This window comes from Ancylobacter defluvii, from assembly GCF_018390605.1.
GTDB classification, from domain to species: Bacteria; Pseudomonadota; Alphaproteobacteria; order Rhizobiales; family Xanthobacteraceae; genus Ancylobacter; species Ancylobacter defluvii.
Map to the genome: position 1 here is coordinate 398,035 of NZ_JAHBGD010000024.1, position 110,434 is coordinate 508,468.

Sequence of the window (110,434 nt, forward strand, 5' to 3'; positions counted from 1 at the left end):
GCTACAAAAAGATGAGCCGCCTCGGTGTCCGCAACATCGACGGCTTCAACGCCCGGGTGGCGGAAGCAATGGCCAAGGGCGAGATCATCACCCGCACCATCCAGAAGGGCTTCGATCGCGAGACCGGCGAGATGATCGAGGAGGAGGAGATCATGGATCTCTCCGCCCTCCCCTACATCGTCATCGTCGTCGACGAGATGGCCGACCTGATGATGGTCGCCGGCAAGGACATCGAAGGCGCCATCCAGCGCCTCGCCCAGATGGCCCGCGCCGCCGGCATCCATCTGATCATGGCGACCCAGCGTCCCTCGGTCGACGTGATCACCGGCACCATCAAGGCCAACTTCCCCACCCGCATCTCCTTCCAGGTGACGAGCAAGATCGACTCGCGGACCATCCTTGGCGAGATGGGCGCCGAGCAGCTGCTCGGCCAGGGCGACATGCTGTACATGGCCGGCGGCGGACGGATCTCGCGCGTCCACGGCCCGTTCGTTTCCGATCAGGAGGTCGAGCGCGTCGTCGAGCATCTGAAGGCGCAGGGCCGGCCGGACTATCTCGACGACGTGACGGCGGAGGACGACGAGGACGCCGCCCCGCCCGCCGGCGATGTCGCGGTGTTCGACGCCAGCGCGATGGGATCGGAGACCGGCGATCTCTACGATCAGGCGGTGGCGGTGGTGATGCGCGACCGCAAGGCCTCGACCAGCTACATCCAGCGCCGGCTGCAGATCGGCTACAACCGCGCCGCCTCGATCATGGAGCGCATGGAGAATGAGGGGCTGGTCGGTCCGGCCAACCATGCCGGCAAGCGCGAGATCATCTCCGACGGCCGCTCGGGCCACTGACGCCAGCGTTCCATAGACCACGTAGAAAAACGGCCCCGGCCTTCAAAGCCGGGGCCGTTTTCCGTTTCTCGCAGGGAGCACGATGCCGAGACAGTGGCACCCGCCACGGAGGCGCTAGCCTCCGAACAATGCCGCCTCGCTCCACACGGTCAGTACCGCGCCCATCAGCAAGGCGGCGCCGACGAGCATCAGCGCCGCGCCCCAACTGCGCTGCCACCAGCGCCGGTTCCGCCGATCCTTGGCCGGCCGGTCATCCGCCCGCCGGCTGTCGGTTTGCGCAACGCCGTCATTGGTTCGCTCGCGATCCATGAACCCCCGATGTGCCGGTGAGGTAAAATGCCGGGCCGAGGCCCGTCCTCGGCAACGCCTGCCGCCGGCCATTGTTCCCGCTCGATGAACAACCGCTCTGCGCAAATCCCGGATCCAATCGCGCATTCGGCCCTTCCAACCGGAGGGCCGGGCGATTAGGTGTGGAATACCGCGACGCCCCGTAGCCCCATCGGGCACTCCTCACGTCGGCGCCTTTTTTCCAAGAGGTTTCCATGTCCACCGTCTCCTATCCCGATGTCCTTCTGTTCATCGACGGCGTCTGGCGCGAAGGCTCGCGCCATGGCGGTGCCGCCGCCAGCCAGCCCATCGTCGATCCGGCAACGGAAGAGGTCATCGGCACCCTCGCCCATGCCTCGATCGCCGATCTCGACGATGCCCTCGCCGCGGCGGAGAAGGGTTTTGCGGTGTGGAAGCGCGTGCCGGCGCATGAGCGCTACAAGATCATGCGCAAGGCCGGCGAGATCCTGCGTGAGCGCGCCGAGGACATTTCGCGCATCATGACCCTGGAGCAGGGCAAGCCGCTTCCCGAGGCGCGCGTCGAGACGCTGGCCGCCGCCGACATCATCGACTGGTTCGCCGAGGAAGGCCGCCGCCAGTACGGCCGTGTCATCGCCCCCCGCGCGGAAAACATCCACCAGGAGGTGATCCGCGAGCCGGTCGGCGTCGTCGCCGCCTTCACGCCGTGGAACTTCCCGATCAACCAGGCGGTGCGCAAGGCCTCCGCGGCGCTCGCCGCCGGCTGCTCGATCATCCTGAAGGGACCGGAAGACACCCCCGCCTCCTGCGCCGCGCTGTTCAAGGCCTATCAGGATGCCGGCGTGCCGGCGGGCGTGGTCAACCTGGTCTTCGGCGTGCCCGCGGAGATCTCCAACTATCTCATCCCGCATCCGATCGTGAAGAAGATCACCTTCACCGGCTCCACCGTGGTCGGCAAGCAGCTTGCCGCGCTCGCCGGTGCGCATATGAAGCGCGTCACCATGGAGCTCGGCGGCCATGCCCCGGCGGTGGTGTTCGAGGATGCCGATCTCGATCACGCGGTGAAGCTGCTCTCCGGCGCCAAGTTCCGCAATGCCGGTCAGGTCTGCGTGTCGCCCACCCGCTTCCTGGTCCACGAGAACCTCTACAACAAGTTCGTCGACGGCTTCACCGAGGCGGTGAAGGGCATGAAGGTCGGCAACGGCCTCGAGGACGGCGTGCGCATGGGCCCGCTGGTCAACTCCCGTCGCATCGACGCCATGGAGGCGCTCACCGCCGACGCGGTGCAGAAGGGCGCGACGCTGCGCACCGGCGGCGCGCGCATCGGCAATAAGGGCTATTTCTTCGAGCCGACGGTGATCACCGATCTCGCGCCGGATTCGCGCATTCTCAACGAGGAGCCCTTCGGCCCTCTGGTGCCGATCCAGCCCTTCACCTCGACCGAGGCGGTGATCGCGGAAGCCAATCGCCTGCCCTATGGCCTTGCGGCCTATGCCTACACCACCTCCTCGCGCACGGCCGAGGAGTTCTCGCGCCGGGTCGAGAGCGGCATGATCTCGATCAACCATCACGGGCTCGCTTTGCCCGAGGTTCCGTTCGGCGGCATCAAGGACTCCGGCTACGGCTCGGAAGGCGGCACCGAGGCGATGGAAGCCTATGTGAACACCAAGTTCGTCACCCGCCTCGCGGTGTGACGAAGCTGTCATAAAAACTCGGCGGCGGGCGCGGAATCGTCTATCACGTGCCCGCCGTTCCAGCGGGGCCGGCCCTTCCCGGCAGGCCCTCCACTCATGGAACCCAGCGTCTTCCTGGCGGTCATCGCCGCCGCCGCGATGCATGCGGGCTGGAACGCCCTGCTGAAGATCCGGCTGGATCCGTTCATCGCCGTTGTGCTGATCACCGGCGCCTGCTCGGTCATCGCCCTGCCGGTCGCGCTGTGGATGGGACCGCCGCCAGCCTATGTCTGGCCGTGGATCGCCGGCTCCATCGCCGTCCACCTCGTCTACTACCTGACACTGACCGGTGCCTATCGCCGCGCCGATATGAGCTTCGTCTATCCGGTGGCGCGTGGCGGCTCGCCGCTGATCACCACCTTGTTCTCGCTGGTCTTGCTCGGCGAGCCGATCGACGCGCAGGGTATCGCCGGCGTGGCGGTTCTTGCGGCCGGTGTGCTGGTCATCGCCTGGCCGCGCAAGGGGCATCTCGACATCCGCGCCCTCGTCCTGGCCGGCAGTTGCGCCCTCTCCATCGCCGTCTACTCGATCATCGATGGCATGGGCGCCCGCACCACCGGCAGCCCGCATCTGTATTCCGCCTGGCTGTTCCTCATGGAAGGCCCCTGCGTGCTCGCCGTCGCGTTGCTCCGCCACCGGCCGGCGGCGCTGCGGCCGGTGCTCGGCTTTCTCGGCCCCGGCGCCCTGGGCGGGGCGATGTCGCTCTCGGCCTATTGGATCACCATCTGGGCGATGACCAAGGCACCGATCGGCCTCGTCTCGGCGGTCCGGGAATCGAGCGTGCTGTTCGCCGCGGTCATCGCCGTGTTCCTGCTGAAGGAACCGCCCCGTCCGAGCCGCCTTGCCGGCGCCGCGCTGATCGTCGCCGGCCTCGTCCTCATCAAGCTGCACTAGCCGGCCCGCCGATTTGGGCGACGGCCCCAGCTGTGCTCAATTGGGCCCATGAACACGACCGCCACCGACAAGACCGCGATTCGCCCCACCGACATGGAGGTCGACTTCGCCCAGCCGCTTGCAACGCTGCGCCAGCAGGCGCCGGTGACCATGGTGCTGGGCGGCGCCGGCACCGGCAAGACCACCTTCCTGCACATGCTGCGCAAGCATGGCGGCTCCCGCCAGGTCTTCCTCGCTCCCACCGGAGTGGCAGCGCTGCAGCTCGGTGGCCAGACCATCCATTCCTTCTTCGGCCTGCCGCCGCGCCTCGTCGATCCTGACCAGGTCAGGCCGCGCTCGCCCAAGCGCACCCTGATGAAGAAGCTCGACCGTCTCGTCATCGACGAGGTGTCGATGGTCCGCGCCGACGTGCTCGACGCCGTCGACCGCTGCCTGCGCATCGCCCGCGGCCGGCCAGAGCCGTTCGGTGGCGTGCAGATCGTGCTGGTCGGCGATTTCCTGCAATTGCCGCCGGTAGTGCCGATGACGGAACGCGAGATTCTCGGCCATCTCGGCTATGAGGGACCGTTCGCCTTCGACGCGAGGGTCCTGCGCGAGGTCGGGCTCGCCCGCCTGCCATTCACCCGGGTCTGGCGCCAGTCGGATATCGCCTTCGTGGAACACCTCGCCGCCCTGCGTTCCGGCCGCTTCGTGGCGGAAGCGGTGGCGGCGATCAACGAGGCCTGCTTCCGGCCGCATCGCGAGGGCCGCATCCCGGTGGTGCTCGCCCCGACCAATGCCCGTGTCGATGCCTATAATCGCCGGGGCCTGGAAGCCCTCGCCGATGACGGCCGCGTCTATGAGGGTGGGAGCCAGGGCGAGTTCGACCTCGCCAATGATCGCCTCCCGGTTCCCGAGGCGCTGCTTTTGAAGACCGGCGCCCGGGTGATGACGGTACGCAACGACCCGGAGAAGCAGTGGGTCAACGGCTCGGTCGGCACGGTGATCGGCCTCGCCCCCGACCGCGCCTTCGTCCGGCTCGATTCCGGCGGCGTGGCCGAGATCGAGCGGGTCAGCTGGGAGCGCATCCGCTACGATTGGGACGAGGCGACAGGGAAGGTCGAGGCCAAGGTGGTCGGCACCTACACCCAGCTGCCGCTGGTGCCCGCCTGGGCCGTCACCGTGCACAAGGCGCAGGGCCTGACGCTGGAGGATGTGCGCATCGATTTCGACGCCGGCGCCTTCGCCGCCGGCCAGGCCTATGTCGCGCTGTCCCGCGCCCGCTCGCTGGAAGGGATGTCGCTGGTCCGCCCTCTTCGGAGCAGCGACATCCGCATCGACCGGCGCGTGGCCGCCTTCGCCGCCGCCTTCGAGACCGAAGCGGAGCTGTTTCCGGTTCGCTGACGACATAAATACAAAACAATTACGTACAATAAACGGGACGGCAAAAAATCTCGTGATTAATGGAATTCCCTCTTTACATAGTCCATGGTGTCCATAGACTATGAATGGAAGAGGATTTCATGAGCCGTATCGTCCGCCATCGCCACACATTGATGTTCGCACTCGCTTACGGCGCCATCGCCGCGGCGGTGCTTTTCGTGCATCCCGGCGCGAGCGAAGCGGAAGTCCAGGCAACGGCAATCACCGTCTCCGCTGCGGCACGCTGAACATCCCGCCCCTTGCGCCCTCTTCAAAAAGCCGCTTGATCTATCATCTATGAAGAAATGCCGGGCGGGCGGATTCGCCCGGTCAGTCGGGATTCATAGCGGCGATGTTGACCAATAAGGGCAAGTACGGGCTCAAGGCGATGCTGTTCCTCGCCGGCTTGCCTCACGGCCATAGTGCCATGGGGGCCGAGATCGCCTCCGCCAACAACATTCCGAAGAAGTTCCTCGACGCCATCCTGCTGGAATTGCGCAATGCCGGTATGCTGCGCTCCAAGAAAGGGCCGGGCGGCGGCTACGCGCTGTCGCGCCTGCCGAAGGAAATCCGCATCGGCCACATCATCCGCACGCTGGACGGGCCGCTGGCGCCGATCAACTGCGCCTCCAAGAGTGCCTATGTGCCGTGCCAGGACTGCCAGGATCTCAAGATCTGCGCGGTCCAGGTCACTATGAGCAAGGTGCGCGACGCGATGAGCGACATCCTGGACCGGATGACGCTTGAAGAGATGATGGCCTTCGCCCGCAATGCCAACGCCGACCTCATGTACCACATATGAGCTCTTGCCCGTGAGCATTCCGCCCGCCTCCGGCCCGGCTGCCGGCCTCCTCGGCCTCGTCGCCCATGACAGCAAGAAGCACGACATGGTTGCCTGGGCGACCGAGCACCGCCACGTCCTCTCGCGCTTCGACATCGTCGCCACCGGCACCACCGGCGGGCGCATCCTCGATGCCTGCCCCGAACTCCGCCTCACCAAGCTGAAGAGCGGCCCGCTCGGCGGCGACCAGCAGATCGGCGCACTCATCGCCGAGGGACGGGTGCGGGCGCTGGTGTTCCTGGTCGACCCGCTCACCGCCCAGCCGCACGACGTCGACGTCAAGGCGCTGATGCGCGTTGCGCTGGTCTACGACATCCCGCTGGCACTCAACATCGCCAGCGCGGAAATGCTGATCGCCTCGCTGGAGGGCGAAAGGGGCTGAAGCCCTTACCGCCCGGTCTCCTCGCAGGCGACCCGACAGGACAAGATGGGCAACTCCCTCTCCCCGACGGGGAGAGGGTTGGGGTGAGGGGTCTTCGACGCTTCCCAATGTTGTCTCCCCTCACCGGCCCGCTGCGCGGGCCCCTCCCCCCGACGGGAGAGGGAAGTGAAAGGGCAACATCGCACTCCGAACATCCCTCGAACACCGTCATGCCGAGGTGCGAGCGCCGCGAGCCTCGAAGCATCGCTTTTGAGAGCGCCCGTCCAACCTCCTTAGAGGGACGGCTTCCAGCCGGGCGCCTCTGGATGACCGCGCTCCGGACGGATCAGGACTTGGAGCTGACTTCGCAGAACCGGAACCCGCCTCTCAAAAGAATGCCTGTATCCCGGTGATCGCCCGGCCGAGGATCAGCGCGTGAATGTCGTGCGTGCCCTCATAGGTGTTCACCGTCTCGAGGTTCACCATGTGGCGCATCACCGGATATTCGGACGAGATGCCGTTGCCGCCATGCATGTCGCGGGCGACGCGGGCGATGTCGAGCGCCTTGCCGCAATTGTTGCGCTTCAGCACCGAGATCGCCTCTGGCGACAGGCGCCCGTCGTCGAACAGCCGGCCGGCACGCAGGGCGAGTTGCAGACCCAGGGCGATTTCGGTCGCCATGTCGGCGAGCTTCTTCTGGATCAGCTGGTTGGCCGCCAGCGGCCGACCGAACTGATGGCGGTCGAGCGTATAGGAGCGCGCCGCCGCGTAACACGCTTCCGCCGCCCCCATCGTGCCCCAGCCGATGCCGTAGCGGGCGCGGTTGAGGCAGCCGAACGGCCCCTTCAGCCCGGAAACGTTCGGCAGCAACGCCTCTTCCGGCACCTCGACGTCGTCCATCACGATCTCGCCGGTGACGGAGGCGCGCAGCGAGAGCTTGCCCTCGATCTTGGGCAGCGACAGCCCCTTGGTACCGCGCTCCAGCACGAAGCCGCGAATGGCATTGTCATGCGCGGCAGACTTTGCCCATACCACCGCGACGTCGGCAATGGGAGCGTTGGTGATCCACATCTTGGCGCCCTTGAGCCGGTAACCGCCATCGATCTTCTCGGCGCGGGTGCGCATGCCGGAGGGATCGGAGCCGGCATCCGGCTCGGTCAGGCCGAAGCAGCCGACGATCTCGCCGGTGGCCAGCTTCGGCAGATATTTTTGCTTCTGGGCTTCGCTGCCATAGGCGTGGATCGGGTGCATCACCAGCGAGGACTGCACGCTCATCGCCGATCGATAGCCCGAATCGACCCGCTCGACCTCTCGCGCCACCAGCCCATAGGCGACATAGCCGAGCCCGGCGCCGCCATATTCTTCCGGGATGGTCGGGCCGAGCAGGCCGAGTGCCCCCATCTCGCTCATGATTTCGCGGTCGAAGCGCTCCTCGCGATAGGCGGAGGCTACCCGCGGCATCAGATTTTCCTGGGCATAATCGCGCGCCGTGTCGCGCACCATGCGCTCCTCCTCGGTGAGCTGGCCGTCGAGGTCGAACGGATCCTCCCAGTCGAAGATCGCCTTGGGGGCGGCATGCAACGCGGCGTTCATTCGTCTCGTCTCCCTGATACGTCCGCGCCTCTCCCCGGCGCGGTGGCTTCCGTCTTACACCCGCGGGGCAGCGACGCCCATAGCCGCCCCCAAATGTCTAGACATACGACTTTGGTAGGGGCCAGAAGCCTTATTGCACAAGCGATCAAGGCGTGTTTGATTTCCCGTCATGGGTGCGACGAACTGGCAATAATCAGCCCGCGTGCAACGGGCTACCGCCGCACATCCGCATAAGGGGAACTCATCATGCCGGTATTGAATGCCAAGCTAGCCGCCACGGCGGCTGTACTTGTGGCGCTGTCCGCGCCGGCCTACGCGGCCAAGACGCTCGTCTATTGCTCGGAGGGCAGCCCCGAGAACTTCACGCCGGCCCTCAACACCACCGGCACCAGCTTCGACGCCGCCCGCCCGGTCTACAACCAGCTCGTCGAGTTCGAGCGCGGTTCGACCAAGGTGGTGCCCGGCCTCGCCGAGAGCTGGACGGTGTCCGACGACGGCAAGGAAATCACCTTCAAGCTGCGCAAGGGGGTGAAGTGGCACGCCGGCGTCAACGGCTTCACGCCGACCCGCGATTTCAACGCCGACGACGTGCTGTTCTCGTTCGAGCGCCAGTGGAAGCCCGAGAACCCGTACCACAAGGTCACCGGCGGCGCGTATGACTACTTCAACGACATGAGCATGCCCGACCTGCTCAAGTCGATCGACAAGGTGGACGACTACACGGTGAAGTTCACCCTCACCGAGCCCAACGCGCCGATGCTGGCCAACCTCGCCATGGACTTCGGCACCATCATGTCGAAGGAATATGCCGACTTCCTGCTCAAGAAGGGCACCCCCGAGCAGTTCGACCAGATCCCGGTCGGCACCGGCCCGTTCTCCTTCGTGAACTACCAGAAGGACGCGGTGATCCGCTACAAGGCCAACCCGGCCTATTTCGAGGGCAAGCCGGCGCTGGACAACCTCGTCTTCGCCATCACCCCGGATCCCACCGCCCGCTACGCCAAGGTGAAGAAGGGCGAGTGCCATGTGATGATCGCGCCGAACCCGGCCGACATCGCGGCGATGAAGACCGATCCGGCGCTGAACCTCCTGTCGCAGCCGGGCCTCAACATCGCCTATCTGTCCTTCAACACCCAGAAGCCGCCCTTCGACAAGAAGGAGGTCCGCCAGGCCTTCAACATGGCGATCGACAAGGCGGCGATCATCAAGGACGTCTACCAGGGCGCCGGCCAGGCGGCGATCAACCCGATCCCGCCGACCATCTGGTCCTACAACACCGCGGTGAAGGACTATCCGTTCGATCCGGCCAAGGCCAAGCAGATGCTCGACGCGGCCGGCGTGAAGACCCCGCTCGACATCGATCTGTGGTGGATGCCGGTGCAGCGCCCCTACAACCCCAACGCCAAGCGCATCGCCGAGATGATGCAGTCGGACCTCTCCAAGCTCGGCATCAACGCCAAGCTGGTGTCCTATGAGTGGGGTGAGTACCGCAAGCGCCTGCAGCAGGGCGAGCACATGACCGGCCAGCTCGGCTGGACCGGCGACAATGGCGATCCGGACAACTTCTTCTTCCTGCTCGGCTGCGCCGCCGCCCGTCCGGGCGGGCAGAACCTCGCCAAGTGGTGCAACAAGGACTTCGACGCCCTCATCAACAAGGCGAAGACCATCTCGGACGTCGCCGAGCGCACCAAGCTCTACGAGCAGGCGCAGGTCATCGTGAAGGAAGATGCGCCCTGGTTCACCATCGCCCACTCGGTGGTCTATGAGCCGACCCGCAAGGAAGTCGTCGACTACAAGGTGAGCCCCTTCGGCCGCCACGAGTTCTACGGCGTCGACCTGAAGTGACGTGATGCCGGTGCCGGCGGAGGGAGCGCTCCGCCGGCACCGTGCTTTTTCGAAACGCCGCGGTCCTGCCGATGCGCTAGAGCAGCGCCGTGAAAGCCGGCGGAGTTTTGTGTTTCGCCGTCTTCAAGCCTGCCGGGTTCACGCCCGTTTCCCTTTCGGTGAGGTCACGGCTCACAGGGGAAAAGGCGATGGAGCCCGTCGCCGTCCGGACCGGATGGCCCGCTCGGCGTCGCTTTTACGCCGTCACAGTGATCGCGCGCGCTGCGCTTCAGTGTCCCGTCCGTGACGTGACGACCTCAGATCCGCCACCCGCCGCGTTCCGTGGCTCCGCGAGGAGCAGGCCGCTCCGGGTATGGCGCATCGCAAGCCCGGGATATCGATGTTCCGCTTTTTCATCCGCCGCGTCGCCCTGACGCTGCCGACCTTCGTGGCGCTGATGTTCGTCACCTTCGTGGCGGTGCGCCTCGTGCCCGGCGACCCGATCGAGGCCCGCACCGGCGAGCGCGGCATCGCCCCCGAGCGCCTCGCCATGCTGCGCCATGAACTCGGCCTCGACCGGCCGGTGTGGCAGCAGTTCCTCGATTACGCCAATGGCATCGTCCATGGCGATTTCGGCGTCTCCATCGTCACCAAGACGCCGGTGCTGCACGAATTCGCCATCCTGTTCCCGGCGACGCTGGAACTCACGCTGTGCGGCCTGATCTTCGCCATCGTGCTCGGCATCCCCGCCGGCGTCATCGCGGCGGTGAAGCGTGGCAGCTTCTTCGATCATTCGGTGATGACGGTGGCGCTCACCGGCTATTCGATGCCGATTTTCTGGTGGGGTCTGCTGCTCATCATGTTCATGTCGGAATATCTCGGGCTCACCCCGGTCTCCGGCCGCATGGACCTGATCAATTACTATTTCGAGCCGGTGACCGGCTTCATGCTGATCGACAGCCTGCTGTCGGGCCAGGAAGGTGCCTTCGGCTCGGCGGTGGCGCATCTCATCCTGCCCTCCATCGTGCTCGGCACCATTCCCCTCGCCGTCATCGCCCGCATGACCCGCTCCTCCATGCTGGAGGTGCTGGGCGAGGACTATGTGCGCACCGCCCGCGCCAAGGGGCTCTCGCCGCTGCGGGTGGTCGGCCTGCACGCGCTTCGCAATGCGCTGATCCCGGTGGTCACCGTCATCGGGCTGCAGACCGGCACGCTGCTCGCCGGCGCGGTGCTCACCGAGACCATCTTCGCCTGGCCGGGCGTCGGCAAATGGCTGATCGAGTCGATCGCCCGCCGCGACTATCCGGCCTTGCAGGGCGGCATCATGCTGATCTCGGGCATCGTCATCCTCGTCAACCTCATCGTCGACCTCACCTATGTCGCGATCAACCCGAGGATCCGTCATGGTTGATCAGCCCCTCGACGAAACCATCCTGCCGGACGGCGCCATCATCGAGACGGTGCCGCCGGCGCCGTCCTCGCTGCGCGCCTTCTGGTCCGCCTTCAGCGAGAACCGCGGCGCCGTGCTCGGCCTGATGGTGGTGGCGTTCATCGCCTTCCTCGCGCTGTTCGCACCCTTGGTGGCGCCGCATTCGCCCATCGAGCAGTTCCGCCAGTTCGTGCAGCAACCGCCGGTCTGGGCCGGCGGCACGTGGCAATTCCCGTTCGGCACCGATGCGGTCGGGCGCGACGTGCTCTCGCGGTTGATCTATGGCGCGCGCATCTCGCTCGGCATCGGCATGTCGGTGATGCTCGTCTCGGTGGTGGTCGGCATCGTGCTCGGCCTCGCCAGCGCCTTCCTGCGCGGCGTCGTCGAGGTGGTGGTGATGCGGGTGATGGACCTTGTGGTGGCCATCCCCAGCCTGGTGCTCGCCATCCTGGTGGTGGCGGTGCTGGGACCGAGCCTGCTCAACACCATCATCGCCGTCACGGTGGTGTATCTGCCGCGCTATGTGCGGCTGGTCCGCGCCGCCGCCATCGCCGAGCTGTCGAAGGAATATGTCGTGGCCGCGCGCGTCGCCGGCGTCGGCAAGCTGCGGCTGATGTTCGTCACCGTGCTGCCGAACTGCCTCGCGCCGCTGATCGTGCAGGCGGCGCTCGGCATTTCCGATGCGATCCTGGAAGCGGCGGCGCTGGGCTTCCTCGGCCTCGGCGCCCAGCCGCCGATCCCGGAATGGGGGGCGATGCTCGCCGACTCGCGCGAGTTCATCCGCGCCGCGCCGTGGATCGTCACCCTTCCCGGCCTCGCCATCCTCGTCACCGTGGTCGCGATCAACCTGATGGGCGACGGCCTGCGTGACGCGCTCGACCCCAAGCTGCGCCGGAGCTGAGCCATGAGTCTTCTCTCCATCCGCAATCTCTCGGTCACCTTCGCCACCGGCCGCGGCCCGTTCCGGGCGGTGGACAAGGTCGATCTCGACGTCGCCACCGGCGAACTAGTCGCCATTGTCGGCGAGAGCGGCTCCGGCAAGTCGGTCGCCATGCTGGCGGTGATGGGGCTGCTGCCCTGGACCGCCACCGTGACGGCCGACCGGCTCAGCTTCGACGGCAAGGATCTGCTGGCGCTGTCACCGCGCGAGCGCCGCAAGATCATCGGCCGCGACCTGGCGATGATCTTCCAGGAGCCGATGTCCAGTCTCAATCCGTGCTTCACCGTCGGCTTCCAGCTGCGCGAGGCGATGGCGGCGCATCTCGACCTCGACAAGGCCGCCCGTCAGGCACGCGCCATCGAGCTTCTGGAACTGGTCGGCATCCCCGAGCCGGAGCGGCGGCTCAAGGCCTTCCCGCACCAGCTCTCCGGCGGCATGAGCCAGCGGGTGATGATCGCCATGGCGCTGGCTTGCCGGCCGAAGCTGATCATCGCCGACGAGCCCACCACCGCGCTCGACGTCACCATCCAGGCGCAGATCCTCGATCTGCTGCTGCGCCTGCAGAAGGACAGCGGCGTCGGTCTGGTGCTGATCACCCACGATATGGGCGTGGTGGCCGAGACGGCGCAGCGGGTCTGCGTCCACTATGCCGGCCAGCAGGTGGAGATGCAGCCGACGCGCGGCCTGTTCCGCGATCCCCACCATCCCTACACCTCGGCGCTGCTGGCGGCGCTGCCGGAGCGGGCGAGCGGGCGTATCCTGCCCTCCATTCCCGGCGTGGTGCCGGGCCTCGCCGACCGGCCGGCCGGCTGCCTGTTCTCGCCGCGCTGCCGCTTCGCCACCCAGACCTGCCGTACCATCCCGCCGCCGCGCGCTGGCGCTGAGCTCGGCTATGCGCTGTGCCACACGCCGCTGGTCGAGGGCCACCCGCGCGGCCTGAAGAAACTGGAGGTGCCGGCATGACCAACGCAGCGAGAATCCCGGTCGCACGGCCGGTGATGGAGGCGGTCGACCTCGCCCAGTCCTACAATGTCTCGCGCGGCCTGATGGCCAAGCCGGCGACGGTGAAGGCGGTGGCCGGCATCAGCTTCGCGCTGGCGCCGCGCAGCACATTGGCGGTGGTCGGCGAATCCGGCTCCGGCAAGTCGACGCTCGCCCGCATGCTGACCATGATCGAGACGCCCGGCACCGGCGCGCTGCTCATCGACGATGTCGATGTTGCCGGCATCGACGCGAAGACCCGCCGCCGCTATCGCGGCGAGGTGCAGATGATCTTCCAGAACCCCTATGGCTCGCTCAATCCGCGCCAGACCATCGGCAATGCCATCGAGGAGCCGCTGCTGGTCAACACCAAGCTGTCCGCCGCCGAGCGGCGCGAGCGGGCCATCGACATGATGCAGCGCGTCGGCCTGCGCCCCGAGCATCATGGCCGCTACCCGCACATGTTCTCCGGCGGCCAGCGCCAGCGCATCGCCATCGCCCGCGCGCTGGTGCTGCGGCCGAAGATCCTCGTCCTCGACGAGCCGGTCTCGGCGCTCGATGTCTCGGTGCGGGCGCAGGTGCTGAACCTGCTGGTCGAGCTGCAGGAGAGCCTCGGCGTCGCCTATGTGTTCGTCTCGCACGATCTCGGCGTGGTCCGGCACATGGCCGACGAGGTGATGGTGATGTATCTCGGCCGCGCGGTCGAGCACGGCCCGCGCGACGCCATCTTCGACGATCCCAAGCACCCCTATACCCGGGCGCTGATGTCGGCGACCCCGGTCGCCGACCCGGAGGCGAAGAAGGAGCGCATCGTGCTGGAGGGCGAGCTCCCCTCCCCCTTCGACCCACCGACGGGATGCGCCTTCAACCCGCGCTGCCCGCTCGCCTTCGAGCGTTGCCGCCACGAGGCGCCGCCGCTGGAGCTCAAGGCCGGCCGGCTGGTCGCCTGCTGGGCGGTGGAATGAGCGGGACGGACGGCAGGGCCATGCGGGATGCCACACGCTGCGTCCATGCTCCCGCCGTGTCGCAGGAGGGCTATGCCAGCCTGACGGTTCCGGTGCACCGGGCCTCGACCATCGTCTATCCGGATGGCGAGGCCTTCCTGCGCCGCGCCGAACGCGGGGTGGACGGCTACACTTACGGCCTGCACGGCACGCCGACCACGCGCACCCTCGCCGAGCAGCTCACGCGGCTGCATGGCGGCGCGCGCACCGTCATCGTGCCCTCCGGCCAGGCCGCCATCTCCATGGTGATGCTGACCTTGCTGGCGCCGGGCGACCGGGTGCTGATTCCGGACAACGCCTATCCGCCGGTGCACACGCTCTGTGCCCAGCATCTCGCCCCGCGCGGCATCGACTTCACCGTCTACGACCCGCTGGTCGGCGCCGGCATCGCCGATCTCATCGATGCCCGCACCCGCCTCGTCTGGATCGAGGCGCCCGGTTCCGGCACCATGGAAGTGCCGGACGTGCCCGCCATCGTCGCGGCGGCCAGGGCGCGCGGGGTTCTCACCGGCTGCGACAACACCTGGGCGACGCCGCTGCTGTTCAAGCCGCTGGCGCATGGTGCCGATTTCGCCTGCGAGGCGCTGACCAAATATGTCGGCGGCCATTCCGACCTGCTGCTCGGCTCGATCACCGTCGCCGATGTCGCGCTGCACCGGCGCCTGCGCCAGACCCTGTCGGCACTCGGCATCGGCGTATCGCCGGACGAATGCTCGCTCGCCCTGCGGGGCATGGAGACCATGGCGGTGCGCCTTGCCCATTCGGGGCGGGTGGCCGAGGATTTCGCCCGCCGCCTCGCCGCCATGCCGCAGGTCGAGACCGTGCTGCACCCGGCGCTCCCCTCCTGCCCCGGCCATGCCGCCTTCACGCGCGACTTCAAGGGGGCTTCGGGCGTCTTCAGCATCGTCCTCAAGGCAGCGACCGAGCCGAACCTCGCCGCCGCGCTATCGGAGCTGAAGGTCTTCGCCATCGGCGCCTCCTGGGGCGGCACCCATAGCCTGCTCGCCCCGATGGAGATCGCGCCGCGGCAGAATGGCGGGCCATGGCACGATGCCGGCCGCCTGATCCGCCTCAGCATCGGCCTCGAGGATCCGGACGAGCTGTGGGAGGATCTGTCCGCTACGCTCGCCCGGCTGGGCGCCTAGGAGACCCCGCATGCTCATCCGCGACGAACAGCCCGGCGAGGCGGCGGCGATCCATGCCCTGGTGCGCGACGCCTTTGACGGCCCGGACGAAGCCGATCTCATCAACCGCCTGCGCGCGGCCGGCGACGCGATCGTCTCATTCGTCGCGGAGGAGGATGGCGAGATCGTCGGCCACATCCTGCTCTCGCCGATTGCCGCCGCCTTCCCGGCGCTGGCGCTCGCCCCGCTGGCGGTCGGTCCGGATCGTCGTGCGCACGGCATTGGCGGCGAACTGGTTCGCCACGCCATCGGGCATGCCGGAGCGATGGGCTGGCGGGCCATCTTCGTGCTCGGCGATCCCGCCTATTACCAGCGTTTCGGCTTCTCCGCCGAAGCGGCGGCGGGCTTCGCCTCGCCCTATGCCGGCCCGCACCTCATGGTGCTGCCGCTCGGCGGCGCGCTACCCGCGACGCAGGGCACGCTGCGCCATGCGCCGGCTTTCGCCGAGCTGGGGTAAGTCCCTGCCCCCCAATCGCGGCCTCCCTCGGGGCGACCGCGCCTCGAAGACCCCGCTCCCGACCCGCACGTCATCCCGGCAGCGCCATCCTCACGGCGTCGCTGCGGCTCCGGAGCCAAGGCCGCTCATCGCAGGGTGAAATCCACCGGCACGGTAAAGGCAATGGAGCCACCCGGCACTTCCGGCGGCGGCGCCGGCACCGGCGAGGCGCGGCGCACCATCGCCACCGCCTCCTCGTCGAAGCGGGAATTGCCCGACGAGCCCACCAGCCGCGCGCTCAGCACCTGCCCCGCCCGATTGATGGTGAAGGCGACCCGCGCCTTGCCCGAACCGCTCTCGCCGGTCGGGTAGCGCTTGTTGCGGTTGAGATGCGCCATCAGCCGCGAGCGCCAGTTCGCCGGCGTCATCGAGCGTGAGGAGGCGGCGCCCGCCGTCGGCGCGGCGATGCGCTCGGAGTTCTCCGCCTGCATCTGCGGCGCGGCGGAGGTGCGCGGCGCCGGCGGCTTCTCGCTCTTCTCGCGCGGCTTCGGCTTCTTCTTCGGCCGTTCCTTCTTGGGCTCCACCTTCTCCGGCGGAGTCAGCTCGGCGGCGAGCGGCGCCGGCGGCGGCAACGGCACCTCGATGTCCGGGGCGGGGGATTCCGTCACCTCCGGCAGCGGCTCCTCCTGCTTCACCGGCTCGGGTGGCGGCGGCGGCTCCACTTCCTCCTCGGGCAGTTCGTCCGGCTTGACGTCTTCTTCGACTTCCTCGGGCGCTTCCATCATCTGCGGGCCGGGCGCGACCTCGGCCGGCTGGGAGGGCGGCGCCACCGGCACTTCGGCGAGCTCGATCATGATCGCCGCCGGCTCGGGCAGCGGCTCCGGCGGCGGAGAGGACATCAGATAGGCGAGCGCGCCGCCATGCACGCCGAGCACCAGCACGCCGCAGCCGACCCAGCTTCCGGCGCGAACCAGCCGCTCGACCGTTCCGCCACGCAGCAGCATAAGGCTCATTGAGCCGCACCCGCAGGCGCCGGAGCGGCAGGCGCGGGAGCCGAGGGCGCAGGGGTCGCGACCGTACCCGGCGCTGGGGTCGCGGCATTCGCCGCAGCCGGCGCCGTTCCCGCCGCCGGCATGGCTTCCAGCCCGACCAGTGCGATCTTGAGATAGCCGGCGGTGCGCAGGAGGTTCATCACCTCCATCAGATCGCCATAGGCGACGCTCTTGTCGGCGCGCAGGAAGATGCGGGTGTCCTTCTTGCCTTCGGCAGCGCGATCCAGCGTCGCGCCCAGTTCCCCGCGCGGCACGTCGTCATTGCCGAGAGCGAGGCCGAGGTCGCTCTTCACGCTGAGATAGACCGGCTTGTCGGGCCGCGGCTGCACCGCCGCCGTCGAGGCCGGCAGGTCGACCTTCACATCGACGGTGGAGAGCGGCGCCGCCACCATGAAGATGATCAGCAGCACCAGGATGACGTCGATGAACGGGGTGACGTTGATCTCGTGGTTCTCGGCGAGATCGTCGACGTCGCCGCTCTGGAGCTTGGCAGCCATCGGTTCACCTCACTCGGCAGCGGCGCGCAGGCGAGCCGTGGTCGCCGCCGAGCGCGACGTCTCGCGGGCGTCGCGCCGGTCGAGATCGCGCGACAGCAGCCGCAGCACTTCGGCCGAGGCATCGCCCATCAGGATGCGATAGCCGGCCACCTGGCGGGCGAAGTGGTTGTAGATCACCACCGCCGGAATGGCGGCGACGAGGCCGATGGCGGTGGCGAGCAGCGCCTCGGCGATACCCGGCGCCACTACGGCGAGATTGGTGGTCTGCGCCTTCGAGATGCCGATGAACGAATTCATGATGCCCCACACGGTGCCGAAAAGGCCGACGAAGGGGGCGGTGGCGCCGATGGTGGCGAGCAGGCCGGTGCCGCGGTTGATCGCGCGGCCGGTCGCCACTTCGATGCGGCCCAGCGAGATCGAGACGCGTTCCTTGATGCCCTCGGCCGGCAGGTCGCCGGAGCGCTTCAATTCGAGATCGGTGGAGCGCAGCATCGCCGCCGCCGGCCCCTTGGCGCCGACCCGGCGGGCCTCGTCCAGCGAGGCGCTGGCGAGGAAACCGCGCAGCGTCTTGCGCACCCGCGTCTGCGCCGCCATCAGCTCGACGCTCTTTGCCAGCCACACCGTCCAGGTCACCACCGAGGCGAAGGCGAGGCCGATCATCACCGCCTTCACCACCCAGTCGGCGGCCATGAACATGCCCCAGGGCGACAGGTCGTGCGGCAGCTGGGCGGAGACGGTGGGATCCTCGCCTTCATGCGCCGGCGCGGCAGCATCGGCCGCAGCCGCAGCCGCAGCACCAGCGTCAGGCGCCGGAGCGCCCGCCGGTGAGGACGCGTCGCCCGTCGCACCATTGCTCGCCGGAACGTTCGTCGCGGGAGCCGGGGCAACAGGATCCGTCGTCACAGGAGCGGCGGTCGTGGGGGCAGCGGTCGACGGGGCAGCGGTCGACGGGGTGGCGACGGGAGCCGCCGGGGCCTGACCCAGCGGCTGCCCCGGCACGGCCGCCGGCGCTTGCGTTGCCGTCGGCGCCGCCCCCTGCGCAAACGCCACCGGCGGCCCGGCCAACACCGACAGCGCGAGCAGCGCGATCAGTGAAAGGCGGGGCGAGGCGGCAAGGCGCGGCATCGGAAGGCATGTCGTCGGCAGACGAAGGGTCGGCATGGGGCTACCCGTCATTGGCGGCCCGCCATGGCCTCGCTCAACGCGCGAAGGCCGATGGACGGGGCGACTGGTCAATTAACGGTTTCCTTAAACCCCTCTATACGCTCCCGACAACCTCAAAATGCCCATTCTTCAAACAGTAGAACGGTTCAAAAGAAGGCGAATACTTCAATTTTGCACCTTATGATCATTCTAGACTGATGCAGGTACTGACTACACCTCCAGCACCTTGCCGGGATTCAGCAGTCCCAGCGGGTCGAGCGCATGTTTCAGCCGCCCCATCAGCTCCAGCGCCAGCGGATCGGCATAGTGCGCGAGCTCATGCGCCTTCAGCCGGCCGATGCCGTGCTCGGCGGCGATCGAGCCGTCCATCTCGGTCACGATGTCGTGCACGATGCGATTGAAGCGCTCCCACATGTCGATGAAGGCGGCCTTTTCCATGCCCACCGGCTGGCTGAGGTTGAAGTGGATGTTGCCGTCGCCGACATGGCCGAAAGGGCATGGCCGCAGCCCGGGCAATTCGGCGGTCACCGCCGGCAGCGCGCGGGCGAGGAACTCCGGCACCTTCGACACCGGCACCGAGACGTCATGCTTGATCGAGCCGCCTTCGTGCTTCTGCGCCTCGCTCATGTCCTCGCGCAGCCGCCACAGCGCATCCGCCTGCGCCTCGCTGGCGGCGATCACCGCATCGGTCACCTCACCGGCCTCCATCGCCGCCTCCAGCCCGCTCTCCATCAGCGCGCCGAGATCGAAGGCGCGGGTCGGGGCGGAGAACTCGGTCAGCACGTACCAGTCGTAGCGCCCGGCGAACGGCCGTACCGTGCCCGGCATGTGCTTGAGTACCGTCTCGATGCCGAAATCCGCCATCAGCTCGAAGGTGGTCAGCCCGTCGCCGGCGAGGCCGCGCAGCCGGTGCAGCAGCTTGAGCGCATGTTCCGGGTCGGGCACGGCGAGAAAGGCCGTGGTGCGCTGCGCCGGCGCCGGGAACAGCTTGAGCACCGCCGCGGTGATGATGCCGAGCGTGCCTTCGGTACCGAGGAACAGTTGCTTGAGGTCATAGCCGGCATTGTTCTTGCGCAGCCGCTTCAGCCCGTTCCACACCCGCCCGTCGGCGAGCACCACTTCGAGGCCGAGCACCAGCTCCTTGGCATTGCCATAGCGCAGCACCGCGGTGCCGCCGGCATTGGTGGCAAGATTGCCGCCGATGCGGCAGGAGCCTTGCGAGGCGATGTGCAGCGGGAACAGGCAGCCCACCGCCTCCGCCGCGTTGTGAATGGTGTCGAGAATGCAGCCGGCTTCCACCGTCATCGTCATGTCGATGGGATCGACCTGACGGATCTTGTCCAACCGGGCAAGCGAAACGACGAGCTCGCCGAACGGCATCTGCCCGCCGACGAGGCCGGTATTGCCGCCTTGCGGCACGATCGGCGCCCCCGCCTCGGCGCAGGCGGCGACGATGAAGCCGACCTCCTCAGCCGAACCCGGCCGCAGCACCGCCGGGGTGCGCCCGTCATAGAGCCCGCGCTCCTCGCGCAGATAGGCGGCGGTATCGCCGGGCGCGGTCAGCACATGCTGGGCGCCGATGTGGCGGCCGATCGTTTCAAGAAGCGGGGCGAGGTCGGCGACTGTCGTCGAGGTCATGGCAACGTCCGATCGTCTGGCGGATGCTTGTGAGCGGCTGTTTACACGCCCGCGCCTGTTGCCGCCACATGGCGGCGGCCCGACTTCCGTTCACGCACCAGACTTCCGTTGAGGCAGGAGACCCGATATGCCGTCGCTCATTCTCTATGTCACTCTCGGCGTCGCGGATTTCGGCCGGGCGCTCGGCTTCTACGATGCGGTGATGGCGGCGCTCGGCCAGGTCCGCAGCGCCGATGCGACGCCCGGCTGGGCCGGCTACGGGCCGGACTATGATGGCGGCGTCAGCCTCTGGCTCTGCCATCCCTATGACGGCCACGCGCCGCAGCCCGGCAACGGCCCCATGGTGGCGCTGCGCGCCACCAGCGCGACGCAGGTCGACGCCTTCCACGCCGCCGCCCTCGCCCATGGCGGCAGCGATGAGGGCGCACCCGGACTGCGCCCGCAATACGGGCCCGGCTTCTACGCCGCCTATGCCCGCGATCCGGACGGCAACAAGCTGGCCTGCGTCTTCCATCGCCACGGTCTGGCGGAATAGCGCCCTCGGCCGTGCCTGCCCCCTTGCCCCGCGCGGGTTCATCCCCTATCCCCGCGCCATGGCACCCCCTCTCCTTCTGCTTCAAGACACACGCCTCACCTTCGGCGGCACTCCGCTGCTCGAAGGGGCGGAACTGTCCGTCTCCGCCGGCGAACGCGTCGGCCTCGTCGGCCGCAACGGCTCCGGCAAGTCGACCTTGCTCAAGATCGCCGCCGGCCTGGTGCAGGCCGATAGCGGCCCACGCTTCGTGCAGCCCGGCGCCACGGTGCGCTACCTGCCGCAGGAGCCGGACCTCTCTGGCTTCCGGACCACGCTCGATTATGTCGAGGCGGGTATGGGGCCGGGCGATGCGGAATACCGTGCCATCTACCTGCTCAACGAACTCGGCCTCACCGGCGAGGAAGACCCGGCCAACCTGTCCGGCGGCGAGGCCCGCCGTGCCGCGCTTGCCCGCGTGCTGGCGCCCGAGCCGGACATCCTGCTGCTCGACGAGCCGACCAACCATCTCGACCTGCCGGCCATCGAGTGGCTGGAAGCCGAGATCGCCTCGCTGCGCTCCGCCCTCGTGCTGATCAGCCATGACCGGCGTTTCCTGCAGGACCTCACGCGCGCCACCGTCTGGCTCGACCGCGGCCGCACGCGGCGCATGGAGCGCGGTTTCGCCTTCTTCGAGGAATGGCGCGACCAGGTGCTGGAGGAGGAGGAGCGCGACCAGCAGAAGCTCGCCCGCAAGATCGTCGCGGAAGAGCACTGGATGCGCTACGGCGTCACCGCCCGGCGCAAGCGCAACATGCGCCGCGTCGGCGAGCTGGCCGATCTGCGCGCCAGGTTCCGCGACCATCGCGGCGCGGTGGGCACCATTTCCGTCACCGCCACCGAGGCTGACGTCTCCGGCAAGCTGGTGATGGAGGCGGAGCACATCTCCAAATCCTATGGCGATCGCGTCATCGTGCGCGACCTGTCGATCCGCATCCAGCGCGGCGACCGTATCGGCATCGTCGGCCCCAACGGCGCCGGCAAGACCACGCTGCTCAAGATGCTCACCGGCGAACTGGCCCCCGATAGCGGCAAGGCCAAGCTCGGCACCAATATCGAGATGGCGACGCTCGACCAGCGCCGCGCCGCGCTCGACCCCAACCGCACGGTGCGCGACACGCTCACCGACGGACGTGGCGACCAGGTGTTTGTCGGCGGCAACCCGCGCCACGTCATCGGCTATATGAAGGACTTCCTGTTCACCCCGGAGCAGGCCGGCACCGCCGTATCGCGGCTGTCCGGCGGCGAGCGCGGGCGGCTGCTCCTTGCCTGCGCCCTCGCGCAAGCCAGCAACCTGATGGTGCTCGACGAGCCGACCAACGATCTCGACCTCGAGACCCTCGATCTCCTGGAAGAGATGATCGACGACTATGCCGGCACCGTCCTGCTGGTCAGCCACGACCGCGACTTCCTCGACCGAACCGTCACCGCCACCATCGCCTATGAGGGCGATGGCAACTGGAACGTCTATGCCGGCGGCTATTCCGACATGGTCGCCCAGCGCGGCCATGGCGTGAAGGCGCGGGCCGCCGCGGCGGCGGCGGCCGCTGCGCCGGCCGCGGTCAAATCGAGCGCGGCCGGTTCGCCCGCGTCTCCCGCTGCGGCCGCGTCGAAGCGCAAGCTCTCCTTCAAGGAGAAGCATGCGCTGGAACAGCTGCCCAAGCGCATGTCGCAACTGGAATCCGACATCAAGCGGCTGAACAACACGCTGCACACGCCGAATTTCTATACGCGCGATCCCGCCGGCTTCCAGAAGGCCACCGCCGAGCTGACCAAGGCCCAGGCGGCGCTTGCCAAGGCCGAGGAAGAGTGGCTGGAGCTCGAAATGCTGCGCGAGGAACTCGGCGGGTGACCCGCCTCGTCTCCCTCGCCACGCCGGACGACCCGCGCATCGACGCCTATCGCGTCATCAAGGAGCGCGACCTCGTCGGGCGCGGCGGGCGCTTCATCGTCGAGGGCCGGACGGTGCTCGACGTCGCCTTGTCGCCGCGCAACCGTTTCGCGCTGGAATCGCTGCTCATCGCCGAGAGCCGAGCGGAGGCGCTGGCGCCCCTCCTCGCCCAGGCGCCGGAGCATGTGCCGGTCTACACCGCCAGTCAGGCGATCCTCGACGGCATCACCGGTTTTCACATCCATCGCGGCCTGCTCGGCGTCGGCTTGCGTGGGCAGGAGGCTTCCGCCGCCGCGCTTCTCGCCGGCCTGCCGGAGCGCGCTCTGGTGGTGGTGGCGCTCGGCATCACCAATCACGACAATGTCGGCGGCATCATGCGCAATGCCGCCGCCTTCGGGGCGGACGCGGCGCTGTTCGATTTCGCCTCCTGCGACCCGCTTTACCGTAAGGCGATCCGCGTCTCGGTCGGCGGCAGTCTCGTCGTGCCCTTCGCGCGGGAGGGAAGCGCGGAGGCGCTCCTGGATCTGCTGGCGACAAACGGCTTCGAGTTGCTCGCCTTCAGCCCATCCGGCACCACCATGCTGAAGCAGCTCGTCCGCGCGCCCCGCACCGCGCTGATGGTCGGTGCCGAGGGGCCAGGCCTGTCAGCCGCCATCATGGCCCGCGCCCGCACAGTGCGTATTCCGATGGCGGGCGGATTCGACTCGCTCAATGTCGCCACCGCCGCCGGCATCGCCCTGCATCATCTCGCCGATATCTGACGCAGGGCCGCGCCCGAAAGGGCCGCCGATGGCGCCGAGATTCAGCCCTCCACCGTCCAAACCGGCAGGAGGGCCTTGGCTCGCGGCGCGTGGCCGGCCACTCTCAAAGCTGCCGTTCACGTCACGGCAAGCGCCGAATACCTTCGCCCGCTGGCGGGCACCACAGCCCCGCACCGCGAGACGTGATCTGCGAATCCCGAATACGTGATCGGCACGAATCACCCTCGACAAGCCTTCGGATCGGGCCCATCCTCGATTTGGAATACGGAGCGGTTCGCCGCTCCATGACCGTCTAACCTTTAAAAGCCCGGAGCCCCGCTCCGGGCTTTTTTTTGTTCTCGACCCTTTTGATGTGCCGTCCCAGCTTTCGGACACGCGAAAGCCGATCGCGTGCCAAATTTATTGGTACTGGTAAGTTTCTCAATTTGACGCTAGGGTGCGTTTGTTCTCGCGGTGCGGATGAGCCGATGCTCGTCCCGCCGAAACCGACACCTCGCAATACCGCCCCCCGCAGCGAGGCGTCAGTCACGGCATGGCCGCGAGACAGGTCGGTGCTGCGCTTTGGCGCAGATGCCCGATGCCGGACCGCCCCCGCCAGGGCGGTCCGGCTACCGGACCTGCCCTATCATTTACCCGCCCGCTCCCGATCGCCACACTTCCCGGCCCGCCCTGATCAAGCCCTGCGCCAATCGAAGCCGCGGCTATAGAAAGGCGACGCGGCCCATCCTCCGCGCATCCGGACGCCCAAGGCGCGGAAACCAAAGGGTTTTCCCGTCCGACCTTTTGTCGCATAAGCAGCGCTGCGCATCCGTGCTCAATGAGGCAGGATACGAGCCGCAGGACGCGACCTAATGCACCAGACATTTTTGCCGGAAGCGGTCATCGTCAAGCTCGGCGGCAGCCTCGTCGCCGCGCCGCGGCTCGCCGAACTGCTGGCCGGCCTCGCCGAGGCCGGGGCACCGCTCATCGTCGTGCCGGGCGGCGGCCCGCTGGCGGATGCGGTGCGCGCACTGCAACCGCGCCTGTCGCTGAGCGACCGCGCCTGCCACCACATGGCGATCCTCGCCATGGAAAGCCTCGCCCTGGCCTTTGTCGATCTCGCGCCACGCCTCATCCCCTGCGCCGATGCCGCCACCATGGCCGACACCCATGCGGCCGGCCGCGCGGCACTCTGGCTGCCGGCTGCGATGGGGCGCGACGCCGAGCTTACCGCGAGCTGGGACGTCACCTCCGACAGCCTCGCCCTCTGGCTGGCGCTGCGCCTGGAAGCCCGCCGGCTGATCTTCGTGAAATCCGTCACCGCCACCTCCTCCCGCCCGGAGGCATGGGTCGAAGCCGGCCTCGTCGACCCTCACGTGCCGGCGCTCGCCGCCCGCTACGCCGGACGCATCGAGCTTCTGTCGATCGACGAGGCCCTCGCGGCTTTCTCCCGCAACAGGAGCGCGGCATGAGCGATGCAGGAACCCGCCATCGAAAAGATGCCCGCTGGGCCTGGGCGCTCACCGGCTCGGGGCATTTCTTCGTCGAGTCGCTGGCGCTGATCGCCACGCTCGATCCGGTCGACCTCTTCGTCTCCAAGGCGGCGGAAGAGGTGCTGCGCATGTATCGGCAGGAGCTGCCGCCGGGGCTGCGCATCTATCACGATCTGTCCGCCTCGGCGGTGCCGGTCGGCCGCTTCTATGAGGGGCGCTACCATACCCTCGTCGTCTCGCCGGCCTCGGCGAACACGGTGGCGAAATGCGTCTATGGCATCGCCGACAGCCTCGTCACCAACTGCTTCGCCCAGGCCGGAAAATGCCGGGTGCCGAGCATCGTCTTCGCCTGCGACACCTCGCCGGAGATGATCACCATGGCGCCGCGCGGGCCGGTGCCGGTCTATCCGCGCGCCATCGACCTCGAGAATACCGACCGCCTGTCGCGCTTCGAATATTGCTCCGTGGTGGAAACCATCGGCGCGCTGGAGCACGCCGTCGCCGCCCGCAAGGCGGCACTGGCTGCCGGGATACCGGCCGATGGCTGAGGAGCCGGACAAGCCAGCCGCCGGCGGTGCGGAAAGGGTCGCCCTCGTCACCGGCTCGCTCGCCGAGCCGCGCCTGATCAAGGTGGCGGGCGAGATCGCCTCGCCGGCGCTCGATCCGGTGGTGGTGAATGTCGGCGTGAAGGTGGCGGCGTTGATGACCGCCGAGATCGTCGAGCGCCGGCTGAAACTGCCGGAGGGGGCGGCGCGCGTGGTGATGCCCGGCCGCTTCCGCGGCGACCTCTCGCGTCTGGAGCGCCATTTCGGCCTGCCCTTCGAGCGTGGCCCAGACGAGCTGGCCGACCTGCCGGAGCATTTCGGCAAGGCCCGTGCCCGCGCCGACCTCTCCCGCCACGACGTGACGATCTTCGCCGAGATCGTCGATGCCTCGGCCCTCTCGCTGCCCGAACTCGTCGCCCGGGCCAAGAGCCTGGCGGCCGACGGCGCGGAGGTGATCGACCTCGGCTGCCTGCCCGACACCCCCTTTCCGCATCTGGAAGAGGCGATCGCGGCGCTAAAGGCGGAGGGGCTGAAGGTCAGCGTCGACAGCTTCAACCCCGAGGAACTCGCGCGCGCCACCCGCGCCGGCGCCGACTACCTGCTCAGCCTCACCGAGCACACCCTCGCCATCGTGAAGGAAGGCCCGGCGATCCCGGTGCTGGTTCCCTCCCCGCCCAACGACCTCAATTCGCTCATCCGCGCCATCGAGGCGTGCCGGGCCAAGGGACGCGCCTTCCTCGCCGATCCGATCCTGGAGCCGATCCATTACGGCTTCACCGCCTCACTGGAGCGCTACGCGACGCTGCGCCGGCAATACCCGGACATCGACATATTGATGGGCATCGGCAACGTCACCGAACTCACCGATGCCGACACCACCGGCATCAATGCCATCCTGATGGGCGTCATCTCCGAACTGAAGCTGAACGCTGTGCTGGCGGTGCAGGTCAGCCCGCATTGCCGGCTGGCGGTGAAGGAGTTCGACCGTGCCCGGCGGGAGTTCTACGCCGCCCGCGAGGCCGGGGCGCTGCCGCAGGGCTTCGGCGGCGGGCTGATGGCGCTGCGCGACCGCCGCCCCTATGCCGCCACGCCCGACGAGATCGCCGACCTCGCGGGCGAGGTGCGCGATCGCAACTACCGCATCATGGTGGCGCAGGACGGCGTGCACGTGTTCAACCGCGACGGCCACCACACCGGCGCCGATCCCTTCGCCTTCTTCCCCTCGCTGGGGGTGGAGAACGATGCCGCCCACGCTTTCTATCTCGGGGTGGAAACCGCCCGCGCCGAAATCGCCTTCCGCCTCGGCAAGCGCTATGCGCAGGACGAGGCGCTCAAATGGGGCGTTGCCGGGCACGGCGACGGACGCACCGACGATGGCGGCGCCGATCCGCACCGTTTGACATTCGACAAGGCGGGCTCGACGCTGCCCGCGAAGCCCGATAAGAGCGAACCATGATCCGCGAGACCATCGTCACCACCCGTTCGCGCAACGGCGAGCGACACATCGCCCCCATGGGCGCGACGGTGATCGAGGGCGGCTACCTGCTCCAACCCTTCAAGCCCTCGCGCACGCTCGACAATCTGGTCGATACCCAGATCGGCGTCATCAACTTCACCGACGACGTGCGGCTCATCGCCGCCTGCGTGCTCGGCAAGCGCATCCCGGTCGAGACGCAGAAGGCGAGCTATATCGACTGCCCCCGCCTCGTCGGCGCGCTCTCGCATGACGAGATCACCGTGGACCGGGTCGAGGAGGACCGGCAGCGCCCGCGCATCTTCTGCAAGACCTATCACAGCGAGGGCCATCACCGCTTTCTCGGCCTGAACCGCGCCAAGGCGGCGGTGCTGGAAGCCGCGGTGCTGATCAGTCGCCTCAACATTCTCTCCGACGAGAAGATCGACGCCGAGATGGCCTATCTCGCCATCGCGGTGGAGAAGACCGCCGGCCCGGAGGAACAGGAGGCCTGGGAATGGATGATCGAGGCGGTGGCGACCCATCGCCAGACGCGCGACGGCCTGCCGCCGCCCGACGCGGCTCCGACATCGTGAGCTTGAGGCGATGGAACCGAGCCTCATGAGCCGCCACGTCCCGCGCCCGCATCCCGCTCCGCCTGGCAACCCGCCGGGCCTGCTGGCCAGCGTCGCCGATCTCGCCGAGATGCGCGCCGCCATCGTCGGCGGCGCCGATATCGTCGATCTCAAGCAGCCGGCCTTCGGCGCGCTCGGCGCCTGGAGCTCGGAGGCGCTCGACGCCGCAGTGATGCTGTGGAACGCCTGCGGCGAGGGGCGCCCGGCGCTCAGCGCCACCGCCGGCGACCAGCCCATGGTGCCGGCCATCCTGGCCAGCGCCTGCGCCCGCGTCGCGGCCACCGGCGTGCCGATCGTAAAGGCCGGCCTGTTTGCCAGCCCCCATGCCGCCGCCTGCATCGCCGCACTGTCCCCGCTGGCGGCGAAGACCCGTCTCGTCGGGGTGCTGTTCGCCGATCAGGATCCCGATTTCTCGCTGATCGCCAGCGCCGGCACCGCCGGCTTCTACGGCATCATGCTCGACACCGCCGACAAGAAGGCGGGTTCGCTCACCACCCATCTCGACCCGCTCACCCTCGGCCAGTTCGTCGAGGAGGCGCGCCGCAACGGCCTCGTCACCGGCCTCGCCGGTTCGCTCGCCCTTGACGACATCCCCGTGCTCGGCGGCATCGGCGCCGATTATCTCGGCTTTCGCGGCGCGCTCTGCGCGGATGGCCGTACCGGCCGCTTCGACCCGGTGCGGCTCGCGCAGGCGCGGGCCTTGGTCCACGCCCTCGGTTGAGACCGAGGCGCTTCCGTAAGGTTTCCTAACACCGCAGATCCCCAGAACCGTCTGGACTCCGCCACGGGAGTGGATTACCGTTTCCTTAACTATGAAAATCGAATTAAATTGCGGAGGATTTCTATGCATCTCGATCAGGAAGAGACCAGCGGCAGCCGGTCGTTCGGGGGCTTCATCGCCCTCGCCGCCGTAATGCTCCTGTTGCTCTGGCTTTGGCTCTAATCTCCGTCGATCGATCGGTCATCTTGCCACCGCCGCGAACAGGGTCGCGGTTGCGTGGTTTTTAACGTGTTTCCGATATTGAAAGCCGCGCCAAAGCGCCGCCCCTCCTTCTCCCGACCCCGCGTCACCGCGTGCAAACGCATTCGCGCCTTGTGCTGCCGCTGCGTCGGCCCGCCCCTGCGATGGTGCTTGACACAAGCCCGTGCCGGGTTCAGTGAAACCGTCATGATGCAGTGCATCATCGATGCAATGCTCTCCACAACCTTCAAGATTCAACTGATGCCCAGCGACAGTGACAGTCGATCGTCCGGCCCGTGGCGGCCGGCGTATGTGAGCCGATCGCAGGCATGACCTGACCGCTCGGCTCGCCGCGCCGCCCTCCCGGGACGGACGACGGAAAGTGAGCCGAGATGGATGATACCCGTAACACGGCGGAAGACCGCCGCGACGACGAGATCGTGGAAACCGCCGCGCGCGCCGCCCACGTCGCCGCCGAAATCGCCGAAGAACACCCCGCCGACATTGCCGCTGCCCTTGACGAGGAGGAGCCCGAGGTCGCCTCGGCGGTGCTCGCCAGCCTGCCGCGCGAGAAGCAGATCGAGATCCTCGATTTGCCCGACTTCGATCTCTCCGGCGATCTCATTGAAGCGTTGCCGGACGACGAGGCGATACGCCTTCTCTCCGAGCTGTCGGCCGACCGTGCCGCCGACCTGTTCCGCTGGATGGAGGAGCCGGCGCGCTCGCACCTGTTCTCGCGGCTGCCGCCGGCGACGCAGGCGGAGCTGAACCGGCTGCTCTCCTGGCCCGAACACACCGCCGGCAGCCTGATGACCACCGAATTCGTCTCGGTGCCGTCGAGCTGGACGATCGGCGATACCCTGCGCCATATCCGTGCCATCGAGCGCACGCGCGAGACCATCTACGCCATCTACGTGCTCGACCCGGCGACCCACAAGCTGTTGCAGGCGGTGACGCTGCGCCGGCTGATCATCGGCGAGCCGCAGCAGCCGATCCTCTCCGCCGCCCCGGCGCACGACCCGATCACCGTCGATCCGCTGATGGACCGCGAGGACGTGGCGCGACTGATCTCGAAATACGACCTGCTCGCCGTGCCGGTCATCGATGCCAACGAGCAGGTGCTCGGCATCGTCACCGTCGACGACATGATCGACGCCATCATCGAGGAGGGTACCGAGGACGCGCAGAAGTTCGGCGGCATGGAGGCGCTGGACGAGCCCTACATGGAAATCGGCTTCCTCGCCATGCTGAAGAAGCGCGCCGGCTGGCTGTCGATCCTGTTCCTCGGCGAGATGCTCACAGCGAGCGCCATGCAGCATTTCGAGGACGAACTGGAGCGCGCCATCGTGCTCACCCTGTTCATCCCGCTGATCATGAGCTCGGGCGGCAATTCCGGCTCGCAGGCGACCTCGCTGATCATCCGCGCGCTCGCCCTGCATGAGATCAAGCTCGGCGACTGGTGGCGGGTCGCCCTGCGCGAGCTCCCCTCCGGCTTCGTGCTCGGCGCCATTCTCGGCACGCTCGGCATGACGCGCATCACCATCTGGCAACTCGCCGGCTTCCACGATTATGGCGAGCACTGGGTGCTGGTGGCGGCGACCGTCGGCTCGGCGCTGGTGGCCATCGTCACCTTCGGCTCGCTGATCGGCTCGATGCTGCCCTTCGTGCTCAGGCGGGCCGGCTTCGACCCGGCAAGCGCCTCGGCACCCTTCGTCGCCACCTTCATCGATGTGACCGGCCTCGTGATCTATTTCAGCGTGGCGCTGGCGATCCTGCACGGCACGCTGCTGTAGCGCCGGCGCTCCAGCACTCCGCCCCTCGCAGCATCGAGGGGCGGGATGCCCTCGTGTCAGGCGGCGCGCGGAGCGGCCGCCGGCGGCGTTCCCTGGTGGATTACCTTCTTCATCTCGCCGCGGAGTTCCGGCGTGTCCGTGTGGCCGTGCATGGCGACGGCGTGCTGGACGGCCGCCTCCATCAATTCCTTTTCCGTGTCGGCGGCCATCGCCAGCGTACATTTCTTGTCGCTGGGCATTTCCCGGCAATCGATGAAATAGCGTCCCATATGCGCCTCCCTGGTCAGGGCGCCGCTCGGGGAACATCCCATCATGCGGTCGGCATCCACCGCACGGCGGCACCTCAGGGAAAGCTACGCCCGCCGGCAACACCGGGCAAATCACGAAGGACGCATCGCCCTCGCCCACCCGCCGGCCCCCGCCCACCCGCCGGCCCGCCCACCGGCAAATGGTCGCGGCCCGATTGCCCTTGGCGGCGACGGGGCTCTACCATGGCCGGGAGGAAACGCCCGTGAACGATAATACCCAGTCCATCGCACGCCCCGGCCGGCAGACCCATGCGAACGGGGTCCGCATCATCGCGCCGGCACGGCTGCATCTCGGCTTCCTCGATCTCTCCGGCAGCCTCGGCCGCCGCTTCGGCAGTCTCGGCCTTACGCTCGACCAGCCGACGCTATCGCTGAAGATGGTGCCGGCGGACGAACTCACCGCGACCGGTCCCGACGCCTCCCGTGCCCGTGCCGCGGTGGAGCGGGTGGCGACGCATTTCGAGTTCGATCCTCGCGTCGCCATCACGGTGGAGCGGGCATTGCCGCCGCATGCCGGGCTCGGTTCCGGCACGCAGCTGGCGCTCGCCGCCGGTTCGGCGCTCGCCATGCTGCGCGGCCGGCCGCTCGACGCCCGCACCCTCACCGCCGCGCTCGACCGCGGCGCGCGCTCGGGCATCGGAATGGGCGCCTTCGCGGAAGGCGGCGTGCTGCTCGACGGCGGCAAGGCCGCCGGCCGCGACACCCCGCCACCCATCCTTGCCCGCCATCCGTTCCCGGCGGACTGGCGCCTCCTGCTCGCCTTCGACGACAAGTCGCAGGGCCTGAGCGGCAGCGAAGAGGTCACGGCGATGAATGCGCTGCCGCCCTTCGAAGACACGCTGGCCGGCCACCTCTGCCGACTGACCCTCATGGTCGCCCTGCCGGCGCTGGTCGAGCAGGACTGCGCCGCCTTCGGCGCCGCCATCGGCGAGATCCAGGCCCGGCTCGGCGATCACTATGCCCGCGCGCAGGGCGGGCGCTATACCAGCAAGGATGTCGCGGCGGCCATGGAGTTCGCCGCCGCCGAAGGTGCCTCCGGCGTCGGCCAGAGTTCATGGGGGCCGACCGGCTTCGCCATTCTCGGCGCGCCCGACGCCGCAGAGCAGCTGGCAGCGCGGCTGCGCCAACGCTTCGCCCACCGGCCGAACCTGTCCTTCGAGGTGGCGCGCGGCCGAAACGCCGGCGCGCGCACCGAGTGGCTCGGCACCGACTGACCCCCTGGGAGAACCACGGAATGGACGAGCACGCGCCGATCCTGCACATCGTCTCGCCCCTGCGCCACATCAGCCCCTTCGACGTCAACATGGCGGTCGATGCCGGCTATGCGACCATCCTTCCCTACAGCCAGGTCACGCTGGAGGAGATCGGCGAACTGGTGCAGGACATGATGTTCTCGCGCCCGCCCGCCGGCGCGCCGCGCACCGGCCTGTTCATCGGCGGCAAGGATGCCGGCCTGGCGCTCGACATGGCCGACCGGGCGCGGGAGGTGCTGTTCCCGCCGTTCCAGATCTCGGTGTTCGTCGACCCGGCGGGCGCCTTCACCACGGCAGCCGCCATGGTGGCGGAGGTCGAACGCCACCTGCGCATGCTGCATCCGCAGGGCCTGGAAAACGCCAAGGTGCAGGTCTATGGCGCCACCGGCGTCGTCGGCGGCATTGCCGGCGTGCTCGCCGCCCGCGCCGGCGCTGAGGTGACGCTGGTGAGCCATCGCGACATAGAGAGCGTCGAGGCCAAGGCCCGCGACTTCGCCGGCCGCTTCAGCGTCTCGCTCGCCTGTGCCGCCGCCCGCAGCGAGGAGGACAAGCGCGCGCTGCTCCCCGAGGCGGATGTGGTGCTCGCCTGCGGCAAGGCCGGCGTCGAGATCCTCTCCGCCGACGCGCTTGCCGCGGCCTCTGCCCTCAAGGTGGCCGCCGACATCAACGCGGTGCCGCCCGCCGGCATCGAGGGGATCGATGCGATGGCGAACGGCGTCGCCCTGCCGGGCGGTGCGCTCGGCATCGGCGCGCTGACCATCGGCCAGCTCAAATATCAGGTGCAGCACGAGTTGCTGAAGCGCATGCGGGTCGCCGAGGGTCCGCTCGACATCGGCGTCGAGGTTGCCTTCGACCTCGCCCGGTCGCTGGCCAGCTGAGCCGCCGCATGCCCGACATCGTGGTCGCCGCCCTTTCCGCCCGCGCCCTGGCGGCGGCGGCGCGGCGCGCCGGTCTCGAACCGCTGGTGATTGACCTGTTCGGCGACGAGGACACCCGCACGCTCGCGGCCGAGATGGTGCCGCTGCGCCGTCGTGACGGCCTCGCCATCGATGCCGCCGACCTGATCGAAAAATTGGAGATCCACGCCCTTGCGTCGTGGCCGCTGGTGCTCGGCTCGGGCTTCGAAGCGATGCCGGACCTCGTCGACCGGCTGGCGGCGCGCTGGCGGCTCGCCGGCAATGGCGGCGCGGTGCTGCGGCAGGTGAAGGATCCGTTCGCGTTCAGCCGGCTACTGGCATCGCTCGACATTGCGCATCCCCGCGTCTTCGCCGATCAGGCGCCAGCCGGTATGGAGGCGTTGGAAAAGGCCATCGGCGCTTCCGGCGGCGGCCATATCCATCCGGCGCAGCGGGTGCAGGCAAACGGCCACTATCTGCAGGAGCGCATCGAGGGCCGTACCATCTCGGCACTGTTTCTCGCCAATGGAGCCGAGGCCCGCCTTCTCGCCTTTTCCGGGCAATGGTGCGCGCCCGACGCCGCCTCGCCCTATCGCTACGGCGGCGCCGCCGGGCCGATAGCGGTGCCGTTGTCCGTCGAACACGGCGTCGCCAAGGCGCTGGACCGTCTTGCCGGCGCCACCGGGCTGCTCGGTCTCGCCAGCGCCGACCTCATCCTGTCGCGCGACGGCTGGAGCCTCATCGAGCTCAACCCGCGACCGGGGGCGACGCTGGACATCTTCGACCGCCCGCCGCTGCCGCCGCTGCTGCACCTGCATCTCGACGCCTGCGAAGGCCGCCTGCCGGACCTTGCGCCGCTGCGCCCCGGCCCGGAATTCGGCGCCCGGGCCGCCGGCATTCTCTATGCGACGGCCGAGTGCGAGATGCGCCTCGACAGCTTGCCGCCCCACACCGCCGATCGCCCTGCCTTCGGCACGCGGCTGCACCCCGGCGAGCCGGTCTGCACGGTCTTCGGCGAGGGACACGATGCCGAGGAGGCACGCGGCGTGATGCTGTTGCGCACGGATGCGCTGTGGAAGGCGATGCAGCGCGCCAGCCTCGGGGCAACGAAGTGAGGATGGACATGCAGCCGGATCCCATCCGCATCGATACATCCCCGCTTGGTGCCACGATTGCGGGGCGGACGCGGCCATGACGGCGGCCGAGATCGAAGCCGCGTTTCTCGGCGCCTGCTTTGCCGAGCTCGACGCGCTCAAGCCCGGCAATGTGCACCGCTTCGCCGCCGGTCACGGCATGGAGGTCGCGCATTTCGAGACCGCCGCCCGCGCCGCCGCGCCGGCGATCGCCCGCCCCGGCGCTTCGGCCGGTGCGCGCATTGAGGCGGCGGTAACCGCCTCGCTGGCCGTCACCGGTCTCAATACCAATCTCGGCATCCTGCTGCTCTGTGCCCCGCTCGCCGCCGCGGCCGAGCGACCGGCACCGTTGCGCGAGGCACTCGGCGAAGTGTTGGCGGCACTCGATATGGCGGATGCCGCCGCAGTCTTCCGCGCCATCGCCGCCGCCAGTCCCGGCGGGCTCGGCCGGCGCGCCGATCACGATGTCAGCGCGCCCCCGACCATCGGTTTGCTGGATGCGATGAGGCTCGCCGCCGATGATGATCGTATCGCCCGGCAATTCGTCACCGGCTTCGCGGATGTGTTCGATATCGGCGTCGCCGGTTTGCGCGCGCGCGCCGATGCCGCACCGGAGGCGCGCACGGAAGCCGCCTATCTCGCCTTCCTCAAGGCCTTTCCCGACAGCCATATCGGCCGCAAGTTCGGCCGCCCGACCGCCGAGGCGGTGGAGCGGGAGGCGCGGGAGATCGCCGCCGGCATCGATTGGCACGCCCCGGCCGCGCAGCGCCATCCGCCGCTTGCCGCCTTCGACGCCAGCCTGAAGGCGCGCGGGCTCAATCCCGGCACCAGCGCCGACCTGACGGTGGCCAGCCTGTTCGCCGCTGCGCTCAACCCATGACCGCGGCGAGGTCGGCGGCACCAAGCCGGCCGTCATGCAGCGCACTCGCCAGCAGCACCCCGGCAATGCCGAGATCTGCCAGCCGGCGGAGATCCTCCGCGTCGCGCACGCCGCCGGCGGCGTAGATGCGGCGTCCCTCCGCCCGCGCCAGCGTCGCACGCAGGCGGTCATAGTCCGGCCCGGTATCGCCGCCGACGCGGGCGAGCGTCATCACGATCACCTCGTCGGGCCAGAGTTCGGCCCGCTCATGCAGTTCGGCCGGCCCGCGCCGCCCTTCCGGGCCGTGGTCGAGCGAGAGGACGCTCGCACCCTCGCGCAGCGCGGCACGGCCGCTTTCGGCATCGCCCATCGATTCGGTACCGAGCACGCGGCGCAGGCCCGGCCCGGCCCCGGCGAGCCTCACCTCGCCGGCATCGATCCACAGCCGTTCGAAGTTCTGCGCCAATTCCGCCAGCTCGGCCCGGTGCGGCTCCCGGCCGGCAATAGCATCGAGATCGGCGACATAGAGGGTGCGGAACGGCGCCAGTTCGCGCAGCGCCTGCGCGATGCGAACCGGCTCCGCGCCCTCGCAGAGGCCAGAGGCTATGGGGCGATAATTCGCACGGTCGCCGCGCCGCGCATGCACGACGACGCCTCCCATCAGGTCGATCACCGGTATAAGTTCCACTCGGATAGGCTCCGCCGCGAAGGGTTCGATGCTGGTTCTGGTGTGTGAGTTTGTAACCGGAGGCGGGCTGCGAGGCGAAGCGCTTTCGCCCTCGCTCGCCACCGAGGGCGCGCTGATGCGCGACACGCTGGTCGGCGATCTCGAAGACCTGCCCGGCGTCCGGGTCATCACCACCCATGACGACCGCCTGCCACCACCGGCGCGCGGCGACAGCCGGCCCATCGCCGCAGATGAGGACGCGCGGACGATCTGGGACGAACTCGCCGCCGCTGCCGATGCCGCCTGGCCGGTCGCGCCGGAAACCGGCGGCGTGATGGAGGCGATGGTCGCGCGACTGCGCCAGCACAATCGCCGCGTCCTCGCATCCGATGCCGAAACGCTGCGCCTTTGCGCCAGCAAATACGCCACCGCCGCCCGCCTCGCCGCCGCCGGCATCGCCGTAGTGCCGAGCTGGCGCCCCTCCGGGATTCCGCCGGACATGGCCGCCCCCCTGGTGGTAAAGCCCGATGATGGCGCCGGCAGCCTCGACATCCGCCTGTGCTCGCGCGCGGAGGTGGCCGCCGCCGGCCCGGAGGCGGTGGTCCAGCCCTATGTCGAGGGCGCGGCCGAAAGCCTCACCCTGCTCTGCCAGGGCGGGCGGGCGCATGTGCTCGGCATCAACCGCCAGCATGTGGAGATTGTGGAGGGACGCTTCGGCTTCCACGGCGTCACCGTCGGCATCCGTCCGCCGGCTGCGCGTGAGACCGGGATGGCGCAGGCGATCCACACCGCACTTCCGGGCTTGCATGGGCTGGTCGGCGTCGATTATCTGGCGACGCCCGCCGGGCCGGTGGTGGTCGAGGTCAATCCGCGGCTGACCACCTCCTATGCCGGGCTGCGGCGGGCGCTCGGTGTCAACGTCCTCGCCTTCGTCGCCGATCTCATCCGCGACGGCGCGGTGCCGGAGCTGCCGCATCTTCCCCTGCCCACCCCGGTTGAGGTGCTTGTGTGACGACGATTTCGCGTTTGGGCTGGGATGTCGGCGGCGCCCATGTGAAGCTGGCCGCCTTCGGCGAGGACGGCCGGCTCGCCGCCGTGCGCATCGCCCCCTGCCCGGTCTGGAAGGGCGCGCACCACCTGGGCGAGGCGCTGCGCACGTTACGGGCCGAATTCCCGCCCGCCGCCGCTTCCGCCGTCACCATGACCGCCGAGGTCGCCGATCTGTGGCCGGATCGCCATGCCGGCGTGGTCGGCACCGCGGCCCTGCTGATCGAGGAACTCGGCAGCGCGCCGCTGGCGCTGTTCGCCGGGCCGGAGGGCTTCGTGCCGGCCGACGAGGCCGCGGCTCATTCGGCGACCATCGGCTCGGCAAACTGGTATGCCACCGCGGCGGTGCTGGCGCATCTGCTGCCCGCCGGCGTGCTGGTCGATATCGGTTCCACCACCGCCGATCTCATCGCCTTCGGCGACGGCCGGGTGCAGGCACGCGGCTTCACCGACGCCGAACGGCTCGCCAGCAGCGAACTGCTCTATACCGGCGTGGTCCGCACACCGGCGATGGCGCTCGCCGAGCGGGCCCCCTTCGCCGGCCGCTTCGTGCCGCTGATGGCGGAACTCTACGCCACCACCGCCGACATCTACCGGCTGCTCGATCTCCTGCCCGACGATACCGACCTGCACCCGGCCGCCGATGGTGGCGACAAGACCGCCGAGGCCAGCGCCCGCCGGCTGCTGCGCATGGTCGGCGAGGACCTCACCCCCGCAAACCAGCCGCGCGTGCGCCGCCTCGCCTATCATCTGGGGCAGCAGCAGCTGCACCGCCTTGCCGGCGCGCTCGATGCGGTGGCCTCGGCACGGGACGACGATGTCGGCCTGGTGGTCGGCGCCGGCATCGGCCGCTTCCTGTCGCGCCAGCTCGCCGAGCGGCGCGGTGCCGCCTATCTCGATCTCGCCGACGTCCTCACCGACGATCCCAAGCTGGCCGGCCCGGCGGCCGACTGCGCGCCGGCGGTGGCGGTCGGCCTGTTATCTGCCGCCCTGGCCCAGGGCTAACGCATAAAAACAACCGGGAGCGCCTTCATGTCCGACCGAATCTTCCTGCGCGGCATCGAGCTGCACGCCTATCACGGCCTCTATGAGGAGGAGGCCCGGCTCGGGCAGCGCTTCGTGATCGACGTCGACTGGTGGCTCGACGCCCACGCCGCCGCCGAGCACGACGATTATGGCGAGACCGTCGGCTACGAGAAGGTGTTCGAGACCGTGCACGCCGTGTCGTCCGGGCACCGCTTCCACATTCTCGAAGCCTTTGCCGAGGCGATCGCCGCCGAGATCCTGCGCCGCTACGCCCGCGTCGAACGGGTGCGGGTCGAGCTGCACAAGCCGCACGCCCCGATCCCCGGCGTGCTGCGCGACGTCGGGGTCGAGATCGTCCGTCAACGCAACTGAACGCTTCAGCGGCGCTTGATGCGGACCGGCACCGGCGCGCCGTAGCGCGGCGTAGTCCGGGTCGACGGCAGCAGGCTCGCGGGTTTTTCCTGCGCCCGTGCCAGCCGGGCGAAGCGGTCGCGCCACGGCACCTCGATCAGCCGGAAGCTCAGCGCCGCGAGCGCGACCACCAGTGCCACGACCAGCGCCAGCACGATGCCGGCACCGGCGGCACCGATGTCGTAGAGCTGCTTGCCGACGCCATCTATCACCACCTGATGGCGGAGATTGACGCCGGCCACATCGCCATAGGCCCACAGGCCGTAACTGACCGCCAGCACCAGCACCGGCATGTGGATGAGGTAGATAGAAAACGACCAGCGCCCGAGCGCCTGCAACGGTGCCAGCCGCATCAGCCGCGAGGCGAGGCCGCCTTCGCGCGCGAAGACCAGGATCGGCACCGCGAAGGCCAGCGGCGCCAGCACGCTCAGCGCGTGCGCCTTGTCGGGCCCCCGGCCGGCGGCAACGATGAATGCGGTGGCCAGAGCCAGCGAGGCCAGCTCGAGCAGGGTGGCGAAGGGCAGAGGCCGGCCGCGCAGCGCCGCATGCAGGTGATAGGCGCCGACGCCGGTGAAGAAGCCGGCGATGCAGCGTATATAGCCGAAATCAGCGGTGGAATTCATATAGGCCGGCGCGAAGACGACGATGATCGCCGCCGCCGCCGCCGCCAGGGCCGAGGACACCAGCAGCAGCTTGCGCCGGGCGACCAGCACCACCAGCGCGAACAGCAGATAGGTGTAGAATTCCGCGCCGATACTCCAGGCCGGCCCATTCCAGGCCGAGCCGTACAGCCCCATGGAATTGAGCAGGACCGCGTTGAGCAGCAACGCCTGCAACGAATAATTGCCGCTTCTGGCATCGATCAGCAGCCGCTCGGGGTGATGGCCGGCGACGTTGATCGCCATCACGCCCAGCATCATGGCGAACAATATCGCCAGATGCAGCGGCCAAAGCCGGCCGACACGGCGCAGCAGGAAGCCCGCAAACTGCCGCCGATCGCCGATGCGATCGCGATAGGCGTGGCAGACGACGAATCCGGACAGAACGAAGAAAAAATCGACAAAAAGATATGAATTAAAAATAAATTCATTCTGCATAAACGGCGTGTTGACGATAAATATGAAGTGATAGACGACCACCATGACAGCGCAGACGCCGCGCCAGGAGTCGAGAACCTCGAATCTTTCGCCGGTTGCGGCAGCATGCATATCGAATACCTCTCAGGTACATCCTGCCGCCAGACATTATCGACTCATGACTGTCGGCACTCCGCGGAATCGCTAACGACACAATGTGGCAAGAGTTCCGTTTTCAATTCGCGCTCTGGAGGGGTCGGGGGGACTTCCGGTCGTCGCCCCGACGTTCTACAGCTTGCTCCTCGTGCATGCGGGAGTGAGCGATGATGCGTGATTCCGACCCCAGCCCCGTTCGTCTCGCGGATTATCGGCCGCCGGACTGGCTGATCGATACCGTCGATCTCGACATCAGCCTCCACCCCACCGCCACGGTCATCCGCGCCCGGCTCGGCATGCGCCCCAACCCGGCGGGCCGCGAAGGATCGCCGATCGTGCTCGACGGCGACGAGCTGGTGCTGAAATCGCTGGCGCTCGACGGGGAGCGGCTGGCCGGCAACGCCTACAGCGTCACGCCGTCCTCGCTCACCCTGCTGGCGCCGCCGCAGCGCCCGCTGGTGCTGGAGATCGAGACGCGGCTCGATCCCTCCGCCAACACCAAGCTGATGGGGCTCTATCGCTCCAGCGGCACCTACTGCACACAGTGCGAGGCCGAGGGATTCCGTCGCATCACCTATTTCCCGGACCGGCCAGACGTGCTGGCGGTCTACACCACCCGCATCGAGGCCGAGCGGGCCGAGGCGCCGGTGCTGCTCGGCAATGGCAACAAGGTCGAGGAGGGCGAGGTGCCCGGCACCAGCCGCCATTTCGCGGTGTGGCACGATCCGTGGCCGAAGCCCTGCTATCTGTTCGCGCTGGTCGGCGGGCGCCTTGACCGCGTCAGCGACCGCTTCGTCACCGCCACCGGGCGTGATGTCGAACTCGGCATCTATGTCGAGCCCGGCAAGACCGCGCGGGCCGGCTACGCCATGGATGCGCTCAAGCGCTCCATGCGTTGGGACGAGAAAGCCTTCGGCTGCGAATACGACCTCGACGTGTTCAACATCGTCGCCGTCGCTGATTTCAACATGGGCGCGATGGAGAATAAGGGCCTCAACGTCTTCAACGACAAATACGTGCTGGCAACCCCGGAAACCGCGACCGACAACGACTATGCCAGCATCGAGGGCATCATCGCCCACGAATATTTTCACAATTGGACCGGCAACCGCATCACCTGCCGCGACTGGTTCCAGCTGTGCCTGAAGGAAGGCCTCACCGTCTTCCGCGACCAGGAGTTCTCCTCCGACCAGCGCTCGCGGCCGGTGAAGCGCATCATCGACGTGCGGCTCCTGAAGGCCTACCAGTTCAGCGAGGATGCCGGTCCGCTGGCGCATCCGGTGCGGCCCAGCACCTATCGCGAGATCAACAATTTCTACACCGCTACCGTCTACGAGAAGGGCGCCGAGGTGGTGCGGATGCTGAAGACCCTGCTGGGTCCGGAAGGCTTCCGCAATGGCATGGACCTCTATTTCGAGCGCCATGACGGGCAGGCGGCGACCATCGAGGATTTCCTCGCCTGCTTCGCCGATGCCACCGGCACCGATCTCACCCATTTCGCCCTGTGGTACGCCCAGTCCGGCACCCCGCAGCTCACCGTGACCGGCGAGTGGAATCCGGCCGAGAACAGCTACCGGCTGGATGTCGAGCAGACCGTACCGCCGACGCCCGGCCAGCCGGACAAGCAGCCGATGCTCATCCCGCTCGCCATCGGCCTCGTCTCCCCCTCGGGAGAGGACCTGCCGCTCACCCTCGCCGACGGCACCTCGCCGGCGGGTGGCGTGCTGACCATCGACAGCGCCCGGCAAAGCTTCGTGTTCCGCGACGTGGCGGAGCGCCCGGTGCCCTCGCTCAATCGCGGCTTCTCGGCGCCGGTGCGGCTCGCCAGCAACCTGTCGACCGACGACCTCGTCTTCCTCGCCCGCCACGACCACGACCCGTTCAACCGCTTCGAGGCGGTGCAGACCATCGCCTTCGCCTATCTCATCGAGGCGACGCAGGCGGTGACCTCCGGCCGCAACCTGCCCGGACCGGAGGCGCTGATCGCCGCCCTGGCGGCGAGCCTTGCCGATCCGGCGCTCGATCCGGCTTTTGTCGGCCAGGTGCTGACGATACCCTCGGAAGGCGACATCGCCCGCGAGATCGGCGGCGACGTCGATCCGGACGCGGTCTATGCCGCCCGGCGTAACCTGCGCCGCGCCGTCGGCACCGCGCTCGCCGATCCTCTCGTCGGTGCCTTCGAGCGCTTCGCCGCTCCCGGCCCCTATTCTCCCGACGCCGCCTCGGCCGGCCGGCGCACGCTGCGCAACACCTGCCTCAGCCTGCTGGCGGAAGCGGGGGCCGGCGACGGCATCGCCCGCGCCCTCGGCCTGTACCGCGCCGCCGACAACATGACCGATCGCCTGCAGGCGCTGATGACGCTGGTCCACTATGCTCCGGAGCATCGCGACGAGGCGTTGGGCGACTTTTACGAACGCTTCCGCGACGATCCGCTGGTGATCGACAAGTGGTTCGGCATTCAGGCGCAGATCGCCGAGCCGGGGACGCTGGACCGGGTCCGGGAGCTGACCGGCCACCCCGCCTTCTCGATGCGCAACCCGAACCGGGTGCGGGCGCTGATCGGCAGCTTCGCCACCGGCAACCCGACGCAGTTCAACCGTGCCGACGGCGCCGGCTTCGACTTCCTCACCGACACGGTGCTTGGGCTCGACGGTGCCAACCCGCAGCTGGCGGCACGGCTGCTCGGGGCGTTCAAGAGCTGGCGGGTGCTGGAAGCGGGGCGGCGCGCACAGGCGGAGGCGGCGCTGCGCCGCGTCGCCGGCACGCCCGGCCTGTCGCCGGACGTTACCGACATCGTCACCCGCTCGCTGGCGTAGGGTCGGGCCGAAGGGCCGCCCCGGCCGAACTTCTCCCCGCGCGCGAGGACGCAGTCGTGATAGTGTCCTCACAATGCAGCAGGGGAAACCGTCGGCCATCATGGGCGAGAGGACATCCGACGCGTTCGAGCCCCTTCCCACGCCGGTCACCGGGCCGGCCTATGAGTTGGCGCCGGTCGGGCTCTGCACCCTTGATCCCCAGCACCGGATCCTCGCCTGCAACCGGCGCTTCCGCAGCCTGATCGCGGCGGCGGAAGCCGAACCCGTCGGCGCCGCTCTCGGCGCGTGGCTGCCGGGCGCCGATGCACTGCTCGATCGTCTCGCCGAGCCCGCCGCGGCGGGAGAGACCGATCTGGCGATCGAACGCGACGGCCGGCGGCATATCCTGCGCCTCGCCGCCACCCGTCTCGACGACGGCGTGTCATTGGCGGTTACCGACGTGACCGCCATGGTCGAGGTGCAGGAGGCCCTGCACCGCGCCGTCGAGCGGTCGAGCTTCGCGCTGGATAGTGCCGGCCAATGGGTCTGGGACTACGACATCGTCGCCAATCGCGTCTGGCGCTCGCAGCAGTGGAAGCGGGCGCTCGGCTACGCGCCAGGTGAACTCGCCGATCAGGACGAGCCCTGGCGCATCGTGCATCCGTCCGACCGCAAGACGGTGCAGGCGGCGATGGCGCAGATCCACGCCGGCACGCGCAGCGACTTCGCGGCCACCTACCGGCTGCGCCACAAGGATGGCAGCTGGCGCTTCATCCTCAGCCGCGGCAAGGTCGTCGCCCATACGCCGGAAGGCCGTCCGGCCCGCATGCTGGCCACCAGCGTCGACATCACCCCGCAGAAGGAGGTGGAGCGCGAACTGGAGGCCACCATCCGCCAGCGCCGGGCGCTCGAACACGATCTGATCGTCGCCAATCGCCGCCTGCGGCTGCTGGCGGAGATCGATAGCCTCACCGAGCTGCCGAACCGCCGAAAGTTCGACAAATGCCTCGAACGCGAATTCCGGCGCACCCGGCGCGAGCGGCCCAGCATCGCGCTCGCGATGATCGACGTCGATTATTTCAAGTCGTTCAACGACCTGTACGGACATCAAGCCGGCGACGACTGCCTGCGTGCCGTGGCCGAGGCGCTCCAGCAGGTGGTCCGCCCCTCGCGGGACATCGTCACCCGCTATGGCGGCGAGGAGTTCGCCGCGATCTTCGTCGACATCGACGCCGCCGACGCTCTCTCCATCGCCCGGCGCATGGCCGAAGCGGTCGCCCGGCTCGCGGTTCTCCACCGCGGCAGTCCGTTCGGCGTGGTGACGATCTGCATCGGCCTGACGCTGTTCAGCTTTGGCCAGCAGCGCCGGCTGCGCACGCCCCATCAGCTGGTGCAGGCCGCCGACCGGGCCCTCTATGCCGCCAAGGAGGCCGGCCGCGACCAGATCGCCCTTGCCAGCCCGCTGGAGGACGGCCGTTTCGAGACCCGGCTCATCGGGCGCGACGCCAGCGCCGCGCCCGTCGGCTGATCGGCGTCAGTAGTCCACCACGCCATCCAGCGCGTAGTGCTTGATCGTCTTGCGGTTGGCGATCAGCTCATCCGCCGTCGGCTTGCCGGTGAGGGCGCGCTCGATGGCGATCTTCATCGCCTCGTAATTGGTGCGGTAGAGATCCTTCTGATCGAGGTTCGGATCCTCCGGGCAGCGGGGATCGAGCCACACCATCACGATCATGCACAGCTCGTCGGCCTGATCCTTCGGCAGGATGCCCTCGGCCAGCGTGTCGACGATGGCGTCGCCGATCGCCGCCTGTACCACGCCGCCCAGCAGCTCGACATAAGCAGCCGAGGGAATGGTGACCTTGGAGGTCATCATCGTCGCCGGCCGCACCATCTGGTTGAGGTCGCGGATGACGAACATGCGGGTGTGGCCCGCCGCCTGGCCCATCATGGAGGCGAAGGCGTGGCCGGCGGGGCCGCGAACCGAGCCGATGAGGATCTCCGGCATGGCGTCGGTGAACTGGCCGTCGGCAGCGAGAACCGTCGCTTCGCCGGTGCGGAACCATATATCGGTCATGATTTTCTCCCTTCTGGGGCATTCTGCGGAGCGGCAATAGCATCCCGATCGGACCAGCGTCCATGCGGCTGATGCGCCATCCCGGCGTAACTGTCTGACACGACTCGACTTGAGCCGAGCTCCACCCCTCAAAGTTGCTGAATCGTTAACTTGACTCCCAGAGACTCTGGACAGGAAGGGGCCGTTTCGATTCAAATCATCGGTGATTCGGCGGGCTGGGATGGTCGCGCCGGGCACTGGGATCAGGGCAAGAGTGATTGGGGGAGACCGGCGATGGCACGCGCCAACGCTGCGGGCGCGTCCGTGCGCGTTCAGGCCATGCGCGGTCTGGCTCGTTCGGTCGCTCGACCCGCCTATCAGCGGCTGGTCGATGCCGAACCCTTCATGCGCAGGGCGGTGCCGGCGCTCATCGTCGCCTTCATCGCCATCGTCGCGGTGGCTGCCGTCGTGCAGATCCGTGCCTATCGCGCCGACTCCATTACCGATGCCAAGGACGAGCTGGCGCTGTTCACCCTCGCCGTCGCCAGCGAGCTGCGCCAGCACCAGGGGCAGGCGCAGGGCGGCACCGATCCGGCCGCGCTGGCCATATCCCTGAAAGCCAGCCTGCCGGTCCGCGCCGCCGAGGCGCGCCGACGCTACGCGCTTGCCGATGCGAGCGGCAATGTCCGCGCCTCCAGCGACGACGACCCCGCCATCATCGCGGATATCCGCTTCGTCCTCACCAACGCCCAGGCGCTGACGATCTTCGCCGAGAGCGCCGGCGTGCTCGATGTCACCCTCAGCGATGGCCGCGACGGCCTCGCCACGGTCCGCAACATTCCCGGCCAGCCGTTGCAGCTGGTGGCCATCCAGCCGCTCGCCGGCGCGCTGTCGACCTGGCAGTCGGACACCATCCTCACCGTCACGCTGCTCTCGACCACCGGCGGCGTGCTGCTGATCCTCGGCTTCGCCTTCCACTGGCAGGCGACCCGCGCCCGCGAGGCCGACGGCATCTACGACACGGTGCGCGCGCGCATCGACACCGCGCTTTCCCGCGGGCGCTGCGGCCTGTGGGACTGGGACATGGGCCGCGGGCGCATGTTCTGGTCGGAATCGATGTTCGAGATGCTCGGGCTGGCACCGCGCGACGAACTCGTCTCGTTCGGCGACGTCAGCGGCCTCGTACATCCCGACGATGTCGATCTCTACGACGTGGCGAAGGAAATCGCCGACAAGCCGGGCCGCATCATCGAGCGCGTGTTCCGCATGCGGCATGCCGATGGCCATTGGGTATGGCTGCGCGCTCGGGCGGAAGTCGTGCCGCAGGAGAATGGCGAGCCGCCGCATCTGATCGGCATCGCCGTCGATGTCACCGAGGAGCGCCGTCTCGCCGAGCGCACCGCCACCGCCGACATGCGGCTGCGCGACGCCATCGAGAGCATCTCGGAATCCTTCGTGCTGTGGGACAGCTCGAACCGCCTTGTGCTGTCCAACTCGAAGTTCCAGACCCTGCACGGCTTCGGCGACACCACCCTGGCTCCCGGCACGCCCTTCGACACCATCGCGACGCAGCTGCGCCAGCCGGTGGTGCGCATCCCGCTACGCTCCGAGGATCGGCCGGAAGAAGGTGCCCGCTCCTTCGAAGCGCAGATCGAGGGCGGGCGCTGGCTGAAGATCGCCGAGCGCCGCACCAAGGATGGCGGCTACGTTTCGGTCGGCACCGACATCACCACGCTGAAGCGCCACGAAGAGCGCCTGATGGACAACGAGAAGCGGCTGATGGCGCTGGTTGCCGACCTGCGCAAGTCGCAGCAGACGCTGGAGATGCAGGCGCTGCAGCTGGCCGAGCTGGCGCAGAACTACTCCGACGAGAAGACCAAGGCCGAGGACGCCAACCGCGCCAAGTCGGAATTCCTCGCCAATATGAGCCATGAGCTGCGCACGCCGCTCAACGCCATCATCGGCTTCTCCGAACTGATGGAAAGCGGCCTGTTCGGCCCGCTCGGCAGCGAGAAGTACAACGAGTATTGCCGCGACATCCGCGATTCCGGCCGCTACCTCCTCGACGTCATCAACGATATCCTCGACATGTCGCGCATCGAGGCCGGCCGCATGCAGCTGACCTTGCAGCCGACCAAGCTCGACGAGATCGTCACCGATGCCATTCGCGTCATGTCGGTGCGCGCCGACGAGAAGAAGCTGGCCGTCGTCTCCGAGGCCGACCCCGAGCTCATGGTCGAGGCCGACAAGCGGGCGCTGAAGCAGATCGCGCTGAACCTCATCTCCAACGCCATCAAGTTCACCCCCGAGCACGGCCGCATCACCCTGCGCACCCGCCGCACCAAGCAGTCGGCGCTGCTGGTCATCGAGGATACCGGTATCGGCATCCCGAGGAGCGCCCTCGCCAAGATCGGCCGGCCATTCGAGCAGGTCGAGAGCCAGTTCACCAAGACGCACAAGGGATCGGGCCTCGGCCTCGCCATCGCCAAGTCGCTCGTGGAGTTGCATGGCGGCACCATGCGCATCCGCTCCTCCGAAGGCGTCGGCACCACGGTCATCATCCGCCTGCCGCTGAATGGCCGTCCCGGCCTGCAATACCGGAATGCCGCCGGCGAGTTGTCGGACGAGACCGAGGCGAGCTAGTTTCGGCCTCATCGCACACCGGATCGAACTGCATGCCCGCGCCGCACATTGATGAAGCCGTCCCCGTCGATTGCGTGGTGGCGGGCGCCGGGGTGGTCGGGCTGGCGGTCGCGCGGGCGCTGGCGCTCGCCGGGCGGGACGTGCTGGTGCTGGAAGCCGCCGGTCTGATCGGCTCGGAAACCTCGGCCCGCAACAGCGAGGTGATCCACGCCGGCATCTACTACAAGCCCGGCTCGCTGAAGGCCCGGCTCTGCGTCGCCGGCCGAAATGCGCTCTATGCCTATTGCGCCGAACGCGGCATCGGCCATAGGTGCTGCGGCAAGCTGATCGTCGCCAATGGAGAAGCCGAGGCCGCCAAGCTCGATGCCATCCGCGTCCAGGCCGCCGCCTGCGGCGTCACCGATCTCGAACCGCTGGATCGTGGGACGCTGAGTGAAATGGAACCGGCGCTCAGGGCGGACGCCGCGCTGCTGTCCCCCTCGACCGGTATCATCGACAGCCACGGCCTGATGCTGGCGTTGCAAGGCGATCTGGAAGACCGCGGCGGAGCCATCGCCTTCAACGCCCCCATCCACGGCGGCAGCGTCACGCCTGCCGGCATATTCCTCGATGTCGGCGGCACCGAGCCGATGACGCTCCTCGCCACGACCTTCGTCAATTGCGCCGGCCATGGCGCCGTCGCGCTGGCCGGCGCCATCGAGGGGCTCGACCGAAGCCATGTGCCGACGGCCTATCTCTGCAAGGGCTCCTACTATTCCCTGCCAGGCCGCGCGCCCTTCTCGCGGCTGATCTACCCCGTGCCGGAGGGGGCGGGTCTCGGCGTCCACCTCACACTGGATCTCGGTGGACAGGCGCGCTTCGGCCCCGACACCGAATGGATCGACACCATCAATTACGATGTCGATCCCATCCGCGCCGAGCGCTTCTACGATGCGATCCGCTGCTATTGGCCGGTATTGCCGGACGGCGCGCTGACCCCTGCCTATGCCGGCATCCGGCCGAAGATTACCCCACCGGGCGCCCCCGCCGCCGATTTCCGCATTGACGGACCGACCGAACATGGCGTGCCTGGGCTGGTGAACCTGTTCGGCATCGAATCCCCCGGTCTCACCGCCAGTCTCGCCATCGGCGATCTTGTCGTAGAAAAGCTTGCGGTGCGCTGACGCTCAGCGTTGCCGGCGGATCTGCGGGCCTGACAACAGGCGGAGAAAGACGCTTCTTACCTCCTGTTGCGTTTCGCGCAGATGCGCATCGAGGGTGGCGAAATCAGGCATGGTGCCTGCGCGGGCCAGCAATTGGCGAAGGGCGGGACTCGCGAGCGCCGGATCGAACGCGTCGGTCACAGCGAGGCGCAGCACCTGCGTCAGATCGTGCAGCAGGGAGCAGGCACGGGTGAGCAATTGCGTATCAACAGTGTCTAAAACCCCCAACCGCCCAGCACTCGCCAGGACCCGCACCGTGGAGGTCTGCATGATCTCGGGATGTGCCACGCCATGCGCGAGCACGAGAAACTGCGCGAGGAATTCGAGGTCTACCAACCCACCCTGGGTGTATTTCAGGTCCCAAGCCTGACCGTCGCCCTTTTCTTCGGCGATGGCCAGGCGCATGTCGAGGATATCCGCCGCCAGCCGCACCGGATCGCGCCTGCGGCGCAACACCGCTGAAATCGATTGTTCCACCCGCCCGCGGAAGACCGGCGACGCCAGCACCACCCGCGCCCGCGTCAGCGCCATGTGCTCCCAGGTCCAGGCCTCCTCGGCCTGATACACCTCAAAGGCCGGCAACCGCGTGGCGATCGGCCCGGCCCGGCCGGAAGGGCGCAGGCGAAGGTCGACTTCGTAGAGCCGGCCGGCATTGGTGGGGGTGGTGAGCGCGCTCACCAGCCGCTGCGTCAGCCGGGCATAATATTGTGTTCCGTGCAGCGGGCGCGGACCATCGGATTCCGGCGCCGCATCGTCGAAGTCGTAAAGCACGATGAGATCGAGATCGGAGCCGGCGGTCATCTCGCGGCCGCCAAGCTTGCCCATGGCCAGCACCGCCACCTCGCCGCCGGCAAGCACGCCGTGCGCCTCGCGGAAGCGGTCGATCACCTGCTCGCCCAGTACCCGGATCACCACATCGGCCAGGCGCGCGAAGGCATCGCCCGCCTGCTCCGCCGGCAGCGTGCCGGAGAGCACGCGCACTCCCATCAGCACATGCTGCTCCTGGCGGAAGCGGCGGGCGCGGTCGAGCAGGTCTTCCTCGTCGCTCGCCTCGGCGAGTTGGCTCCGCAGCCGCCCCTCCAGAGCCACCTCGTCCGGCAACGGGCCAAAGAAGGCCGGATCGAGCAGCGCGTCGAACAGCACCGGCCGCCGGGCAAGGATCTCGCCGAGCCGCGGCGCGGTCGAGAGAATCGTGGCAAGCAGGCGCACGAGGTCGGGATTGCGGGCCAACACCGAGAAGAGCCGCAACCCGACGGCAAGCTGGCGAAAGAAGCGGTCGGCGGCGATAAGCGCCAGATCGGGCTCGCCGCCGCGCGCCAGCGCATCGAGCAACAGCGGCACGATGGCGGCCAGCCGCTCGCGAGCAGTCGCATTATGCAGAACGCGCGGCTCTCCCGCCAGCCAGCCACGTACCGTGACGCTCGCCTGCTGCGGCTGCTGATAACCGAGCCGATGCAGCGTCGCCAGCGTCTCACGGTCGTCGGCCTTGGCGGGAAACTCCAACCGCCCCTCCACGGCAGCACGTGGCGGAGCGTCCTCGAACAGACGTGCATAATGACGCTGCACCCGTGTGAGCCGCCGGGTAAGTTCGGCCGCGAATGCCTCGCGCGAGGCATACCCCATGAAACCGGCGAAATCCGCCAATAGCCGGGGCTCATCCGGCAGCGTATGGGTCTGCTCGTCGGCGACCATCTGCAACCGGTGCTCGACCCGGCGCAGATAAACATAGGCCTCGCTCAGTTCCTCGCGTGCAGACTTGCCGATCCAGCCATCTTCGGCGAGGCGCTCCAGCGCCTCCAGCGTGCGCGGCGTGCGCAACCGGGTATCACGGCCGCCGGCGATCAATTGCTGCGTCTGGGCGAAGAACTCGATCTCGCGAATGCCGCCGCGGCCGAGTTTGACATTGTGCCCTTCCACGGCCACCGCATCATGGCCGCGGAAGGCGTTGATCTCCTGCTTCATCGCGTGCACGTCGGCCACCGCCGCATAGTCCAGCGAGCGGCGCCACACGAATGGCGCCATCTGCTTCAGGAAGCTCTCGCCGAGCGCGAGATCGCCGGCGATCGGCCGCGCCTTGATATAGGCGGCGCGCTCCCAGGTGGCGCCCTCGCGCTCATAATAGTCGAGCGCGCTGTCGACGGAGAGCGCGGCCTGCGTCGAGGCCGGATCCGGCCGCAGCCGCAGATCGACGCGCGCCACGTAGCCGTCCGGCGTGCGCTCCTGGATAAGCCGCACAAGTTGACGCGTCAGCCGGACGAAGAAAGACGCCGCCTCGACATCCCTGCGAAGCGGCGCCTGCGACGGGTCGTAGAGGACGATAAGGTCGACATCGCTGGAATAGTTGAGTTCGCGCGCGCCGTGCTTACCCATGGCAAGCACCACATAACCACTGGCGCCACCGGTGAATTTCCGTGCCTTGCCGGCGCCGACCGCCTCGCGCAGCAGATAGTCGACTGCCGCCGAGATCGCCGCATCGGCGGTTGCGGTCAGTTCCGCCGTAACGGCCGCGAGATCGAACACCTCGCCGATATCGGCGAGCGCGACGGCAAGCGCCGTCTCGGCACGCAGCCGCCGCAAGGCGACCATCACCTCGGCTTCATCCGTGGCGGCCTGCACCGCCTCGGCCATGGCCATGCGTGCCCCGGCGAGACCGGCGGCGGGATCGGCGTGCAGCAGCCGCAGCAAGCGAGCCGGATCACGGCGGATCAGTTCGGCAAGAAACGGTGAATGGACGCACACACTCGCCAGCACGGCCGCGGCGTCGGGATAGGCCGCCAGTTGCCCGGCAAGGCCTTGGCGGACACTGTCCTCTGCCGTCTCGATCAGGGCCGTGAGCGGATGCGGCGCCTTCGAAACGTCCGGCAGGCCGACTCCCGCGCGCATGTGCGCCGCCAGCCCGTTCTGTTCCTTCCGCGCTGCCTTTCGCCTGCCCTGTCGCTCCGCCATATCGTCCGCGCACCTCCAATTCGCCGCCCACTCTATAGGCAAAGAATTGTCAAAGTGCTGCATCCTCCGGTGATGCGGCGACAGGATCCGCCACCTCCACCTCGGCGGGCAATTCGATCACGACACGCAGCCCGGGCTCGTTGTCCTCCAGACGGATCGAACCGCCATGCAGATGCACCACCGCGGCGACCAGTGACAGACCCAGCCCCGAGCCCGGCTGGGTCCGGCTCTTCTCCAGCCTCACGAAGCGCTGCAGCACATGCGCGCGCTCCTCGGGCGCGATGCCCGTGCCGCCATCGGCGACGAGGAGACGAACCGTGTCCCCCTCGCGACTGGCGGCGATGGCGATGCGGCCGCGCGCACCCGGCATGTCCGGGGCACCGTATTTGATGGCATTGTCCACGAGGTTCGACAGCGCCTGTCCGAGCAGTTCACGCACGCCTCGAACCATCAGCGGTCCGTCGATCGCCACGTCGAGATCGAGCCCCTGCTCGTCGGCGAGCGGCTCATAGAGTTCGGCGACGCCGGTCGCCGTTTCGGCGAGATCGACCGGCTGCATCGCCGACTGGCCCTGCCCCGCCTCCACTCGCGCGATCATCAGCAGCGCGTCGAAGGTGCGGATCAATCCGTCGGACTCGTCGATGGTCTGTTCGGTCGCCGCCCGCCAGTCATCGTCGGCGCGGGCGGTGCGCAGCGCATCCTCCGCCCGGTTGCGTAGCCGGGTGAGAGGGGTCTTGAGGTCGTGGGCGATGTTGTCGGATACCTGCTTCAGGCCCACCATGAGCGCCTCGATGCGCTCCAGCATGGCGTTGAGGCTCAAGGCCAGACGGTCGAATTCGTCGCCGGTGCCAGCCACCGACAGGCGCCCGGATAGGTTGCCGGCCATGATGCTCTCGGAAGTGGCGGTCATCTGGTCGATGCGCTTGAGCACCCTCCGCGTGACGAAGATGCCGCCGGCCACCCCGAGCACGACCAGCAGCGCCAACCCCCACACCACCGGTCCGATGATGATCTTACGCAGTTCCTCGCGCTCGACGATGTCGCGGCCGATCAGCAGCCGGAACTCGCCGGGCAGATAGATGACGTGCACCAGCGCCCGGCTCGGCGGCCGGATCGCATCGTCGGAGCGCAGATAATCGATCTCCTGCCAGCCTTCCTGCGACAGGAAATTCAGCGGCAGGTTCAGCACATTGCCGGCCAGCGGCTCGCCGTTGAAGCTGGTCAGCAGCAGCAGCCCGGCATCAGGCGCACGCGAGCGACGGTTCACCACCTGCACCAGCCGCGAAATGCCGCCGCGCTCGAACTGGCTTTTCATGAAGTCGGTGTCGGCCTGGATGGATTCGCTCGCCTGACGGGTGACGAGGCGCTGGGTATGCCAGCCGAGATAGCCGATCAGCGAGCCAGCAAAGACCGCGAAGACGAGGAGATAGGCGGCGATCAGCTTGATTGCCGTGGTGCGGGCGAGCTTACCGAGCGATGTCACGAACGACATATCCGGCCCCGCGCACCGTGTGCAGAAGCGGCGGATCGAACCCCTTGTCGATCTTGGAGCGCAACCGCGAGACATGGACGTCGATCACGTTGGTTTGCGGATCGAAGTGATAATCCCAGACATTCTCCAGCAGCATGGTGCGGGTCACCACCTGCCCGGCATGGCGCATGAGATATTCGAGCAATCGGAACTCTCGGGGCTGCAGTACGATCTCCTGACCGGCACGGGTGACGCGGTGCGCCAGCCGGTCGAGCTCCAGATTCGCGACGCGATAGACCGTGTCCGCCGCCTGCGGCCCACCACGGCGGGCCAATGCCTCGACACGGGCGAGCAGTTCGGAGAAGGCGTAGGGCTTGGGCAGGTAATCATCGCCGCCGGCGCGCAGGCCGGTCACCCGGTCGTCGACCTGGCCGAGCGCGGAGAGGATCAGCGTTGGAGTCGCATCGCCGCGCCCGCGCAACTCGGTGATCAGCGAGAGCCCGTCGCGGCGCGGCAGCATGCGATCGACCACCAGCACGTCGTAGCCGCCGTCGAGCGCGAGGGCGAGTCCCTCCTCGCCGTCGCCAGCGATGTCGGCGATGTGTCCCGCCTCGCGGAACGCCTTGCGCAGATAGTCGGCGGCGGAGCGGTCGTCTTCGACGATGAGCAAACGCATGGTGAAGTCTTCAGCGGAGGGACCGCCGGCCGTCGACACGTCGGCGGCGTCCGCGTGACGCGCCGGCGGCCGAAGGGAATCGGCAGCGGAAGTCGGTTGCGACATGATGTACGGCATAATCAGTCTCCCGCCTATCGCAGAGGTACCTTGCGGTGTTCTTTGCAGCTCCCCGCAAACGACAGACGCGGGAGCCCTTTCGGACCCCCGCGCCATCGGACCGGCTACAACCCAAGGGGCGACGGAACGGACCGCAGCCGGAACCGATCGGGGTCGATCAGCCGCGCTGCTGGCCGAGCGAAATGGCGACGAAACGCGTCCCCTGCTCGGACTTCACCCGCATCAGCACCGCCTTGCGGTTGTCCTTGCGGGCATCCGCGAGGCCGGCACGCACGTCCGCCGGGCTGGAGACCGGCTTGCCGCCAACGTCCAGAATGACGTCGCCCGCCTTGATGCCACGCTCGGCGGCCGGGCCGTTCGGGTCGACCTCGGTCACCACCACGCCCTGCTCGCCGGCACCGGCGACGCCCTTGGCGGGAGCCAGCGACAGGCCGAGACGGGGACCGTTGCGGTCGCCCTTGTCCTGCTCGCCGTCCTTCTGGTCGTTGGAGGCGACATCGGTGGGCAGTTGCTCGAGGTTTACCGACACGGTGATCGGCTTGCTGTCGCGCAGCACGCTCAGCTTCACGCTGGTGCCGGGCTTCAGCTTGGCGATCTCACGCGACATCTCGCGGGAGTCCTTGATCTCCTTGCCGTCGATTGCGGTGACGACGTCACCCGCCTTCAGGCCGGCCTTCTCGCCGGGCGTATTCGGCTGCACCTGGGCGATCAGCGCACCCTGGGCATCCTTGAGGCCGAGCGCCTCGGCGACGTCCTCGTTCACCGGCTGGATCTGGACGCCGACATAGCCGCGCGCCACCGTTCCACCGTTCTTGAGGGCGTCCACGACTTCCGACACCGTCTCCGACGGGATCGCGAAGGCGATACCGACATTGCCGCCCGAGGGCGAGACGATGGCGGTGTTCACGCCGATGACTTCGCCATTGAGGCCGAAGGTCGGGCCGCCCGAATTGCCGCGATTGATCGGCGCGTCAATCTGGATGAAGTCGTCATAGGGGCCGGAGCCGATGTCGCGGCCGCGGGCCGAAACGATGCCAGCGGTCACCGTGCCGCCGAGGCCAAACGGGTTGCCGACCGCGACCACCCAGTCACCGACGCGCGGCGGAGCACCCGCCAGCTTCACCCAAGGGAAGTTGTCCTTGCCATCGACCTTAAGCAGCGCGACGTCGGTGCGCGGATCGGTGCCGATCACTTTGGCGGTGTAGCTCTTGCCGTCGGTGGTGGTCACATCGACTTCGGAGGCGCCGTCGACCACGTGGTTGTTGGTGACGACATAGCCGTCGCCGGAGATGAAGAAGCCGGAGCCCTGGCCGACGACACGGCCATGACCCTGCGGGCCGGGGCCACGACCGGGGCCGCCCGGGCCGCCGGGACCGAAGCCGAAGCGGCGCATGAAACGCTCGATCTGCGGCGGCACGTTCTGCGCGCCGGGCTCGTCGTCATTGGCCACCATCTCGTCGGTCGCGTCCTTCTTCACCTTCACGCTCACCACGGCAGGGGAGACCTTCTCGACGATGTCGGCGAAGGAGAAGGTGTTGGCCGGCTGGTTGGTGGTGATCTGGGCGAAGGCCGGCGTCACCGCCTCCGGCATCACGAAGGCGCCGACTGCACCGCCGGCGAGCGCCAGGGTGAACACACCGGCGAGCAGCCGGCTGCGGCTCTTGCGCAGGGTGGACGTCTTGGTTTCGGGAAGCGCGTTGCGCGACATATGTCTGTCCTCGTTCTTCGACCTTAGCTGCCTCTCGGGGAGGCTTGAACGAGAACCTAGATGCCGTCGCCTTAACGCAGGCTGGCTGACAGCTTAAACATTTGTAATGCTGTCGTCCGACTTGCTCATCAACTCGTCAAACTTCCGCCGTTCTTCGACAGTCAGCGCGGATACGGCCACCGGCGCGGCGCGACGCCGGCGCGCGCGCAGCCAGATCGCAAGCCCGCCGCCGATCAGGATCAGGAACGGCGCCGTCCACAGGATCGCATTGGCTCCGTGCCAGGTCGGGCGCAACAGCACGAATTCGCCATAGCGGGCGACAAGAAAATCAAGCACCGCCTGGTCGTCGTCTCCGGCGCGTATCCGCTCGCGCACCAGCAGGCGCAGATCCTTGGCAAGCGGCGCGTCGGAATCGTCGATGGACTGGTTCTGGCAGACCATGCAGCGCAGTTCTTTCGAGAGCGTCCGCGCGCGCGCTTCCTGCGCCGGGTCGGCCAGCACCTCGTCCGGCTGCACGGCATGCAGGGGCGTCAGCCCGACGACGAGCAGCGCCAATGCGGCAAGCAGGCTGCGCAGCCGTCTCATTCCGCGGCCACCGGCTTGGGTACCGGTGCCACCTTGCGGGCCGGTTTCGGCGCACCGACGCGCAGCCGCCGGTCGCTCAGCGACAACGTGCCGCCCAGCGCCATGATAAGGGCGCCGATCCAGATCAGCGTCACCAGCGGTTTCCAATAGGCACGGATGGCAAGGCCGCCGCCCGGCAATTCGTCTCCGAGGCTGACATAGAGCTGGCTGAAGCCGAAGGTGCGGATGCCCGCCTCGGTGGTTGGCATGTTGCGGGCGGTGAACAGGCGCTTCGACGATTCGACGCTGCCGACGCTCGCCCCGCCCTGGCGGATGTCGAACACCCCGACCAGTTCGCGATAATTCGGCCCGGTGCGCGGCTCCACGCGGGCCAGCGTCAGCTCGTAGCGTCCGACCGGGAAGCTGTCGCCAACCTTGGCGCCGAGGATCGTCTCGTGGTTCCAGCTGGTCTCGGCGACGATGCCGAACAGGCAGACGCCGACGCCGGCATGCGCCAGCGCCGCTCCCATCGCCGCGCGCGGCAGGCCCTTGAAGCGCGCGAATGCCGTCGCCGCCGGCAGCCGGCCGATGCCGGACCGCTCGGCGATGTCGACCACGGCACCGAGGAACACGAAGGCGGCCAGCCCGATTCCGATCGGCGCCAGCGCCGGCCCGCCGCCCTGCGCATAGGCGGCCACGCCGGCCGCCACCAGCCCGAGCAGGAAGGCGAGCATCAGGCGCTGCGCCGCTCCCGCGAGATCGCCGCGCTTCCAGGCCAGCAGCGGCCCGAACGGCATGGCGAACACCACCGGCAGCATCAACGCCCCGATGGTGAGGTTGAAATAGGGCGGCCCGACGGTGATCTTCGCCCCGGTCGTCGCCTCCAGGGCGAGCGGATAGAGCGTGCCGACGAACACCGCCGCCGCCGCCGCGGTGAGCAGCAGGTTGTTCAGCACCAGCGCCCCCTCGCGGGAGATCGGGGCGAAGATCCCTCCCTGCCTGAGGCTGCTGGCGCGGGCGGCGAACAGCGTCAGCGAGCCGCCGATGAAGATCACCAGAATGGCGAGGATGAACACGCCGCGCGTCGGGTCGGTGGCGAAGGCATGCACCGAGGTCAGCACACCGGAGCGCACCAGAAAGGTGCCGAGCAGCGACAGCGAGAAGGCAAGGATGGCGAGCAGCACCGTCCATACCTTGAGCGCGTCCCGCTTTTCCATGACGACTGCGGAGTGGATCAGCGCCGTGCCGGCAAGCCACGGCATCAGCGAGGCGTTCTCCACCGGGTCCCAGAACCACCAGCCGCCCCAGCCGAGCTCGTAATAGGCCCAGTAGGAACCCATGGCGATGCCCAGCGTCAGGAACGCCCAGGCACCCAGCGCCCAGGGCCGCACCCAGCGCGCCCAGGCGGCGTCGATGCGCCCGTCGATCAGCGCCGCCACCGCGAAGGCGAAGGTCACCGAGAAACCGACATAGCCGAGATAGAGCAGCGGCGGATGGATCGCGAGGCCGATATCTTGCAGCACCGGATTGAGGTCGTTGCCCTCGGCCGGCGCCGGGATGACACGGGCGAACGGATTGGAGGTGAGCAGCAGGAAGGCGATGAAGGCCACGCCGATCGAACCCTGCACGCCGAGCACGTTCGCCTTCAGCCGCGCCGGCAGGTTGCCGCCGAACAGCGCGACGGTGGCACCGAAGATCGCCAACACCAGCGCCCAGAGCAGCATCGAGCCCTCATGGTTGCCCCAGGTTCCGGTGATCCGGTAAAGCAGCGGCTTCAGCGAATGCGAGTTCTCGACGACGTTCAGCACCGAGAAGTCGGAGCGGACATAGGCGCTCACCAGCACCGCGAACGACAGCGCGACGAAGCCGCAAAAGGCCAGCGCCAGCGAAGGCCCCACCCGCATCAGCGCCGCGTCGTTGGCGCGCGCGCCCCAGATCGGCAGCACGGTCTGCAGGATCGCGACGGCGAGCGCCAGCACCAGCGCGTAATGGCCGATCTCGGGGTTCATTGCACGGTGTTCCCTTGGCTCGCCTTGACCGGGGCGCCGTTCGCGCCTTCCTGCCAGACACCCTGCTTCTTGAGCGCGTCGACCACCTCGCGCGGCATGTATTTCTCGTCATGCTTGGCCAGAATGCTGTCGGCGGTGAAGCTCATGGGCCCGGTCAGCTTCCCTTCCGCGATCACCCCCTGCCCCTCGCGGAACAGGTCCGGCAGGATGCCGACATAGGCGACCTCGACATCCGCGCCGCCATCGGTGATGGCGAAGCGCACATGCACGTTATCACTCTTCACCACGCTGCCGTCCTTCACCAGCCCGCCGATTCGCAGCCGCGTGCCGGGAGCTGTGTGCTCCTGCGCGATCTCGCTCGGCGAACGGAAGAACACGATGGTGTCGTTGAGCGCGAACAGCACCAGCCCGGCCGCGATCGTGAGCACGCCCAGCGCGGCGGAAATGAGGACGAGGCGTCGGCCCTTGCGGGTCATGCATTCAACTCCCGAGGCCCAGTTCGCGGGCAAGCGCGTCGATGCGGCCGAGCGCCTGCGTATCGGCGGCGAACTGCACCCGCGCCTTGGCGGCGGCGGCACGTGCCTCGTCGCCCTCGCCGAGCACGTTCCACGCCCGCATCAACCGCAGCCAGCCGTCGAGATCGTTGCCGTTCTCGGCAAGCCGCTGCGACAGCCGGTCGACCATGCCGCGCACCATGGCACCGCGTTCTTCGGCGCTCATCTGCTGGGCGGCCGCGACATCCTGCGCGTTCGGTCCGGGGGCGGTTACGACAGGAGCGCCTACCCGCGCCAGCGCAGTGGCCAGCATCGGCCGCCAGGGAGCGTCTGCCGGTGAATCGGCGGCGAGCGCCGACCACATCGCCGCCGCCTCCTGCGGCCGGCCGTCCTGCTCGGCGGCGAGCCCGAGGAAATAGCGCGCCCGGGGATCGGCAGGGTCGGCCGTCCGCGCCGCCTCGAACGCCACCTTGGCCTCGGCGGTGACAACGCCACCGGATTGCGCCAGCAGCGCCTCGCCGAGCCCGTTCTGCCGCCGGGTATCGGAGCCGTTCAGCCGGATGGCGTTCGTCCAGGCCCGCGCCGCGTCCTCGAAGCGTCCGACCCGCATATAGACCGGCGCAATCACCTCATAGCCGCGGCCATCGTCGGGATTGGCGGTCAGGTGATCCTCGACCCGGCGCACCAGAATGGCGACATCCGCCTGGCCCGGCTGCGCGTCGAGCCGCGCCGCCAGCGGCTGGCCGTCCTGCTGCGGCGATCCGAGCGCGAAATACAGGCCGCCGGCAAAGAGTGGCACGCCGATGAGCGCCACCACCGCCGCCACCCGTCGCCGCCGGTCGCCGCCACTCGCCACCACATCGGCGGCATCGGCCTCGGCGACGCGCAGCATGCGCCGGGCAAGCTCGGTACGCGCCGCCTCGCCCTCGGCGGCACCGATCAGCCCGGCGGCGCGGTCGCGCTCGATCTCGGCCAGTTGGTCGCGATAGACGGCGAGATCGGCCTGCCCGTCGGACACGCCGTCACCCGCGCGGGGACGCAGGGGCCACAGCACCGCCATGATGGCGGCGCCGGTCATCAGGGATATGGCCAGCCACAGCAACATTAGTTTTCCTCTAATGCGCTCAGGTAGCCGACGCAGCGGGCGCCGCCAATCCGTAACAACCTCGGTCCGATCGACGCAGCCTCACAGTCACGCGAGAAATCGGGCCGCGCTCACGCGACTGTGAGGCTACGCACAAGCAAAAACCGCCCGCCGGCATAGGCCAGCGGGCGGCAAGATCGATGGAAATATCCACCAACCCGATCGATCCGGACCGATCGGGGGAGCCCACTCAGCCCGCCACCGGCGCCCAGGTGCCGTCCGGGTTGCGGCAGGCGGTGCCGCGCGCGGTCTGCGGCTGGCCGTCGATATAGATGGTGTGGGTGAATTCGCGGCAACGCGGCGAGGAGCCGCGGGCATAGGTCGGGCCGGGCACGATGGTACCGTAATTGCCGTCCTCGCCACGCCAGCTCACCGGCGCGCCGGGATTGCCATATTCCAGCGCCTGCATCTCGGCCTGCCGCGCGCGCTGACGGTCCTGCTCGTCGAGAGCGCTGCCGATGGCGCCGCCGATCAGGCCGCCGGCCAGCGCGCCGATGGCCGCACCCGCCACATTGCGTCCGGCAATCGCGCCGATCACGCCGCCGGCGAGCGCGCCTGTCGCCGCACCGCCGACCATGTTGGGATTTTCCTGCGTGGCGGTGCAGCCTGCAAGCGTGGCGCCGATCAGCGCAACGGCAACGAATTGAGTAACGCGCATCAAGAATCCCTTCCGAAAATTCCCCAGACCAGAGCGGTGCGGCGCAGATGGCGTGAGGATTTGGGCAAAACCGCGGCTTTCGCGCTTCATGCGGCCGGCAACCGTACCACGCAGCGTAAACCGCCGAACGGCGATCGGTCGAGCGCGAGCGAGCCGCCATAGAGCCCGACCAGCTCCGACACGATGGAGAGACCCAGCCCCGAGCCCGGCTGTGTTTCGTCGAGGCGGCGCCCGCGCTTCATGGCTTCGCCGCGCTGCGCCTCGGTGAGGCCGGGGCCGTCGTCGTCGATGACGATCTCAAAGACGGCTCGTCGTCCCGGCCCCTCGACCGCCGGACCAACGCTCACCTCCACCAGGGTGCGGGCCCATTTGCAGCCATTGTCGACGAGATTGCCGATAATCTCCTCGAGATCCTGCCGCTCGCCGCGGAAGCGCGCGCCTCCGGCGATCTCGGTCTCCACATCGATGCCGCGGCGGCGGTAGACCTTGCCGAGCGAGGCCGCCAGCTTCTCGACCACCGGCCCCACCTCCTCCACCGTGGTGACGACCTGGGCGCGGGCGGCTATGCGCGCACGTTCCAGATGATGCGCCACCTGGCCCTTCATCACCTCGGCCTGCTCCTGCACCTTGGTGGCAAGCACCGAATCGGGCGTGCCGGCCAGCATCCGCCCGGCTTCGTTCTGCAGCACCGAGATCGGGGTTTTCAGCGCATGGGCGAGGTTGCCGACATGGGTGCGCGCACGCTCGACGATCTCGCGATTGGTGTCGATGAGCGCGTTCATCTCCGCCACCACCGGTGCTACTTCGACGGGATAGTCGCCCTCCAGCCGTTCGGCGCGCCCCTCGCGCACGGCGGCGAGCGCGGTCAGCATCCGTTTGAGCGGCCGCAGTCCGAACAGCACCTGGAACGCCACCGTCATCAGGAAGACGAGGCCGAGCACCGCCAGCGTGACGATCAGCGCGGTATCGAATCCCTCGACCTCATCGTCGATCTCGCCGGCGTCGGCGGCAACCGCGATGGCGTAGCGCCCGTCCTCGCCGAGATCGACCACTCGTTCGACGATGCGCAGCCGCTGGGCGGCCGGCCCCTTGGCATAGTCCTCGCGCAGGCCGGTGAGGTCGGCTCCGGTGCCCTTGTCGACCAGCAGTGGCAGCGTGCCCTCGGGCATGGAGCGCGAGGTTTTCACCTCCTTGGCCGTGCGGTCGAGGCGGGTGATCTGCCAGTACCAGCCGGAAAGCGGAAACGAGAAGATCGGGTCGCCGAGCGTCGTCGGCTCCGGCATCTGGCCGGCGGTCGAATTGGCGACGTCGGCGACAATGGTTTTCAGATAGACGTCGAGCCGCCGGTCGAAGGCCCGCTCCACCGCCTGCTGATAGGCGGTGGACAGCACGAAGCCGGTCACGGCGAGCACCGCCACGATCACCAGCGTGGCGGAGACGAACAGCCGGAGCGCCAGCGAGCGCGAGCGCATCAGCGCGGCGGGTCCGGCATTGCGAGCAGGTAGCCGAGCCCGCGCACGGTCTGGATCACGTCGATGCCGAGCTTCTTGCGCAGCCGGCCGACAAAGACCTCGATGGTGTTGGAATCGCGGTCGAAATCCTGGTCGTAGAGATGCTCGACCAGCTCGGTGCGCGACACCACCCGCCCGGCATGGTGCATGAGATAGGCGAGCAGCCGGTATTCGTGTGAGGTGAGCTTCACCGCTCGCCCGTCCACCGTCACCCGGCCCGAGCGGGTGTCGAGCATCACCGGTCCGCAGGTCAGCTCGCTGGCGGCATGGCCGGCGGCGCGGCGCAGCAGCGCGCGGATGCGGGCGAGCACCTCCTCCATGTGGAAGGGCTTGGCCACGTAGTCGTCGGCGCCGGCATCGAAGCCCTGCACCTTGTCGCTCCAGCGGTCGCGGGCGGTGAGCACCAGCACCGGCATCTTCTTGCCGTCGCGCCGCCAGGCCTCCAGCACCGAGAGCCCGTCCATCTTCGGCAGGCCGATGTCGAGCACCACCGCGTCATAGGGCTCGCTCTCGCCGAGAAAGTGCCCCTCCTCGCCGTCATGCGCGCGGTCGACCGCATAGCCGGCATCGGTCAGCGCCTCGGTGAGCTGGCGGTTGAGATCGGGATCGTCTTCGACGACGAGCAGACGCACGGGCAGGCCCTTTCACACGACGAATCGCCGCGCGCCGTTGCGGGCGCGCGGCTCGTGCGAGGGAGCATGCCATTGCGGCATCCGCTTGTCAGGCGAGCGGATCAGGCGAGCCCCGCATCCTCGCGGGCGCGACGCAGGGCGCCATGGAGCGCGAAGGCGACACCGAGCACGGTCAGCGCGACGAAGGCGTGCTTGGCGATCTGCGACACCTCGGTGAAGGGCGATAGCTGCTGCGCCGCTTCCGCCACCGCCGCCCCGACGGTGCCGAACGTCGCGGCGAGCGCTCCCTTGCCAGCAGTCGTTGCGGTCGCCGCCGCCTTGGCAGCCGGCTCGACATAGTTGGAGGCGACGAACGCGCCCCTGGCCCACAGCCCCGCCTCCGCGGCGCGGCGATTGGCGAGGCCGGCAAGCACCCGGCCGCCCGCCTTGTTCCATTTGGCGAGTTCACCCGGCACCGCGGCATGGTTGCCGGCGTTCAGCTTGTTGAGCAGCGTCGAGCCGAGGAAATTGCCCGGCCCGACATTGAAGCAGAACGAGACCAGCGCGGCGAACTGGTTGTCGGTGAGCCGCACCGTCACCGCCGCCTCGACCGCCGCCTCATACTGGGCGAGGTCGGCGCGCAGCATCGCCTCGGCCTGCGCCTCGGAGATCTTCAGCCCCCGTTTGACCGCCGGCGGCCCGGCGGCGTCGGTATGGCCGTAGCCGATGGTCCAGACGCCCACCGGGTCCTTATAGGCCGTGAGCCTCCTGCCCTCCCACTGCTTGATGAGGGCGAGGCCCGCCTCGTTCACGTTGCGCGGCATGGCGATCTCCTGATGCACCGGCACAAAAAAGCCGCCCGAAGGGCGGCGGCGAACCAACGACAGGCCGAGGCGGTCAGGCGAGCTGCGACACGTCGATCGCCCCGGACGCCGCCACCGCCAGGTTGGCGAAGCGCGTCGGATGGATGCCGTCGGCGGTGTAGGTGCCGGCGGCGCCGTCCACCTTCCATTTGCCGGAGTTGCGGCTGCTCTCCAGCACGTCGGCGACGTCGAACACGCCGTGGAGCGGATGCCCGGTTTCGCCGGCCCGCACCGCGCCGGCCGTGCCGATCGCCACCGGCACGCCGGCGAGGATCGGCGCCTGGTCGCGCAGCCAGTCGTTCAGCTGCTCGCGCACCCCGTCGCCGGAGATCGAGAAGTTGGTCCGCGCCGTCTGGTTCGCCAGCGTCGCCCAGCTGTCGGTCGAATTGGTCTCCGGCGTGATCGTGGTCTGGAACAGGCGGGAACCGGACCGCGCGATCTGGCCGCCACGTTCCCACAGCGCCAGCATGTTGGCCTTTGTCGCCTCGAGGCCCGCGCCGCCGGCAATGCTGTTCACCCCGTGCTCGAAGATGATGTTCTTCACATAATGGGCGAGCGACAGACGCTTGGTGCAGCTCTTGAGAATGGTCTCGATATCGTCGCCGGCCATGGCGCCGCTGATATAGGCATGGGTGCCGGACACCGCGCGGCCGATCAGCCCGAAGCCGCCGTCGCTGGCATCGGCAGCGGCGTAGGAATCGCCGGTGCCCTCGACGATGCTGTCGCCGATCCCCAGCACGCCGCCATGGGTCGTGCGGGCGATGATGCCGATCGGCCAGGTGCCGACCGAGCGCGTGGCGGGATCGGGCGTGCCGAAGCGCCGCGTCAGGTCGCCGACGCGGGCGGTGGAACCGGTCGAGCCTTCCGCCGCATAGTCGTTCTGGCGAAAATTGGCGTGGATGTAGCCGGTCGAGCTGAACAGGGCGATGCGTATCTTGATCTCGGTTCCGGCCGGCAGGCTGATCGGCAGGAAGTCGGTGCAGATCTCGCCTCCGGCATCCATGAAGCCTTGCGACGCCCCGTTGAACGACATCAGCACCAGCGTGCCGGCGGGATATTCGATCGACACCGAAACCGCCGTCTGCGCCTGGACTGCGGTCTCGAACTTGTCGCCGTTGCGCATGGCGAACCAGTTGGGGAGGCGCACCGCGAGCTCGGTCACGTCGGCGCGCAGGGTGTGGCGGTTGCGGGTGAACACGCTGATGCCGCCGTCCGAGGCCTGCGCGGTGGCGATGCGGCAATTGGTGGCGACCTGGCCGTAATACTCGCCGCCGCCACGCAGCGGATAGGTGGCGGCATTGGCCGGCAGCGCCCCGGAGAGACTGCGGATCGAGGCCAGCGAATGCCGCCCCCAATAGCCGTCCACGTCATGCCCGACGAGATGGGTGAGCGCGCGCTGCGGCGCGAGTTCGATTTCGCCCGACATCAGCTGACCTTTCCTGAAAGTTGCGAATGGGAATCGTCCGGCGATCGGCCGGCGAGAAGGAAGACGCCCTCGGGCTGGCGGCCGGCGAGCAGCACGCGGCCGGTCGAGGGCTCGGGGGCGGGGCCGCCGGGCGCGGTGAGCACCAGCGTGCTCAGGGCAAGGCGCACCCGGCCGCCGGTGAAGACACCGCCGATGGCAGAGACGGTGACCGGCGTATCGGCATAGAAGGCCTGCGGGCCGATGACGCCGATATTGGTGGAGCCGATCGCCCCGCCGAGCCCGTCGCCGAACTTGCCCGCCTCGCCGGTGATCCCGATGCGACAGGCGCTGGCGCCGGTGATGGCGACGAGAATGCGGCTGGCCACGCCGAGGCAGATCGCCCGGTCGGGGATGACGAGCGCGGTCGTCACCGAAGCGCCGGCAAGGTCGATCTCGGTCTCGTCCACCCGCAGCGCCACCCCGGCACCGGAGGGCGAGAAGGCCAGCGCGTCGCGCCAGCCGGTGCCGTCGAAGCCGACGCTGCGCCCCTCGGCGACGACATGCGCCCGCCATCCGGCACGGGGGGACAGGAACCGCCAGCCGGCGCCGTCATGCAGCGCCACCGTCCCGCCCCGCCCGATCCAGTCGCCGCCGGCGCCGGCGGCGACGATGTGACGGTCGCCGGGGGACGGCGCCGAAGGCGGCGCGGTGCGCGTGCGGTCGATCACCGCCAGTTGCACCGCGGCATCCAGCAGCAGCAGGGCCTCGTTGTGGGTCACGTGCTTCTGCGCCTGCGCCGCCGCGAGCAGCGGCAGCGCGAGCAACGGTGTCGTCTCGCTCATGATTGTCTCGTGCTGTTGTGGCGATCAGGCCGGCGGATCTCAGGTGGCGAGCCGCGCCAGGAGCGGCGTTCCCGCCCCGACGCTGGCGGAGAGCTGCGCGATGCGCAGGTCGAGGAAGCTCTGGGCGGCACCGAAATCGGCGATCTCCTCCGCCGCTGGATAAATGAAGGCCGGGAGCGAAACCGCCACCGTCCGCACCACGGTGGTGCCGTCCAGTACCTCGACCCGATAGGCTTCGGAGGCTTCGCCGAGCGGCACCTCCACGACGTCCCAGTTGTCGCCCTGCTGCCGGGTGCGGCGGATCCAGCCGATCTCGACCCCCGCCGCCGTCCGCCGCGCCCGCGCATGCACCGGGGCAAGCGGCGTCAGCGCCCGGCCGGAGACGGTGGCGTCCAGCTGCGCGACGGCGGGGTCGCCATGGTCGCGGTCGGCCCGCCCGGCCCGCAGCGTCAGCGCCCGGCCGACCAGCTCGGTACCCTCGGCCACCCCGGCGAGGTTGCGGTCGAGCCGCACGAACAGCGTGCCGGCCGGCCATTCCATCGCCGCCCGCGCCTCGGTGCCGCCCTGCCCGCGCAGAAGCCCGCCAAGCGACCACAGCCGCGTGCCGACCAGTTCGGCCTCGGTGAACTGGATCACCTCGACGGCGCCGTCGGGGGCCATCAGCGCCGCCAGATTGGCGCCGTTCAGCACCGCCTCCTCGCTTGCCGCCGCCAGCAGTCCGCCATGCAGTTCGACCGTCAGCGGCGAACTGCGCTGCCACAGCCAGGGCGCCCCCGGCGCCAGCGGCTCGGTCAGCCGCCCCATCACCGAGGGCGCCGGCAGCGTCGCCACCCGCTCGAAGCTCGCCCCGTCGACGCCGCGCCACACCGCCAGCGCTCCCGGCCAGGGCGAGACGAAGCCGGCGAGCCAGACGAGCGTCGGCGTCGCCTCGCTCGCGGAAGGCAGCGCCGGCAGAGCGAGCACCGCCATCTCCGGCGGCCCGGCCGCCGCCGGCAGCGCCACGCCCGTCTCGCGCGGCTCGCGCACCGCCAGCGCGAACACGCCGGGATCGATGCTGCGGCCGGTCACCTCCCGCGCTTCGGTGTCGTCGATCTGCACGATCTCGACCAGCCGCCGCCGGCCGTCGCGGGTCACGCCGACCACGTCGCCGGGTTCCAGTGCCAGCGTCGAGGGCGGCAGGGCGAAGCGCACGCTCTCGCGTCCCGCCCACACGTCCTGCAGCCACATTTCGGCGAGGCCGGAGACCAGCCCGTCATGCGTCGCCATGGCGACATCGAGGCTGGTCTCGACCCGCGCCGCCCCGGCGAGCCGGCGCGAGGCCCCGGTGGAACGCCGGTAATCCGCCATCACATCGACAAAGCCGATGGCCACCGATAGCGGCAGCTCGCTTTCCGAGCCGCGGGTGAAGCTTGGGACCGGCCGACCCTCGTCGCCGAGGAAATCCTCGTCGGTCAGCTCCGCCTTCACCCGCCCGCCGCGCGGGCGCAACGCCATGCCGTCGCCATTCTCGGTCAGGTCGAAGCCGAACACACGGGCGAGCGGCTCCAGCGCCGCGCGGGCGCTCATCGGCCGGTCGACGACATAGCCATCGACCACTCCGCGCAGTTGCGAGGCGTCGAGCCCCGCCACCCCGGCATCGGCGGCGATTGCCGCGCAGGTCTCCGCAAGAGGCGCTGCGCCCAGCCGCCCGGTCAGCCAGTGGCCTGTCAGCCAGTTCGCCCCATCCGCCCACACATCGGTGGCGAGCGGAAACGCCGGGAACGGCCGCGCGTCCCAGGTCCAGGCATAGAGGCCGCCCGCCTCGATCATCCGCCCGCCCGGCAGGCCGGCGGCGACCGGATTGACCGCATCGGCGGCGAAGGCGTCGAACGAGGCTTCGAGATGCCGGCGCTGGATCAGGTCGTCGCGCCGGCCGCTGGAGAACGGCGGCAGGCCGTTTTCCACCGATTTCGGGTCGGGAAACACGCTCGGCCGGTTCGCGCCCTTGTCGACCGCCGCGCAGCCGATCTCGGTGAGCCGCACCGGCTTCGATCCCGGCACATAGGCGGTCGGGCTCGGGAGCCGCACCCCGCCGACGCGCTCGTGATGGGCACTGGCCCACCAGGCGGCGATGTCTTTCTGGCGGAACACCCAGGGTTCGCCATAGGCACCGTCGGTGATCGGCAGCCGGGTCTGGCTCGCCCGCCCCGCCTCGTCGGCATAGTACCAGTCGAAGCCCTCGCCGCCGGCGACATTGGCGGCGAGATAGGCGGTCTCGTAGCCGCTCTCATATTCCGCGGCGTCGAGATGCGCATTGCCGTCGCGCCAGTCGGCGAGCGGCGCGTACCAGTCGATGCCGATGAAATCGATCGCCGGCGCTGCCCACAGCGGATCAAGCGGAAACCGCACCTCGGCCCCGCCCTCCAGCGCATGCGAACCGTATTCCGTCCAGTCGGCGGCATAGGAGACCAGCGTGCCCGCCCCCACCACCGCCTTCACCTCACCGGCCAGCGCCGCATAGGCGTTCGCCGCCGGATAGAGGCCGGAGCCGGCGCGCACCCGCGTCAGCGCCGCCATTTCCGAGCCGATCAGGATCGCCTCCACCCCGCCGGCCAGCACGCTGAGCTTGGCATAGTGCAGCGCCATGCGGTTGAGGCCCCATTCGACCGGGCCGGAATAGCTGACCTCGCCGCCGGCAATCGCGAAATGCGCCGCCGCCGCGCTGCCGAACAGCGCCGCCACCTGCGTCCCTGCCGTCGCGGTGCCGTCCGGCGAGCCGGGCCGCCCCGGCGCCGGATCGCAGCTGATGCGCCCGCGCCAGGGAAAGCCGGGCTGGTCGGCATTGCCGCTCCACGGGTCGGGCCGACCATTGCCGGCCGGCACGTCCATCATGATGAACGGGTAGAGCGTCACCTTGAGCCCGCGCGCCTTCAGCGCCTGGATGGCGCGCACCACGCTGCGGTCGGAGGGCGTGCCGCCATAGGCCGGACGCCCCTCATGCGAGCTGACCAGATGCGCATCGGCCCGCACGCGGCCGGCCACCCGCCACGCTTCGGTCGTCGTGCCGGCCTTGACGGTCTTGTCCCGCCGCTCGACGCCGGGATGCACCTCGCAGTGGCCCGCCCGCAGGTCGGTGCCGAACCACGACACCACCAGCGCCACCCGCTCGAGATTGGGACAGCAGGCGAGCAGCCGGTCGAGCGACGCCTCGAAATCGCTGTCGGCGACGGTGACATGGCGGTTCTCCGCCGCATAGGCGCCCGGACCTCGCGCCTGCACCAGCTCCGTGGTGTCGTAGCCGAATTCGGTGGCGGCGGGGATCATCGTCACCGCCTTGAGGCGCGGCTCCAGCGCCCCGACCGCCCGCTCCACCTCGACGGAGAGCTGCGGCAGCCGGTTGCCGAAATCGGCCAGCGGCAGCCGCTCGAAGACGAGATAAGCGAGCCCGCGATAGGCCGGCGCGCTCTCGCCGTGCAGCGCCGCGATCAGCGGGTCGGGCATCTGCTGCTCGCCGCCGAGATAGGTGCGGACGTTCAACCCCTGCAGGTCCAGCTCGCGGCCATCGGCCCAGACCCGGCCGATCCAGCTCACCGGTCCCTCGCTGAGCCCGACGGCGAAGCTGGCATAGTAGGTATAGGTCGTGGTGGTGCTGCTGCCGCCGCCGAGCGAGGATCCCTTGCCGCCTGCCGAGGTGGTTTCGGTCGAGACCACCTCCTCGACATCCGCCGCCCAGATCAGCTGCGCCGAAAGCCGCGCGCGGCCATAGAGCCGCGGCATCGGCGCCCCGTCGACCGAGGTCATGACGTCGAGATCGGCGAGGCGCGGGCCTTCCACCGAGCGGCCGGGTGTGAGCAGCGCCCGGTCGATCACCGCGCCGCCGAGCGCGCCGATGGCGCGGCCGGCAATGGCGCCGAGCGGCCCGAACAGCGAGCCGCCCAGCGCCGCCCCCGCGCCGCCGAGAATAAGTGTCGCCATGAGAGGATTCCATTTGGGATCAAAGGGGTGGCACGGCGCCGATGCACGCGGCGAGGGCACCCGCCCGGCTCGCGCGAAGCCAAATGCAGCCGTCGTCCCGGCCGCGGCGAAGCGGAGAGCCGGGATCGCTCTCCGCTGTATGCGCGATCCCGGATCGGCCTGCGGTCGTCCGGGATGACGGCTTCCGGCCCCTTCCTTTCCTCTCCCCATTGGGGAGCGGTGGCCCGCGAAGCGGGTCGGTGAGGGGAGACAACATTGGGAAGCGTCGAGCCTCCCTTACCCCACCCCATCCCCACGGGGAGAAGGGGCAGGTCGTTCCAGCCTCCTCACTCCGCTCCCGGAAAGGCGAAGGCGAACGCCAGCCGGCGCCGCCACCAGGGCGCGAAGGCCACCTCCGCCACCGCCGCGCCGTCATGGGCGTGCACCATGCGGTCCGGCGTCACCAGGATCGCCGCATGCTTGGCCGGCAGATGCGCTCGCCAGCGGAACAGCAGCACGTCGCCCGGCCGCACGGCCTCCAGCGCCACCGGCACGAGATGCCGGAAGCCGGCCCCGGCCAGTTGCTCGGCCCGCTTGGCCTCCGCCCAGTCCGGCGCATAGGCCGGCAGCGTCTCGGGCTCGGCGCCGATCGCCGCCCGCCACACCCCGCGCACCAGGCCGAGGCAGTCGGCCCCCGCGCCCTTGCACGAGGCGCGGTGAAGATAGGGCGTGCCGATCCACGCGCGGGCTTCCTCGATCACCCGCGCCCGCAATTCCATGCCGCTCATGTCAGCTGCCCCCCGGCCGCGCGATGCGCACCACCGCGTCATTGCCGGGCATATGCGGCATGCCGCGGAAGTTCGTCGCGTTGGAAAAACGGTCGCGACAGGTCGAGAGCCGCTTGTCGCAGCCGGCGGTGACGGTAAAGGCCTCACCCGCCGCCAGAGGCTCCGGCGGCCGCTGCCACAGCTCGATCCGCACCGCGCCGCCAGTCTTTCCGTGCGTCTTCACCTCGGTGGCGAAGCCCTGATTGGCGCCACCGGTGAAGGCGAGCCGCCCCTGGGTGAACCGGCCCGCCGCGAAGCCGTCGAGCCCGTCCGCGCGGAACAGCCCGGCGCCCTCCACCACCGCCACCACTCCCTCGCCGCGCAAGCCCGGCGCCGCGAGATCGACCCGGCAGCGCGCATCGCCGAGATCGGCATCGCAGCTCCGCGTGAACAGCCGCCCGCGCACCTGCCCGAGCGCATCGGACAGCGCCCGCAATTCGGCGACGAACACCCCGTTCTCGCGCCGCACCTCGCCGAGATGGCCCCGCCGCAGCCGGAGGAAGCTGGCCGGGTTCGACCAGTCGACCAGCAACAGCTCCACCGCCGCGCCGTCATAGAGCCCGGCCGCGAGATCCCGCTCGTCGAGCTGGTCGGCGGCCAACGCCCCCGTGAGTTCGCCGCCGGCGGCGGAAAATCCCAGCGCCGCCGGGTTCTCGCTGCCGCCGACGCCGGCCGCCGCCAGGAACAGCGTGCCATCCACCGTCAGGTCGCCATCGTGCTCGGTCAGCCCCAGCACCGCGCCGTCGCGGCGGGTGAGCCGCCAGCAACGCGCCAGCGTCGTCGCGCCGGTGGCCAGCGCGGCGGAAAATTCCGTCGGCAGCGTCCTCATGGCCGTATCTCCAAAATCGGGATGCGCGGGATCTGCCCGGCCTCGAAGGCGGTGAGGTTCACCTCGAGAAAGTCGGTGTCGAAGCGCACCGGCACGTCGAACTGAAAACCCGCCGTCACCGCCGCTCCCGCCCCCGGCACATGGCCGGCGAAGAAGGTGACGGTGCCGAGCGTGGCATCGAGCGCGTAATGCGTCCCCTCGGCCCGCTCGGCGCCGTCCACCGCCACCCGCACCGTGCCGCCGACCGGCTTGGCGATCGGCCGCGCATAGGGCGCATGCGCGCCGCCATAGGTCTTGGTGAGCGCGAACTGCGCCTGCGTGCCGGTGCCGGTGCCGAGCGCCTGGTCGAGCGGCCCGGGCGCCGTACCCGGCGCGGCCGAGGAATGATCCAGCCGGTCGCGCCAGCGAAAGCCGGTGAGCCGCCCGCGCCGCTCCTCGAAGAAGGCGACCACGCTGGCGAGCTGGACCAGCGAGGTGACGCCGTAGCCGGCGTCCCAGCGCCGCCGCGAATGGGCGAGGCGGGTATTGCGTTCCTCGCGGCCGGTCAGGGTGGTGACGATCTCGGTCGCCCGCTCCGGCCCGCCCGCCGCGCCGAGCGCGATGTCGAGCGGGAACAGCACCTCGTGGAAGGCGGCCATGATCGAGCCTTTCGTTGCAAATGCGGGAGAGTGGCGAAGGGCGTCAGGCGCTGCGCTCGCCGCGCGCCACCGCGCGGCTTACCAGCCCGGCGAGATAGGCCTCCGAGCGCCGGAACGAGCCGGCATCGGGCGTCGAGACGTTGACGGTAACGTTCACCGCCCGCCCGCCGCCACCGGCGGCGACGCCGAGCCGGCCGTCCGCCCCGCGCGCCAGCGGCAGGATCGCCTCGGCGCCCGCCTCGCCCATCAGTCCGGTGCGCCCGCCGGCGAGCGGGAAATAGGTCGGGCTCGCCACCACCCCGCCGGAGGCGAACGGCACCACCCGGCCGCCCTCGAAGGCGCCGCCCTTCGCGAAGCCGAGCGCGCCGCCGAACAGCCCCTGCACCAGGCTGGCAAAGCCCTGCTCCACCGGCCGCAGGGCCATGTCGAGCGCCAGCGAGGACAGCCGCAGCCCGAGCGCGCGGATCACGTCGTCGGCCTCCTTGCCCTTCACCGCCGCGCCGGTGAGCGCATCGCCCACCGCCCGGCCGAAGCCGCGCGCCAGCCGCTCGGCATCGGAGAGTTCACGGCGGAAAGCGGTGGTGTCGGCGGAAATCTCGACAGTGAGGCTCTCCGCCGCGAAGGTGTCGTTCTCGGTCATGTCGGCTCCGTCGGATCGGTAGGGACGTCGGGTTCAATCGGGAAACCGCGCCATCAGCCCGGCGAGGCCGGCGCGATCGAGCGGCAGGCGTGCGGGACCGGCGAGCGCGCGCATGGCGGCGGCGAGCTCGCGCGGGGTCAGCGCCCAGAAATCGCGCGCGGCAAGCCGCAGCCGGCCGAAGCCGAAGGCCATGGCATCGGCCCAGGGAAAGGCCGCGACGGGCCGCGGACCATCGGCCGCGCTCAGTCCCGCCGCGGCACCCGAGGGTCCGGCGGCGGCTCCGTCGCCGGCCGGCCGTCGTCCGGCACGCCGCCGAAGGTGGCGGCGATCAGCTCGCCGACGATGCGGGCGAAGCCGGTGGCCCCGCCGGGGGTGGTCATGTCGGCCACCTCCTCGATGCTGACCGACTCGCCGGCGCCGTTGAGCCCGGCGGCGATGATGCGCACGGCATCGCGGGCGGAGAGCCGCCCGGCACCGAAGCGCTCGGCCAGCGCGACGAGGTCCTGCGCCCCGAAGGCATCCTCCAGCTCGGCCAGCGCGCCGAGGGTCAGCACCAGCCGGCGCCGGCGCCCGTCGAGTTCGGCGGCGATCTCGCCGCGATGCCGGTTGATCGCGAAAACGCTCATCCGCCCGCTCCTCACAGCGCGACGAAGGCGAGTTCGCCGGCGCTCTCCAGCGCGATGTCGAAAGTCACCTCGCGGTCGTGCTCGGCGGCGATCTCCAGCGAGGAGATCTGGAACGGCCCGGTAACGGTGCCGAAATCCGGCACCAGCAGCTGGGCGTTCTGCACCGCGCCGTCGAAGAAGCTCTGGCGGATCAGCGCATCGGAGGCGGCGTCCTTGAACACGCCGGAGCCGGAGACGGACGCCCGCTTCACCCCCGCCCCGGCAAGCAGCTCGCGCCAGCGCCCGGCGCTCTCGGCATGGGTGACGTCGACCGTCTCGGTGTTGAAGGCGATCTGCCGCGAGCGCAGCCCGGCGACCGTCACATAGGCCGAGCCGTCATGGATCTTCAAAAGCAGGTCCTTGCCCTTTTGCGCGGCCATGGCCGTCTCCTGTTCTGGTAGTGAGGGACCGTTAACCGCCCTGCGGTAACCTTGAGTCAGTATCGGCAGCCAGCGACCGGCGCCGGCGGCACCTTCATCTTCTGAATCAACATAAGGAAATGCCGCTAAGCGACTTCATCTTCCGATTCAGGATGAGGGTATCTTCCTGAATCGCAGCCGACTCTTGCTCGGCTTTCCCGAAGTCGAACGAACATCTTCAATTCGGTTCCGTCACCGCGCGAAACCGGACGATGGCGCGATAGGTGCGCCCGCCGGATTCCCGCCGGATCTCGGCGCCGGTGTGGCGCAGATTGATCAGCCGCCCCTCGGCGAGCGGCAGCGCCGCGTCGTGCAGCGCCTCCTGCACCAGCGCCGCGATGCGGTGTGCCTCGCCATGCCCGCCCTGGCGCGACCAGACATGCAGCGTCAGCCGATGCTCCTCGCCGCGTTCGGTGGCGGTGGACCAGTCGAGCACCTGCGCCTCGCCCAGCGTCACATAGGGAAAGTCCGGCGATGCCGGCGGCACGTCGTGGATGCGCCCACCGCCCAGCGCGGCGGTCAGCGGTGCGTCGGCGAGCAGTGCCTGGTAGAGCGCGGCCCGCAAGGCCGTCGCCGCGCTCATCGCCCCGCCTCCCGCCCGATGGCGGCTTCGCGGCGGGCCGCCCGACGGCGCAAGGCGGCGATCAGCCGGGCGAGCGCGCCCGGCTTCAATGTCGATGCGAAATTCATGGTGTCTCCTCCCGGCAGCGGCAGGCGAGCCGCCGTCCGCGCCCATCCGGATCGCTCACCGTCTCGACCAGCAGCACCCGCGCGCCGAGCCGCAGCCGGTCGCCCGGCTTCACCGCCGCCGGCGCGCGCAGCGTCACCCGATGCGTCAGCACCGCGCCGGGCCGGTCGGCGATCTCGGCGGGCGCCGCCTCGCTGCGGATCGCGCCCCACAACTGGTCCACCGCCACGAAGACGACCCCGGCGCCGCCGAGCCCGTCGGGCGTGGCCACCGGCGTCTCATGGATCAGCCGGTGGCGCAGCGCACCTACCGCGCTCACAGCCGCGTCACCCGATAGGGCGCGACCAGCGCGCCGAGCGCGGCGGGGAAGCCGCCAGCTGTGCCGGTCTCGTCGCGATGCTCGTAGAAATGCGCCAGCACCAGCCGCACCGCCTCGATCAGCGGCGCCGGCACGTCGGCGGCGTCTGGCCCGTGCCCGGCGGTGATGTCGAGCGCGATGCCGGCCAGCGGCCGCAGCGGCGCCGGCACCGCCGGGCGGTGGACGCGGATCAGCCCCGGCAGCCGCGCGGTATCGATGAGGAAGCCGGCGAGCGGCACCGCCACCTCGTCGCCATCGCCATCGATCAATGACACCGCGTCGAGCGAGCGCAGCGGCGAGATCGGCAGCGGGACCAGCCCGCTCGCCGGCCAGGCATCGCGCACCAGCCGCCAGCTCTGGTCGATCAGCGCCCGGCGGGTCAGCGTCTCGACCGTGGCGCGCGCGGCAACGATCATCGAGGTGATCAGCGCGTCCTCGGCGTCGTGGTCGACGCGCAGGAATTCCTTCGCCTCGGCCAGCGTAAGCGGTTCGCTCGCGGGTCCCGCGAGCAGCAAAGCGGGCATCGGCCCCTCCCCTGATGTGCTGAAACGGCACGGCGACGAGGCGAGGGCGTCGCGCCGCCGCCTTGACGCCGGCCGGCCCGGACGGCAGAACCGCGCCACCCCTGCCGAGGAAGCCCGATGCGCGCCGTCCGCATGTGCCTGAAGCGTCCCGTCCCAAAGCGTGCCCTTGGGCTCCGCCTCGCCCTCGCGGCAGTGCTGGCCGGCGTTGCCGCGCCGGCCTCCGCCATCGTCGGCGGTCGTCCGGCGGACGAGGCGACCAAGGCGCAGACCGCGCTGATCGTCTCGACGCGCGGCGCCTCCTGCACCGGCGTGGTGATTTCCCCGCAGGTCCTGCTCACCGCCGCCCATTGCGTGCAGCCGGCGGCGAACTATGCGGCGGTGGCGTTCGAGGCCTCCGGCCCGCGCCTCATCGAGGTCAGCCGGGTCGCGCTGCACCCGCGGTTCGACCCGGCCTCGTTCGAAACCCGCCGGCCGACGCCGGACCTCGCTTTGGTGAGGCTGTCAGCGCCGCTGCCGGCGAGTTTCCGCCCGGCGCGGCTGTCCGACGAGCCGGCGCTGCCGGCCCGCCGCACCGCCTTCACCCTCGCCGGCTACGGCGTGGTGAAGGATGGCGACGGCAAGTCGGCCGGCACGCTGCGCGTGGTCAGCCTGCCGAGCATCGGCACCACCGGCGGCATCATGATCCGCCTGTCGGACGGGGCGAGCAAAGGCGGCTGCACCGGCGACAGCGGCGGCCCGGTCTTCCTCGACGGCACCGTCGCCGGCATCATCGGCTGGTCGACGGCGGCCGGCGGCGCCCGCGGCTGCGGCGGCGTCACCGGGGCGACGCTGGTCGGTCCCCAGCGCGCCTGGATCGACGCCACCGCCCGCGCCCTGGAGGCGAACTAGGCGCGGGGAATGAGGGCGAACGGCCCGTACCCGCCCGTGCCCCATACCCCCATGCCCCGCAGACATCAGCGGCCTTTCCTTCCCTCTCCCCATTGGGGAGAGAGGGCAGCTTCCACTGGTGTTCGTCCCGGCCCCTTTTACGACGCCGCGAACTTCAGCAGCTTGATGGCGTCGAAGTCCTGCACGCCGCCGCCGACGCGCTTGGTGGTGTAGAACAGCACATAGGGCTTGGCGGAATACGGGTCGCGCAGCACCCGCACCCCGGCGCGGTCGACCACCAGATAGCCACGGCGGAAATCACCGAACGCCACCGAGAGGCTGCCGGCGCCAATATTCGGCATGTCCTCCGCCTCATGGACCGGGAAGCCCAGCAGGCTCGGCGGCTGGCCGGGGCCGGTCGGCGGCGCCCACAGATACTGGCCGTTCTCGTCCTTGAGCTTGCGCACCGCGCCTTGCGTGCGCCGGCTCATCACGAAGCTGCCGTTCTGGCGGTAGCCGGCCTTCAGCGCGTAGACGAGGTCGACCAGCGGATCCGACGGATTGGCGCTCGGGAAGTCGCCCGCCGCGCCGGTGGCGATGAAGCCGAGCGAGCCCCACGCCCAGGCGCTCTCGGCCACGCTCGTATAGCTCAGGAAGCCCTTCGGCTTGCCCACGCCGTCGCCGGCGATGAAGGCGGTGCCCTCCTGGCTGGCGAAGGCGGCCTCCACCTCGATGGCGAGCCATTCGTCGATGTTGACCGCCGCGTCGTCGAGCAGCGTCTGCGTCGCCGCCGGCATGGCATAGAGCTCCATCGCCGGGAAGCTCAGCTCGTCCAGCACCGGGCTGGCGGTCTGGGCGCGGGCGGCGGTCTCCGCCACCCAGCCGACCGCCGGGCCGGAGGTCATGAACGGCTTCTTGTAGGTGCCGGCCGAGATGGTGCGCACATCGGCGATGGCGCGGATCGGGGAAAGCGCCGCCAGCCGCTTGCCGATCTCGCGCTCGGTCTCGCTCGGCACGACATAGCCGCCATCGGCGGCGACGCCGGCCGACATCGCCTTGGCCTCGATGCGCTTGAGGCCGGCGGCCTCGCCATGGCGCACATAGGCGTCGAAGGCGGCCTTGTGCTCGCGCGCCGCGAGGTCGGTGACCAGGTCGGCGCGGCCCGAAAGCCCCGGCCGGCGCGCCTTGAGCACCAGCTCGTCGATCAGCGTCTTCTGGCTGTCGAGCGCGGCATTGATGCGCTCGACCTTGTCATGGGTCACCGCATCGACGCCGCGCCGCTCCAGTTCGCCGAGCCGCTGGTCGTTGGCGTCCTTGAACGCCTCGAAGGCGCCCATGAACTCCTCGAAGGCGGCGCTCACTTCCGGGCCGCCCGCCGATTTCACTTCGAGGCCGTCATTCTGGTTCTGCATGAAGGATCATCCTTTCAGGGGAGAGAGGGGGCCGGCGCGCCAATGGCGCCGAGCGCGCGCAGACGCCGGGCGCCGCGGCGGATGGTGGCGGCGAGTGGCGAGCGGCAGGCCGCCACACGCTTAACCGCGTCGATCCGGGCGTCGGGCTGCATGGGAAAGGTGACGATCGACACCTCCCACAGATCGATGCGGGTGAGGCGGCGCACCCGCGAGCGCGGATCGGTGCGGCCTTCCACGGCGCGAAAGCCGATGGAGAGCCCGTCGATCGCCCCGGCGCGCATCAGCGCCAGCACCTCGCGGGCCCGGGCGACGTCCGGCATCAGCCGGCCGCGCACGAACAGCCCGGTGGCATCCTCGCGCAGCTCGGTCCAGATGCCGATCGGCTCGGCGGGATCGTGCTGGAACAGCATGCGCACGCCGCCGGCGCCGCGCTCGGCCAGCGAACGGGCGAAGGCGCCGCGCACGATCAGGTCGCGGCCGAGATCGACCCGGGCGAACAGGGCGGCATAGCCCTCGAAGCGGCCATCGGCCTCGATCTCGGCCAGCGCCGGGCCGGCCTTCACCTCGATGGCCGGGCCGGCGGACGGAACACGGGCATGGATCATGCGCTCGCGCCTCCCTGGCCGGCCTTGCCGCGCTTCTTGCCGGGCCTGCCGGCAGGTGCGGCGGCAGGCGTGCCGACATGGGCGGCGCGGTCGAGCTTGCCGAGGGTGCGGCCGAAATCGCGGAACACTTTCGGCGCGTCGCCGGCGCGGGTCGGCGCCGGCAGCCGTGGCCGTCCGGGCAGGAAGGCCCGTATGCGGGGGGTGACCTTCATTCGTCGTCTCCGAACGTGGCGTTGATTTTGGCGTTGAAGCGCGCGATCTCGCGCACGAAGTCGTCGAAGCGCCGCACACTGGCAGCGAGCTCGCGCAGGGCGACATAGGCAAAGGCGGAGGCGCCGAGCGCCCAGGCGAGCAGCGCCAGATGCGCGAGATCGCCCCGCGCCACGAAGGCGTCGATGAGCTTGTCCATGGGCGGTCTCGTCTGGGAGGCGCAGCGCCTCGTTCACGCAACGCAGCCGCGAGCGCCGCCGTACACAGGCGCGCGGCGCCGGGTTAAGCTCGGCCTCGCCACCCGCGAAGAGCAGGGCCATGTCGAGCGTGTTCGAAATGTTCGTGCGGTCGGCGCGCGTGAGCCGATCGCCTGCGTCTATGACGGCCATGCCCGCCAGCTCTGCGTGCATGTGGTCGCGCGAGGAAATGCGCAGTGGCCCTCCTTCCCTCTCCCCGTCGGGGAGAGGTGGCCCGCGTAGCGGGTCGGTGAGGGGAGAGCCATTGGGAAGCCTCGAAGACCCCTCACCCCAACCCTCTCCCCGACGGGGAGAGGGAGCCGGTCGCTCCGGTAGGCTCCCTACCCCTTACCCCTCGCCATACCCCACGGCCGCGCGTTTCTCGTCATCGGTGAGGAAGCCGGCCTCGCCGACCCGGCGCCACAGCGCCTCTCGCTCAGCGCTCAGCGCCTCGATGGCGTCGAGGTCCGGCACCAGTTCCAGCACCGCCTCCCCGAAGCCGGGCGCCAGCCAGCGCGCCAGCCCCTCGCCGATGCGCCGCGCCATCGGCAGCACCGCCTGGCGCCAGAACACCCGGTTGGCCTCGGAATAATTGGCGTAGGTGGCGTCGCCGGGGATACCGAGCAGCATCGGCGGCACCCCGAAGGCCAGCGCGATCTCCCGTGCCGCGGCGTTGCGCGCCTCGAGGAAGTCCATCTCCTTCGGCGACAGCGACAGCGGCCGCCAGTCGAGCCCGCCTTCCAGCAGCAATGGCCGCCCGGCATTGGCGGCGCCGGAGAAATTGCTCTCCAGCTCCTCCTTCAGCCGGTCGAACTGCTCGTCGGAGAGGTTGCCCGCCCCGCCATAGACCAGCGCGCCGGAAGGCCGCGCCGCATTGTCGAGCAGCGCCTTGTTCCAGGCACCGGCGGCATTGTGCAGGTCGAGCGCGGTCTGCGCCGCCTCCAAAGGCGGGGTGCCGTAATGGTCGTCGAGCGGGTTGAACAGAGCGAGGTGCAGGATCGGCGGCAAAACCCCATCCTGCAGGAAGCGCAGCGTGCGCCCGCCCACCGTGTAGTCATAGGCGTCGGCCCAGCCATCGGCGCCGGGCACCACCTTCATGCGGTCGGGGCGCAGCACATGCAGCTCGCGCACCCGCCCGTCGAGGCTCACCGCCTCGACATAGGCGTTGCCGGCAAGCAGCAGATGCCCCGCCACCGCCTCGATGAAGCCGCCGCCGGTGGCCCGCGCATTCGGCCGGGCGATGAGGTCGAGCAGCGGATGCTCGGCATGCTCCTGCGCGCCCTCCATCAGCGAGAAGCGCACCTGCGCCGCACCCTCGGCGATCATCCGCACGCAGCGATGGGCGACGGCGTTGCGCAGATAGCCCTCCCCGGCCAGCGCCGCATAGTCGCGCGGCGTCCAGCGCGGCCGCCCGGCGGAGATGAGCGCCACCAGCGGCGCCGCGCGGGAGGCCTTGACGTCCGGCGGCGCGGGGGCGCGGGAGAAAAAGGGCAGCTTCATGGGAGGGTTCCTGTCGTGAAGCGTCAGCGCCGCCGGCCGGCAGGAGTCGCCTCCCGCCCATGCCGGCAGCCTCGAAATCGGTCGAATGTCGTGTCGTGCCGAAATGCGCCGCGCGCGTTACACCCGCCTTACCCGCGGCGCGTTCTCCTTCGGGCCGAGCGCCAGCGCGGTGATCGCCCAGACCAGCGCGTCCAGACGGTCCGGCGAGCGCCCGCCGGATAGCCCGTCCGGGCCGAAATCGCACAGCTCGTCCTCCAGCGCCGGAAAGATCCCGGCATGGCGTACCCGGCCGCGCTCATAGAGCGCCGCCACCGGCTCGGCGCGCAGCCATTTGCCGCGCGTCGCCCGCACCTCGGTCACCGGCAGCGACGGGTCGATGCCGGCGAGGATGCTGCGCACCATCTCGCCGCCCTGGTTGATCTCCACCACCACCCGGTCGGCGGCGAGCTTGTGGAACAGCGCCACCGTCCGAGCGCCCCAGGCGCCCGGCGTCAGCCCGTGCCCGCTCTCGTCGGCCAGCACATGCACCATGCCCTCGCCATCGAGCCCGGCGGCGACGATTCCGCAGGCATCCGCCCCCTTGCGCGAGGAGGCCGGCGGGTCCACCGCCACCACGATGCGCGTCAGCGACGGCGCCGCGTCCTCGCGAGCGGCCTCCAGCGCCGCCCGGCTCCAGAGCGCGTCGGCGCGATCCTCGATCAGCTCGCCTTCCAGCTCCTGCCGCCCGAGCCGTGTGCCGGCATAGCGCCCGACCACGGCTTCCAGAAAGGTCGGCGCCAGATGCGCGGCGTTCTCCGCCGTGCCCATGCGGGTGATGGCGGTGGTCGGATCGGCGATCAGCCGCCGCATCAGCGCGGTGGCGCGCGGCGTCGTCGTCACCATCTGCCGCGGCCGCTCGCCCAGCCGCAGCCCGAATTGCAGCATGTCGAACGCCGCCTCGGCATAGCGCCATTTGGCGAGCTCGTCGCACCAGGCGGCGTCGAATTGCGGCCCGCGCAGGCTTTCCGGGTCGTCGGCGGAAAACCCCTGCGCGATCGCCCCGTTCGGCCATTCCAGCCGGCGGCGGGTCGGCTCCCAGCGCGGGCGCTCGTGGCGCGGATGCACCGCCATCAGGCCGGACACCCCCTCCACCATCACCTCGCGCATATCGGCGAAGGTCTCGGCGACGAGGGCGATCCGTCCCGCGGGGCGGGTGGAAAATCCCGGCGCGCCGAGCGCCAGCCCGCGCACCCATTCGGCGCCGGCGCGGGTCTTGCCGGCACCGCGCCCGCCCATCACCAGCCAGGTGGTCCAGTCGCTGCCCCCCTGCGAAAGCTCGGGCGGCAGCTGCGTCGGCCGCGCCAGCAGGCTCCAGCAATGCAGCAGCCAGTGCGATACGCCGGGGCTGAGCCCGGCGACCGCTGCGTCAAGCCGCCCGCTCCGCCAGCACGCGCTCAAGAGTTTCCGCAAGCTCGCGTCGGTAGGCGTCGGCGTCACGGAACATGTCATTGGCGCTGGCGTCCCCGGCATCCTCGTCCTCGTCGCGGGCGATGGCGGCGAGCTCGCGCATCGCGCGCACCAATATGGCAAGGGTGCGCGCCGCCCTCTCGGCATCCGCGCCGGTGCGGCCGGCATTCAGCCCGGCGCGCGCCACCAGCCGCTCGACGGCGGCGATCTCGCTCTCCATGCGCGCCACCAGCCGGGCGATCAGCAGCCGGCGCGACAGCGGCCCGTCCACTTCCGCCGCAGCGGGCGCAGTCTCGGCCGGGGCGACGCCGGGGACCGGCGCCGCCGTTGTCGCCGCCAGCCGATCCTTGCGCCGCTTCCAGCCCCAGTGGCCGATGCGCACATTCAGCGTCGAGCGGCTGATGCCGAGCAGGTCGGCAATGTGCTGGTTCGGCACGCTGGTATGTTCGTAAAGCCGGCGCGCCTCCTCGATCGCCTCGGGCGAGACGTCGCGCTTGGGTATCGTCATGATCCGTGGTTCCCTTGGAATCTCGGCCCCGCCACAACAAAAAAAAGCCGGCCTTGCCGGCCGGCTGACGGATACGGCGCCCTCGCCGGCAGGGCCGGCCCCGGACGCAACTGTGGAGCATGGCAAAAACCTACCCGAGCAGCGTCACGCTGTCAAGGCATTTATTCCTACACGCGGAAATTTTCTCGCATCTTATGCGTGCCCCGGCGACCGGCACGCCGGGCGCCGCCTCGGCTGGCATCCGTCGTGGACTCGCGAGGCTGTGCCGCCACGGCTAAGCTGCGGCTGTGCGCCGGGCGTCCCGTGGGCCGCTCCGCGCCGCCCCCGGACGCAACCGAAGAGGGAGCCGACGAAATGCGAGACAGCGCCCCGACCAAGGACCCCTCCCCCTCGCAGCGGATCGACGCGCGCATCGCGGAACTGGGCGACTGGAGAGGCGAGACGCTGGCGCGTGTCCGTGCGCTCATCAGGCAGGCGATCCCCGATGTGGTCGAGGAATGGAAATGGCGCGGCGTTCCGGTCTGGTACCGCGATGGCATGATCTGCACCGGCGAAACCTATAAGAGCGCGGTAAAGCTGACCTTCGCCAAGGGCGCCACGCTTGCCGATCCGTCAGGCCTGTTCAACGCCAGCCTCGACGGCAATACGCGGCGCGCCATCGATCTTCACCAAGGCGATCAACTGGACGAGGAGGCGTTCCGCACCCTCCTTCGTGCAGCCGTGGCGCTGAACCGCTCCTCGGCACGATAGTCGAGCGGCTCTCGCAGCGATCCTAGCGGCCAGGTCCGGCCAGCGCCCGCACCGCCTGCACCGCCGCCGCCACCGCCGCCGCCCGCTCGGCCTCGCCGGCCGGCTCGGGCTCGAACAGCGCCCGGTGGTGCAGGTCGCCGGCCACCATGTCGTGGAAAAGCCGGGCCAGCAGTTGGACGTCCGGCATCGCCGAGCCGGGCCGCGCAGCCAGCCGGCGGGTGAGGAAGGCGGCGAAAATGGCCTGCGAGGTTGCCGGCCCGGCGGCGTACCAGGCGGCGCCGAGCCGGGGAAAGCGCCCGGCCTCGCCCACCAGCGTGCGGTGCAGCGCCAGCGCCGGCGGGGACAGCAGCGCGTCGATCAGCGCCCGTCCCAGCCGGGTCAGCCCCGCCTCCAGCCCCTGCCCCTGGGTGTCCGCCTCGGTGAGCGGCCGCAGCACCTCGCTCAGGGCCTCCTCTATGGCGGCGACGAACAAGCCTTCCTTGCCGCCATAGAAGGCGTAGATATTGGTTTTCGACCCGCCAGCGGCCTGCACGATCTCGTCGAGGCTCACCCCGTCATAGCCGCGGGAGACGAACAGGCAGGCGGCGACGCGGCGCAGCCGCTCGCAGGTCGCCTGCCCGCGGCCGGTGCGGCGGCTGGAGCTACGACGGGCGGTGGAACGCGCCGCCGCGTCCGGCACGGCCGGCGACGCCGGTTCCCCGACGCCGCTATGGTCGTCCGGGCCCGTCTCAGGCCCCCTTCTTCAGGTGCTCGACGAAGCGGATCTCGGTGATGAGCGCCTCGACGCCGCTCAGTACGAAATTCTTGGTCTTGTCGTCGGTGAAGGCGCCGTCCTTCACCTTCTCGGCGACGGCCGGCACCGCCACATGCGGAACCACGGCGACGCGGGCGCCGGCGGCGGTGAGCGACTCGCGCAGCTGCGCCTGGGCGCGGATGCCGCCGGTCGAGCCGGGCGAGGAGGTGACGACCAGCACCGGCTTGCCGAGCAGCGCGCCCTTGGCATAGGGACGCGAGCCCCAGTCGATGGCATTCTTCATCGCGCCGGAGGTACCGAAATTATATTCCGGCGAGGAGAAGATCACGCCGTCCGCCTCGGCAATGGCCGCGCGCAGCGCCGCGGCGCCGGCCGGCGGGGTGGCGGTGTCCTCGTCCTGGTTGTAGAGCGGCACGTCGTTCAGGCGATAGACGGTCAGCTCCGCCTTGTCCGCCAGCGCCGCCTTGATGGCCTCGAGGACGGCGGTGGAGAAGGAAGCGGCGCGCAGGCTGCCGGAAATGCCGAGAAGCTTGAAACGAGCGGACATGGGAAAGAACGTCTCCTGGGAATGAACGATACTGGTCAGTATCATTTCATATGTAATATTTGCCGCGCAAGCGCCGTTTCGCGGTTGCAACAGATTTGCGCTGCGACGCCACCCTCGCGCGAGGCCGGCAATCATGTTACCGATCATGGGCTTGTCTCGCGTAAACGGGGTGCCTGCCCTTGATCCTGACCGATCGCGACATTCGCGACGCGCTGGCCGCCGGCCTGCTCCGCATCGACCCGCCGCCGCCGGCGGAGTTCTATGCGCCGAACGGGGTCGATCTGCGCCTCGATTCCCGGCTCACCCTCTATCGCCCCCCGGCGGAGGGAGAGGACCCGGTCATCGATCCCGCCGGTCCCGGCTACAGTTTCCGCGAGGCGATCCTCGCCATGGCCGGTGATATCGAGATCGGCGAGCAGGGCTTCGTGCTCGATCCCGGCCGGCTGGTGCTGGGGTGGACCTGCGAGAAGGTCGACCTGATGCCCGGCGCCCGGCTCGCCGCGCGGGTGGAGGGCAAGAGCTCGCTGGCCCGCATCGGCCTCATCGTCCACCTCACCGCACCCACCATCCATGCCGGCTCGACCGGCCGCATCCAGCTCGAGATCATCAATCTGGGTCCGCGCCCCATCCGCCTGCGCACCGGCATGAAGGTGTGCCAGCTGATCCTGGAGCAGACGCTGGGCGTGCCGGAAGTCGGCTATCGCGGCCAGTTCGCCGGCCAGCGCGCCGCCGGCTAACGGTCAGGCGCCGGAGATCAGCGTCGAGCGGTTGAGCCGGCGCAGGGCCAGGTTGGTGCGCGCCTCGTCGCGACGGAAGCGCTCGACGCTCTGGCCGGTATAGACGAGGTGGCGCAGCGCCGCCTCCTCCGCTGCCGACGCATCGCCTTCGATCACCGAATGGCCTATCGCCTTGTGCTGGCTGAGCAATTCCTCGCGGAACTCGTCGATGGCGAACAGCTGTGCCCGGTTGAAGAAGATATCGTGCCGCAGCATCTCGCTGAAGGCCCGCATCACGTGCAGGATGACGAGGTTGTGCGAGGCGCCGTAGATCAGCCGGTGCAGCACGATGTCCGCCTCCGCCTCGCGGTCGGGTTCGTTGGCGTCGTAGGCCGCCTGCATCTCGGCGAGGCATTCGCGGATCGCCTGCCGCTCCGGGTCGCTGGCCCTCACCGCGGCAAGCCCGGTCGCCTTGCGCTCCACCGCCTCGCGATACTCGAAATAGTCGGCCGTCACCTGCTCGTTGGAATGCAGCAGCCCCGCCAGCGGCTCGGTGAGCGGGGCGAGGAACTGCGTCACGCGCGTGCCGTCGCGGCCGATCGCCAGAAGTCCGCGTTCCTCAAGGATTTGCAGCGCATCGCGCAGCGAGGGGCGCGAGACCTCCAGCTGCTCGGAGAGGTCGCGCTCGCTCGCCAGCCGCTCGCCGGGACGCAGCACGCCTTCGAGGATCAGCCGCTCGATATGCTCGGCAATGGCCTGCGCCAGTTTGGGCGTGCGCAGCCGCGCGGTCATGTTTTTCCTGCTCCGAATTGATTTCCCACTGCTTTTTCCACTTTCCGGCCCGCGCGTCTACAACCAAGAGCTAAGCTTCTAACCAGTTGACTCCATTGGTAAGACAATTTTACCAAACGAAACTCCTATTGCCACCTTCCCTAAGGGGGCGGGTTTAAAGGTGCCGCCGACCGGCACCCAATCGCGAATGCGCAAAACGGACGTCAAGTCCGCGGTTCTCTGGGAGGAAACGGATTTTGACCTGGAATCAGATTTACGACCCGTTCGGCAGCCTGGCACTGTCGACCCTGTTCGCCGCCGTGCCGGTGGTGGTGATGCTCGTCGGCCTCGGCTTCCTGCACATGAAGGCGCATGTCGCCGCCTTTGCCGGCCTGGTCGCCGCCTTCGTCATCGCGGTGTTCGCCTTCGGCATGCCGACGGAAAAGGCCAGCATCGCCGCCGGCTACGGCGCGCTGTACGGCCTGATGCCGATCGGCTGGATCGTCCTCAACATCATCTTCCTTCACCAGATGACCGAGGCCAACGGGTCGTTCACCACCTTGCAGCGCTCGATCGCCGGCATCACCGGCGACCGCCGGCTCCAGCTGCTGCTGATCGCGTTTTCCTTCGGCGCCTTCTTCGAGGGCGCAGCGGGCTTCGGCACCCCGGTCGCGGTCACCGCGGCGCTCTTGATCGGCCTCGGCTTCTCGCCGCTGGCCGCCTCCGGCCTGTCGCTGATCGCCAACACCGCGCCGGTCGCCTATGGCGCGCTCGGCACCCCGGTCATCGCGCTTGCCGCCGTCACCGGCCTCGATCTGATGGACCTGTCGGCAATGATCGGCCGCCAGCTGCCGTTCTTCTCGCTGCTGGTGCCGTTCTGGCTGATCTGGGCGTTCGCCGGCTGGCGCGGCATGATGGAGATCTGGCCGGCCATCCTGGTCTGCGGCGTCTCGTTCGCGGTTCCGCAGTTCCTGGTGTCGAACTATCACGGCCCGTGGCTGGTCGACGTGGTGGCCGCCATCGTCTCCATGGTCTGCCTCGTCGCCTTCCTGCGCGTCTGGCAGCCGAAGAAGCTCTGGACCTCGACGGCGCTGAAGGGCCGCGAGAACGGCGACGGCTCGGAGGGCGCGACCACCAAGGGCGCCACCGATTTCACCACTGCCCGCCCCTCCACCGCCGCGCTGGTGAAGGCCTGGCTGCCCTGGGGCATCCTCACCGTGTTCGTGTTCGCCTGGGGCATCCCGCAGGTGAAGGCGCTGCTGGACGGCTTCTTCATCCGCAAGTTCGAGATGACCGGCCTGCACAACATGATCATGAAGGTGCCGCCGGTGGTCGCCGAGGCGCATGCGGAAGCCGCGGTGTTCAACTTCAACATCCTGTCGATGACCGGCACCGGCATCTTCATCTCGGCCATCGTCGCCGGCCTCGCCATGGGCTTCTCGCCGGTGGCGCTGGCGAAGATCTATGCCCACACGCTGTGGAAGGTGCGCTACTCGCTGGCCACCATCGCCATCATGCTGGCGCTGGGCTTCCTCACCCGCTATTCCGGCCTCGATGCCACGCTCGGCCTCGCCTTCGCCGCCACCGGGCCGTTCTACCCGCTGTTCGGCACGCTGCTCGGCTGGCTCGGCGTCGCGCTGACGGGTTCGGACACCGCCTCGAACGTGCTGTTCGGCGGCCTGCAGAAGATCACCTCGCAGCAGCTCGGCCTGTCGCCGGTGCTGATGGCGGCGGCGAACTCCTCGGGCGGCGTGATGGGCAAGATGATCGACGCCCAGTCGATCGTCGTCGCCTCCACCGCCACCGGCTGGCAGAATTCGGAAGGCACCATTCTGCGCTATGTGTTCTTCCACTCCATCGCGCTCGCGGTGCTGGTCGGCCTGCTCGTCAGCGCCCAGGCTCACCTGTGGCCGTTCACGGCGCTGGTGATCCATAATTGACGTCACGCAGGGGAGGCCGAGGCGCCTCCCCTCCTCTTTGGAAGTATAGGAGCCGGGCCAATGGCCACCGTCACGAATATCCAGGATCTTCGCGCCATCGCCATGAAGAAGGTGCCGCGCGCGATCTTCCACTATGCCGACCGCGGCTCCTATGACGAGACCACCCTCAAGGCCAACAAGGCGGACCTCTCTGCCATCCCGCTGCGCCAGCGGGTGATGATCGACGTCTCCGAGCGCTCGACCAAGACCACGATGATCGGCGAGGAGGTCTCCCTGCCGCTCGCCATCGCTCCCACCGGCCTCACCGGCCTGTTCCATGGCGACGGCGAGATCCATGGCTGCCGCGCCGCCCAGGCCGCCGGCATCCCCTTCACGCTCTCCACCATGTCGATCTGCTCGATCGAGGACGTGGCGGCGGCGGTGAGCAAGCCGTTCTGGTTCCAGCTCTATGTGATGAAGGACCGCAAGTTCTCCGAGTCGCTGATCGAGCGCGCCAAGGCGGCGAAGTGCTCGGCGCTGGTGCTGACGCTCGACCTGCAGATCCAGGGCCAGCGCCACATGGACATCAAGAACGGCCTCGCCGTTCCGCCCAAGCTCACCCTCGCCAACGCGCTCGACATCGCCACCAAGCCGGCCTGGGCGCTGAGCGTGCTGATGGGCAAGCGCCATTCCTTCGGCAACCTCGCGGTGCGCAAGGAGAGCGACAGCCTCACCACCCTGTCGCAGTGGATCGCCGGCCAGTTCGACCCCTCGCTGTCGTGGAAGGATGTCGAGTGGGTGCGCTCGATCTGGCCGGGCAAGCTGATCCTCAAGGGCGTGCTGGACGTCGAGGACGCCAAGATCGCCGCGCAGACCGGCGCCGACGCCATCGTGGTGTCCAACCATGGCGGCCGCCAGCTCGACGGCGCGGTCTCCTCGATCTCGGCGCTGCCCAAGGTGGTCGACGCCATTGGCGGCGGCAAGAGCGAGATCTGGTTCGATGGCGGCATCCAGTCCGGCCAGGATGTGCTCAAGGCGGTGGCGCTGGGCGCCAAGGGCTGCATGATGGGCAAGTCGTTCCTGTGGTCGCTGGCCGCCGGCGGCCAGGCCGGCGTCGCCCAGGCCATCGAGATCATCCGCAAGGAGCTCGATGTCTCCATGGCGCTTACCGGAACCAAGGATATCAAGAACGTCGACAAGAGCGTGCTGGCGCTCTGAACCTTCGGCGCGTGGCGGAAGAGCGTTGACCTCTTCCTTCCCCCTCTCCCCGTCGGGGAGAGGGATGGGGTGAGGGGCGTGCGACGCCTCCCCATGGCGCTCCTCACCGCCCACTAAGGCGGGCCACCTCTCCCCCGGCGCCACCGGCGGCATGCGCCGCGCGCTGCCGCTGATGCCGGCCGAGATCGGCGGCCAGCTCATCTCGATCAGCCTGCTCGGCCTGGTGCCGGGTCCGGCCATTACCGCCTCGCCGGTCCTCAGCCTGGGTCTGCGCTTGATCGTCGGGCTTTAAACTGATCGCCACCGGCCTGGTCGCTGTGGCGGCGCTCCGGCAATGCGTCCGGCGCGGTCGGCGGGGTGGTGACACCCTCACGGGTGTTCCTCACCACCCTGCTCAATCCCAAGGCGATCCTGTTCGCGCTCGGCGTGGTGCCGTTCGGCGCGGAACGGGTGTGGCCCTATCGCGCCGGCTTCGCCGGGCTCCGCGCGCTGGTGGCGCTGGGCTGGATCGGCTTCGGCGCCCTCGCCGGCCGCGCCGCGGCGGCGACCGGGCGCGGACATACCATCCCGCGCATCGCCGCCGTTGTCGCCGGCTTCGCGGCCCAGCTGCTGACCTCGCCGCTGCTACGCTGAGCGGGTCTTGCGACGGCGGCTCGCCGCCCCTTTGGGCAGGCGCAGCGGCCAGCGCACCATATGGTCGACAAAATCCTCCAGCGGCAGCTCGTCCTCCAGCGCCGCCACCCGGCCGCGCACCGAGACGCCCGCCGCATGCACCGTGTCCCGGTCGCCGGAGACGAGGGGGTGCCACCAATAGAGGTCGCGCCCCTCGGCGATCAGCCGATAGCCGCAGGAGGGCGGCAGCCATGCCAGCGTGCGCACCACTTCGGGGGTGAGGCGCACGCAATCCGGCACCTGCGCCTGCCGATTGGGGTAGTCGCGGCAGTGGCAACCGAAATCGTCGAGCAGCTGGCAGCCAATGTCGGTATAGGCGATCGCCTCGGTGTCCTCGTCCTGCAATTTCACCAGGCAGCAGCGCCCGCAGCCGTCGCACAGGCTCTCCCACTCCTCCGCGCTCATCGCTTCCAGCGGCTTGCGTTTCCAGAACGGCAGGTCCGGGGCGGCGTCGGTTTCGGCAGTCATCGGACCTCTCGGGGGCAAGGGCGTCCCGCTTCGCGGCGGTCGCCCCGCTTCACGGCTTGGCAATCAAACCTTAGATAGCTTCGGCGTCCCGCCATGGCGAGCCCGCACCCTCAAGTGGTGTGCCCCCGGCGTCTCGGCTATAAGGGCGAACAGGTAGAGTACCTCGCGGAGAGCGCGGCTTGGACGACGGGTCGATGAAGGACGGTGCTCCTGCGGGAGGCGCGGGGTCGGAAAACTCCCCTCCCGGTGAGGAACGGCCGCGCCGGCGCCGTCTGCGCAATATCCTTCTCGCCATCGATTCCTGGATCGATTCGACCATCTATACCGGCGGGGTGCGGCTGCGCGCCGGCTGGGACGCCTTCGTCGCCCTCACCGAGCGCTTCAACCTGCAGGGACCAGCCCGCTGGGGCGTCGAGATCGCCTCGGAGGGCATGACCTGGGGCGCGGTCGGCGCGGTGCTGATGCTGGCGCTCGCCATTCCCGCCTTCCACGAGACGTCGGATGACTGGCTGAAGCGCTCCGAGCTTTCGGTGACCTTTCTCGACCGCTATGGCAGCACCATCGGCGAGCGCGGCATCCGCCACAACGACACCGTGCCGCTGGAGGAGTTCCCCGATCATCTGATCAAGGCGGTGCTCGCCACCGAGGACCGGCGCTTCTACGAGCATTTCGGCATCGACATCCCCGGCACCTTCCGGGCGGTGCTGTCGAATGCCCGCGCCGGCGGCGTGGTGCAGGGCGGCTCCTCGCTCACCCAGCAGCTCGCCAAGAACCTGTTCCTGTCGAACGAGCGCACGCTGGAGCGCAAGATCAAGGAAGCCTTCCTGGCGCTGTGGCTGGAGTTCCACCTCACCAAGAACCAGATCCTCAAGCTCTATCTCGACCGCGCCTATATGGGCGGCGGCGCCTTCGGCGTGGACGCGGCGGCGCAGTATTATTTCGGCAAGTCCGCGCGCGAGGTCACGCTCGCCGAGGCCGCGATGCTGGCCGGCCTGTTCAAGGCGCCGTCGAAATTCGCCCCGCACATCAACCTTCCGGCCGCCCGCGGCCGGGCATCGGTGGTGCTCGACAATCTGGTCGATGCCGGTTTCATGACCGAGGGCCAAGTGTTCGGCGCCCGCCGCAACCCGGCAACCCCGATCAACCGCAAGCAGGAAGACACGCCGGATTACTATCTGGACTACGCCTTTAACCAGGTGAAGACCGTGGTCGAGACGCTGCCGAAAAACTATTCCGAGCGCTCCTTCGTGGTACGCACCGCGCTCGATCCCAACATCCAGAAGGCCGCCGATACCGCCATCCGCGACAGCCTTAAGCAGTTCGGCAAGGATTACGGCGCCAGCCAGTCCGCCATGGTGGTGATGGAGCCGAACGGCGCGGTGCGCGCCATGGTCGGCGGCCGCGACTATGGCGAGAGCCAGTTCAACCGCGCCACCGACGCGCTGCGCCAGCCCGGTTCGTCCTTCAAGCCCTATGTCTACACCGCCGCGCTGATGACCGGGAAATACACGCCGCAGACCATGGTGGTGGACGGACCGATCTGCATCGGCAACTGGTGCCCGCAGAATTACGGCCGCTCCTATGCCGGGCGCATCCCGCTGATCACCGCGCTGACCCGCTCGCTCAACACGGTGGCGGTGAAGCTCGCCGAGGCGATCGGTCGCGGGCGCATCGTCGACCTCGCCCATGCCATGGGCGTGAGGAGCGAGCTCAAGATCACCCGCGCCTTGCCGCTCGGCGCCGCCGAGGTGACGGTGATCGATCAGACCACCGGCTACGCCGTGTTCGCCAATAACGGCATGTCGGTGGATCCGCATGCCATATTGGAGATGCGCACTCCTGCCGGCGAACCGGTGTGGAGCTTCGACCGCAACGGGCCGAAGCCGCACCGTGTCATCCCGGAGAACATCATCGCCATGATCAACCCGATGCTGAACAGCGTGGTGGAGCATGGCACCGGCCGGCGGGCGATGATTCCCGGCACCAAGGTTTCCGGCAAGACCGGCACCACCAATGCCTATCGCGACGCCTGGTTCGTCGGTTTCACCGGCAACTATGCCGGCGCCATCTGGTTCGGCAATGACGACTTCACCCCCACCCGCAAGATGACTGGCGGTTCGCTGCCGGCGATGACCTGGCAGAAGGTGATGGCCTTCGCGCATCAGGGCATCGAACTCAAGCCGACACCCGGCCTCGGCAACCAGCCGGCGCCGAAGCTCGACGGCGCGGTGGCGGAGGCGTCGTCGCTCGATATTGACGGCTTCCAGCGCCCGGTGACCCTCGCTCCCGCCACCGCGGTGCGGCTGATGGCCCTGTCGGAGCGGATGCGCCTGGCGGCCGAGGCCTCGCGCCGGCCGAGCGCCTCGCTGCCGGCAAGCGAACAGTTCGCCGGCGCTGGCGCCAGCCCGGCGATCGACCGCAATTGACCCTCGCCGCCGGCAGTTCCATTGCCGGCACCGCACCCCTGATACCGGATTCGTCCCGACCGTGCGTCCGCTGCTCTTCATCCTGACCCTCGCCATCGGCGCCGTCGTCGGCCTTGGCCTTGTCTGGTTCGCGACCGCCAATGGCTACGGCCCCGGCGTGGTACGCGCCGGAGCGTGGAAGGCGTGGCCCAAGGCCGGCACCGAAGACGCCGATCCCTATGCGCGCGCAGCGCTGGCCCGCGCCGGCGAATTGCCGCTGGAACTCGCCGATGGGCTGGCCTTCGTCGCCGCCACCGACGACAGCGGCAAGTCGCTGGACGGGCGCTGCGACATCCGGCTCTCCGGCACCGTGCCACAGGCGCGGTTCTGGACCCTGACGCTCACGGACCATGACGGCAATCTCGTCGACAACGCCGCCGACCGCCATGGCTTCACCTCGACGGAAGTGGTGTGGAATCGCGATGGCACCGTCGATGTCGCGCTTGGCCCGCGGGCGCGCGCCGGCAACTGGCTGCCCACCGGCGCCCGTGATCGCCTGGTGCTGACGCTGCGCCTCTATGATGCGCCCGTCGGCCTTGCCAGTCGCACCAGCGACGCGCCGGACATGCCGAAGCTGATCACGGAGCGCTGCCCGTGAAGCGTCTCGTGGTTCCCATCCTCGCCGGCTTGGTGCTCGGCGCCATCGTCCACCTCATCGGCGTGCTGATGATGCCCTATGTGGCGGAACGCGACGCCTATGCGCGGCTGTCAGGCGTCGGCCAGGTGAACGCCCTCGCGCTGATCGAGGATCCCCGCACGCTCGCGACGGCGCTACCGGCCTCCGACCCGGCCTTCGTGACCGCAGTCTGCCTCTACGATCTCACCGAAGGGCCGCTGAAGGTGCGCACGCCGACGACAGAGGACTACACCTCGATTTCCTTCTACACGCGGTACGGCCTGCCATTTTACGCCATCAACGACCGTTCAGCCGGCCGGACCGTGATCGAGCTCGACCTGATGAATGCCCGCCAGAAGGCGGCGATGCCGGAGGATGAGGAAGTGACGGTCGCCGATCGGCTGGTCGTGGAATCGCCGACACAGGAAGGCATCGTCATCATTCGCGGCATGGCGCGCGAACGCAGCGCCCGCGACGAGGTGAAAGCCGCGATCGCTTCGGCGAGTTGCACCCCGGCCCCTTGAACCGCCGGCCGTTCAGGCCTTGGGCGGTGCCGCAGTCGCCGACGCGGCAGTGGCCGGCACCGACCGCGAAACGCGGATGGCCGGCAGGATCACCACTTTTGCCGAAACGGGTAATACGGGCTCCCGGCGACGATCACGCCGCACGCGCAGCTTGCGGGAGGCAGGAAACGGTACGACCGAACCCATTCTGCGTCTCCGACCTTAGCCAAACCGGATAGTTAAAGGCTAGTTCGGCATGGTTAACGGGTTGCTAACGTTCATGGCGCAATTTGGTTCGGCCGGTCCCGGCGCCCTCCCCTTCTCGTTCGAACCTGTCGTCCTTCATGCCCTCCACCGTCGGCCCCAGTCTCAAGGCCACCATCGAGGATTCCCGCCGCCGTGGCGCCGATACGCGCCCGGCGCTGCTGGCGCTCTTGGTCGATCGCGTGACCGAGGAAGGTGCCGGCGACGCCGATTCCATCCGCCGGCTCGGCATATTGCTGCCGCGGCTGATGGAAGGGGTCGCGCCCGCGCTCGCCCGCGAGGCCGCCGAGCGCCTGGCGGGGCGTGCCGACCTGCCGGCGGAACTCGTCCATCGGCTGGCATCCGGTCCGATCGACAGCGCCGCGCCGCTGCTGCGGCTGTCGCCGGCGCTGGACGAAACCGCCCTGATCCAGCTCGCCACCGGTGCGGAAACCGCACGGCTGCAGGCGATTGCCGCCCGCCGCGATGTTTCTCCCGAGCTGGCCAAGCGGCTCGCCTCCACCGTCCATCACGCGCGCGAGGCGCATCAGCGGCGACCCTATTCCGCGCCGGATTTCTTCGCAGCCGCGCCGGAGGAGCGCACGGCCATCCTGCACCGCCTGCTCACCCTGCCTCCGCTGCCATTGGCGGAACGGGTTGGCGCCCAGGGGGGAGCCTTCACCGACAGCCTGCTTGCCGCCGCCAGGCGCGAGGACCGCGCCGCGCTCGTCCTGTTGCTGGAACGGGCGCTGGCGCTGCCAGCCGACGCCGCCGGGCGCATTGTCGAGGACGAAGCGGGACAGGCGCTCGCCATCGCCGCCCGGGCGCTCGGCCTCAGCTTCGCCGTGCTGTCGCGGATCCTGTTCCGGCTGCATCCCGGCGTCGGCCGCTCGTCGAACGACATGGCGCGCCTGGCCGACCTGTTCGATGGGCTGCCCTTGACCAGCGCGCAGCACATGGTAGCGATCTGGCGCGGTGCCCGCCGTGCCGGCGTGCCGCGCCCTGCCGCCGAAACCCCGTCCATGCGCGATTTCGCGGTGCCTCGCCCGGCTCCCGCCCCCGCGCAGGCCGGCGACACACTGGCCGAGCCGCGCCGTCAGGGCTAGCGCTGCTGGGCGATGTCGAGGAAGCTGCGCCCGGCGCGATCCTCGATCTCGACGAACCACAGATCCGGGTCGAAGCGGAGCTCCTTGCCCATCCGCTCTTCCGCCTCGGCTTCCGGCCGATCGGCCGGCACGATGGCAACGAAGCGGCGCTCGGGGCTGTCCTCATCGTCGAGGGAGGGGGGAGCCGGTCCGTAAAGTGCCGCCTTGCCGTCCAGCGTCGCGATCTTGACGAAGACCGCTCCCGCTTCTTCGGCACCGCGCCGGCGCACGGCGGCAAAGGCCCCGGCGCCATTGGCGCGCCGGATCAGGGCGGAAACCAAGATGGCGCTCTTCAGGCGCATGACGCTCTCCTACTGGATGGAGAAGCCGGCGACGGCGTTGAGCTCGCGCACCAGCCGGTCGGAAACCTGGCCGGTCACCGGCAGGCGACGGTCGCGCTCGAAATCCTTGATCGCCTTCTCCGTCGCCTCGCTGGCCCGCCCGTCGATGCGGATCGGCCCATAGCCCAGGCGGGCCAGTGCCTTCTGCACCTCCAGCATGCGCGCAGATATCGCGACCTCGGCCGGCGGACGTACCGGCGCGGCGGTCGTCGGCGACGCCGAAGCTGCGGCGCCCACCAGCGCCCCGATACCGCCGGCATCGGCCTTGGCAGCCGGCTTCGGCACGGGTGGCTTGACCGGCGGCAGCGGCATCGCGGCAGCGGCCGGCGGCGTCACCGGCTCGCTGGTACGGGCGACCGGGGCGGCGGCGACCGGGGAAGAGTTGGAGGGGGAAGCGGCAGCCGGGCGGCTCGCGGTCGGGGCGGGAGGCGGCACCGGCGTGCCGCCACTCTCGCGGCGCCCCTCCTGGAACACGAAGGCATTGGCGAGCACGGCGGCGCTGGCGGCGGCGGCCATGAGCACCATGAACAGATCCGAGCGCCGGTGCCTCGGGCGCTCGGGCACGACCAGGCCGCGCTGGGCACCGAGATCGATGCCATCCACGAGAAGGTCGCTCGCATATGAACGCGGCATCCCGCACTCCCCAGCCGCCGACCGTGCCGGCCGGCTCTCCCACGGCACCCGCCACCGGCGCCCTTGCGCGAGGATCATGGCGCCGGCGTGCTTAACATCCGCTTTCCGCAATCGACTGATTTTGCGCGATTGCGACACCGGTTGCGCAACGTCTGCGCGCTAATATCGCCGAAGATGGGCGACAGGAGGGCGTGCGAGGGACGCCGGCGGCGCCTGTCCCGGAGATGAGAGACACGGCGATGTTCTTCCTTCTGCGTATCGGGTTCTGGCTCACCATCGTGCTGCTGCTGTTGCCCTCGCTTCCGGGCACGCAGCAATCGGGGACGGACGCGCCGGGCGGAGCGCAAGTCGATCCGCTCCGGGCATTGTCCGCCGCAACGTCCGCGGTCTCCGATGCCGGCGGCTTCTGCGAGCGCCAGCCGCAGGCCTGCGCCATCGGCAGTGAAATCATCACGCAGCTGGGCACCCGCGCAGAGGCCGGCGCCCAGCTGCTGCTCGGCTATATCGGCGACCAGATCTCCGAGCAGAAGCGGAAGGCCGCCGAGCGCGCCGCCGCCAATCCGGCCGGCGACACCCTCACCGCCCACGACCTCAGCCCGGCCTGGCAGGCGCCGATCGGCGGTGAGGCCGGCGCGCGCGCCGACGCCTCCTCGTCCGCGATATTCGGTCCACCAGTGGCGACCCCCGCCTCTGCCGACGCCACCCCGGCCGCCGCGGCTCCCTCGGTACCCAAGCCACCGCGCCGCCCGAGTTGAAGCCCGGCCATTGCGCTCGGGGCGGTCGCCCCCCTATATGCGCGTCGAGGGGCGCAGCGACATGGCCATGAGCATCGACGACATCATCGACGACTTCGAACTGCTCGACAGCTGGGACGACCGCTACCGTTTCCTCATCGAGCTGGGCCGGAAGCTGCCGCCCTTCCCGGAAGCCGAGCGCTCGGAAACGACCAAGGTGCAAGGCTGCACCAGCCAGGTATGGCTGGTGAGCGGCATGGCGGAGACGGCCGATGGGCCGCGCCTGACCTTCGTCGGCGATTCCGACGCCCATATCGTGCGCGGCCTCATCGCCATCCTGCTGGCGCTCTATTCCGACAAGCCGGCCCGCGACATACTCGCCATCGACCCCGCTGCCGTCTTCAACCGGATCGGCCTGCGCGAGCATCTGACGCCGCAGCGCTCGAACGGCTTGCGCTCGATGGTGGAGCGTATCCGCGCCGATGCGCGCGGCGCGCTAGCCGCCGTCTGATCGTCCCGCCGCGTCCGGCGGCGCACTCCAGCTGCGTATCGCGCCCCGCTCCGGCCCCTTCACTTCGCGCGACAGGCCATAGTGACGCGCCAGCCGGTTGAGACCGAGACCCAGGATCACCTTGCCGGAGCGCGCCGGCCAGCCCAGGTCGTGCTCCACCTGCTCTATTCCCTGCAGGAAGCAGCACACATCGAGCAGCACGCCGGAAAATTCCGGCCCGACGACCTCCATTGCCCGCGCGACCCGCTGCTTGGCGGCGAGGACCGCCTCCGAGACATCGAGGCCGGTGCGGCCGGCGTGACGCGCCGGCGGGCGCCCCATCCCGCTCCAGTCGGCGGTGGTGCGCGGCATCATCTGCGCGCGGGTGAAATCGGCCCTGAGCCTCTCACCGGCCATCAATTGCACCGCATCGATGAAGCTGCGTCCGTCACGGCCGCGGCGCCGCGCCAGCCAGGCGAGCGGGCTCTCGGTGATGTCCACCTCGACCCAGCTGCGGTGGCCGTCGATCACGATCTCCAGTCGCTCGATGATCCGTCCGGTCGCGCGTTCATTCGCCATGGCCGGCCTCCGTCGCGCGGCGCAGCCGCTGCTCGAGCCCGTCGATCCAGCCATCGCAGCCGTGCTCCTCGCGATGTTCCTCGATGCGGCGACAGGCATGGGCGACGGTGGAGCGGTGCCGGCGGAAATCCAGCGCGACCCGCCCCATGGGTTCGCCAAGACCGACATGGGCGAGATACATGGCGAGCGCCCGGGCCGAGGCGCTGGCATGCCTCCCCCTTCGCACATGCAGGATTTCGTGAAGGGGCAGGCCGGAGCTTTCGGCCGCGAGACGGGCGGCGAGCAGGCTGGGACGGCCCATCGGCCCGGTCGGCGGGGGAGCAGCGCATTGCGTCATGAGCATATACTCTTACTTGCAGGAATTTAAACCTACACGCAAGAGATGCATTTAACAAGACACCTGATGCCCCCGCTTCAGGGAGGAAACTCAAGGCGATAAAGGTATTTCAATACCTGTTTTATCCGCCCAGCCTCCGCGGCCCGCCACAATGGCGGTGATGTCACGGAGCTTCCCATGAGACGAACACAATCAAGACGTGCAACCGTGCGGGCGATACGCATGCACGAGCCCGCGGAGGCAATAGCCGCCAAGGTCGCGGCACTGAGGCCGTTTCTGGGTCACGGTACCGTCGAGCGGCGCACGCGCCTGGCAAGGCTGTTGCGGGCCGAGCGCCGCGCCGCCCTCACCGGCATCGGCTATGACGCCACCCGACATGCCGCCCTGCGACGACTGGACGCCGAGACCGTGGCGGACATGAAAAAGGCCGCCACGGGAACCGCGACGGCCTTTCGCATCAAGACGTGATCTTCCGAGTGGCGTGGCAGCCCTCAGTGAGCGCCACGACGCCTCTGCTGGCCGAGCCCCATCTGCTTGGCCAGTTCGGAACGGGCCGCAGCATAGTTCGGCGCCACCATCGGATAGTCGGCCGGCAGCCCCCACTTCTCGCGATACTGCTCCGGCGTCATGCCATACTGGGTACGCAGATGGCGCTTGAGCGACTTGAACTTCTTGCCGTCCTCGAGACAGACTAGGTAGTCCGGCGCGATCGACTTCTTCACCGGCACCGCCGGCCTCAGCGGCTCCGGCGCCGGCTCCTCGGCAACCTTGCCGAGAGACTGCAACGCCGCATGCACCTCGCCGATCAGGCTCGGCAGGTCGTTCGACATCACCGCATTGTTGCTCACATAAGCGGAGACGATGTCGGCGGCGAGTTCAATATATTTCTCGATATCAGTATTTTCGCTCATGAGTCGTTCTTTTTCGCCAGATCGGCAGAAGAGCCACCGACCATCCATCTACCGCAACGTCGGTTTGAGGACGAATCCACACTGCATCCGCAGCTATGTGCGTTTCTACCCCTTTTAGATAAGATTTTTTTTGACCGACATCAAGAACATTCGAATTTGAAACACCTTTCGGCGGCCGGCGACATGTGTTGTCGCTTTTAATCGTCCGAAACACCGCCTACTCAACTGATTGTGTTCGACCGAACCGCCACCGGCTGCACAGTCACCCTATCGATATAGCCTATCCTCGACGGACTTTTCATGAAATTCCGGCAAGGTAGCACTGCCTAGGTTGCAGAAGCCGGCGGATCGACCGCACAGGCTTGAAGACCGCGGTGCCGGCGCTTATTTCAAGGCGGTTCAGCAGGAATTTCCAAAATGGTCGATACCGCCCGCCGGCCCAAGGTTGTGAAGACGGAGGCCGAATGGCGCGCCCTGCTCACACCCGAGCAGTTCCGCGTCACCCGCGGCCACGGCACCGAATGCGCCTTCACCGGACCGCATCTGTCGCAGAAGGAAGCCGGCACCTATAGCTGCGTGTGCTGTGGCGAGCCGCTGTTCCACTCCGCGGCGAAGTTCGAATCCGGTACTGGCTGGCCAAGCTTCTTCCAGCCGGTCTCCAAGGACGCGGTCACCGCCATCCACGATCACTCACATGGCATGCACCGCATCGAGGTCCGCTGCGCCAGCTGCGACGCGCATCTCGGCCACGTTTTTCCGGACGGCCCGCGCCCGACCGGCCTGCGCTACTGCATGAACGGCGTCGCCATGAACTTCCAGGCCGACAGCGACACCGGATCCGCCGGAAGCGAGCCCGCCGGTGAGCGCTGACATCCCGGCGAAGCCTCCCCACGCTCCTCTTGTCCGCCAGTTCCACGGCGAAACGCTGGTCGATCCCTTTGCCTGGCTGCGCGCCGACAATTGGCGCGACGTCATGCGCGACCCCTCCGTGCTGGCGCCCGACATCCGTGCGCATCTGGAAGCGGAGAACCGGGCGGCCGACGCCTGGTTCGCTCCGCAGGCGCCGCTGTGCCGGACGCTGGTCAAGGAGATGCGCGGACGGATCAAGGAAGACGATTCCTCCGTCCCCTCGCCCGACGGTCCCTTCGCCTATTACATGCGCTTCCGCGAGGGCGGCCAGCACCCGCTCTATTGCCGGATTCCGACCGGCGGCGGGGATGAGCAGCTGCTGCTCGACGGCGATGCGCTTGGACAGACCCTGGCCTATTTCAGCTTCGGCGACATCCAGCCCTCGCCTGACCACCGCTTGATCGCGTGGACCGCCGATAGTGCCGGCTCGGAATATTACGCGCTGCGCCTGCGCGACAGCACCTCGGGCATCGACTTGCCGGACGCCATCGAGGAAACCACCGGCGACGTCTTATGGAGCGCCGACGGTCGCCATGTCTTCTATATCCGCCGCGACGCCGAGCACCGGCCGAGCTTCGTCTACCGCCACGCGCTCGGCAGCGAGCCGTCCGCCGACGTGCTCGTCTATGAGGAGCCGGACAAGGGCTTCTTCGTCTCGCTGGGCCGCACCCAGTCCGAGCGCTTCGGGCTGATCTCCTGCGGCGACCACGACACCAGCGAGGTACATCTGCTCGATCTCGCCGCGCCGCTCGCCCCGCCGCGCCTCGTCGAGCCGCGCAGCCCCGGCATGCGCTACAGCGTCGAGCACCACCCGGATCTCGCCGGTGTGGAAACGCTGGTGCTGCTCACCAATGCCGGCGGCGCCGAAGATTTCAAGATCGTCGCCACTCCCCTCGCCACGCCCGGCCGGGCAAGCTGGCGCGACCTCGTGCCGCACGAATCCGGCCGGCTGATCCTGTCGCATAGCGTCTTCCGCGGCCATCTGGTGCGGCTGGAGCGCGAGGACGGGCTGCCGCGCCTGGTTGTCCGCACCCTCGCCGATGGCGCCGAGCACATCGTCGCCTTCGAGGAACAGGCCTACTCGCTTGGCCTCGACCCCGGCCATGGCTTCGACAAGACCCTTATACGCTTCACCTATTCCTCGATGACCACGCCGAGCGAGGTGTGGGACTACGACATCGCCTCGCGCGAGCGCGTGCTGCGCAAGCGGCAGGAGGTGCCTTCCGGCCACGATCCGGCGCGCTATGTCACCCGGCGGCTGATGGCGGTGGCGGAAGATGGCGCGCGCGTGCCGGTATCGCTGCTGTTCTCCCGCGACACCCCGCTCGACGGCAGCGCACCATGCCTGCTCTATGGCTATGGCGCCTACGGCATCTCGATTCCCGCCGGCTTCTCGACCTCGCGCCTGTCGCTGGTCGACCGTGGCTTCGTCTATGCCATCGCGCATATACGCGGCGGCACCGAGAAGGGCTGGCGCTGGTATCTCGACGGCAAGCTCACGAAAAAGACCAATAGCTTCCACGACTTCATCGCCGTGGCCGACCATCTCGCGCAGGCGGGGATCGTCGCCGCCGATCGCATCGTCGCCCATGGCGGCTCGGCGGGCGGCATGCTGATGGGCGCGGTCGCCAATCTGCGGCCGGAACGCTTTGCCGGCATCGTGGCGGAGGTGCCGTTCGTCGACGTGCTCAACACCATGCTCGACGACACCCTGCCACTGACCCCGCCGGAATGGCCGGAATGGGGCAACCCGATCACCGACGAGCAGGCCTTCCGCTTCATCCGCGCCTATTCGCCCTATGACAACGTGGCGGCAAAGGACTATCCGGCGATCCTGGCGCTGGCCGGCCTCACCGACCCGCGCGTCACCTATTGGGAGCCGGCGAAATGGGTGGCGAAGCTGCGCGCCACCCGCACCAACGACGCGCCGTTGGTGCTGAAGACCAATATGGATGCCGGCCATGGCGGCGCCGCCGGTCGCTTCGACCGGCTGGAGGAGACCGCCCTGGTCTACGCCTTCGCGCTCGCCGCGGCGAAACTGCCGGAAGCTACCGACTAACGAAAAGGGCGCCGCGGCTCTCGCCATGGCGCCCTTGCCGGCATCGTCTTGTCGCGGCCCGGCTCAGCCCTGGTTGGCGCCCGAGACATGGTTGCGCAGATCCTGCAGCGAGGCGAAACGCAGCGTGCCGTCCGGCAGCTCGGCCTCGATGGAGCCGTCCGAGAACAGCTTGTAGGCCATGCCGCCGATCACGCCCGCCTTGAGCACGGTGATCGCCGGCGCCTCGCCCGGTGCCTCCTCGGCGAGATCGGAGACATGCAGGAACGCCGGCGGTGCGCCGGGGCCCTCATCGGCGTCGATGGCCGCGTGGGGCGGCTCCGGCGACGCGGGAGTAGCCGCCGGCTCGGCAGGCCGGGCCTCGACGAATTTCGGCTCATCCGGGCGCCGTTCCGGCATGCGGAGCTCGGTAGCCTTCGGGTCGCGCGCCGGAGGCGAAGGCGGCTTGGGCGCCGCCTTGGGCGCGTCGGCCGCCTTTGCCTCGACCGGCGACTTCGGCAGGACGGGCGGCTTGAATTCTGCGGCCCCCGGCCGGGAATCCTCCGGAAGTGGCTCCGGCTCGAGCAGCTCGGACAGTTCGAAAGGCGGCAGTTCCAGGCTTTCCGCCGCCGGCTCGCTAAACGCAGATGCCGGCTCAGGCTCGGGCTCGACCGCCTCGGGTTCCGGCCCACGCTTGCGGCGGAACCAGGATGGCAGAGCCCCGGACAGTCCCCTGGCCGCCGGCTCGGCAACCGGGGCCGGCGGTTCGGCGGGCGGCTCGAAGGCCGCGGGTCTGGCCGCCACGGCTTCCGCCTCGGCGTGCCGGGCCGCGACCGGCGCCGGCTCGAAGGCCGCTGCAGCGGGCAGCGTGGCACTGACGAGCGGCTCATGCGCCGTCCCATGGCCGGCGCCCCCGCGATGCTCGCCCTCATAATACTCCTCCGCCTCGACATGCACGACGCCGTCGAGCTTCTGGCCGATATCGACCAGAGCCCGATGGACGAAGCCGAGGGCGAACAGCAGCAATCCTCCGACAAAGCCGACGGTGCCGACGATGACGAGCGCGGTCCCGGAAGGTTGTGCCAGGGATTGCACGCCGATCAGTCCGATCACGACGCCGATCGCGCCGACTACCAGACCGATGCCGATGATGATTGCACCCATAGAAAAACTCCGCCGGGCTGATTCGCGACCAGCCCTCCCTTTATTCAAACTTACGTCGGGCACAGCTTTTACGAAAGCTCGGCACGATTACCAAGATGCTTTGCTTTCGCGACATTGCCAATTCCGTCGCGACGCCCCCTGCCCGCGTTGTGGAAATTCTTCCCAAGGAAATGCGGGCTCGGCATGGCTTTCGGTTGTCGCGGGCGCCGGAGCGCCCTATCTAGTCACCGTTGATCTCTTTTCGGTGCGCACGCACCTTTGGGAGGAAGCCGCCCGGAGCCCTGCTGCCGAGGCGGCAGAGCCGGATTCATATTGCGGAGACAGAGTCGATGTCCTTCACGCTTCCTGATCTGCCCTATTCCTACGATGCCCTTGCGCCGTACATGTCGCGCGAGACGCTGGAGTATCACCACGACAAGCATCACCTCGCCTATGTGAACAACGGCAACAATCTGCTGAAGGGCACCGAGTTCGAGGGCAAGTCGCTCGAGGAGATCGTTAAGGGCTCCTACGGCAAGAACCCCGGCCTGTTCAACAATGCCGGCCAGCATTACAACCACCTGCACTTCTGGAACTGGCTGAAGCCCAATGGCGGCGGCGCCATTCCCGGCGAGCTCGAGAAGAAGATCGTCGAGGATCTCGGCTCGGTGGAGAAGTTCAAGGAAGACTTCATCCAGGCCGGCGTCACCCAGTTCGGTTCCGGCTGGGCGTGGCTGGCGGTGAAGGACGGCAAGCTTGCCGTGCTGAAGTCGCCGAACGGCGAGAGCCCGCTGATCTCCGGCGCCACCCCGATCCTCGGCGTCGACGTGTGGGAGCACTCCTACTACATCGACTACCGCAACCGTCGCCCCGACTATCTGAAGGCGTTCGTCGAGAACCTGGTGAACTGGGACTACGTCGCCGAACTCTACGCGAAGGCCGTCTGACCCCTGCGCGTCTGACAAGAATGCCAGCCTGACGAGAACGAAGGCGTCGGTCCTACCGGACCGGCGCCTTTTTTCATGACCGGTCGTCTTCACCGCCCGGCGCGGCGGTCGCCTTCCCGGTCATCTTGTCAGCCGGCATAGGGGCGGCGCGGTCGCGGCTGGTTGCTGAGCACGCAATAGTCGTTCCAGAAATTATACTGGTAGGTGGAACGCCACTGGTACAGCCAGTTGTCACACACCGCCTTGGACTTGAAGCAGCCCTCCACGGTGCGCGTCTGGATGCGCTCCTCGAAGGTGCCCCATTGTCGCTGGCCGGTGAAATGGCCGTACCAGAGCTTCGACGGCGGAATGGACTGCGCCATGGCGGCACAATCGCCGCCCGGAAAGGCGCCGGTGAATTCATAGGCCACGGCACCGCCGGCCGAGATCGCCATGGCGGCGAAGCCCAGTCCGACGGCGAAGGCCGGCATCAGCAGCTTATGCATCTCGCGCCTCGCGCATGCCCCCGCAACGGAACCGCTTCGCCAATATACCCCTGCGTCAGGCCTACAGCCAGCGCACCCAGCGGAACAGCCCCACCATCGCCACGCCCGCGGCGCCGGCGAGCACCGTCACCGTCCAGAAGCCGATGGGGTCCTCGGCGCCGGGTATGCCGCCGACATTCATCCCCATCAGGCCGGTGATCAGCGTCAGCGGCGCGAAGATCACCGTCACCGCCGCCAGGATCTGCATGGAGCGGTTCATCTGCTCGGCACGGCGTTCCACCATCTGGTCATAGATCACCGCCGCGCGTTCGCGCACCGAATCGAGCTCCTCGGCGAAGCGCGTCACCCGGTCGCCGGCCTCGCGCAGCCGGTTGCGGTCGCGCACCGTCATCCAGCCGGCGTCTTCCAGCGAGAAATGGTTGAGCGCCTCGCGCTGCGGGGCGATGTAGCGCCGCAGTATGATGGCGACGCGGCGCAGTTCGGACACACGCTGGCTGAGATTGGTGAGCGTGGCGCTCCAGACATTCTCCTCCAGTTCGTCGGCCTGCTCGGCAAGCGCGGTGATCACCGTGTCCATGCGGTCGACCAGGCGCAGCGACAGATCGGCGATGAACTCGCCCGGCGTGCGCGGCGCCCGTCCGCGCGCCAGCGCTTCCTCGAAATCGCCGAGGGCGGAGAGCGGGTAGGTGCGCACTGAGATGATGCGCTTCGGCTCCACCCAGAAGCGGATCGAATGCATCTCGTCCGGCAGCGAGTAGGGCTTGAAGTTGATGCCGCGCAAATTGAGGAAGGCGCCGGAATCGAACAGCACGCAACGCGGGCGCGTCTCCTCGGCGGTGAGCGAATCGGCGATGCCCGGCTCGATGCCGGCATCCGTCTGCAGCCAGGGCTGCTGGCGCCGGTCCATCAGCTGGAGATTGATCCAGATGAACCCCTGCTCGCCGACATCGCAGCCGCCGCGCAGGTCGGCCCAGCCGAGCCGGCGCGCGCTGCCGGCGCCGTCGAAGGCCCACGCCCCGATCAACCCCTCGCTGTCATAATCCGGCACCGGCCACCTCTCTGCCCACGGGATGAACGCTAGATGAATGAACCCGAAGGATTGCGTTCAGTTCGATGAACCTTTTGCAACAGCGGGTTCAGATTGAGTTCGGGAGCGGGGAATTAGTCTCCTCACCATCGACAGGCCGATCCCCGGCCGACACCGAGATGCAAGAGGTCGTCATGAGCCGCTTCGCTCACAGTACCAAGATCGCCGCGGTCGCCCTGGCGGGCGTCGCTCTGGCCAGCGTCCTCCCCACGCCTTCGCAGGCGCGCGATCATCGCAATAATGGCGCCGCCGTCGCTGCCGGCGTGGTCGGCGGCCTCATCGTCGGCGGCCTTGTCGCCGGGGCGGCCAGCAACGCCTATGGCGGCGGTTATGGTGGTGGCTACTACGCCCCTCCCCCGCCGCCGCGCCGGGCCTATGGCGGCCCGGCCTATGCCTATGGCCCCGGCTATGGATACCGCCCGCATCGCCCGCGCTGCTGGGTCGAAACCCAGACCTTCTACAATCGCTGGGGCCGCCCCTATGGTCGCGACGTCGAGGTCTGCCGCTGAACCGCGTAGGCGCGGCAGGCCACGACCTGCCGCGGCACCTGCCACGTAACGAACTGCCGAGAGGGTGACGGAGCGATCCGTCGCCCTTTCCGTTTCAGGCCGCATCGGCGACCTGCACGATACCCGAGGTATCGAGCCCGGCCAGGGCATCGCGGATGCTCACGCCGCCGACCGCCAGATCCGGGGCGATCTCGGCGAGCGGCATAAGGGCAAAGGCGCGTTCCATCATGCGCGGATGCGGAATTTCGAGATCCGGCTCGTCGATCTTCTCGTCGCCATAGAGCAGGATATCGATGTCGATGGTGCGCGGCCCGAAGCGCACTTCGCGGGTGCGGTCGCGCCCGAAGGCATGCTCGACGCCGAGCAGCATGTGCAACAGCTCGCGCGCCGAGAGCTCGGTGTCGATGGCGACCACGAGATTGAGATAGGGCCCCTGCGGCACCGGCCCCCAGGGCGGCGTCTCGTAGAGCGACGAGCGCTTCAGGATGCTGACGCCGCCGGTGCGCGCGATCAGCCCCACCGCCTTCGCCATGGTCGCCGCCCGGTCGCCGAGATTGGAACCGAGGCAGAGATAGGCGATGTGCCTCTCGACCTTGCGCGGCCGGCGGATGAAGAATTCATGCGGCACCCTTGATCGCCTCCGTCACGCGCGCCGCCTGGACATGCTCGGCCACGTCATGGACGCGGATGATCGCGCAGCCGGCCATGATGCCGATCACGTTCGAGGCGATGGTGCCAGGCAGCCGCTCGGCCGGCGTCGCCACCACCACCTTGCCGATCAGCGACTTGCGCGAGGTGCCGAGCAGCAGCGGGAAGCCGAGCCGGGCAAGGTCGCCCAGATGCGCCAGCGCGGTGAGGTTCTGCTCGAAGCTCTTGCCGAAGCCGATGCCGGGATCGAGGCTGATGCGGTCGGAACGGATGCCCGCCCGCGCCGCCCGCTCCAGCGCCGTCTCGAAGAAAGCGAGCATGTCGGCGACGATATCGATCGCCGGATCGACGCTCGCCCGGTTGTGCATCACCACCACGCCCGCCTCGAAGGCGGCGGCGACGCGCGCCATCTCCGGATCGCCCATCAGGCCCCAGATGTCGTTTACGATGTGGGCGCCGGCATTGAGCGCCGCCTCGGCGACCCGCGCCTTCTGGGTGTCGACCGACACCGGCACGCCGAGCCCGACGATTTCGGCCAGCACCGGCAACACGCGGCGCATCTCCTCCTCGACGGCGACTGGCGTATGGCCGGGCCGGGTCGATTCGCCGCCAATGTCGAGGATATCGGCCCCATCGGCCACCAGCCTGGCCGCATTGGTCACCGCATCGTCCAGCACGGCGCTGCGCCCGCCATCGGAAAACGAGTCCGGCGTGACGTTGAGAATGCCCATGATCAGTGTGCGGCCGGCATAGTCCAGCCGCCGGCCGCGGGCGTCGAAGACCGCATGGGCCGGAGGCGAAAGGAGTGTTTCGGATGCGCTCGGTGGGGCGGACATGGCTGGCTCTCGCATTTCCTCTCAAATTGCGCGCCGCGCCGGCGAAAGCAAGGCATCGGCGAGCGGCGGCGACAATCTGCGCGGCCCCCGCTTGCCGAACGCCCCGCCCCCGCGCTCTATAGGCGCCGATGAATCCACACGGGAGACCATCATGACCGGGGATGTCGACGGCAAGATCCTGGTGGGCCGTTCGGGCAAGCCCGAATACCTCACGCTGAAGCTCGCCAATCGCCACGGCCTCGCCACCGGCGCGACCGGCACCGGCAAGACGGTAACGCTGCAGACGCTGGCCGAGGGCTTCTCCCGTGCCGGAGTTCCGGTGTTCGCCGCCGATATCAAGGGCGATCTTTCCGGCGTCGCCATGAAGGGCGAGGGCCAGGAATGGATCCTCAAGCGCTGCGCCGAGATCGGCGTCGACTATGCGGCGGACGAGTTCCCCGTGGTGTTCTGGGATCTGTTCGGCGAGCAGGGCCATCCGGTGCGCGCCACCGTCACTGAGATGGGGCCGCTGCTGCTGTCGCGGTTGATGAACCTCAACGATGTGCAGGAAGGCGTGCTCAACGTCGTCTTCCGCGTCGCCGACGAGCGCGGCCTGCTGCTACTCGACCTGAAGGATCTTCGGGCGATGCTCGCCTTCGTGGCCGAGAACGCCGCCAAGCTCACCACCACCTATGGCAACGTCTCCTCCGCCACCGTCGGTGCCATCCAGCGCGCCCTGCTGGTGCTGGAGAATCAGGGTGCCGACAAGTTCTTCGGCGAGCCGGCCCTGAAGATTTCCGACCTGATGCATGTCGAGCGCCGCTCCGGCTACGGCACCATCAACATCCTCGCCGCCGACAAGCTGATGGGTTCGCCGCAGCTCTACGCCTCCTTCCTGCTGTGGTTGCTCTCCGAGCTGTTCGAGGCCTTGCCGGAAGTCGGCGACCCGGAGAAACCCAAGCTGGTGTTCTTCTTCGACGAGGCGCATCTCGTTTTCGACGAGGCCCCCAGGGCGTTGCTCCAGAAGATCGAGCAGGTGGTGCGCCTTATCCGCTCCAAGGGCGTCGGCGTCTATTTCGTCACCCAGAACCCGCTCGACGTACCGGAAACCGTGCTCGCCCAGCTCGGCAACCGGGTGCAGCACGCGCTGCGCGCCTTCACCCCGCGCGACCAGAAGGCGGTGAAGGCGGCGGCCGATACCTTCCGCCCCAATCCGGCGCTCAACACCGCGCAGGTGATCACCGAGCTCGGCAAGGGAGAGGCGCTGGTCTCGACGCTGGAGGGCAACGGTACGCCTTCGATCGTCGAACGCACGCTGATCGCTCCGCCCTCCGGTCGCGTCGGCCCGGTGACGCCGGAGGAACGCGCGGCGATCATTGCCGGCAGCCCGCTCAAGGGCACCTATGATCAGCCGCTCGACCGCGAATCCGCCTTCGAAACCCTGGCGAAGCGCACCGAGGAAACCGCGAGCGAGGCGGAGGCCGACAAGACGGCTCCCAACGCGCCCGCGCCGACCGAGGCCGGTGCCGCATCCGGCGGAGGCTGGCTCGACGATGTGCTGGGCGGGCTGTTCGGCTCGCGTTCGCCGCGCGGCCGCATGAGCGTCGGCGAGCAGGTCACCCGTCAGGTCGCCCGCGAGGTGACCAATCAGGTGACCAAGGCCATCCTGCGCAACGTGCTCGGCGGTCGTTCGCGCACCACGCGCGCCGTTTCCGTTTCACCGGCGCGAAGCTCCGGTTCCGGCAAGGCAAGCACCGGTGACGACTTCGCGCAGATCTTCGACGATTTCTCAGGCTCCAAGCCCGGCAGCCGCAAATAGCCTTCTGCACCCGCCTGTTCCGCCAACGTCTTTCCTGCCACGCCCGAGTCCCTTGCCATGTCCGATCTCGACCGCGTCCTCGCCACCGTGGATGCCGATCTCGATGCCAGCCTCGAACGCCTGTTCGCCTTTCTGCGCATCCCCTCGATCTCGACCGACCGTGCCTATGCCGATAATTGCCGCCAGGCCGGCCAGTGGCTCGTCGACGACCTCGCCGGCCTCGGCCTCGGCGCAAAGCTGAACGACACGCCCGGCCACCCCATCGTCACCGCGACCTCGAGCCTCGGCGCGGCGCGGCGGGTGCTGTTCTACGGCCATTACGACGTGCAGCCGGTCGACCCCCTGAACCTGTGGGAGAACCCGCCCTTCGAGCCGAAGATCATCGAGGGCCCGAACGGGGTGAAGCGGATCGTCGCCCGCGGCTCCTCCGACGACAAGGGCCAGGTCATGACCTTCGTCGAGGCTTGCCGCGCCTATCTGAAGGTTACCGGCACGCTGCCCGTCGATGTCACCATCATGGTGGAGGGCGAGGAGGAGAACGGCTCCGGCAACCTGCCGCCATTCCTCGAGACTCATAAGAACGAGCTGAAGGCCGACGTGGCCCTCGTCTGCGACACCAGCATGTGGGACGCGAAGACGCCGGCGATTACCGTCTCGCTGCGCGGGCTGATGCATGACGAGATCGTCGTCACCTGCGCCAATCGCGACCTGCATTCGGGTTATTATGGCGGCGCGGCGGCCAACCCGCTGCACGTGCTGTCCAAGATCATCGCCGCCGTCCACGGCCCGGACGGGCATATCGCCATCCCCGGCTTCTATGATGGCGTGGTCGAGCCGCCGGATGCGGTGAAGGCGCAATGGGAGGCGCTCGGCATGACCGCGGAGAGCTTCCTCGGCCCCATCGGCCTGTCGCAGCCCATCGGCGAAACCGGCCGCTCTCTCATCGAGATGACCACCTCGCGCCCGACCTTCGAGGTCAACGGCCTGTGGGGCGGCTATATCGGCGAGGGCGCCAAGACGGTGATCCCCTCCATCGCCACCGCCAAGATTTCCTGCCGCCTCGTCGCCGGGCAGGATCCGATCCACATCCGCGATGCGGTGCGCGCCTTCTTCCGCGCGCATCTGCCGACGGACTGCTCGGTCGAGTTCCTCGCCGGCGATGGCTCCCCGGCAGTCGCGGTCTCGCACGACAACCCGAACCTCGCCAAGGCCAGCGCGGCGCTGGCCGACGAATGGGGCAAGCCCGCCGTGGTCATCGGCGCCGGCGGCTCGATCCCGATCGTCGGCCATTTCAAGAAGACGCTGGGGCAGGACGCGCTGATGATCGGCTTCGCGCTGGACGACGACCGCATCCATTCGCCCAACGAGAAATACGACCTCGCCTCGTTCCACAAGGGCATTCGCAGCTGGGTGCGCATCCTCGCCGCGCTGGCGAACTGAGCGTTCGGAACCCATCCCCACCGGGAGGCCCGGCTTCGCCGAAAGAACGAGGAATGGCGGCGTCCGCCGCCTCGATCTTTCGCTAGGATGCCGCCTCGATTGATGCTTCGGAGTGCATGAGATGAGCGGCGACTGGTCGCAGACCTGGACCTTCCTCGATGGCGCCTGGCACGAGGGCAATGTGCCGATCATGGGCGTGCGCACCCATGCCGCCTGGCTCGGCACCTCGGTGTTCGACGGCGGCCGCGCCTTCGAAGGCGTGACGCCGGACCTCGACCTGCACTGCGCCCGCGTCAACCGCTCGGCGCTCGCCATGGGGTTGAAGCCGGTGGTGTCGGTCGAGCGCTGGCTGGACCTCACCGCCGAGGGGCTCCAGCGCTTCGCCCCCGACGCCGCGCTCTATATCCGGCCGATGTACTGGGCCGAGTTTCCCGGTGCGCGCACCGTCGATGCGGATGCAGAATCCACCCGCTGGTGCCTCAGCATCTATGAGGCGCCGATGCCGGAGCCGGGGCGCGGCACCTCGATCACCCTGTCGCCCTTCCGCCGCCCGACGGTGGAATGCGCGGTGACCGACGCCAAGGCCGGCGCGCTCTATCCCAACAATGCGCGCGCCCTCGTCGAATGCCACCGCCGCGGCTTCGACAATGCGGCACTGTGCGACATGCTCGGCAATGTCGCCGAGCTCGCCACCGCCAATCTGTTCATGGTGAAGGACGGCGTCGCGCTCA

At 68.9% G+C, this 110,434-nt stretch carries 111 protein-coding genes (2 of these 111 running past the window's edge); 55 read left to right on the forward strand and 56 right to left on the reverse strand.

The features are described 5' to 3' along the window. On the forward strand, positions 1 to 845 hold the 3' end of the coding sequence (locus KHC24_RS18075) for a DNA translocase FtsK (protein ID WP_246547120.1). It extends 2,065 nt beyond the left edge of the window; only the last 845 of its 2,910 coding nucleotides appear in the window; the start codon falls outside the window, past its left edge; the stop codon is at positions 843 to 845. A 114-nt stretch (positions 846 to 959) separates the two neighbouring features. On the opposite strand, the gene KHC24_RS18080 is transcribed toward KHC24_RS18075, so the two are convergent. Further along, on the reverse strand, positions 960 to 1,154 hold the full coding sequence (locus KHC24_RS18080) for a hypothetical protein (RefSeq protein ID WP_213364707.1): 195 nt from the start codon (positions 1,152 to 1,154) through the stop codon (positions 960 to 962). A gap of 233 nt (positions 1,155 to 1,387) precedes the next feature. Between KHC24_RS18080 and KHC24_RS18085 the strand changes: the two genes are divergently transcribed. From KHC24_RS18085 to KHC24_RS18110, 6 genes are all read left to right on the forward strand, one after another. Then, complete coding sequence (locus KHC24_RS18085) at positions 1,388 to 2,845, forward strand: NAD-dependent succinate-semialdehyde dehydrogenase (protein WP_213364708.1); 1,458 nt, start codon at positions 1,388 to 1,390, stop codon at positions 2,843 to 2,845. Positions 2,846 to 2,941: 96 nt separating this feature from the next. Next, positions 2,942 to 3,778: an EamA family transporter gene (locus tag KHC24_RS18090; protein ID WP_213364709.1), complete on the forward strand. Its 837-nt coding sequence runs from the start codon at positions 2,942 to 2,944 to the stop codon at positions 3,776 to 3,778. 48 nt (positions 3,779 to 3,826) lie between these two features. Beyond that, positions 3,827 to 5,161: an ATP-dependent DNA helicase gene (locus tag KHC24_RS18095; protein ID WP_213364710.1), complete on the forward strand. Its 1,335-nt coding sequence runs from the start codon at positions 3,827 to 3,829 to the stop codon at positions 5,159 to 5,161. 119 nt (positions 5,162 to 5,280) lie between these two features. Further along, positions 5,281 to 5,427, forward strand: a complete 147-nt coding sequence (locus KHC24_RS18100; RefSeq protein ID WP_213364711.1) for a hypothetical protein — start codon at positions 5,281 to 5,283, stop codon at positions 5,425 to 5,427. Between the two features lie 104 nt (positions 5,428 to 5,531). Next, a complete protein-coding gene (locus tag KHC24_RS18105) occupies positions 5,532 to 5,981 on the forward strand; it encodes an RrF2 family transcriptional regulator (RefSeq protein WP_213364712.1) in 450 nt (149 codons plus the stop codon). A 16-nt stretch (positions 5,982 to 5,997) separates the two neighbouring features. Further along, the gene (locus KHC24_RS18110; RefSeq protein WP_373878592.1) at positions 5,998 to 6,402 is read left to right on the forward strand and encodes a methylglyoxal synthase; all 405 of its coding nucleotides are present in this window, start codon (positions 5,998 to 6,000) and stop codon (positions 6,400 to 6,402) included. A gap of 366 nt (positions 6,403 to 6,768) precedes the next feature. On the opposite strand, the gene KHC24_RS18115 is transcribed toward KHC24_RS18110, so the two are convergent. Continuing rightward, on the reverse strand, positions 6,769 to 7,974 hold the full coding sequence (locus KHC24_RS18115) for an acyl-CoA dehydrogenase (RefSeq protein ID WP_213364714.1): 1,206 nt from the start codon (positions 7,972 to 7,974) through the stop codon (positions 6,769 to 6,771). Between the two features lie 246 nt (positions 7,975 to 8,220). Here KHC24_RS18115 and KHC24_RS18120 point away from each other — a divergent pair, with 246 nt between their 5' ends. From KHC24_RS18120 to KHC24_RS18150, 7 genes are all read left to right on the forward strand, one after another. Next, positions 8,221 to 9,819: an ABC transporter substrate-binding protein gene (locus tag KHC24_RS18120; RefSeq protein ID WP_213364715.1), complete on the forward strand. Its 1,599-nt coding sequence runs from the start codon at positions 8,221 to 8,223 to the stop codon at positions 9,817 to 9,819. 379 nt (positions 9,820 to 10,198) lie between these two features. After that, positions 10,199 to 11,209: an ABC transporter permease subunit gene (locus KHC24_RS18125; protein ID WP_213364716.1), complete on the forward strand. Its 1,011-nt coding sequence runs from the start codon at positions 10,199 to 10,201 to the stop codon at positions 11,207 to 11,209. After that, complete coding sequence (locus KHC24_RS18130; RefSeq protein WP_246547122.1) at positions 11,202 to 12,128, forward strand: ABC transporter permease subunit; 927 nt, start codon at positions 11,202 to 11,204, stop codon at positions 12,126 to 12,128. Before KHC24_RS18125 ends, KHC24_RS18130 begins: the two co-directional genes overlap by 8 nt. A 3-nt stretch (positions 12,129 to 12,131) precedes the next feature. After that, the gene (locus KHC24_RS18135; RefSeq protein ID WP_213364717.1) at positions 12,132 to 13,130 is read left to right on the forward strand and encodes an ABC transporter ATP-binding protein; all 999 of its coding nucleotides are present in this window, start codon (positions 12,132 to 12,134) and stop codon (positions 13,128 to 13,130) included. Then, complete coding sequence (locus KHC24_RS18140; RefSeq protein WP_213364718.1) at positions 13,127 to 14,113, forward strand: dipeptide ABC transporter ATP-binding protein; 987 nt, start codon at positions 13,127 to 13,129, stop codon at positions 14,111 to 14,113. Before KHC24_RS18135 ends, KHC24_RS18140 begins: the two co-directional genes overlap by 4 nt. Before the next feature lie 20 nt (positions 14,114 to 14,133). Further along, positions 14,134 to 15,297, forward strand: a complete 1,164-nt coding sequence (gene metC / locus KHC24_RS18145; RefSeq protein WP_213364719.1) for a cystathionine beta-lyase — start codon at positions 14,134 to 14,136, stop codon at positions 15,295 to 15,297. Positions 15,298 to 15,307: 10 nt separating this feature from the next. Then, complete coding sequence (locus KHC24_RS18150) at positions 15,308 to 15,793, forward strand: GNAT family N-acetyltransferase (RefSeq protein WP_213364720.1); 486 nt, start codon at positions 15,308 to 15,310, stop codon at positions 15,791 to 15,793. A gap of 125 nt (positions 15,794 to 15,918) precedes the next feature. Here KHC24_RS18150 and KHC24_RS18155 read toward each other — a convergent pair whose 3' ends face one another. From KHC24_RS18155 to KHC24_RS18170, 4 genes are all read right to left on the reverse strand, one after another. After that, the gene (locus KHC24_RS18155) at positions 15,919 to 16,785 is read right to left on the reverse strand and encodes an energy transducer TonB family protein (RefSeq protein WP_213364721.1); all 867 of its coding nucleotides are present in this window, start codon (positions 16,783 to 16,785) and stop codon (positions 15,919 to 15,921) included. Continuing rightward, positions 16,782 to 17,321: a TonB system transport protein ExbD gene (gene exbD / locus KHC24_RS18160; protein WP_213364722.1), complete on the reverse strand. Its 540-nt coding sequence runs from the start codon at positions 17,319 to 17,321 to the stop codon at positions 16,782 to 16,784. The genes KHC24_RS18155 and exbD overlap by 4 nt, the downstream gene beginning before the upstream one ends. A gap of 9 nt (positions 17,322 to 17,330) precedes the next feature. After that, complete coding sequence (exbB, locus tag KHC24_RS18165; RefSeq protein WP_213364723.1) at positions 17,331 to 18,446, reverse strand: tonB-system energizer ExbB; 1,116 nt, start codon at positions 18,444 to 18,446, stop codon at positions 17,331 to 17,333. Positions 18,447 to 18,695: 249 nt separating this feature from the next. Beyond that, a complete protein-coding gene (locus KHC24_RS18170; RefSeq protein ID WP_213364724.1) occupies positions 18,696 to 20,123 on the reverse strand; it encodes an FAD-binding oxidoreductase in 1,428 nt (475 codons plus the stop codon). A gap of 127 nt (positions 20,124 to 20,250) precedes the next feature. Here KHC24_RS18170 and KHC24_RS18175 point away from each other — a divergent pair, with 127 nt between their 5' ends. The 9 genes from KHC24_RS18175 (at position 20,251) to mgtE (ending at position 30,205) form a co-directional block, all read left to right on the forward strand. Next, on the forward strand, positions 20,251 to 20,658 hold the full coding sequence (locus KHC24_RS18175) for a VOC family protein (protein ID WP_213364725.1): 408 nt from the start codon (positions 20,251 to 20,253) through the stop codon (positions 20,656 to 20,658). A gap of 58 nt (positions 20,659 to 20,716) precedes the next feature. Next, on the forward strand, positions 20,717 to 22,546 hold the full coding sequence (locus KHC24_RS18180) for an ABC-F family ATP-binding cassette domain-containing protein (RefSeq protein WP_213364726.1): 1,830 nt from the start codon (positions 20,717 to 20,719) through the stop codon (positions 22,544 to 22,546). Continuing rightward, positions 22,543 to 23,346, forward strand: coding sequence for a TrmH family RNA methyltransferase (locus KHC24_RS18185; protein ID WP_213364727.1), 804 nt, complete (start codon positions 22,543 to 22,545; stop codon positions 23,344 to 23,346). The genes KHC24_RS18180 and KHC24_RS18185 overlap by 4 nt, the downstream gene beginning before the upstream one ends. Before the next feature lie 851 nt (positions 23,347 to 24,197). Further along, on the forward strand, positions 24,198 to 24,797 hold the full coding sequence (locus KHC24_RS18190) for an amino acid kinase family protein (RefSeq protein WP_213364728.1): 600 nt from the start codon (positions 24,198 to 24,200) through the stop codon (positions 24,795 to 24,797). Further along, positions 24,794 to 25,366 carry a flavoprotein gene (locus KHC24_RS18195; protein WP_213364729.1) on the forward strand — a complete coding sequence of 191 codons (573 nt, stop codon included), beginning with the start codon at positions 24,794 to 24,796 and terminating at the stop codon, positions 25,364 to 25,366. The genes KHC24_RS18190 and KHC24_RS18195 overlap by 4 nt, the downstream gene beginning before the upstream one ends. Continuing rightward, a complete protein-coding gene (locus tag KHC24_RS18200; RefSeq protein ID WP_213364730.1) occupies positions 25,359 to 26,819 on the forward strand; it encodes a DUF6513 domain-containing protein in 1,461 nt (486 codons plus the stop codon). Before KHC24_RS18195 ends, KHC24_RS18200 begins: the two co-directional genes overlap by 8 nt. Next, positions 26,816 to 27,412, forward strand: a complete 597-nt coding sequence (locus tag KHC24_RS18205; protein WP_213364731.1) for a DUF447 domain-containing protein — start codon at positions 26,816 to 26,818, stop codon at positions 27,410 to 27,412. Before KHC24_RS18200 ends, KHC24_RS18205 begins: the two co-directional genes overlap by 4 nt. A gap of 25 nt (positions 27,413 to 27,437) precedes the next feature. Next, positions 27,438 to 28,172 (forward strand): (5-formylfuran-3-yl)methyl phosphate synthase, encoded by a 735-nt coding sequence (locus tag KHC24_RS18210; RefSeq protein WP_213364732.1) that lies wholly within the window; start codon positions 27,438 to 27,440, stop codon positions 28,170 to 28,172. A gap of 632 nt (positions 28,173 to 28,804) precedes the next feature. Then, positions 28,805 to 30,205, forward strand: a complete 1,401-nt coding sequence (gene mgtE, locus KHC24_RS18215) for a magnesium transporter (RefSeq protein ID WP_213364733.1) — start codon at positions 28,805 to 28,807, stop codon at positions 30,203 to 30,205. 56 nt (positions 30,206 to 30,261) lie between these two features. Here the strand turns inward: mgtE and KHC24_RS18220 are convergent, their stop codons facing one another. Then, positions 30,262 to 30,534, reverse strand: coding sequence for a DUF1059 domain-containing protein (locus tag KHC24_RS18220; protein ID WP_338078398.1), 273 nt, complete (start codon positions 30,532 to 30,534; stop codon positions 30,262 to 30,264). Between the two features lie 182 nt (positions 30,535 to 30,716). On the opposite strand from KHC24_RS18220, the gene KHC24_RS18225 reads away from it, so the two are divergent. The 4 genes from KHC24_RS18225 (at position 30,717) to KHC24_RS18240 (ending at position 34,675) form a co-directional block, all read left to right on the forward strand. Beyond that, on the forward strand, positions 30,717 to 31,727 hold the full coding sequence (locus KHC24_RS18225; RefSeq protein ID WP_271180610.1) for a beta-ribofuranosylaminobenzene 5'-phosphate synthase family protein: 1,011 nt from the start codon (positions 30,717 to 30,719) through the stop codon (positions 31,725 to 31,727). A 20-nt stretch (positions 31,728 to 31,747) separates the two neighbouring features. Next, the gene (locus tag KHC24_RS18230; RefSeq protein WP_213364735.1) at positions 31,748 to 32,644 is read left to right on the forward strand and encodes an NAD(P)-dependent methylenetetrahydromethanopterin dehydrogenase; all 897 of its coding nucleotides are present in this window, start codon (positions 31,748 to 31,750) and stop codon (positions 32,642 to 32,644) included. A gap of 8 nt (positions 32,645 to 32,652) precedes the next feature. Beyond that, a complete protein-coding gene (locus KHC24_RS18235; protein WP_246547124.1) occupies positions 32,653 to 33,777 on the forward strand; it encodes an ATP-grasp domain-containing protein in 1,125 nt (374 codons plus the stop codon). Positions 33,778 to 33,853: 76 nt separating this feature from the next. Next, positions 33,854 to 34,675: a triphosphoribosyl-dephospho-CoA synthase gene (locus KHC24_RS18240; protein WP_213364736.1), complete on the forward strand. Its 822-nt coding sequence runs from the start codon at positions 33,854 to 33,856 to the stop codon at positions 34,673 to 34,675. On the opposite strand, the gene KHC24_RS18245 is transcribed toward KHC24_RS18240, so the two are convergent. Continuing rightward, on the reverse strand, positions 34,665 to 35,342 hold the full coding sequence (locus tag KHC24_RS18245) for a HisA/HisF-related TIM barrel protein (protein ID WP_213364737.1): 678 nt from the start codon (positions 35,340 to 35,342) through the stop codon (positions 34,665 to 34,667). The two genes, KHC24_RS18240 and KHC24_RS18245, sit on opposite strands and share 11 nt — an antisense overlap. 28 nt (positions 35,343 to 35,370) lie before the next feature. Here KHC24_RS18245 and KHC24_RS18250 point away from each other — a divergent pair, with 28 nt between their 5' ends. From KHC24_RS18250 to folB, 3 genes are read left to right on the forward strand one after another with little or no spacing between them, the layout of a single operon-like run. Further along, positions 35,371 to 36,333, forward strand: coding sequence for an ATP-grasp domain-containing protein (locus KHC24_RS18250; protein ID WP_213364738.1), 963 nt, complete (start codon positions 35,371 to 35,373; stop codon positions 36,331 to 36,333). After that, entirely contained in the window at positions 36,330 to 37,373 is a 1,044-nt protein-coding gene (locus KHC24_RS18255) for a hydantoinase/oxoprolinase family protein (protein WP_213364739.1), read from the forward strand. Before KHC24_RS18250 ends, KHC24_RS18255 begins: the two co-directional genes overlap by 4 nt. A gap of 27 nt (positions 37,374 to 37,400) precedes the next feature. Next, entirely contained in the window at positions 37,401 to 37,766 is a 366-nt protein-coding gene (gene folB, locus KHC24_RS18260; RefSeq protein WP_213364740.1) for a dihydroneopterin aldolase, read from the forward strand. Positions 37,767 to 37,771: 5 nt separating this feature from the next. Here the strand turns inward: folB and KHC24_RS18265 are convergent, their stop codons facing one another. Continuing rightward, on the reverse strand, positions 37,772 to 39,013 hold the full coding sequence (locus tag KHC24_RS18265; protein WP_213364741.1) for an acyltransferase family protein: 1,242 nt from the start codon (positions 39,011 to 39,013) through the stop codon (positions 37,772 to 37,774). Positions 39,014 to 39,207: 194 nt separating this feature from the next. On the opposite strand from KHC24_RS18265, the gene pepN reads away from it, so the two are divergent. Together pepN and KHC24_RS18275 are read left to right on the forward strand one after the other, a co-directional pair. Next, positions 39,208 to 41,853, forward strand: a complete 2,646-nt coding sequence (gene pepN / locus KHC24_RS18270; protein ID WP_213365183.1) for an aminopeptidase N — start codon at positions 39,208 to 39,210, stop codon at positions 41,851 to 41,853. Positions 41,854 to 41,953: 100 nt separating this feature from the next. After that, positions 41,954 to 43,360: a GGDEF domain-containing protein gene (locus tag KHC24_RS18275; RefSeq protein WP_213364742.1), complete on the forward strand. Its 1,407-nt coding sequence runs from the start codon at positions 41,954 to 41,956 to the stop codon at positions 43,358 to 43,360. Positions 43,361 to 43,366: 6 nt separating this feature from the next. Here the strand turns inward: KHC24_RS18275 and fae are convergent, their stop codons facing one another. Next, positions 43,367 to 43,906 (reverse strand): formaldehyde-activating enzyme, encoded by a 540-nt coding sequence (gene fae, locus KHC24_RS18280; protein WP_213364743.1) that lies wholly within the window; start codon positions 43,904 to 43,906, stop codon positions 43,367 to 43,369. 273 nt (positions 43,907 to 44,179) lie between these two features. Between fae and KHC24_RS18285 the strand changes: the two genes are divergently transcribed. Together KHC24_RS18285 and KHC24_RS18290 are read left to right on the forward strand one after the other, a co-directional pair. After that, positions 44,180 to 46,528, forward strand: coding sequence for a PAS domain-containing sensor histidine kinase (locus KHC24_RS18285; protein ID WP_213364744.1), 2,349 nt, complete (start codon positions 44,180 to 44,182; stop codon positions 46,526 to 46,528). Between the two features lie 32 nt (positions 46,529 to 46,560). After that, entirely contained in the window at positions 46,561 to 47,691 is a 1,131-nt protein-coding gene (locus KHC24_RS18290; protein ID WP_213364745.1) for an NAD(P)/FAD-dependent oxidoreductase, read from the forward strand. Positions 47,692 to 47,694: 3 nt separating this feature from the next. Here KHC24_RS18290 and KHC24_RS18295 read toward each other — a convergent pair whose 3' ends face one another. The 25 genes from KHC24_RS18295 to KHC24_RS18415 all read right to left on the reverse strand — a co-directional run bounded on the left by KHC24_RS18295 (position 47,695) and on the right by KHC24_RS18415 (position 74,270). After that, positions 47,695 to 50,613 (reverse strand): bifunctional [glutamine synthetase] adenylyltransferase/[glutamine synthetase]-adenylyl-L-tyrosine phosphorylase, encoded by a 2,919-nt coding sequence (locus KHC24_RS18295; RefSeq protein ID WP_246547128.1) that lies wholly within the window; start codon positions 50,611 to 50,613, stop codon positions 47,695 to 47,697. Positions 50,614 to 50,725: 112 nt separating this feature from the next. Next, positions 50,726 to 52,159 carry a sensor histidine kinase gene (locus tag KHC24_RS18300; RefSeq protein ID WP_213364747.1) on the reverse strand — a complete coding sequence of 478 codons (1,434 nt, stop codon included), beginning with the start codon at positions 52,157 to 52,159 and terminating at the stop codon, positions 50,726 to 50,728. Beyond that, positions 52,143 to 52,823: a response regulator transcription factor gene (locus KHC24_RS18305; RefSeq protein WP_213364748.1), complete on the reverse strand. Its 681-nt coding sequence runs from the start codon at positions 52,821 to 52,823 to the stop codon at positions 52,143 to 52,145. The genes KHC24_RS18300 and KHC24_RS18305 overlap by 17 nt, the downstream gene beginning before the upstream one ends. A 274-nt stretch (positions 52,824 to 53,097) precedes the next feature. Next, positions 53,098 to 54,648: a Do family serine endopeptidase gene (locus KHC24_RS18310; protein WP_213364749.1), complete on the reverse strand. Its 1,551-nt coding sequence runs from the start codon at positions 54,646 to 54,648 to the stop codon at positions 53,098 to 53,100. 93 nt (positions 54,649 to 54,741) lie between these two features. Next, positions 54,742 to 55,233 carry a cytochrome c-type biogenesis protein gene (locus tag KHC24_RS18315; RefSeq protein WP_213364750.1) on the reverse strand — a complete coding sequence of 164 codons (492 nt, stop codon included), beginning with the start codon at positions 55,231 to 55,233 and terminating at the stop codon, positions 54,742 to 54,744. Then, positions 55,230 to 57,221 (reverse strand): heme lyase CcmF/NrfE family subunit, encoded by a 1,992-nt coding sequence (locus KHC24_RS18320; RefSeq protein ID WP_213364751.1) that lies wholly within the window; start codon positions 57,219 to 57,221, stop codon positions 55,230 to 55,232. Before KHC24_RS18320 ends, KHC24_RS18315 begins: the two co-directional genes overlap by 4 nt. Beyond that, positions 57,218 to 57,697 (reverse strand): cytochrome c maturation protein CcmE, encoded by a 480-nt coding sequence (gene ccmE, locus KHC24_RS18325; RefSeq protein WP_213364752.1) that lies wholly within the window; start codon positions 57,695 to 57,697, stop codon positions 57,218 to 57,220. Before ccmE ends, KHC24_RS18320 begins: the two co-directional genes overlap by 4 nt. A 4-nt stretch (positions 57,698 to 57,701) precedes the next feature. After that, positions 57,702 to 58,820, reverse strand: coding sequence for a c-type cytochrome biogenesis protein CcmI (ccmI, locus tag KHC24_RS18330; RefSeq protein WP_213364753.1), 1,119 nt, complete (start codon positions 58,818 to 58,820; stop codon positions 57,702 to 57,704). Between the two features lie 229 nt (positions 58,821 to 59,049). Further along, the gene (locus tag KHC24_RS18335; protein WP_213364754.1) at positions 59,050 to 59,517 is read right to left on the reverse strand and encodes a glycine zipper domain-containing protein; all 468 of its coding nucleotides are present in this window, start codon (positions 59,515 to 59,517) and stop codon (positions 59,050 to 59,052) included. Between the two features lie 86 nt (positions 59,518 to 59,603). Beyond that, entirely contained in the window at positions 59,604 to 60,989 is a 1,386-nt protein-coding gene (locus tag KHC24_RS18340; RefSeq protein ID WP_213364755.1) for an ATP-binding protein, read from the reverse strand. Further along, entirely contained in the window at positions 60,989 to 61,660 is a 672-nt protein-coding gene (locus KHC24_RS18345; protein WP_213364756.1) for a response regulator transcription factor, read from the reverse strand. Before KHC24_RS18345 ends, KHC24_RS18340 begins: the two co-directional genes overlap by 1 nt. Positions 61,661 to 61,761: 101 nt before the next feature. Next, the gene (locus tag KHC24_RS18350; RefSeq protein WP_213364757.1) at positions 61,762 to 62,463 is read right to left on the reverse strand and encodes a lysozyme; all 702 of its coding nucleotides are present in this window, start codon (positions 62,461 to 62,463) and stop codon (positions 61,762 to 61,764) included. A 73-nt stretch (positions 62,464 to 62,536) separates the two neighbouring features. Continuing rightward, positions 62,537 to 63,928: an SGNH/GDSL hydrolase family protein gene (locus tag KHC24_RS18355; protein ID WP_213364758.1), complete on the reverse strand. Its 1,392-nt coding sequence runs from the start codon at positions 63,926 to 63,928 to the stop codon at positions 62,537 to 62,539. After that, the gene (locus KHC24_RS18360) at positions 63,928 to 64,749 is read right to left on the reverse strand and encodes a DUF2793 domain-containing protein (RefSeq protein WP_213364759.1); all 822 of its coding nucleotides are present in this window, start codon (positions 64,747 to 64,749) and stop codon (positions 63,928 to 63,930) included. Before KHC24_RS18360 ends, KHC24_RS18355 begins: the two co-directional genes overlap by 1 nt. A gap of 39 nt (positions 64,750 to 64,788) precedes the next feature. Further along, a complete protein-coding gene (locus KHC24_RS18365) occupies positions 64,789 to 68,703 on the reverse strand; it encodes a baseplate multidomain protein megatron (RefSeq protein WP_213364760.1) in 3,915 nt (1,304 codons plus the stop codon). Positions 68,704 to 69,029: 326 nt separating this feature from the next. Continuing rightward, positions 69,030 to 69,470 (reverse strand): NlpC/P60 family protein, encoded by a 441-nt coding sequence (locus KHC24_RS18370; protein WP_213364761.1) that lies wholly within the window; start codon positions 69,468 to 69,470, stop codon positions 69,030 to 69,032. 1 nt (position 69,471) lies between these two features. Continuing rightward, positions 69,472 to 70,338, reverse strand: a complete 867-nt coding sequence (locus KHC24_RS18375) for a DUF2163 domain-containing protein (RefSeq protein WP_213364762.1) — start codon at positions 70,336 to 70,338, stop codon at positions 69,472 to 69,474. Then, positions 70,335 to 70,976 (reverse strand): DUF2460 domain-containing protein, encoded by a 642-nt coding sequence (locus KHC24_RS18380; protein ID WP_213364763.1) that lies wholly within the window; start codon positions 70,974 to 70,976, stop codon positions 70,335 to 70,337. The genes KHC24_RS18375 and KHC24_RS18380 overlap by 4 nt, the downstream gene beginning before the upstream one ends. A gap of 43 nt (positions 70,977 to 71,019) precedes the next feature. Further along, positions 71,020 to 71,616 carry a phage tail tape measure protein gene (locus KHC24_RS18385; protein ID WP_213364764.1) on the reverse strand — a complete coding sequence of 199 codons (597 nt, stop codon included), beginning with the start codon at positions 71,614 to 71,616 and terminating at the stop codon, positions 71,020 to 71,022. A gap of 33 nt (positions 71,617 to 71,649) precedes the next feature. Further along, positions 71,650 to 71,808: a phage tail assembly chaperone gene (locus KHC24_RS18390; protein WP_213364765.1), complete on the reverse strand. Its 159-nt coding sequence runs from the start codon at positions 71,806 to 71,808 to the stop codon at positions 71,650 to 71,652. A 50-nt stretch (positions 71,809 to 71,858) separates the two neighbouring features. Continuing rightward, complete coding sequence (locus KHC24_RS18395; RefSeq protein ID WP_213364766.1) at positions 71,859 to 72,242, reverse strand: gene transfer agent family protein; 384 nt, start codon at positions 72,240 to 72,242, stop codon at positions 71,859 to 71,861. Positions 72,243 to 72,253: 11 nt separating this feature from the next. Beyond that, on the reverse strand, positions 72,254 to 72,661 hold the full coding sequence (locus tag KHC24_RS18400) for a phage major tail protein, TP901-1 family (protein WP_213364767.1): 408 nt from the start codon (positions 72,659 to 72,661) through the stop codon (positions 72,254 to 72,256). Positions 72,662 to 72,878: 217 nt separating this feature from the next. Continuing rightward, positions 72,879 to 73,283: a DUF3168 domain-containing protein gene (locus tag KHC24_RS18405; RefSeq protein ID WP_213364768.1), complete on the reverse strand. Its 405-nt coding sequence runs from the start codon at positions 73,281 to 73,283 to the stop codon at positions 72,879 to 72,881. A 103-nt stretch (positions 73,284 to 73,386) separates the two neighbouring features. Continuing rightward, on the reverse strand, positions 73,387 to 73,707 hold the full coding sequence (locus KHC24_RS18410) for a head-tail adaptor protein (RefSeq protein ID WP_213364769.1): 321 nt from the start codon (positions 73,705 to 73,707) through the stop codon (positions 73,387 to 73,389). Further along, positions 73,704 to 74,270 (reverse strand): head-tail connector protein, encoded by a 567-nt coding sequence (locus KHC24_RS18415; RefSeq protein WP_213364770.1) that lies wholly within the window; start codon positions 74,268 to 74,270, stop codon positions 73,704 to 73,706. Before KHC24_RS18415 ends, KHC24_RS18410 begins: the two co-directional genes overlap by 4 nt. Positions 74,271 to 74,387: 117 nt before the next feature. On the opposite strand from KHC24_RS18415, the gene KHC24_RS18420 reads away from it, so the two are divergent. Further along, complete coding sequence (locus tag KHC24_RS18420; RefSeq protein ID WP_246547131.1) at positions 74,388 to 75,158, forward strand: S1 family peptidase; 771 nt, start codon at positions 74,388 to 74,390, stop codon at positions 75,156 to 75,158. A 137-nt stretch (positions 75,159 to 75,295) separates the two neighbouring features. Here the strand turns inward: KHC24_RS18420 and KHC24_RS18425 are convergent, their stop codons facing one another. From KHC24_RS18425 to KHC24_RS18455, 7 genes are all read right to left on the reverse strand, one after another. Beyond that, entirely contained in the window at positions 75,296 to 76,549 is a 1,254-nt protein-coding gene (locus KHC24_RS18425; protein WP_213364771.1) for a phage major capsid protein, read from the reverse strand. Positions 76,550 to 76,563: 14 nt separating this feature from the next. Continuing rightward, positions 76,564 to 77,154, reverse strand: a complete 591-nt coding sequence (locus tag KHC24_RS18430) for an HK97 family phage prohead protease (protein ID WP_213364772.1) — start codon at positions 77,152 to 77,154, stop codon at positions 76,564 to 76,566. Beyond that, a complete protein-coding gene (locus tag KHC24_RS18435) occupies positions 77,151 to 77,366 on the reverse strand; it encodes a hypothetical protein (RefSeq protein WP_213365229.1) in 216 nt (71 codons plus the stop codon). Before KHC24_RS18435 ends, KHC24_RS18430 begins: the two co-directional genes overlap by 4 nt. After that, complete coding sequence (locus KHC24_RS18440; RefSeq protein ID WP_213364773.1) at positions 77,363 to 77,563, reverse strand: hypothetical protein; 201 nt, start codon at positions 77,561 to 77,563, stop codon at positions 77,363 to 77,365. Before KHC24_RS18440 ends, KHC24_RS18435 begins: the two co-directional genes overlap by 4 nt. Positions 77,564 to 77,948: 385 nt before the next feature. Further along, complete coding sequence (locus tag KHC24_RS18445) at positions 77,949 to 79,100, reverse strand: phage portal protein (protein WP_213364774.1); 1,152 nt, start codon at positions 79,098 to 79,100, stop codon at positions 77,949 to 77,951. 117 nt (positions 79,101 to 79,217) lie between these two features. Then, positions 79,218 to 80,537 carry a DNA-packaging protein gene (locus KHC24_RS18450; RefSeq protein ID WP_246547133.1) on the reverse strand — a complete coding sequence of 440 codons (1,320 nt, stop codon included), beginning with the start codon at positions 80,535 to 80,537 and terminating at the stop codon, positions 79,218 to 79,220. Beyond that, a complete protein-coding gene (locus KHC24_RS18455) occupies positions 80,506 to 81,054 on the reverse strand; it encodes a hypothetical protein (protein WP_213364776.1) in 549 nt (182 codons plus the stop codon). Before KHC24_RS18455 ends, KHC24_RS18450 begins: the two co-directional genes overlap by 32 nt. Before the next feature lie 354 nt (positions 81,055 to 81,408). Between KHC24_RS18455 and KHC24_RS18460 the strand changes: the two genes are divergently transcribed. Continuing rightward, the gene (locus tag KHC24_RS18460; protein ID WP_213364777.1) at positions 81,409 to 81,804 is read left to right on the forward strand and encodes a DUF1801 domain-containing protein; all 396 of its coding nucleotides are present in this window, start codon (positions 81,409 to 81,411) and stop codon (positions 81,802 to 81,804) included. Between the two features lie 22 nt (positions 81,805 to 81,826). Here KHC24_RS18460 and KHC24_RS18465 read toward each other — a convergent pair whose 3' ends face one another. Then, positions 81,827 to 82,483 (reverse strand): TetR/AcrR family transcriptional regulator, encoded by a 657-nt coding sequence (locus tag KHC24_RS18465; protein WP_213364778.1) that lies wholly within the window; start codon positions 82,481 to 82,483, stop codon positions 81,827 to 81,829. A 49-nt stretch (positions 82,484 to 82,532) separates the two neighbouring features. After that, positions 82,533 to 83,105, reverse strand: a complete 573-nt coding sequence (locus KHC24_RS18470) for an NADPH-dependent FMN reductase (protein WP_213364779.1) — start codon at positions 83,103 to 83,105, stop codon at positions 82,533 to 82,535. 179 nt (positions 83,106 to 83,284) lie between these two features. Between KHC24_RS18470 and dcd the strand changes: the two genes are divergently transcribed. Further along, positions 83,285 to 83,842 (forward strand): dCTP deaminase, encoded by a 558-nt coding sequence (gene dcd, locus KHC24_RS18475; protein WP_213364780.1) that lies wholly within the window; start codon positions 83,285 to 83,287, stop codon positions 83,840 to 83,842. 3 nt (positions 83,843 to 83,845) lie between these two features. Here dcd and KHC24_RS18480 read toward each other — a convergent pair whose 3' ends face one another. Then, positions 83,846 to 84,613 (reverse strand): FadR/GntR family transcriptional regulator, encoded by a 768-nt coding sequence (locus KHC24_RS18480; RefSeq protein WP_213364781.1) that lies wholly within the window; start codon positions 84,611 to 84,613, stop codon positions 83,846 to 83,848. Between the two features lie 236 nt (positions 84,614 to 84,849). On the opposite strand from KHC24_RS18480, the gene KHC24_RS18485 reads away from it, so the two are divergent. The 4 genes from KHC24_RS18485 to KHC24_RS18500 all read left to right on the forward strand — a co-directional run bounded on the left by KHC24_RS18485 (position 84,850) and on the right by KHC24_RS18500 (position 88,362). After that, a complete protein-coding gene (locus tag KHC24_RS18485; protein ID WP_213364782.1) occupies positions 84,850 to 86,532 on the forward strand; it encodes an L-lactate permease in 1,683 nt (560 codons plus the stop codon). A gap of 60 nt (positions 86,533 to 86,592) precedes the next feature. After that, complete coding sequence (locus tag KHC24_RS18490; RefSeq protein ID WP_213364783.1) at positions 86,593 to 87,729, forward strand: alpha-hydroxy acid oxidase; 1,137 nt, start codon at positions 86,593 to 86,595, stop codon at positions 87,727 to 87,729. A gap of 151 nt (positions 87,730 to 87,880) precedes the next feature. Next, positions 87,881 to 88,021 carry a hypothetical protein gene (locus KHC24_RS18495; RefSeq protein WP_213364784.1) on the forward strand — a complete coding sequence of 47 codons (141 nt, stop codon included), beginning with the start codon at positions 87,881 to 87,883 and terminating at the stop codon, positions 88,019 to 88,021. A 68-nt stretch (positions 88,022 to 88,089) separates the two neighbouring features. Then, entirely contained in the window at positions 88,090 to 88,362 is a 273-nt protein-coding gene (locus KHC24_RS18500) for a hypothetical protein (protein ID WP_213364785.1), read from the forward strand. Here KHC24_RS18500 and KHC24_RS18505 read toward each other — a convergent pair. Continuing rightward, the gene (locus tag KHC24_RS18505; protein ID WP_213364786.1) at positions 88,354 to 88,869 is read right to left on the reverse strand and encodes a YcgN family cysteine cluster protein; all 516 of its coding nucleotides are present in this window, start codon (positions 88,867 to 88,869) and stop codon (positions 88,354 to 88,356) included. The genes KHC24_RS18500 and KHC24_RS18505 overlap by 9 nt on opposite strands. 194 nt (positions 88,870 to 89,063) lie before the next feature. Here KHC24_RS18505 and KHC24_RS18510 point away from each other — a divergent pair, with 194 nt between their 5' ends. From KHC24_RS18510 to KHC24_RS18525, 4 genes are all read left to right on the forward strand, one after another. Next, entirely contained in the window at positions 89,064 to 91,295 is a 2,232-nt protein-coding gene (locus KHC24_RS18510) for a transglycosylase domain-containing protein (RefSeq protein ID WP_213365185.1), read from the forward strand. 61 nt (positions 91,296 to 91,356) lie between these two features. Then, the gene (locus KHC24_RS18515) at positions 91,357 to 91,932 is read left to right on the forward strand and encodes a DUF1214 domain-containing protein (RefSeq protein WP_213364787.1); all 576 of its coding nucleotides are present in this window, start codon (positions 91,357 to 91,359) and stop codon (positions 91,930 to 91,932) included. Continuing rightward, positions 91,929 to 92,474: a DUF1254 domain-containing protein gene (locus KHC24_RS18520; RefSeq protein ID WP_213364788.1), complete on the forward strand. Its 546-nt coding sequence runs from the start codon at positions 91,929 to 91,931 to the stop codon at positions 92,472 to 92,474. Before KHC24_RS18515 ends, KHC24_RS18520 begins: the two co-directional genes overlap by 4 nt. Before the next feature lie 323 nt (positions 92,475 to 92,797). Beyond that, the gene (locus KHC24_RS18525) at positions 92,798 to 93,802 is read left to right on the forward strand and encodes a hypothetical protein (protein ID WP_213364789.1); all 1,005 of its coding nucleotides are present in this window, start codon (positions 92,798 to 92,800) and stop codon (positions 93,800 to 93,802) included. Here KHC24_RS18525 and KHC24_RS18530 read toward each other — a convergent pair. Together KHC24_RS18530 and KHC24_RS18535 are read right to left on the reverse strand one after the other, a co-directional pair. Beyond that, positions 93,799 to 94,143, reverse strand: coding sequence for a DUF1491 family protein (locus tag KHC24_RS18530; RefSeq protein ID WP_213364790.1), 345 nt, complete (start codon positions 94,141 to 94,143; stop codon positions 93,799 to 93,801). The genes KHC24_RS18525 and KHC24_RS18530 overlap by 4 nt on opposite strands. Positions 94,144 to 94,152: 9 nt before the next feature. Then, positions 94,153 to 94,815, reverse strand: a complete 663-nt coding sequence (locus tag KHC24_RS18535; protein ID WP_213364791.1) for a peptidoglycan-binding domain-containing protein — start codon at positions 94,813 to 94,815, stop codon at positions 94,153 to 94,155. Positions 94,816 to 95,054: 239 nt separating this feature from the next. On the opposite strand from KHC24_RS18535, the gene KHC24_RS18540 reads away from it, so the two are divergent. Beyond that, positions 95,055 to 95,570: a DUF5330 domain-containing protein gene (locus KHC24_RS18540; protein ID WP_213364792.1), complete on the forward strand. Its 516-nt coding sequence runs from the start codon at positions 95,055 to 95,057 to the stop codon at positions 95,568 to 95,570. Positions 95,571 to 95,631: 61 nt separating this feature from the next. Then, the gene (locus tag KHC24_RS18545) at positions 95,632 to 96,060 is read left to right on the forward strand and encodes a SufE family protein (RefSeq protein WP_213364793.1); all 429 of its coding nucleotides are present in this window, start codon (positions 95,632 to 95,634) and stop codon (positions 96,058 to 96,060) included. Here the strand turns inward: KHC24_RS18545 and KHC24_RS18550 are convergent. Next, positions 96,046 to 96,618: a DUF6456 domain-containing protein gene (locus tag KHC24_RS18550; RefSeq protein ID WP_213364794.1), complete on the reverse strand. Its 573-nt coding sequence runs from the start codon at positions 96,616 to 96,618 to the stop codon at positions 96,046 to 96,048. The two genes, KHC24_RS18545 and KHC24_RS18550, sit on opposite strands and share 15 nt — an antisense overlap. After that, complete coding sequence (locus tag KHC24_RS18555; RefSeq protein ID WP_213364795.1) at positions 96,608 to 96,955, reverse strand: helix-turn-helix domain-containing protein; 348 nt, start codon at positions 96,953 to 96,955, stop codon at positions 96,608 to 96,610. Before KHC24_RS18555 ends, KHC24_RS18550 begins: the two co-directional genes overlap by 11 nt. Positions 96,956 to 97,177: 222 nt before the next feature. Between KHC24_RS18555 and KHC24_RS18560 the strand changes: the two genes are divergently transcribed. Continuing rightward, a complete protein-coding gene (locus tag KHC24_RS18560) occupies positions 97,178 to 97,423 on the forward strand; it encodes a hypothetical protein (RefSeq protein ID WP_213364796.1) in 246 nt (81 codons plus the stop codon). A gap of 23 nt (positions 97,424 to 97,446) precedes the next feature. Here KHC24_RS18560 and KHC24_RS18565 read toward each other — a convergent pair whose 3' ends face one another. Further along, positions 97,447 to 97,866, reverse strand: coding sequence for a Ros/MucR family transcriptional regulator (locus KHC24_RS18565; protein WP_213364797.1), 420 nt, complete (start codon positions 97,864 to 97,866; stop codon positions 97,447 to 97,449). A 417-nt stretch (positions 97,867 to 98,283) separates the two neighbouring features. Here KHC24_RS18565 and msrB point away from each other — a divergent pair, with 417 nt between their 5' ends. Together msrB and KHC24_RS18575 are read left to right on the forward strand one after the other, a co-directional pair. Beyond that, positions 98,284 to 98,736: a peptide-methionine (R)-S-oxide reductase MsrB gene (gene msrB / locus KHC24_RS18570; RefSeq protein WP_213364798.1), complete on the forward strand. Its 453-nt coding sequence runs from the start codon at positions 98,284 to 98,286 to the stop codon at positions 98,734 to 98,736. Continuing rightward, positions 98,726 to 100,834, forward strand: a complete 2,109-nt coding sequence (locus KHC24_RS18575; RefSeq protein WP_213364799.1) for a S9 family peptidase — start codon at positions 98,726 to 98,728, stop codon at positions 100,832 to 100,834. The genes msrB and KHC24_RS18575 overlap by 11 nt, the downstream gene beginning before the upstream one ends. Positions 100,835 to 100,897: 63 nt before the next feature. Here KHC24_RS18575 and KHC24_RS18580 read toward each other — a convergent pair whose 3' ends face one another. Beyond that, positions 100,898 to 101,974 carry a hypothetical protein gene (locus KHC24_RS18580; RefSeq protein WP_213364800.1) on the reverse strand — a complete coding sequence of 359 codons (1,077 nt, stop codon included), beginning with the start codon at positions 101,972 to 101,974 and terminating at the stop codon, positions 100,898 to 100,900. Between the two features lie 329 nt (positions 101,975 to 102,303). Between KHC24_RS18580 and KHC24_RS18585 the strand changes: the two genes are divergently transcribed. Next, positions 102,304 to 102,900, forward strand: coding sequence for a superoxide dismutase (locus KHC24_RS18585; protein WP_213364801.1), 597 nt, complete (start codon positions 102,304 to 102,306; stop codon positions 102,898 to 102,900). 128 nt (positions 102,901 to 103,028) lie between these two features. On the opposite strand, the gene KHC24_RS18590 is transcribed toward KHC24_RS18585, so the two are convergent. Both KHC24_RS18590 and KHC24_RS18595 read right to left on the reverse strand, forming a co-directional pair. Next, on the reverse strand, positions 103,029 to 103,385 hold the full coding sequence (locus KHC24_RS18590; protein WP_246547136.1) for a hypothetical protein: 357 nt from the start codon (positions 103,383 to 103,385) through the stop codon (positions 103,029 to 103,031). 61 nt (positions 103,386 to 103,446) lie between these two features. Further along, positions 103,447 to 104,433: a zinc transporter ZntB gene (locus KHC24_RS18595; RefSeq protein ID WP_213364802.1), complete on the reverse strand. Its 987-nt coding sequence runs from the start codon at positions 104,431 to 104,433 to the stop codon at positions 103,447 to 103,449. A gap of 173 nt (positions 104,434 to 104,606) precedes the next feature. On the opposite strand from KHC24_RS18595, the gene KHC24_RS18600 reads away from it, so the two are divergent. After that, the gene (locus KHC24_RS18600; RefSeq protein ID WP_213364803.1) at positions 104,607 to 104,981 is read left to right on the forward strand and encodes a hypothetical protein; all 375 of its coding nucleotides are present in this window, start codon (positions 104,607 to 104,609) and stop codon (positions 104,979 to 104,981) included. A 94-nt stretch (positions 104,982 to 105,075) separates the two neighbouring features. Here the strand turns inward: KHC24_RS18600 and folK are convergent, their stop codons facing one another. Then, on the reverse strand, positions 105,076 to 105,609 hold the full coding sequence (gene folK / locus KHC24_RS18605) for a 2-amino-4-hydroxy-6-hydroxymethyldihydropteridine diphosphokinase (protein ID WP_213364804.1): 534 nt from the start codon (positions 105,607 to 105,609) through the stop codon (positions 105,076 to 105,078). Continuing rightward, the gene (folP, locus tag KHC24_RS18610) at positions 105,599 to 106,465 is read right to left on the reverse strand and encodes a dihydropteroate synthase (RefSeq protein WP_213364805.1); all 867 of its coding nucleotides are present in this window, start codon (positions 106,463 to 106,465) and stop codon (positions 105,599 to 105,601) included. The genes folK and folP overlap by 11 nt, the downstream gene beginning before the upstream one ends. A 151-nt stretch (positions 106,466 to 106,616) precedes the next feature. Between folP and KHC24_RS18615 the strand changes: the two genes are divergently transcribed. The 3 genes from KHC24_RS18615 to KHC24_RS18625 form a co-directional block, all read left to right on the forward strand. After that, positions 106,617 to 108,263, forward strand: a complete 1,647-nt coding sequence (locus KHC24_RS18615; protein WP_213364806.1) for a helicase HerA-like domain-containing protein — start codon at positions 106,617 to 106,619, stop codon at positions 108,261 to 108,263. Positions 108,264 to 108,320: 57 nt separating this feature from the next. After that, a complete protein-coding gene (locus tag KHC24_RS18620) occupies positions 108,321 to 109,703 on the forward strand; it encodes a dipeptidase (protein ID WP_213364807.1) in 1,383 nt (460 codons plus the stop codon). 121 nt (positions 109,704 to 109,824) lie between these two features. After that, positions 109,825 to 110,434 carry the 5' portion of a branched-chain amino acid aminotransferase gene (locus tag KHC24_RS18625; protein ID WP_213364808.1) on the forward strand. The gene runs 251 nt beyond the window's last position, so only the first 610 of its 861 coding nucleotides appear in the window; its start codon is at positions 109,825 to 109,827; its stop codon lies beyond the right edge, outside the window.

What these genes read in the sequence shown, in the direction of transcription:
- KHC24_RS18080 (WP_213364707.1), bottom strand. Translation starts at nt 1,154, where the DNA reads ATGGATCGCGAGCGAACCAATGACGGCGTTGCGCAAACCGACAGCCGG.
- KHC24_RS18085 (WP_213364708.1), top strand. Translation starts at nt 1,388, where the DNA reads ATGTCCACCGTCTCCTATCCCGATGTCCTTCTGTTCATCGACGGCGTC.
- KHC24_RS18090 (WP_213364709.1), top strand. Translation starts at nt 2,942, where the DNA reads ATGGAACCCAGCGTCTTCCTGGCGGTCATCGCCGCCGCCGCGATGCAT.
- KHC24_RS18095 (WP_213364710.1), top strand. Translation starts at nt 3,827, where the DNA reads ATGAACACGACCGCCACCGACAAGACCGCGATTCGCCCCACCGACATG.
- KHC24_RS18100 (WP_213364711.1), top strand. Translation starts at nt 5,281, where the DNA reads ATGAGCCGTATCGTCCGCCATCGCCACACATTGATGTTCGCACTCGCT.
- KHC24_RS18105 (WP_213364712.1), top strand. Translation starts at nt 5,532, where the DNA reads ATGTTGACCAATAAGGGCAAGTACGGGCTCAAGGCGATGCTGTTCCTC.
- KHC24_RS18115 (WP_213364714.1), bottom strand. Translation starts at nt 7,974, where the DNA reads ATGAACGCCGCGTTGCATGCCGCCCCCAAGGCGATCTTCGACTGGGAG.
- KHC24_RS18120 (WP_213364715.1), top strand. Translation starts at nt 8,221, where the DNA reads ATGCCGGTATTGAATGCCAAGCTAGCCGCCACGGCGGCTGTACTTGTG.
- KHC24_RS18125 (WP_213364716.1), top strand. Translation starts at nt 10,199, where the DNA reads ATGTTCCGCTTTTTCATCCGCCGCGTCGCCCTGACGCTGCCGACCTTC.
- KHC24_RS18130 (WP_246547122.1), top strand. Translation starts at nt 11,202, where the DNA reads ATGGTTGATCAGCCCCTCGACGAAACCATCCTGCCGGACGGCGCCATC.
- KHC24_RS18135 (WP_213364717.1), top strand. Translation starts at nt 12,132, where the DNA reads ATGAGTCTTCTCTCCATCCGCAATCTCTCGGTCACCTTCGCCACCGGC.
- KHC24_RS18140 (WP_213364718.1), top strand. Translation starts at nt 13,127, where the DNA reads ATGACCAACGCAGCGAGAATCCCGGTCGCACGGCCGGTGATGGAGGCG.
- metC (WP_213364719.1), top strand. Translation starts at nt 14,134, where the DNA reads ATGCGGGATGCCACACGCTGCGTCCATGCTCCCGCCGTGTCGCAGGAG.
- KHC24_RS18150 (WP_213364720.1), top strand. Translation starts at nt 15,308, where the DNA reads ATGCTCATCCGCGACGAACAGCCCGGCGAGGCGGCGGCGATCCATGCC.
- KHC24_RS18155 (WP_213364721.1), bottom strand. Translation starts at nt 16,785, where the DNA reads ATGAGCCTTATGCTGCTGCGTGGCGGAACGGTCGAGCGGCTGGTTCGC.
- exbD (WP_213364722.1), bottom strand. Translation starts at nt 17,321, where the DNA reads ATGGCTGCCAAGCTCCAGAGCGGCGACGTCGACGATCTCGCCGAGAAC.
- exbB (WP_213364723.1), bottom strand. Translation starts at nt 18,446, where the DNA reads ATGCCGCGCCTTGCCGCCTCGCCCCGCCTTTCACTGATCGCGCTGCTC.
- KHC24_RS18170 (WP_213364724.1), bottom strand. Translation starts at nt 20,123, where the DNA reads ATGACCTCGACGACAGTCGCCGACCTCGCCCCGCTTCTTGAAACGATC.
- KHC24_RS18175 (WP_213364725.1), top strand. Translation starts at nt 20,251, where the DNA reads ATGCCGTCGCTCATTCTCTATGTCACTCTCGGCGTCGCGGATTTCGGC.
- KHC24_RS18180 (WP_213364726.1), top strand. Translation starts at nt 20,717, where the DNA reads ATGGCACCCCCTCTCCTTCTGCTTCAAGACACACGCCTCACCTTCGGC.
- KHC24_RS18190 (WP_213364728.1), top strand. Translation starts at nt 24,198, where the DNA reads ATGCACCAGACATTTTTGCCGGAAGCGGTCATCGTCAAGCTCGGCGGC.
- KHC24_RS18195 (WP_213364729.1), top strand. Translation starts at nt 24,794, where the DNA reads ATGAGCGATGCAGGAACCCGCCATCGAAAAGATGCCCGCTGGGCCTGG.
- KHC24_RS18200 (WP_213364730.1), top strand. Translation starts at nt 25,359, where the DNA reads ATGGCTGAGGAGCCGGACAAGCCAGCCGCCGGCGGTGCGGAAAGGGTC.
- KHC24_RS18205 (WP_213364731.1), top strand. Translation starts at nt 26,816, where the DNA reads ATGATCCGCGAGACCATCGTCACCACCCGTTCGCGCAACGGCGAGCGA.
- KHC24_RS18210 (WP_213364732.1), top strand. Translation starts at nt 27,438, where the DNA reads ATGAGCCGCCACGTCCCGCGCCCGCATCCCGCTCCGCCTGGCAACCCG.
- mgtE (WP_213364733.1), top strand. Translation starts at nt 28,805, where the DNA reads ATGGATGATACCCGTAACACGGCGGAAGACCGCCGCGACGACGAGATC.
- KHC24_RS18230 (WP_213364735.1), top strand. Translation starts at nt 31,748, where the DNA reads ATGGACGAGCACGCGCCGATCCTGCACATCGTCTCGCCCCTGCGCCAC.
- KHC24_RS18235 (WP_246547124.1), top strand. Translation starts at nt 32,653, where the DNA reads ATGCCCGACATCGTGGTCGCCGCCCTTTCCGCCCGCGCCCTGGCGGCG.
- KHC24_RS18240 (WP_213364736.1), top strand. Translation starts at nt 33,854, where the DNA reads ATGACGGCGGCCGAGATCGAAGCCGCGTTTCTCGGCGCCTGCTTTGCC.
- KHC24_RS18250 (WP_213364738.1), top strand. Translation starts at nt 35,371, where the DNA reads ATGCTGGTTCTGGTGTGTGAGTTTGTAACCGGAGGCGGGCTGCGAGGC.
- folB (WP_213364740.1), top strand. Translation starts at nt 37,401, where the DNA reads ATGTCCGACCGAATCTTCCTGCGCGGCATCGAGCTGCACGCCTATCAC.
- KHC24_RS18265 (WP_213364741.1), bottom strand. Translation starts at nt 39,013, where the DNA reads ATGCATGCTGCCGCAACCGGCGAAAGATTCGAGGTTCTCGACTCCTGG.
- pepN (WP_213365183.1), top strand. Translation starts at nt 39,208, where the DNA reads ATGCGTGATTCCGACCCCAGCCCCGTTCGTCTCGCGGATTATCGGCCG.
- KHC24_RS18275 (WP_213364742.1), top strand. Translation starts at nt 41,954, where the DNA reads ATGGGCGAGAGGACATCCGACGCGTTCGAGCCCCTTCCCACGCCGGTC.
- fae (WP_213364743.1), bottom strand. Translation starts at nt 43,906, where the DNA reads ATGACCGATATATGGTTCCGCACCGGCGAAGCGACGGTTCTCGCTGCC.
- KHC24_RS18285 (WP_213364744.1), top strand. Translation starts at nt 44,180, where the DNA reads ATGGCACGCGCCAACGCTGCGGGCGCGTCCGTGCGCGTTCAGGCCATG.
- KHC24_RS18290 (WP_213364745.1), top strand. Translation starts at nt 46,561, where the DNA reads ATGCCCGCGCCGCACATTGATGAAGCCGTCCCCGTCGATTGCGTGGTG.
- KHC24_RS18295 (WP_246547128.1), bottom strand. Translation starts at nt 50,613, where the DNA reads ATGCGCGCGGGAGTCGGCCTGCCGGACGTTTCGAAGGCGCCGCATCCG.
- KHC24_RS18305 (WP_213364748.1), bottom strand. Translation starts at nt 52,823, where the DNA reads ATGCGTTTGCTCATCGTCGAAGACGACCGCTCCGCCGCCGACTATCTG.
- KHC24_RS18310 (WP_213364749.1), bottom strand. Translation starts at nt 54,648, where the DNA reads ATGTCGCGCAACGCGCTTCCCGAAACCAAGACGTCCACCCTGCGCAAG.
- KHC24_RS18315 (WP_213364750.1), bottom strand. Translation starts at nt 55,233, where the DNA reads ATGAGACGGCTGCGCAGCCTGCTTGCCGCATTGGCGCTGCTCGTCGTC.
- KHC24_RS18320 (WP_213364751.1), bottom strand. Translation starts at nt 57,221, where the DNA reads ATGAACCCCGAGATCGGCCATTACGCGCTGGTGCTGGCGCTCGCCGTC.
- ccmE (WP_213364752.1), bottom strand. Translation starts at nt 57,697, where the DNA reads ATGACCCGCAAGGGCCGACGCCTCGTCCTCATTTCCGCCGCGCTGGGC.
- ccmI (WP_213364753.1), bottom strand. Translation starts at nt 58,820, where the DNA reads ATGTTGCTGTGGCTGGCCATATCCCTGATGACCGGCGCCGCCATCATG.
- KHC24_RS18335 (WP_213364754.1), bottom strand. Translation starts at nt 59,517, where the DNA reads ATGCGCGTTACTCAATTCGTTGCCGTTGCGCTGATCGGCGCCACGCTT.
- KHC24_RS18340 (WP_213364755.1), bottom strand. Translation starts at nt 60,989, where the DNA reads ATGCGCTCGCGCTCGCTGGCGCTCCGGCTGTTCGTCTCCGCCACGCTG.
- KHC24_RS18350 (WP_213364757.1), bottom strand. Translation starts at nt 62,463, where the DNA reads ATGCCGCGCAACGTGAACGAGGCGGGCCTCGCCCTCATCAAGCAGTGG.
- KHC24_RS18355 (WP_213364758.1), bottom strand. Translation starts at nt 63,928, where the DNA reads ATGTCGGGCGAAATCGAACTCGCGCCGCAGCGCGCGCTCACCCATCTC.
- KHC24_RS18360 (WP_213364759.1), bottom strand. Translation starts at nt 64,749, where the DNA reads ATGAGCGAGACGACACCGTTGCTCGCGCTGCCGCTGCTCGCGGCGGCG.
- KHC24_RS18365 (WP_213364760.1), bottom strand. Translation starts at nt 68,703, where the DNA reads ATGGCGACACTTATTCTCGGCGGCGCGGGGGCGGCGCTGGGCGGCTCG.
- KHC24_RS18370 (WP_213364761.1), bottom strand. Translation starts at nt 69,470, where the DNA reads ATGAGCGGCATGGAATTGCGGGCGCGGGTGATCGAGGAAGCCCGCGCG.
- KHC24_RS18375 (WP_213364762.1), bottom strand. Translation starts at nt 70,338, where the DNA reads ATGAGGACGCTGCCGACGGAATTTTCCGCCGCGCTGGCCACCGGCGCG.
- KHC24_RS18380 (WP_213364763.1), bottom strand. Translation starts at nt 70,976, where the DNA reads ATGGCCGCCTTCCACGAGGTGCTGTTCCCGCTCGACATCGCGCTCGGC.
- KHC24_RS18385 (WP_213364764.1), bottom strand. Translation starts at nt 71,616, where the DNA reads ATGACCGAGAACGACACCTTCGCGGCGGAGAGCCTCACTGTCGAGATT.
- KHC24_RS18390 (WP_213364765.1), bottom strand. Translation starts at nt 71,808, where the DNA reads ATGGCCTTCGGCTTCGGCCGGCTGCGGCTTGCCGCGCGCGATTTCTGG.
- KHC24_RS18395 (WP_213364766.1), bottom strand. Translation starts at nt 72,242, where the DNA reads ATGAGCGTTTTCGCGATCAACCGGCATCGCGGCGAGATCGCCGCCGAA.
- KHC24_RS18400 (WP_213364767.1), bottom strand. Translation starts at nt 72,661, where the DNA reads ATGGCCGCGCAAAAGGGCAAGGACCTGCTTTTGAAGATCCATGACGGC.
- KHC24_RS18405 (WP_213364768.1), bottom strand. Translation starts at nt 73,283, where the DNA reads ATGAGCGCGGCGACGGCCTTGCGGGCCGCGCTCTACCAGGCACTGCTC.
- KHC24_RS18415 (WP_213364770.1), bottom strand. Translation starts at nt 74,270, where the DNA reads ATGCCCGCTTTGCTGCTCGCGGGACCCGCGAGCGAACCGCTTACGCTG.
- KHC24_RS18420 (WP_246547131.1), top strand. Translation starts at nt 74,388, where the DNA reads ATGCGCGCCGTCCGCATGTGCCTGAAGCGTCCCGTCCCAAAGCGTGCC.
- KHC24_RS18425 (WP_213364771.1), bottom strand. Translation starts at nt 76,549, where the DNA reads ATGCAGAACCAGAATGACGGCCTCGAAGTGAAATCGGCGGGCGGCCCG.
- KHC24_RS18430 (WP_213364772.1), bottom strand. Translation starts at nt 77,154, where the DNA reads ATGATCCATGCCCGTGTTCCGTCCGCCGGCCCGGCCATCGAGGTGAAG.
- KHC24_RS18435 (WP_213365229.1), bottom strand. Translation starts at nt 77,366, where the DNA reads ATGAAGGTCACCCCCCGCATACGGGCCTTCCTGCCCGGACGGCCACGG.
- KHC24_RS18440 (WP_213364773.1), bottom strand. Translation starts at nt 77,563, where the DNA reads ATGGACAAGCTCATCGACGCCTTCGTGGCGCGGGGCGATCTCGCGCAT.
- KHC24_RS18445 (WP_213364774.1), bottom strand. Translation starts at nt 79,100, where the DNA reads ATGAAGCTGCCCTTTTTCTCCCGCGCCCCCGCGCCGCCGGACGTCAAG.
- KHC24_RS18455 (WP_213364776.1), bottom strand. Translation starts at nt 81,054, where the DNA reads ATGACGATACCCAAGCGCGACGTCTCGCCCGAGGCGATCGAGGAGGCG.
- KHC24_RS18460 (WP_213364777.1), top strand. Translation starts at nt 81,409, where the DNA reads ATGCGAGACAGCGCCCCGACCAAGGACCCCTCCCCCTCGCAGCGGATC.
- KHC24_RS18470 (WP_213364779.1), bottom strand. Translation starts at nt 83,105, where the DNA reads ATGTCCGCTCGTTTCAAGCTTCTCGGCATTTCCGGCAGCCTGCGCGCC.
- KHC24_RS18480 (WP_213364781.1), bottom strand. Translation starts at nt 84,613, where the DNA reads ATGACCGCGCGGCTGCGCACGCCCAAACTGGCGCAGGCCATTGCCGAG.
- KHC24_RS18490 (WP_213364783.1), top strand. Translation starts at nt 86,593, where the DNA reads ATGGCCACCGTCACGAATATCCAGGATCTTCGCGCCATCGCCATGAAG.
- KHC24_RS18495 (WP_213364784.1), top strand. Translation starts at nt 87,881, where the DNA reads ATGCGCCGCGCGCTGCCGCTGATGCCGGCCGAGATCGGCGGCCAGCTC.
- KHC24_RS18505 (WP_213364786.1), bottom strand. Translation starts at nt 88,869, where the DNA reads ATGACTGCCGAAACCGACGCCGCCCCGGACCTGCCGTTCTGGAAACGC.
- KHC24_RS18510 (WP_213365185.1), top strand. Translation starts at nt 89,064, where the DNA reads ATGAAGGACGGTGCTCCTGCGGGAGGCGCGGGGTCGGAAAACTCCCCT.
- KHC24_RS18525 (WP_213364789.1), top strand. Translation starts at nt 92,798, where the DNA reads ATGCCCTCCACCGTCGGCCCCAGTCTCAAGGCCACCATCGAGGATTCC.
- KHC24_RS18530 (WP_213364790.1), bottom strand. Translation starts at nt 94,143, where the DNA reads ATGCGCCTGAAGAGCGCCATCTTGGTTTCCGCCCTGATCCGGCGCGCC.
- KHC24_RS18535 (WP_213364791.1), bottom strand. Translation starts at nt 94,815, where the DNA reads ATGCCGCGTTCATATGCGAGCGACCTTCTCGTGGATGGCATCGATCTC.
- KHC24_RS18540 (WP_213364792.1), top strand. Translation starts at nt 95,055, where the DNA reads ATGTTCTTCCTTCTGCGTATCGGGTTCTGGCTCACCATCGTGCTGCTG.
- KHC24_RS18545 (WP_213364793.1), top strand. Translation starts at nt 95,632, where the DNA reads ATGGCCATGAGCATCGACGACATCATCGACGACTTCGAACTGCTCGAC.
- KHC24_RS18550 (WP_213364794.1), bottom strand. Translation starts at nt 96,618, where the DNA reads ATGGCGAATGAACGCGCGACCGGACGGATCATCGAGCGACTGGAGATC.
- KHC24_RS18555 (WP_213364795.1), bottom strand. Translation starts at nt 96,955, where the DNA reads ATGACGCAATGCGCTGCTCCCCCGCCGACCGGGCCGATGGGCCGTCCC.
- KHC24_RS18560 (WP_213364796.1), top strand. Translation starts at nt 97,178, where the DNA reads ATGCACGAGCCCGCGGAGGCAATAGCCGCCAAGGTCGCGGCACTGAGG.
- KHC24_RS18565 (WP_213364797.1), bottom strand. Translation starts at nt 97,866, where the DNA reads ATGAGCGAAAATACTGATATCGAGAAATATATTGAACTCGCCGCCGAC.
- msrB (WP_213364798.1), top strand. Translation starts at nt 98,284, where the DNA reads ATGGTCGATACCGCCCGCCGGCCCAAGGTTGTGAAGACGGAGGCCGAA.
- KHC24_RS18580 (WP_213364800.1), bottom strand. Translation starts at nt 101,974, where the DNA reads ATGGGTGCAATCATCATCGGCATCGGTCTGGTAGTCGGCGCGATCGGC.
- KHC24_RS18585 (WP_213364801.1), top strand. Translation starts at nt 102,304, where the DNA reads ATGTCCTTCACGCTTCCTGATCTGCCCTATTCCTACGATGCCCTTGCG.
- KHC24_RS18590 (WP_246547136.1), bottom strand. Translation starts at nt 103,385, where the DNA reads ATGCATAAGCTGCTGATGCCGGCCTTCGCCGTCGGACTGGGCTTCGCC.
- KHC24_RS18600 (WP_213364803.1), top strand. Translation starts at nt 104,607, where the DNA reads ATGAGCCGCTTCGCTCACAGTACCAAGATCGCCGCGGTCGCCCTGGCG.
- folP (WP_213364805.1), bottom strand. Translation starts at nt 106,465, where the DNA reads ATGTCCGCCCCACCGAGCGCATCCGAAACACTCCTTTCGCCTCCGGCC.
- KHC24_RS18615 (WP_213364806.1), top strand. Translation starts at nt 106,617, where the DNA reads ATGACCGGGGATGTCGACGGCAAGATCCTGGTGGGCCGTTCGGGCAAG.
- KHC24_RS18620 (WP_213364807.1), top strand. Translation starts at nt 108,321, where the DNA reads ATGTCCGATCTCGACCGCGTCCTCGCCACCGTGGATGCCGATCTCGAT.